Genomic DNA, 87,584 nt, shown 5'->3' on the forward strand with positions numbered 1-87,584 from the left:
TGGTTTAATCAAAAAGATTTCGGCCACTTTATTCATTAATTCAATACTCAACCAATTCTCATGAGCGTCTTGAACTTCATGCAAAATAGGCAATAACGCCGATTTTCTTTTGTTTTCAGGATAATGACTAATCAATTCATTGATGCGAGACATCAATGCTTCAGTCATATTTATTTCTTGTTTGTGATACGTACGTTCCATTTTTTATTATTTCAAATTTTGAATGCTAAATTTTTAATGTTTTTTAACTTTTATTCAAAATTTATAATTCATCTTTTATAATTTCATTAAGCGTCTAATTCTCCGGCAATAACATTTAAACTTGATAAAATAACAATTGCATCTGAAAGCAAGGCTCCTTTTATCATTTCTGGATAGGCTTGGTAATAGATAAAACAAGGTCTGCGAAAATGCAATCTGTACGGCGTCCGACTTCCATCAGTAACCAAGTAAAAACCAAGTTCTCCATTACCTCCTTCTACCGGGTGATACACCTCAGCAACCGGAACCGGAACTTCACCCATTACAATTTTGAAATGGTAAATCAAGGATTCCATATTGTTGTACACATCCTCTTTAGGCGGAAGGTAATAATCCGGGACATCCGCATGGAACTCGTTGCCTTCTGGCATTTTTTCCAATGCCTGACGAATAATACTCAAACTTTCCCAAACTTCAGCGTTACGAACACAGAAACGATCATATGTATCGCCTGATTTTCCCACCGGAACAATAAAATCAAAATCTTCGTAAGAAGAATAGGGTTGCGCAACACGAATGTCATAATCAACACCGGTAGCCCGTAAGTTAGGACCGGTAAATCCGTATGCCATAGCTTGCTCAGCCGATATAGCGCCAACATTTACAGTTCTGTCAATAAAAATTCTATTTCTTTCGAATAAGTTTTCAAATTCTTTCCAAGCGGCTGGAAAATCAGCTAAAAAAACATCTAATTTTCTAAAGGCTTCTGGTGACCAATCTCTTTCGAAACCACCAATTCTTCCCATATTGGTAGTCAAACGAGCCCCGCAAATTTCTTCGTATATTTCGTATACTTTTTCTCTAAATTGGAAAACATACAAAAAACCGGTATAGGCGCCGGTATCGACACCAAGGATTGAATTACAAATAATGTGATCCGTAATTCTCGCCAACTCCATTACTATAACTCTTAAATATTGTGCTCTTTTAGGAACTTCAATATCCAATAATTTTTCTAATGTCATCCACCAACCCATGTTATTGATAGGCGACGAACAATAATTCATTCTGTCCGTGAGGGGAGTGATTTGGTAAAAAGGTCTGTTTTCAGCGATTTTTTCAAAAGCTCTGTGGATGTAACCAATGGTTGGTTCCGCCTCCAGAATTCGCTCTCCATCCATCAACAGGATATTTTGAAAAATACCGTGAGTCGCAGGATGCGTAGGCCCTAAATTCAATATAGAAAGCTCGCTTCCATCTTCATTTAACTGCGCTGCAATTCTTTTAGCATAGCGATGCTCTGGGGATAATAATAGTTCTGACATTTATTTAATGTGAAAAATTATAATTGTTTTTTTTTAATAATTGTCGGTTGTTCTACCAAAGAAACGGTCATCTTTATCCGTTCTTCCGCTGTCTTCCATTGGGAATTCCTTTCGCATTGGAAAAGAAATCATTTCGTCCATATTCAAGATACGTTTCAATTGCGGATGACCAATAAAATTTATCCCATAAAAATCATACGTTTCTCTTTCCATCCAGTTTGAACTTAGGAAAATACTTGATATCGATTTTATTTCAGGGGTTTCACCATTGATAAACACTTTGATTTTAATTCTTTTGTTTTCGTACCAATTGTGTAAATGATATACTACCGCAAATTGATGTTCTACATCATTATCTGGGTAATGAATTCCACACAGATCAGTTAAAAAATGAAAACGCAATATGGGATCATTTTTTAAAAAAAGAATCACCGCGGTAATTTTGTCCGCAGTAACTTCAAATGAAAATATATCTCTCTCTTGATTGAATTCAAAAACAGCTGAATCAAATGTCTCAACTAATTTCTCTTGGATTTGTATCGTTTCTAGCGCCATTCTTTTATTTGATATTATACGAAGCTAATAATTCTTGGTATTCCGGGGAACTTCTTCTTCTTACGGATTCAGTTCGAACCAACTCTTGTAATTTCATAACTCCGTCAACAATTTGCTCCGGTCTTGGCGGACAACCCGGAACATAGACATCGACCGGTATCACTTTATCAATTCCCTGCAAAACAGAATAGGTGTCAAAAATCCCTCCAGAGGAAGCGCAAGCACCAACGGCTATTACCCAACGAGGCTCTGCCATTTGCTCATATACCTGACGCAAAATAGGGGCCATTTTTTTTGAAATCGTTCCCATTACCATTAACATATCGGCCTGGCGCGGAGAGAAACTCACTCGCTCTGAGCCAAATCGAGCCAAATCATAATGCGAAGCCATTGTTGCCATAAACTCTATACCGCAACAAGAGGTTGCAAAAGGTAATGGCCATAATGAATTAGCACGAGCCATACCCACAACATCATTCAGTTTTGTAGCGAAGAAACCTTCTCCTACAACTCCTTCGGGTGGCGCTACCATATTTATTTTAGAATCACTCATCTTTTATTATTTTGAATTACAAATTTTGAATTGTAAATTATAATGAAACCATTTAAAATTTAAAATTCAGCATTTAAAAATAAATTTTTATTCCCACTCTAACGCTTTCTTTTTGATGATATAGAAAAACCCTATCAAAAGCAAAGACATAAAAATCACCATCTTTACCATTCCTTCCATTCCTAATTCTTTGAAATTGACTGCCCAGGGATACAGAAAAATTACCTCCACATCAAACAAAACAAACAATATGGCTACTAGAAAATATTTAACAGAAAATGGAATTCTGGCATTTCCTACCGATTCAACACCGCATTCAAAGTTTTTATCTTTCGCTTCTGAAGATCTTTTAGGCCCTAATTTACCAGAAATTATTATGGTGCCTACAACAAATCCCACCGCTAAAACTAACTGCATTAAAATTGGGATATAACTTAATTGATCGGATTGCATGGTTGTGGTTTTTTTAAATAAATATAAATGACAAAGATACCCTTCAAATTATTAAATAGCAATGAAAACTTAAAAATACATGGCTACTATATCGATGTAAATTTACAATTTTTATTAATTATAAATAACAAAAAATATTTATCTTGTGATGTGTTTAACATCCCAAGGGTTTAACAAAGTCAAATATCAGTAGTCTTTTTGAATACTACGCTTTGGTGCAAAAAAAAACGTTCCGATAAATATCGGAACGTTTTAAACATTCGTAGGCAAAAAAATTAATTTTTATGCTTAGATCACTGCTACTTTCGCAGCAACTTTTCCTTTTCTTCCTTCTTCTTCTTCATAGCTAACTCTATCCCCTTCGCGTAATTCTTCCGCGTTGATTCCTGATGCATGAACAAAAATGTCTTTTCCTGTTTCTTCGTCTGTAATGAACCCGTAACCTTTAGATTCATTGAAAAATTTAACTGTACCTGTACGCATTGTAATAGTAATAATAATTTATAATGGAGCAAATGTAATATTTAATATAATACGAAATACGATGTTGTGTTTTTATTTTGCAAAAATATTGACATTCAACGTTTTCTAACGAATTTTATCGACAAACTACAATTACGCTAACTTTATATGCAGCTCTTTTAACTGTGATTCGTCAATTTTAGACGGAGCATCAATCATAACATCCCTGCCCGAATTATTTTTTGGAAAGGCAATAAAGTCTCTAATGGTTTCCTGTCCGCCAAGAATGGCTACTAAACGGTCCAATCCAAAAGCCAATCCTCCGTGTGGCGGTGCGCCAAACTGAAATGCATCCATCAGGAATCCAAATTGCACTTTTGCATCTTCCGCTGTGAAGCCTAAATATTTGAACATTAATTCCTGTGTTGCTTTATCATGGATACGTATTGAACCACCACCAATTTCATTTCCATTCAAAACCATATCATACGCATTGGCACGAACTTTCCCTGGATCGGTTTCCAGTAAGTGCATATCTTCCGGCTTAGGAGATGTAAAAGGATGATGCATGGCATGGTAACGGCCACTTTCCTCGTCAAACTCTAATAAAGGAAAATCAACCACCCACAACGGAGCAAATTCAGCTGGATTTCGCAATCCTAAACGAGTGGCGAGTTCCATACGCAACGCACTTAACTGCGTTCGCGTTTTATCAGTAGGACCAGAAAGCACAAAAATCATATCTCCGGGTTTTGCTCCGGTGATTTTTGCCCACTGTGCTAAATCGTCTTGATCGTAAAATTTGTCAACGGATGATTTATAGGTTCCATCTTCATTGCATTTTACATACACCATTCCGGATGCACCCACTTGAGGACGCTTCACCCAGTCAATTAATCCATCAATTTCTTTGCGGGTATAGCTCCCAACTCCCGGAACTGTAATTCCAACCACAAATTCCGCCGCATTAAAAACTGGGAATTCTTTGTGTTGTGCTACTTCATTTAATTCCCCAAACTCCATTCCGAAACGAATGTCCGGCTTGTCATTTCCGTAGGTCTTCATAGCATATTCATAGGTAATTCTTGGAAATTTTTCTACTTCAATACCTTTTATTTCTTTTAATAAATGTCTGGTCAGTCCTTCGAAAACATTCAAAATATCTTCTTGTTCCACAAAAGCCATTTCACAATCAATTTGTGTAAACTCCGGCTGTCTGTCTGCTCGCAAATCTTCATCTCGGAAACATTTTACGATTTGGAAATATTTATCCATTCCGCCCACCATCAATAATTGTTTGAACGTTTGCGGGGATTGTGGCAATGCGTAAAATTGCCCTTCATTCATTCTGGAAGGCACCACAAAATCTCTGGCTCCCTCTGGAGTAGACTTGATCAAATAAGGAGTTTCTACTTCACAGAAATCCAAAACCGAAAGATATTTACGCACTTCCATCGCTACTTTATGGCGAAACATCAAACTGTTTTTCACTGGATTTCTTCGGATATCAAGGTAACGGTATTTCATTCGGATATCTTCGCCACCATCCGTTTCGTCTTCAATAGTAAAAGGAGGCGTGAGAGAAGCATTCAAAATAGTAAGTTCCGTTACTAAAATTTCTATCGCTCCCGTTGGGATATTATTATTTTTGGCTTCGCGCTCAATAACAGTACCTTTTACTTGAATCACAAATTCACGACCAAGGGTTTTAGCTCTTTCAAAAACTGTTTTATCCGAACGACCTTCGTCAAAAATTAATTGCGTAATTCCATAACGGTCGCGCAAATCAACCCAGTTCATAAATCCCTTATCACGTGATTTTTGCACCCAACCGGCAAGTGTAACTTCGGTGTTAATGTGTGAGGCGTTCAACTCGCCACAGTTATGACTTCTATACATGTTCTAAATTTTTGATTATTTTGTCCTTTGGACATGGCTGCAAATTTAGGACTAATTATGAATAATGAATTGAGAAATAAGAAATTTTAGTAATGAGTAACGCAAGGCACTTCGTTAAAATGTTAAATTTTATTCTAATGTTACTAAATTGTTAAGTAAAAGTTTTTTTATTGTAAAATAATTTATATATTTGTTAAGCCAATATGAATTTTAAAAACCCAAAACCATGAAAAAATATATAATATTAACCGCACTGCTTTTTTCAGGAATAACATTCGCTCAAGAAAATAATCCAAAATTAGAAGCTCTAGGTGATTTAGTAAAAACAACTTACTACTTTGAAAATGGAAAAGTACAACAAGAAGGCTTCTTTAAAAATGGAAAATTGGAAGGAATCTGGACTGCGTACGACACAAATGGTAATAAACTATCTGTTGCTATTTATGAAAATGGAGAAAAAACTGGAAAATGGCTTTTTTGGAATGGCAATAATTTAAACGAAGTAGACTATTCTAACAGCAGAATTGCTTCCGTAAAAATTTGGAAACAAGATGCATTAGTAACCAACTAAAAAGACCTTAACAACTACAAAAGCTTTCGTTACTCCGAAGGCTTTTTTTTGTGCCTTATATTTTTGGGTTAATACACCTTTAGAGTTTTTGTCTCATCTAATAAAAAAATGGACACGAAAAATTAAACTAAAAATATAACGTTTCTTCGGGAAATAATCAGTCCTAAATTAAAAAAGTCCTTATAGCCATTAGGTCTAATTTTTAAACCTCACTCCGACTTCGCTCTGTGCTGGCTAGAAATATCGATTTTATAATTCCGGTAGGCCTGTCACTTTTTTTTAGAAAAAACCAAATCTATGTGACCCAATACCACAGAAGGACTGGCGAAGCAACCTAATAATTGGACTATCTGGCTCTTTTTTCTATGTTTTTATTAGATGTCTTTTTTATTTAAGATTAATTGAAGTTTTTATGGATTCATAACTAATGGATTTGAATCGTTTTTATGATCCTCAATACACTTTTTTAAACAACAAAAAAGCGATGAATTCAATAGAAATTGAACGCATCGCTTTTTTTGAATCTAAAACATTATCTACCAAAAAATAGTGTAAAACGCTGCAATAATCGAAAGAACAATCAACATGCCTACGGTAAAACCTGGTGACATTTTAAACATGGTACGATCAATTTCCAGACCATTAGTTTTAACGCCTCGCGCTGTTTCATACATACTGATGCTGTACATCCCGATGACACAAATTAAGAAAACAAATCCCATGCGATCAATAAAAGGAATTTCATAGACACCATTCCCATTTGGAACTGAAAAACCGGAAGAATGAAGGAACGATAAATCTACAAAAGCCGGCATGAATTTAAACAGAATAGAAAACATAAATCCACCAATTGTTGCAAACAAAGCCGCGTTAGAAGTTGTTTTTTTCCAAAAGAATCCTAAAATAAACATAGCGAAAACGCCCGGACTTACAAAACCTGTATATTCCTGAATGTATTGAAATCCTCCTTTTTTATCAATTCCAAGAAAAGGCGCTACTACAACTGCAATTAACATCGCCGCTACAATTGCTTTCTTCCCCACATTAACTAATGTCTTTTCATCGGCATGCACATTCAATTTGGTTTTGTAAATATCCAACGTAAAAATAGTAGCGATACTATTCGCTTTTCCGGCCAATGACGCTACAATCGCCGCAGTCAAAGCAGCAAATGAAAGTCCTTTTAGGCCCACAGGAAGCAAATTTAACAAAACCGGATACGCACGATCAGGATTTACTGTACCATCTTGCAACATTTCAGCGCCAAAATGCCCGTTCTGATACAATACAAAAGCAGCTATTCCGGGCAAAACAACAATTATAGGCATTAGCAATTTCAAGAAAGCAGCAAACAAAATTCCATTTCTCGCCGTTTTTAAATCCGCCCCCAACGCACGTTGTGTAATGTATTGGTTACATCCCCAATAATTTAAATTGATGATTAACATTCCTCCTATCAAAACTGACAATCCTGGTAAATCCATATAATTAGGATTCGTTTTTTCAAAAATCATGTGAAAATGGTCGTTTGCATGAGTCGTCATCAAATTGAACCCATTTATAACTCCCGTAGAACCAAATTCTTCGGCAACTAAATTCAATGCTAAATAAGTAGTAACCAATCCACCCAAGATCAAAAAGAAAACTTGAATCACATCCGTATACCCAATCACTTTCATTCCGCCCAGCGTAATCATCACCGCAAAAAACGCTAAGAAAATCATACACAAAGTAATATCCAGACCAGAAATGCTGCTTATCGCCAAAGCGCCCAAATACAATATAGAAGTAAGATTGACCAAGACATACAACAACAACCAAAAAACAGCCATAATCATAGCAACATTACTGTTATACCTTTGATTCAGGTATTGCGGCATGGTGAAAATTTTATTTTTCAAGTATACCGGAATAAAGAAAATAGCAACGATAATCAAGGTAAAAGCTGCCATCCATTCATACGTAGCAATCGCCAGTCCCATTTTAAAACCACTTCCACTCATTCCTATAAATTGCTCCGCACTAATATTACTGGCAATTAATGATGCGCCTATGGCCCACCAAGTAAGCGATCCTTCTGCTAAGAAATAATCTTTACTGCTCGTTTCTTCTTTCTTTTTCTTTCTGTAAATCCATATTCCATAACTGACAATCAGGATGAAATAGAAGAAAAAGACAATATAATCTTGGATTGCTAAAGTTTGCATTGGTTAAATGTATTTAGTTATTGGTTAATGGTTATCTATTTTTATAATGTACATTTGATTGCGCTCTTAAAACGGCTGCACTTTTCTCCGCCGTGATGTCCCTTTGCGATTCACCCATCATTTCATACCCTACCATAAATTTCTTTACGGTTGCAGACCGCAATAACGGTGGATAAAAATGCATGTGAAAATGCCATTCCGGATGCAATTCTCCGTCTGTTGGCGACTGATGAATTCCGGATGAATATGGAAAAGATGTTTCAAAAAGGTTATCGTATTTGGTTGTCAATTGTTTTAAAATAACCGCAAAATCCGTCACTTCAGTTTCCGTGAAATCAGTTATTTTACTCACATTTCGTTTGCTGACAATCATAGTTTCGTAGGGCCAAATCGCCCAAAAAGGGACAAATGCCACGAAATGATCATTCTCAACAACAATGCGCTCGTCCAGTTTCATTTCCTCTTGTAAGTAATCCTGAAAAAGTGTTCTGTTGTGTTTATCAAAATACGTTTTTAGATTTTTTTGTGTTTTTTCCACTTCGGTTGGCAAAGACGATTGCGCCCAAATTTGTCCGTGCGGATGCGGATTGCTGCACCCCATCGCACTTCCTTTATTTTCAAAAATCTGAACGTGGTTGATGTACTCCACATTACCCAAATCCATATATTCTTTTTGCCAGGTACGAATGATATTTTCAATCGCTTCGGCCGGCATTTCTGGCAATGTCAAGTGGTGTTTTGGCGAAAAGCAAACCACTCGAGAAATTCCTCTTTCTGGTTTTGCTCTAAAAAAAGTCTCGCTTATATTTTCCTCAAAAGCTATTTCTTCTTGTTTTAAAGCAGCAAAATCATTTTCAAAAACAAAAGAACTTTCATAATCCGGATTTACCATTCCATTCGCTCTAACATTCCCTGGACACAAATAACAAGTCGGGTCATATTCGGGCAATGCATCCGAAGGTACCACTTCATTTTGCCCTTGCCAAGGGCGTTTCGAACGATGTGGAGAAACCAGCACCCATTCGTTGATTAACGGATTATAACGTCTGTGCGGATCTTCGTTGATATCAAAATTTTTCATTTATTAAGCAGTGTAAAGTGATGTTCCATTTCCGATTTTAACATCATAAATTTTTAATTCTATTCCAAATTTATCTAAATAAAGAGTAGAAAGCTGCTGTTTAATTCGCTCTTCTTGTCCTTTTTTAATCAAATTAATGGTACAACCACCAAAACCGCCGCCCATTAATCGAGAGCCTATCACTGATTTGTCCTCTTTCACCGTGTGTACTAAAAAATCCAATTCGGCACAACTCACTTCATAATCCAATGATAATCCTTCGTGCGTACTGAACATTAGCTGTCCTAAAACTTCAATGTTTCCATCATCCAAAGCGTCACAAGCCAGTTTCACGCGATTCATTTCTTTCACTACAAAAAGGCTCCTTTTGAAAACATTCGCAGACATTTTATCTTTTAGACTCCAAACGTCCTCTTCTTTACAATCTCTAAAACTACTAATTTCCGGGAAATAAGCACTAATTATCGATATTCCTTCTTCACATTCTTTCCGTCTGGTATTGTAAGCCGAGCTAAACAAGGAATGTTTGACATTACTATCGAATAAAACTAAGGAGTAATCACTAAAATTAGCATTATGGTATTCATATTCTAATGTCCTGCAATCAATTTTTATGACTTTGTTTTCAAGACCCATTACACTGGAAAACTGGTCCATAATTCCGCAATTGATTCCCACCCAATGTTCTGCTTTTTGTCCCATAAGCGCAATATCAATGGGTTTAATTTTAAAATTGAACAGTTCATTTAAACCATACAAAAAGCCACATTCTAAAGCCGCCGAAGATGACAAACCGGAACCAACCGGAATATTACTGCTGAAAACACAATTGAAACCCTCCACGGAATAACCGTTCCTTTTCAATTGATTCAGAACACCACGCAGGTAATTTGTCCATACACTATCCGTCTGATTTTGCTCTTCGTTTGTATAAACTTCGAACTCGTCATTCAAATCTATAGCCACAATTTTAGCGGTATCCGAATTGTTTTTTTCGAAAGCAAAACAAATAATTTTATCGATGGCTGCCGGCAAAACAAAACCATCGTTGTAATCAATGTGCTCTCCTATAATATTGATTCTGCCCGGGGAAAGAACAATTTTTTCAGGCTCTGATCCAAAAGTCTCCTGAAAAAAATCAATTGTTTTGTGTACTAAAATGTCATTCATGATTTAAAAATTATCCATTTCCTTTTTTTAGGAACTCGCTGTTGTTATTTTTTTAAATATTCAGTAAAACTATATGAATTTTGGTTTATTTCGTAGCGTACAAGGTCAATTTACCGCTCTTTAGTCCTGCTCCATGTACTTCTGGTTGTATAGCATTGTACGCTTGTCAATTAACCATTTACAGTGAATGTAAGTTAAAATATTCTTTAAATGATTAATGACTTTACTTAAACGAATACCGAGTTTTTACTTGATTTAATTCAAATTAAAAACTTCAATGACTTATAAGTAATAACCATGGTATAATGTCGTATTTTAAAATCAGGATAAAATTATGTAACAATATGATTTAAAGCTGTTTTACTTAAAGTTAATTCTTTTGACTTTACGACTTTTAAACTTTCGACTTACTTATGTTGCAAAAAAATTAATAAAATGCTGTTTTTTTCCTAGGATTAAGCGGCATTTCTTTTCTTTAACTAATCCTTAAACGCATCTAAAGCCATTGATGGTTTTCCGTCAGACTGCCAAGCACTCAGGGAATAACCGCTCCAACTTTTTTCTCCTTGTGGTTCCCAATACATTACGCCAAGTCCTTTATTATTTAGTACCGCTTCGACTGCTTTGATTGTTGCTGCTAACATTTCGTACGTATTTTGCGCTTTGTCATATTCCCCACCAACTTCTACAACCATCACTTCTTTGTTGTATCTGTCCACCATATCGTTTAGATTATACGCTAAATCCACAATAGTTTCTGTGTAATCTTTCTTGATCCAAAAAGGATAATAGGACAGTCCAATCACGTCGTACTTTACATTATTTGCTGTAGCGTTATCAAAAAATAATCTGAATTTTTCATTATTATTTCCTTCGTCAAGATGAACGATTACTTTAATTTTAGGATCAATAGCTTTTGTAGCTTCATACCCTTTGTTGAGTAATTGTGCCAATTGATTCCAGTTTTTGGTACTTCCTTCCGGCCACATCATTCCACCTGGAATTTCATTGCCTACCTGAACCCATTCCGGAGTAACTCCTGCTGATTTCAAGGCATTCAAAACATCAAAAGTATGATCATACACATCCGTCATTAACTCCTGAAAAGTATGATTTGCCCAGGCTGCGGGTTTCGCTTGTTTTGCCGGATCGGCCCAAGTATCACTATAATGAAAATCAATCATAATGCGCATGCCCAATTTTTGAGCGCGTAAAGCCGCTACAACAGTTTCGGCTGCACTGCAATGTCCGCTTGCTTTATCATTAGAAGGGTTTACCCAAACCCGCAATCGAATGGTATTCATTCCTCTGTCTTTGAGTAATTGCAAACAATCTTTTTCAGTACCGTCGGTATCATAAAACTTATATCCTGTGGCTTCCATTTGTGGCAACCATCCTATATCAGCTCCTTTTGCAAAAGTAGCAACTATTGGAGTTGGCGTATGATCCACATTCGTTTGAGAATTACTGGACGTAAAAAACAAAAATAACAGTAACAACGACAATATAGTTTTACTATTTTTCATTTTAAAAAGATTGGAATTTATAACTTGTTTTATGATAATATATTTCACCTTTTTTTAGAATAGCATTCGGGAAATGTTCGTGATTTGGTGCATCAGGAAAATTTTGCGTCTCAAAACAAATACCGCTCAAAGCATGATAATTTGCATTTTCTTTTCCTTTTATTGTATCAAAACAGTTCCCACCAACATAGATATGAACCGCGGGCTGATTCGTATAAACGGTCATTTTCAAATTATTATTTTTATTAAAAAGAGAAGCAGCAAATTCATTTTCCTTTTCTAATACAAAAGTGGCATCAATTTTTGGAGGACACTTTTTAGGTTGATTAAAATCGAAAGGTTTATTATCTAAATCCAAAAATCTACCAGTTGGACTATTTTGATCAGTAGTCTCTACCATTTTTTGAGCGTTAACGATTAACTCTTGTTCTAAAATATCAGAATCGTGACCATCGAGATTAAAATAACTGTGATGGGTTAAATTCACAACTGTATCTTCGGTCGAAATGGCTTTATACTCTATAATTAATTCATTGTCTTCCGATACCATATAGGTGATTTCTACTGATAAGCCTCCTGGATAATTTTCTTCCCCATCAGGACTGAAATATGCGAAAGTAATAGCCGGGTTTTTGCCTTCTTTCACGTTTTCTACTCGCCAATTTTTTTGACTATATCCAATATTTCCACCATGTAACGAATTATTGTTATTGTTTTTATTTAAATGAAAAGCTTTACCGTTCAAACTAAAAAAGCCATTATTAATTCTGCCAGCATATCTTCCAATGGTTGCACCAAAGTATGGCGCACTTTCCAGATCAAATGATTTTATGTAAGCATCTAAAGTATCAAAACCCAATACCACATCTACCAATGCACCGTTTTTCAGTGGCATTTTCAACGAAGTAATAGTTGCACCATAATTGGTGATTTTAAGTTGCATTCCATTTTTGTTAGTTAATTCATAAAGAGAAACCTCTTCACCATCTGATGTAAAACCAAATAATTTCATTACAGAATTAGCTTTAAAATGTGATATGTGTTTTATTTTCATTATTTATTTATGAAATATTAAAACCAAAAGTAAAATAATTACCGTTACTTACATACCAGTACCTACCAGTTTTTGTATATTGCCAAGAAATTCCATTTTATATGACAATAATTTCCATTCAAAACAATCTTGGAGTTCCTAAATACAAACAAATAATCATTACCGTTGAGAAGGGAATTGAAGAAGGAAAATTAATAAAAGGAGACAAACTCCCCTCAATAAATAAAGTGTGCTTAGAGTTTTCATTGTCTCGAGATACGGTTCTTCTAGCCTACGACGAATTAAAAAAAAGAGGTATTATTTATGCTATTCTTGGGAAAGGATACTATATAAAAAGCACCGAAGTAAGAATAAAACAACGGATTTTTTTACTTTTTGACGAATTGAATATTTTCAAAGAAGACCTGTATAATTCGTTTCTGGAAAACATTGGTACAAATGTTCAGGTAGACATTTTCTTTCATCATTTTAATGCTCCTGTTTTCCAGAAACTAATTAATGACAGTAATGGCAATTACACCAAATACATCATCATGCCGACCAATTTAACCTTGGCAGCCACCGTGATAAAAACCCTACCAGTTAATGATGTATACATATTAGACCAGACCAATCCAGAACTAAAATCCTTTCCTGCCGTGTATCAAAATTTCGTAAAAGACATTTATGACGGCTTACTGAAAGGGAAATCCAGATTGAACAAATACAAAAAACTGATTATGATTTTCCCAGGATTTCGCGAACCGCTGGGCATGAGAATTGGTTTTGAGAATTTCTGCAGCGACTTTGCTTTCGATTATGAAATCATCACTGAATTTAAGAATCGGGAAATTAATAAAGGCGAAGTGTACATCATCCCGAGTGACAGGGATTTAGTCAGCGTTATAGAAAAAGCAAAAATGCAAAACCTACAATTGGGCAGTGATTACGGCATTATATCATACAACGAAACCCCGCTTAAAAAGGTAGTTGAAAACGGCATCACAACGATTTCAACCAATTTTGAAGTTATGGGAAAGTTACTGGCACAAATGATTTTGAAAGGCAAAAAAGAGCAAATTGAGAACAAAAGTGCTTTGAATGTCAGGAATTCGTTATGATGAGCTAAACCCTATAAAATCCCTACTCTGATACTTTTTACTAAAAACCGATGAAGTCCTAATCAAGCGATAAGGCGTTAACTTTATTCGCTACGTAGGTCCAGCTCATCGGTTGAACTGTTGATTTAAAGATACAAATTTATTGCTTTGACAAAACTAAAGTATTGCTTGTCCTTATTTATATAAAATGGTTGTCAGTAACTAATACCAATTCATTATTCAAGCCCCGAATTGCCGCGAATTTCTATTCTAATTTTAAAAAAATTGGTGAAAATTAATAAAATTATTGGCTAACTTTTTTAGAAATAGTTCTCTCTTGAAAATTTAGCCCACTTAGCGGATAGTCATCTTATATAATTTAAAATTTTGCCTTATTTTGAAATAAAAAACTTATAAATACAAATAGAGTAGTATTTTTCCCCGGGATTTACTGTAGTTGTAGGGAAATGATTTTTATTAGGGCTATCCGGGAAATGTTGGGTCTCCAAACAAAAAGCTGTTCTATACTCATAAGCTTTACTTTTTTTTCCGATTTCAGTACCATTTAAAAAGTTCCCTCCGTAAAACTGCAATCCAGGTTCATTTGTGTAAACTTCCATAGTTCTCCCGGACACAGGTTCTATAACCTTTGCGGCATAGTTTAAACCTTCCAAATTTTGATTAAGGACAAAGTTGTGGTCGTAACCAAGACCATATTTGAGTTGCTGATTTTCGGCATTGACTCTTTGCCCAATTGCAGTTATTTTTTGGAAGTCAAAAGCTGTATTCTCTAAACTGGCTATTTCTCCAGTAGGAATTAACCCTTCGTCAACTGGTGTGTAATAGGCCGCATTGATCTGTAAAAGATGGTTGTTGATCGTCCCGTTTCCAGCTCCTTTTAAATTAAAAAATGAATGATGAGTTAAGTTTACTACCGTTGGAGCATCAGTGGATGCCCAATACTCAATTTTCAATTCGTTATTGTTTGTAAGTTTGTAAACAACCTTTACAACAAGATTTCCAGGATAACCTTCTTCCATGTTTTTTGATTCATATCGTAGTTCTAAAGTTTGATGATCCACCTGTACAGCATCCCAAACAACAGATTCAAATCCTTTATTTCCTCCATGAAGATGGTTCAGGCCATTGTTTTTGGCCAAATCATATTCTTTACCATCTACTGAAAATTTTCCGTTCGCAATACGATTACCATATCTACCTATTAAAGCTCCAAAATATTTTTCTTTAGAATTTAAATAATCATCAATATTTGGATATCCCAAAACTATATCCTCATAATGACCTTTTCTATCTGGGGTCCATAATGAAACAACTTTACCCCCATAATTGGTAATTTCCGAAATCATTCCCGAATTATTCTTTAACGTATACAGTGAGATCTGTTTACCATCTATTTCTCTTTCAAAATCGCTTTTTTTAAGTAGTTTAGTATTCATGTGTTTTTTGTTTTGCCCAATAGTTATTACTGTAATGAACATAAAAGACATAATTAAAATCGCTTTTTTCATTGTTTTTTTTTAATTGTTTTTGACTCAATTCTGGATGTTTTACATGCTTTTCAACAAGGGATTTAATCAATAATTATTTTTTCGTAAATCGTATTTCCTTCATTAGAAATATGAATAAAATATAATCCTGATTTTAAAGACGAAACATCAACCTTACATTCCCCATCAGTTGTAGTCGTATTAGTTTCTCTTATAGTTTTCCCTGCAATATCAATAATTTTGATTTGTACAATGCTGTCTTGGTTATTTAGTCCAGTAATTGTAAATTTTTCTTTTGCTGGATTTGGATAAATTTTCACCGTGTTAGACCTATCCCTATTTAATGTGTTTAATGTTGCTCTTACAAATTCAAGTTTAAACTGTTGACTATCTGTTCCAGTCGAAGTGTTTTGCTGAACATTTCCCCCATTAACATTAATATCAGCAGCATCTATCTCGAGTGTTTTACCACTATTCTTATTAGTAATACTATAATTCCCTGAACCGATATCCGTTATAGACCATAATTGACAAGGAGCTCCATTAGGCGTCCAAATTGTGGCACTGGCTAGATTAGAAACGCTACAACCTCCAATTTCCATTGCTAAACCACTCAATGCAGATATAAAAGTATAATAACCATCCCCAGTAGCTTGAATCCACCATTTTTGCCCTAGTCCTCCGTTGTCCTCCCATTGTATAATGTTTGCAGGATTGCCATAAACAGCTCCTGCAATTTCAACTAATTTTGTAGTGTTCTTTTGTTTAATCTTATACAGCCCATTTGCCACCCCTTGAAAAGGCAATGTAGGTTCTCCACTAGGTGCAGTTACTGGTTCTCCTATAACGGAAGGCTTTCCAAATTGTGGAATTCCGTTTCCATCAAAAGTGATTTTTTGAGCTCTTGTAGTTCTAGTATTTCCGCAATCACCTCCAGAATTTGGCGTTGCATGATAGGCAAACCAATCTTCTGTACCGTCCGGAGATTTAAAGAAACAATTGTGTCCCGGACCATAGCTACGGGTTGCCGCATTTGTTGCAAAAACAGGGTCAGGCATCTTTGTCCAAGAAGACAGAAGTAAAGGATTAGCCGAATCATTCATATACATCATCCCCATTTTGTAGTCTGGTGTCCAACAACCATTGGCAGAATAGGCCATAAATATCTTTCCGTTTTTTAAAAGAATTTCAGGTCCTTCATTTACATCACCAAAATTTCCTCCAGACAATTCCCCTGGGCTTGATAACAATGACCTTGAGCCAGTCAGAGTCCACGGATTACTCATTAAAGACACATAAATTCTTTGCGGTTTATCTCTTCCAAGTGCATTTGTTGTTGCGTCTATTCCTGACCAGAAAAAATAGCGATTCCCTAAAAGTTCCAAAACTGTTCCGTCTATAGCATAATAATCCGCACCCGTAGAAGAAAGCTTTCCCCTGAAATTCCAATTATTTGACATTGGGTCGCTGGTACTGTTTTCGATCACAAATGATTTTTGAACATTTGACCCTGTTTCTTTAGCAGTGTAATAAATATACCACTTCCCATCCAGTTGATGTAATTCGGGAGCCCAATAGTCTCCTGTTTGAGCACCCACATTTCCCGGTCCAAATAATCTTGTTAATCTCACTTGTTTTAAGCCTTCAAGAGTTGTTGCCTTTTTAATAGAAATGTCTCCACCAGTAGTTCCAGTGTAGTAATAGTATCCGTTTACATAAGTAATATGAGGATCTGCTAAATCTGCAATAGGTTGCGTAAATGTCTGAGAAATTCCTGCTTGAAAACAACAAATAAAAAAAGCTAAAAGCACTTTGTTTAATTTCATGAATATTATTTTTTATTGTTCAATTTAATCGGACTGTAAATTAGCCCTTCTCGTTTTTTGATATTTTTACAAACTTCCGTTGTTTTAATCAAGCAGGTTGAATGTCATTATTTTTTTGCAGTCAATTTTTTTATCAAATTTACCTCATCTTGACGATATGGCGCACCATCCTTTGTAAACACATCGTGAAACCATTCAATAGGCTCTTCCCCATTTACCATAGGAGTGTCCCATTGATAAATAGTATTTGACTTTCCTGCTACTAAGCCCCAATTAATTGCTCCAATGTTTTCTTTTTTTAATAATGGCAGAATATTTGAAAACCTGCTATTTCTAGTTCGAGCCATATATTCTGTACAAATCATGGGTCTACCATGTGATTTTAATAAGTGAATTACTTGTTGATGCTCTGCAGCGTCCCCATAATGGTGGTATGTAATAATATCAGAATTTAAAGCTTGGAAAGCATTGAGTTCTTGAAAACTCCAAGTCCACAATCCAGCCGTTAAAGGTTGACTTGGGTTAATTTCTCTAGCCCATTCAAAAACTTTAGAAAGAAGATTCATTGAAGTATTCAATTTTTCACTATTACCGGGTTCATTATATAAATCCCACATCACGATACGGTCATCTTTGGAAAATGTTTTGATGATATCTTGAACATAAATTTTTAGTTCCGGAAAGTTTTTATCTTCTTTAGAGGCAGGATCTCCTGGATCTTGTACCCAACCAGAATTATGTATTCCTGGTTTAGGACTTGGCTGTACACCTATTTTTGGGTTTTTATCCCATACATCATCAAATATTACAAAAATAGTTTTTATACTGTGTTTATCTGCTATTTTTAAATATGTTTTGATCCGATTTTTAAAACCTTCCGGATTCTCCTTGTACACTAAACTATGCAGGTATACACGCATGGTGTTCATGCCAATACTTTGAGCATACCCTAATTCTTTGTCAATTGTTCCTTGATCAAACGTGTCTGCCTGCCACATCTCCAATTGATTTATAGCTGTACTTGGGATAAAATTAGCTCCTACCATCCAATTATTTTGAGCATGCCAATTTTCTGCTCTTTCAATAGACCATTTGTTCTGATTGTATTGTTTGTTTTCTTGAGCCAATCCTGCATTTAAAGTAAGTATAGCAAACAGGTTTACGATATATTTTTTCATTTTAGTATTATTGAGATTTAATTATTATTTTTTCGTTATTGAAAAACAACCGTTTTGATAAAAAAACGGTTATTTAATTAACTAACTCAAACCATTAATCCTATGAATATTAATACATTAAGGATTAAATATTTTTAAATTATTCCCCTGCAGGGATAATTAATTCTTTATTAAGTGGTTCCGAAATTCCAAAAACTGGAAAACCATTGTTATCCCACGTAAATTGCTGCATTCTCATTGATCTATTTTCTCCACATCCTTGTCCAGGTTGCGGGTTGGCATGATATAGAATCCAATCCTCTTTGCCGTTTAAAGATTTAAAGAAAGAATTGTGACCGGGCCCAAAGGTGTTTCCAGTTGTATTAGATTTAAAAAGAGGATTGTTTTCGCTTCTTGTCCATGAGTTTACATCTAAAGGATTTTTTGATACTTCCATCGATATCATTCCAATGCTATATCCATCTGTCCAACATCCTCCTGCCGAATAGAACAAGAATACCTTATTGTCTCTAATTAAAAATTGGGGTGCTTCTGCTACCAAAGGATTGGTATTATTAGTTTCCCAAGTTGCGGTTGGTTTCAATAAACATACTCTTTCTGTTGAAACTTTAAAGGGGGTTTCTAATTTGGCTATGTATAAATTTTGACTGACATTAGTATCACCAGACCATCCAGACCAGGCAAAGTAATACTCGTTGTTAATCTCGATATGGGTTCCATCGATTGCCCATTTATCATCGGGCAGTTTTAATTCCCCCTTATCTACCCATGTTCCCAGAAATGGATCTTGTGACGAATTTTCAAGAACCCACATTTTGTGATTTTTATTATCGCCATCACTCGCAGCATAATAGACATACCATTTTCCATTAATTTTATGTAATTCGGGTGCCCATATTTCTTTCGAATTAAAACCAGACGAGGGTGGGGTCCAAATTATTTTTTTTGTACCATTTTTAAGTTCAGACATTTTCTCTGTTCGCATCAATGTGATATTATTTCCGGTAGTAAATGTCACAATATATTCATTGCCATTTTTATACACCCAAGGATCAGCACCAGAGCTCAGAATTGGATTTTTAAACGTAGTAGCAGTAGACATTGCGTCAATTTTTGGACTTTCACTGCTAATTTGGCTACTGTTGCAAGAAATAAATAAACTTACCGTAAGACAGACAATAGAAATGGCTCCACATTTTCTCAATTTTATTTTTAGTGATTCCATACTTGTAGTTCTTAAATTAAATATTTAGGATAAAACCCGTTAGGTGCAAATGATTAAAAAAAACAGCACCAACGGGTTTTTAATCTGTATTTTACCAATTAGGATTCTGTGTCATATTTGGATTAATATCCAAGTCTCTTTGTGGTATAGGCAGTAATTCGTGTTTCCCTTTTACAAAATTATTAAATCCAGGATCCTTGCTACTTAATGTTGGTACTAAATCACCCCATCTTTTTAAATCGTTAAATCTATGACCTTCACCTGATAATTCTAAGAGGCGTTCATGCTTGATTTGAGTTAAAAATGCTTGCTGTGACTTCCCGGTTGCTAAGGGCGCTAAGCCTGCTCTTGACCGTACTCGATTAACATATTGGTAGGCATCGTTAGTTTTTCCAGTTGCATTCAAACATTCAGCATACATTAAAAGAACATCGGCATACCGAATAAATCTGTAGTTGTTAATTCCTCTGAAGCCTTCATAATTTCTAGCGTGATCGTGAAGGAACTTTCTAAAAGATACCCTTTTATTGTTGCCATATCTTTGTAAAAATGTTTGACCATAAACCATTGTGGCAGCAGGACCGGCTTCGTTAGTAAAGTTGTATAAAAATGTTGCCGGCAGTCTGGGATCTCTTTCGTTTGAAACCGTTTTTTCAATTTCAAATTCATCAACTACCCATCTTAATGCTTCAGCATCTGAAAACCCTACTCCAGGTGGTGCATAGAATTGACCAATAGATGTTCCATAATTATGGTTAGCGGTTTGTACGTCATTATCTGTTCCTTCTGTAGGATTTTCAATATAGCTCCATTCAATTACGGATTCTGTATTAAATTCTGAAGTGATTTTGAAATTTTCGGAATAATTCGACACTAAATTATAGGCACTAGCTCCATCGCCAACAACTAAATAATCAAGCGCTTTTTTAGCAGCTTCGTAATCGCCTAATTGCATGTAGGCTTTTGCTAATAAAGCATTGGCACCGCCTTTAGTAATTCTTCCTTGATCTTTTGGATCCGCATAGCTCTTTGGTAAACTGGCAACGGCTTCCGTTAAATCCTTAACTACTTGAGCCCAAACTTTAGCCTCAGTCGAAGTTGTTGGTAAATCTGTTGGTGCAGATGGTTTTAATTGCAAAACAACATTGCCCCACAAACTGGCTAAATGATAATAATGCATTCCTCTGAAAAAATAGGCTTCGCCCAATACTCTTGCTTTCAAGTTTGAATCCATAGTTATAGCCGGCACATTTGCAAGGACAGCATTTGCTCTATTGATTCCAACATAATTATCAAAATAAACATCAACCATTGGTCCAAAATTAGAGTCTGGTTGTATGAAATTATTCATCGCATTGGCCAAATCACTCCAGGGGCTATAACTTACACCCACATCGGATCGCAAATCATAAAGCATGGGTTGCCATCTTGAAAATCCTCCTCTGTGCAAGGTACTATAACAGGCATTAACACCTTTTACAGCATCTCTTTCATTCTGCCAAAAACTTTGGTTAGTTACTTCGTTTGGGTTAACTTTATCTAACTCGTCACTACAAGAAGAAAAAATTGTTAACAGTACAAATAATATTAATATATTTTTCATGATTTTTTACTTTAGTTTTTTGTTTTTAAAATTCTAGATTTACACCAAATGCAAGAATTCGATTTGAAGGCCAGTTTCCGTTGTCCACACCTCTTTCGAGAATACCATTACCTTGCACATCGGGATCAAGTCCAGAATATTTGGTAATTGTAAATAAATTTTGTCCTGTTGCATAAACACGCAATCCAGTCATTTTTAATTTTTTTAGAATACTGTCTTCAAATGAATATCCTAGTTGAATATTTCGCAATCTAAGGTATGAGCCATCTTCCAACCATCTATCTGAACTAAATCTAGCGTTGTCAACCAAACCTTGATCATTTGTTGCTACACCAATTCTCGGGTCACTTGTATTTGTATTTGTTGGGGTCCAGGGATTTACATCACTTCTAAAGTTTGTATTTTGATAGGAATCTAACTGTTGTCTCACACTATTAAATATTTCATTTCCAAAGATCCCCACAAACTGCGCACTTAAATCAAAATTCTTATAATTAGCTCCAAGTTGTAATCCTGTTTGTAAAGTTGGCCATGATGAAGATCCACTAAAGTCTCTGTCCGTATCAGATATTCTTCCATCCGCATTGCTGTCTACAAATTTGACATCTCCAGGTTTTGCAAAAGGCTGAATCAAATTGCCATTTAACGAGTGAGCATCTATTTCAGATTGGTTTTGAAAAATACCATCTGTTTTTAACAAATACCATTGGCCTAAAGGTTGTCCCACCTTGGACCTTGTCAATCCAGTTTGTATGTAATCTATGCCTTCTCCACGGTTTCCAACTTTTTCAACACGGTTTTTTATGGTTGTAAAATTTAAACCAACATTCCATTTAAATTCATTGACATTGTTCGCGTATGAAGCTTCAAGTTCAAATCCAGTATTTCTAATTGAGCCTGCATTTACTGGAGGAGTACCCCCTAAATTACCTAAATAAACGGCAATAGGCAAATTAGTAACTAGGGCATCTTCAGACAATGAATTATAATATGCCGCAGACAGTTTTACTGTATTTTTAAATAATGATGTTTCTAGACCATAATTTTGTGTTTTTCTATTTTCCCAACGTAAATCCGGGTTCACCAATGTAGCTTGATAGGAACCCACTTGAGGCATACCGCCAAGAATCGCTCTTGTATTGTTATTTATTGTTCCTTGCCAATCAAAAGAACCCAAGGTTACGATTCCCAACTCACCATACGAAGCATTTATTTTCAAATCATCAATCCAAGGAACATTAAAAAAATCTTCTTTACTAATTCTCCAAGCACCCGCTATTGATGGAAAATTACCTGTTCTATTGTCTTTACTAAAACGACTGTCTTTGTCAATTCTTCCTGTAAGGGTTACATAATATTTACTGGCATAATCATAATTTATTCGCCCTAGATAACCAAAAGTTCTATAATCATCTGTGATTGCACCTTCGCTAGTTGATGTTCCTGTTGTTGAATTTATTTGGGTAAATATTTGATCTCCCAATTCCGTAATGTTACTTCTCATAGCTAAAGAGAAATCTCTTTTTGTTTGTTGGTCAGAAATACCTACTACACCATTTAAATTATGTTTCCCTACTTTTTTGTTAAAATTAAGGGTATGTTCCATCAAAACACTGATAAATCTTGATCTATTGTCAGCGATAAAACTAGGGCGAACTGCAGCATTAAATTGGGTAACTCCATTTCGTCTTATTCCTTTAGAAAAGTCAAAACTTGCATCAACACCAACATTAAATTTATAGCTTAAACCCTCTATTATCTCCACATTTACAAAAGCATTACCAACTAATTTCGCAAAATTTATGTTTTCACGTAAAACATCAGTAACGGCAACTTGATTCTTTGAAAATGAAACGGCATCTACAGTTCCTATTCCCCAACCTCCAGGATTATTAGCATTTATGTACCCGTCACCTTTTACAGGAATAACAGGCAACATAGTCACCATATCGAAAAAAGGATTACCCGTATCAAAAGATCCTAAAGGTTGTTTTGTGGTTGAATTAGATATTAATAAATTTTCTCCGATAGTTACGATACCTTTTTTCATCTGGGTATTCACTCTAAAAGATGTTCTTTGAAAAGACCTTCCAATTAGCACTCCTTTGTTTTCAAACTGGCTTGCAGAAAGAAAATAGGAAGAAGTTTTAGTACCCCCAGAGGCGCCAATGTTTAAGTCTACAGTATTTCCGGTTCTCGTCACTTCATCCTGCCAATTTGTATTGATATTGGGATTAAAATTTGCTCCAATTGATAAAGGAGGCATTAATCCAGAATTTGTATAACTTGTTTTTTGTAATTCGGCATATTGGGCATTGTTCATTACATCCCAAGTTTTAGGAATTTGTTGTATCCCAGTGTTAAGCGTAACGGAAATTTTAAGTGGTCCTTCTTTGCCTGATTTAGTTTTAATAATAATAACTCCATTGGCAGCTCTTGAACCGTAAATCGCTGCTGCAGATGCATCTTTTAAAATTTGGATAGACTCAATATCATTATTATTTATGGTTTGATTTGCGTCAGTAATCATTCCATCAATAATGTATAATGGATTAGAATTAACAAAGCTAGCTGATCCTCTTATCTCTATTTGAGAATTTTGTCCCGGTTGTCCACCGTTTCTAACAGTTACACCTGCGGCTAATCCTTGCAGAGATTCAGCAAGGGAGTTTGAGATGTTTTTATTTGTTTTAGTTGGATCAATAACAGCAATAGCACCTGTTAAATCACTTTTTCGTATCGATTGGTATCCAATTATGACCACCTCGTCTAAATTACCGCTGTCTGAAATTAAAACAACATTAATTGTAGTACGTCCATTGACTTTAATTGATTGGCTCTGATAACCAATATAGCTAAAGTCTAACACAGCATTAGAAGAAACATTTTTCAATGTGAATTTCCCATCAAAATCGGCAGTAGATCCAAGCTGAGTTCCTGAAATTAAGACATTGGCACCCGGTAATGGAGTTCCATCACTACCTTTAATTTCACCGCTAATATTAATTTGGCCTTGAGAATAAGCGTTGTTTAGGAACGCAAATAAGCAAAATGTTAAGGTAATGACTAATTTAATTAATTTTGGTACATTTTTTTTCATTTTGTAATAGTTTATTTGGTTATTTCTAAACAAAACACGGTCAAAAAAAAAAATAAATCTATATTTAACGTGTCATTTTTTATACAAATCAATTATAATATTTATTTTATCAGTAATATTATTATTTATGGAATGAATTGTATAATTATAGGATAATATGAATTGAAAATTGGCATTCTATTTATTTACTTTTATTCACAAAATTAGTATTAAGATTAAAAAATGAAAAAATACATCGTTCACCTCTTCATAATTTATTTCTTGACCAATTCTTCATTTGGGCAAGAGTTTTATTTTAAAAAGTATAAAAGCGAAAATGGTTTATCACATAATACTGTGCTTAGCTCTCTTCAAGATAAAAAAGGGTTTATGTGGTTTGGCACCAAAGATGGGTTAAACAGATTTGATGGCTACACTTTTAAAACTTTTCGAAATGACACTAATAGTCCTAATAGCATAGGGAGTAATTTTATTGAATGTCTCCACGAATACAATGGTCAATTGTGGGTGGGAACTAATAATGGATTATTCAAATACAATGAAAAAGCAGAAGATTTCAGCCTTTTAAGAAAGTCTTTAAACAAACCCATTGTTGACATTGAGAATGATAATGATGGAAACCTATGGTACATTGCAGACTTAACATTATTCAAGTACACAATAGCAACTAAAAAGACGGTTAGTTATAAAAATAAATTATTGTTTAATGTAGAAGAAATAACCAGAGCACCTGATGGAAGAATTTGGGTGGCATTTAATAATAATCTATATGGTTACAATAAAGAAACAAATTCGTTTAAAAAAATTAGTATTAACATCTCCACAAAAAACAAACTTCCCATAAATATTAGCAAAATAATATGTGAAGGTGAAAATAATATTTTTATCGGAACACAAAATAGTGGTGTGCTAGTTTATCATATTCGTAACAATAGTATCAAACGATTGCGTCTGCATAATGGTGAACCTTTATACATAAGAGATTTTTTAAAAATTAATCCAAACGAGTTGTGGATTGCAACAGAATCTGGCTTAATTATCTATAATTTGAAGAGTTCTAGGTATAAAAATTTAACTAAAAGCTATAATAATCCCTACTCTATTTCCGATAATGCAGTTTATTCCTTGACAGCAGATTCTGAAGGAGGCGTTTGGATAGGTACTTATTTTGGGGGCATTAATTATTATCCAAAACAGTACATACAATTCAAAAAATATTATCCAAAACTTGGTGAAAATTCAATTAGCGGTAATGCAGTTCGTGAAATTCGTTCGGACCCAAATGGGAATTTATGGATTGGTACTGAGGATGCTGGACTTAATAAGTTTAATCCCAAGACGGGACTTTTTACTAATTACGATCTTTCCAAAAACAGCAACTTATTGACCCATAACAACATTCATGGGCTATTAATCAAAGAAAATAAACTGTGGATCGGCACGTTTGATCGTGGAATTGACATCATGGATACCGACACTGGAAAAGTTATCAAACATTACAGTGTAGGAGATGGTCATGGTCTCTCCAGTAATTTTGTTTACACACTTTATCAAAATATTTCAAAACAAATTTTTGTTATTACTTCAACGGGTATACAAACTTACGATGCAGGAAAAGATAAATTCATCAACATTAAAGGATTTGCAGAACGGGTTTTTTATACTTCGTTTATGGAAGATAAAAAAGGCATTCTTTGGGCTGGTACTTATTGGGATGGTTTAATTAGTTATAATCCAAGGACTAATAAGCGCATTGTTTTTAAACAAAATAAAGACAATTCAAAAAGCATCAGTAATAATGCAATAAATGGCATCTTCCAAGACTATAAAAATGATTTATGGATCGCAACTGAAAATGGGCTTAATGTATATAATTATAAGAGCAATGAATTTAAAAATTACACTACTAAAGATGGATTTCCCAGCAATGTATTTTACTCTATTATTAGTGGTGAAAAAAATATTCTTTGGATAAGTACTTCAAAAGGTTTGGTTGAATTCGATCAAGAATCAAAAAAAATTAAGGTGTACACGGAAGACAACGGCCTTTTAAATAATCAATTCAATTATAATTCAGCTTACAAAGACAAAAACGGTATGATTTATTTTGGCAGCACGAGCGGCATGGTCGCTTTTAATCCAAAAAGGTTTTTAAAAAACACTTTTCGTCCCTCTATTTTTTTGACAGGAATAGAAATATTAGGAAAAGAATCGTCGGGAAAAACTAGTATTTCCACTTATAATAATTCTATCACCAACAACGAAGAGATTACTTTATATCCAGATGAGAATTCTTTTAATCTTGATTTTACGTCATTAAGTTATACTGCACCTGAAATGGTGAAGTATTGGTATAAGCTTGAAGGCTCTACAAGTGATTGGATTTCGTTAGGAAAAAGGCATAAGGTTTATTTTTCTGGTTTATCTTCTGGGAACTATGTTTTTAAAGTGAAAGCACTTAACGTTAACGGTATTTGGAGTAAGTCATCACCAGTACAAATTACTATTTTACCACCTCTATGGAAAAGTAATTTGGCGTACGTCTTTTACATTTGTATTCTAATTGTTTTGTGTTTTCAAGGCTTTAGATTTTATCACAACAGAATAAAGTTAAGAAATTCGTATTTATTAACAGAACTAAATAACAAAAAGGAAAAAGAATTATACAATGCCAAGATTGAGTTTTTCACCAATATTTCTCACGAGATTCGTACACCACTAAGCTTGATAAAAGGTCCTTTAGAAAAGTTGCTTGATAAAGTGGATCCGGGTACTGAAATAAAGGAGAATTTGTCTATTATGGATAAAAATGTAAGTCGTTTGCTCAATTTAGTTAGTCAATTATTAGATTTTAGAAAAACTGAATTAGAAAACGTTAGCCTTACATTTGTCAAAACAAATATTTCAGATTTAGTACGAGAAACTTACACGCAGTTTAGTCAAATAATAAAAAGCAAGAACATTTATTTTGAACTTAAATTAGAAACAGATGATTTGATTGCTTTTGTCGATGCTGAAGTATTGACTAAAATATTGAGTAATCTGTTTAATAATGCGATAAAATATTCAAAATCTAACATTATTCTTTCCTTATCAAAAAAGGAAGGCTATTTCAAATTAACGATAAAAAATGATGGTAAATTAATTCCATCCCATCTTAGAAACAAGATATTTGAACCTTTTTTTAGAGCGCCAGGAACCGAAAATCAATCCGGAACTGGAATAGGTCTAGCCTTGGCTTATTCCCTTGTGAAGCTACACAAAGGCAAATTAAAATTAGACACTAATGATGCTGCAATGAATAGTTTTGTACTCAAACTTCCTATACATCAGGATAAAGAGTTCGATTTTGACAATGTAAAAAAATCTGATATTAAAGTAGAAGACGACTTCTCTACTCATAAATTAAAAATCGAAAACAATAAACCGACTATCCTTTTGATAGAAGACAATGAGGATTTACTAGATTTTGTTGCTAAAGATTTAATGGATACTTACACAATAATAAAATCAACAAATGCCATCCAAGCATTAGATATTGTTGATAACGAGAGCATCCAACTAATAATCAGCGATGTCATGATGCCAGAAATGGACGGTTTTACATTTTGTGAAAAAATGAAAACTAATATAAGTACAAGCCATATTCCCATTATTTTATTAACTGCAAAAATATCCCTTGGGGCTAGGATAGAGGGGTTAGAATCTGGTGCAGACGCATACATTGACAAGCCTTTTTCTATGGGATATCTCAAAGTACAAGTGTCTAATTTATTGGATAATCGAAGAAATATAATAGACCATTATTCAAGTTCTCCTCTGGCTCATATCAGAACGATGGCTCATACCAGTGTCGACGAAAATTTCATAAAAAGACTCGATGGAATTATCATTAGCAATATTTCAGATTCTAATTTAAGTGTTGACACCTTGGCATTGAATATGAATATGAGTCGATCCACATTGTACAGAAAAATTAATAGTGTCACTAATTTGACTCCTCTTGATTTAATAAATATTACCCGACTTAAAAAAGCTGCCGAATTATTGAAAACAGGTAGTTATAAAATCTATCAAATAGCCGAAATGGTTGGTTTTAATTCACAGGTAAGTTTCGGTAGAAGTTTTCAAAGACAATTTAATATGACCCCATCTGAATATATAAAGTTTGAGATAAAACAACAATAAATAACACACTAGGAATAACAGGTAATTCTCGTATTTGAGAAGCATTCTATAGCATTTACATAAGTTCTCAATGAATTAAATATCATGCTGTATCCCACGGAAAAAGAATTTATGTATCTAATTATGATTAGAAAATAATATTAGCTGGTTCAATATTTACTGGAAAACTACTTTTCAGAAATGATGGTTGTCGAACCACTAATGTGAATGAAGTAATCAACGTTTTGACTAGAAGTAGCAATGGTCGGGAAACTACAATAAAAAAAGTCCGTAAAGTGTTGATTTACAACGCTATTACGGACTTTTAATGTACCCGGAGCCGGAGTCGAACCGGCACGGTTTCCCACAGGTGTTTGAGACCAGCGCGTCTACCAATTCCGCCATCCGGGCTTAGCTAGACATGAAATAACAACAGTTATTTCAACGCAATAAAAGAGGTGGTTGTGTTTAAATCAACCATCAATTCCTTTAACACGATGCAAATGTAAAAAATAATATTAAATGTTCAACTAAAAATACTTAATTTTTTCCTTTCAGAGTTGAATAAATTTTATAAATTTGCACCTCGTTAAAAACACAACACACAACTAACTACACCCGAGGCAAATACAAACATACGGCTTTATACAAATGACAAAGCCAACAGTATGGAGCGCAGCGGAATAAAAACAACAAATTAAATGTCACACCTAGAACCAGAAGCTAAAATTTTTGCGTGTTCACAAAGTGTCTATCTGGCTGAAAAAATAGCAGAGCAATACGGAATCCCTTTAGGGAAAATCACCATGTCAAAATACAGCGACGGTGAATTTCAGCCTTCTTATGAAGAGTCTATCAGAGGATTACGGGTTTTTATCGTTTGTTCTACTTTTCCAACGGCAGATAATTTGATGGAAATGTTACTGATGATTGATGCTGCAAAACGGGCTTCGGCACGACACATAACAGCAGTAATTCCTTACTTTGGTTGGGCAAGACAAGATAGAAAAGATAAGCCAAGAGTTCCGATAGGAGCTAAATTAGTGGCTAATTTACTTGATGCTGCAGGCGCAACAAGAGTAATGACCATGGATTTGCACGCAGATCAAATTCAAGGATTCTTTGAAAAACCGGTAGATCACCTTTTTGCATCGACAATATTCTTGCCGTACGTAAAAAGTTTAGGTTTAGACAATCTGACTATCGCTTCTCCAGACATGGGAGGTTCAAAAAGAGCCTATGCGTATTCTAAATTCTTAGAATCGGATGTGGTGATTTGTTACAAACAAAGAAAAGAAGCCAATATTATTGACACCATGGAATTGATTGGTGAAGTTAAAGGTAAAAATGTAATCTTAGTAGATGACATGATTGATACCGGAGGCACTTTGGCGAAAGCCGCAGATTTAATGATCGAAAAAGGAGCACTGAGCGTACGAGCAATTTGTACACACGCGATTTTGTCCGGGGATGCTTACGAAAAAATAGAGAATTCTAAATTATTAGAATTAATCGTCACCGATTCTATTCCGTTAAAGAAAGAATCAAAAAAAATAAGAGTGTTGAGTTGTGCGCCTCTTTTTGCTGAAGTTATGCACATGGTGCACCACAACAATTCCATAAGTGGAAAATTTATAATGTAATACATTAGTCGTAAAGTCCAATGTCTTAAAGTTATAAAGTCTTGCTGATAGCCAAAAGCTAAAAGCCAAACAAGTAATATTATTTAATAACTATATTTTTTTACAATGAAATCGATTACAATTAAAGGATCAGAAAGAGAAAGCGTGGGTAAAGTTGCGACTAAAGCCCTACGTAATGCTGGATTGGTTCCTTGCGTATTATACGGAGGAAATCAGGCAGTTCATTTCTCAGCAGAAGTTATGGCTTTCAAAAACTTGGTTTACACCCCAAACGCTCACACAGTTGAGATCAATCTAGGTGAAGGAAAATCATTTAACGCTATTTTACAAGACATTCAGGTTCACCCGGTGTCTGACAAGATCTTACACATTGACTTCTTTCAATTATTTGATGACAAAGAAATCACTATGGAAGTTCCTGTAAAAATCATTGGTAACTCTAAAGGAGTTATGGCCGGTGGAGATTTACGTTTGAACACTCGTAAACTAAAAGTAAAAGCTTTACCAAAAAATCTTCCTGATTTTATTGAAGCTGACATTACTGCCTTAGACATGGGTAACAAATTGTACGTTACTAAAGTAGCTTCTCCGGACTACAAAATCATGCACCCGGACAACACTGTAATTTGTCAAGTGAAAATCTCTCGTGCCGCTATGAAAGCAGCTCAAGAGGCAGCAAAAGCAGCAAAAGCTCCCGTAAAAGGAAAGAAAAAATAATATTTTTTCAATCATTCAAGAAAGCATCAGTTCTACAACTGGTGCTTTTTTTTGCTTTTTATTTTTTCATTTAGAGCAACGAGAAACCTCATTATCCTATTTTAAATTATGAGGAGCACCACTACCCATTTTCACAATAACGCTCCTCCTGCTGTCCGTTGTATCCACGCCAAAAAGCGCGGGATGCCACTCCCATCAGGGCTATCCAGAACTATTTTGTTCCCAATACCGATTTTCTAAAAATCTAATAGTACACTATTCTAATTAAGTCTATTTTTGCAGTATGATAAAATGGATTTCAAATTTATTCTCGCATACAAAAACTGAGAATAATACAGATTGTAGGAAATCAGAGGCTCTCGAACACCAAAAAAATAATATAGAAAACGTGAGTAATAAATTTTTAATAATAGGACTCGGCAACATTGGCGCCGAGTATGTAAACACTCGCCACAACATTGGTTTTAAAATCGTGGATTTCCTCGCCCGGAAAGAAAGCGTTACTTTCGAAACCGTAAAACTGGGTACACTGGCCCAATACAAATTCAAAGGAAGAACTTTTTTGCTACTCAAACCCAACACATATATGAATTTGAGCGGAAAAGCCGTGCAATACTGGATGGGAAAAGAGAATATTCCACTTGAAAATATTCTGGTGATCACCGATGATTTGAATCTATCTTTTGGAGCCATTCGCATCCGACAAAAAGGAAGCGATGGCGGACACAACGGACTCAAAAACATCAATCTGGTATTGAATACGCAAAATTACGCCCGATTCCGTTTTGGGATCAGTGACGAATTCAAAAAAGGAAAACAAGTTGACTATGTCCTTGGCGACTGGGATGATACTGAAAAAACAGCGCTTACGGAACGACTGGAATTAGCCTCCGAAATCATAAAATCCTTTGGAACTTCCGGACTGGAAATTACCATGACCACATTTAACGGGAAATAAAAAAAGGAATATGCTTCCTTTGTACGCCTCTGTTTTTTTTAATTTGTATTAGATAAAAATAATAATTAATTTTAATGCATGTTTTTAATACACACTAAAAATCAACACATTGAATTACCCTTTTCTAAACACATCCATAATATGAAAAAAATTATTTTTTTTATTACACTGTGCTTTTTTTTTTCAATCAATCCTACGTTTGCACAAGTAAATAACACCCCTTCAAAAGCGCTTCTTTTTGGCAAAAATAAAATCATTCCGGAAGGTTCTGTAATTCGATGTGCCACGACAGAATATGAAGAATACCTAAAATCCAAAAATCCAAACAGAATATCTACTGCTGAATTTGAACAATGGATAGCACCAAAGATTGAACTCGAAAAAAATAAAAAAAAGAATGCTGCACAAGGATTCAAAACAAATGCAGTCATCACCATACCGGTTGTCGTTCATGTAATTCATAATGGCGACCTTTTAGGCAGTGATGAAAATATTTTTGATGAACAAGTAATTTCTCAAATTCAAGTACTCAACGAAGATTTCAGAAAAAAAGCTAACACTCCAGGATTCAACACCAATTCTGTAGGAGCTGATGTAGAAATAGAATTCGCACTGGCTAAACGAGATCCATCGGGCATTTCATCAAACGGGATAAACCATGTAAACTTAGGGCGAGAAAGCTGGTCTACTGTCGATATTGATGGCTCTCTAAAACCCCAAACACAATGGAATCCTGAAAAATACCTTAATATTTGGGTAGTCAAATTTACCAAAACCGATCTTTTGGGATACGCACAATTTCCTAGTGCTTCCGGACTGCCGGGAATAAATCAAGATGAAGGCTTCGCTAACACTGACGGTGTCGTGATTGGTTATACTTTTTTTGGTTCATCCAGTTATTTTACCGGAGGAAACTACACTACTCCTTATGACAAAGGGAGAACAACCTCCCATGAGGTAGGACACTGGCTTGGGCTGCGCCACATTTGGGGAGACGGAGGCTGTGATGTAGACGATTTTTGTCAAGATACGCCTAATGCAGGACAAGAAAACACGGGCTGCCCATCAAATATTGATTCCTGTCCCGCATCCCCAGGCTTAGATATGGTTGAAAATTATATGGACTATACGGATGACACTTGTATGAACATCTTTACAGCAGATCAAAAAGCACGAATGATTACTGTAATGAATAATTCCGTAAGACGGGCTTCTTTGAAAACTTCGGATGCACTTACCCCGGGTGTCATCTTTGCCAATGATGCTTCAACAATGGTTATAAACTTAAACATTCCTCCTTGCGGCACTAGCTTTATTCCTGTTATTAGAATCGTGAATAAAGGCAGCGCAACATTGACTCAAGCCTCAATCAGTTATGGAATTGATAATAACAACCTGCAAACCTATAATTGGACTGGAAGCCTGGCAAATAACGAATCCCAAAATATTACTTTAAATAGTTTGACTACTACTGGAGGCAATCATGATTTCAGCAGTACAATAACTAGTACCAATAGGAAAACGGATCAAAACAGCGCCAACAACAGCGATACTATAAATTTTGACATTACAAAAAATTACGCCAGCAATACAGTAGTTTTCTCCTTACAACAAGACTATTATGGTTCAGAAACCACCTGGAATCTTACAAATTCAGCCGGAACCGTGTTATACAAAGGAGGCCCTTATACAGATCTTCCAGAAACCGGGCCGCTTCCTGATCCAATCAAGGCAACCTTCGATCTCGCAGGCAATGATTGTTACACTTTTACTATATTTGATACTCAAGATGATGGTATCTGTTGTGATTTCGGAAATGGCTCTTACACTGTATCAACCCCTACGAATGAAATTATTGCTACCGGAGGAGCCTTTGGGGGAACCCAATCTAAAAGTTTTAGAATTGGATCATTATCTACCGTCGATATAGAAAAATTAAATTCGGTTTACCTCTACCCAAATCCCACCTCTAACATACTGAACGTAGTTAGTGAGAACAAACTCAATACTCCGGAGGTTTACACTATTATCAATACTTTAGGTCAGATCCTAAAATCAAAAAAAATAGAATCAGCGGAGGATCTTCAGATAAACGTCTCCCATTTATCGCAAGGTATTTATTTTTTAAAATTATCGAAAAATCAATCTGAAACGACTACTATTCCGTTTATTAAAAAATAAATTAAAGTCTATAATACATTAAAAAAGCATTGAACTTTTCAATCCTTTTTTAATTATATCAATTGTATACCTTAAATTTGCACCATTATAAAACACTTGCTTTGAAGATTTTTCATTCTATAAACGATTTCGTTTCCCCAAAAAAAACAATTCTAACGTTGGGTACCTTTGATGGTGTCCATATTGGGCACAAAAAAATCCTGAATAAACTGACCCAAAATACGGAAAACGAGAATTACGAAAGTCTGGTACTTACTTTTTTTCCGCATCCCCGAATGGTTTTACAGGAACATTCTGATCTAAAATTACTCAACACTATCACTGAGAAAATTGATTTGTTGGAAAAAATTGGTATCGAAAACCTTGTCATCCATCCTTTTGACGAAACTTTTTCAAGATTGACTGCCGAAGAATTTGTAAGTACTATTCTCGTAGATCGTTTTCACATCCACAAGATAATAATAGGCCACGACCATCGATTTGGACGAAACCGAACAGCTGATATTGACGATCTTATCGCCTTTGGAAAAGAGTATAATTTTGAAGTAGAACAAATATCCGTTCAGGAAATCAATGCCATTTCCGTGAGTTCCACTAAAATCAGAAAGGCCTTATTAGAAGGTGATATGGCGCTGGCTAATGAATATTTAGGCTATGATTATTCACTCACTGGGAAAATCATTCAAGGAAAACAGCTGGGAAGGACTATCGGTTTTCCAACGGCTAACTTAAAAGTTGAAGAAAACTACAAACTGATTCCACAAAATGGAGTGTACATTGTACAAAGTAGTATCAATCAAAAAACGGTTTTCGGGATGATGAACATTGGGTTCAATCCTACTGTTGATGGACAAAATCAGTCGATAGAAATTCATTACTTTGATTTCGATGCTGATTTATACAATCAAGATATTAGTGTCTCGATACTTCAAAGAATTCGTTCCGAACAAAAATTCGAATCAGTTGACGTACTAAAAGAACAACTTGAAAAAGACAAAAAAACAGCACTTGCCTATTGGAATAAATATTGATTTTTTCATAAAACATTACTATTTTTTCTGTAAATTTGAAAATAGGATGCTTTTTATAAGAAATGTATCATTTTTAAATTTTAAAACTAACTGTATGAAACTACCTAAAGAATTAGTAAACGGATTCATTATTTTCATAGGAATTGGTCTTTATTTCTTAATAATGGAACTTTTAGGCCTGGCAGATATTTATTTGTTGCGTTTATTTAACGTGTTGTTTGTCTTTTACGGCGCCCATAGAACACTAAAGGCTAATTTTTCCGAAAACAAAACAATATTAGTTTCTAATGCGGTTTCAGCATTATTAACGGCGCTTACAGGAATATTTTTGAGCATTATTGGCTTAATTATTTACAGTTATTCCAAAGGTGGTGATGCTTATGTGGGATCACTATCCAAAACCTTTTTATTTGGCGGGGATCCGTCGGTGATGACGTATTCCATTTCTTTGTTTTTTGAAGGGATAGTATCCGCTGTAGTTGTCACCTTTATGCTTATGTTGTATTGGGACCCCCGCTATGCATCAGACAAACACGGAGCTGAATCATAACCTATATTTTAAATTAATCCTTCCTCTAATACCGTCGCAAAGCACAATTAGTATTGGTCTTTGCGACGGTATTATTAAATTTTAAAATCCGCTATATCAATAAACCGCTGTATCTACAATACTACGCCCAGAATTTATGGAATATAAAAACACCGGTATACATCTGCTTAATTTGGCTATTAAAATTTTCAGAACCGGCTTTTCAATGGTATTACATTGGTTCTTTAGAACAATTTAACTACTTTTGAGCCATCAAAAAATAGTATCAATGAGCATTACAAAACACAATTGGACCAAAGACGAAATTATCGCAATATATAACAAACCTATGATGGACTTGCTGTATGAAGCAGCTTCTATTCATAGAGAACACCATGATCCTAACGTGGTTCAAGTTTCTACCCTTTTATCCATAAAAACTGGCGGATGCCCTGAAGACTGCGGTTATTGTCCGCAAGCAGCGCGTTACCATACTGAAATTGAAGGCAATGATTTAATGTCAGTAAGTCAGGTAAAAGCACAAGCTTTGCGTGCAAAATCAAGCGGATCATCCCGTGTATGCATGGGCGCCGCTTGGAGAAATGTAAAAGATGGTCCTGAATTTGACCAGGTACTGGAAATGGTCCGTACCATAAACAAACTGGATATGGAAGTGTGTTGTACCCTTGGAATGATCACTGAAAACCAAGCACATCGACTGGCAGAAGCTGGTTTATATGCTTACAACCATAATTTAGACACCTCTGAAGAATATTATAAAGAAGTAATTTCGACCCGCGGATTTGAAGACCGTTTGCAAACTATAGAAAATGTTCGTAAAACAAATGTCACTGTTTGTAGCGGCGGAATAATTGGAATGGGAGAAAGTATTGAAGACCGAGCTGGAATGCTTGTCGCACTTTCTACCTTAAACCCACAACCGGAGTCAGTGCCTATAAACGCCTTGGTTGCTGTGGAAGGAACGCCAATGGAAGAAGAAAAACCAGTTGAAATATGGGAAATGATCCGAATGGTAGCCACAACCCGAATCATCATGCCAGAAACCCAAGTCCGCCTTTCTGCGGGAAGAATGAACATGAGTCGTGAAGGTCAAGCCATGTGCTTTTTTGCTGGTGCCAATTCCATTTTTGCTGGAGATAAGTTATTGACCACTCCAAATCCTGACGTAAATGAAGACATGAAAATGTTTGAAATGTTAGGGTTAAATCCACAAAAACCCTTTACAAAAGTTTCTCAGCCTCAAACCGTTGAAGCTGTAGATTCTCAATTTGCTCCCTTGGGTGAAAAACCAAAATGGTCACGACCAGGACATACCATCGAGAAGAACCTTGAAGCATCTGGCAAAGGGAAATAATCTTCGTTTTTGAATAAAGACTCAAAACCATCTTGCAGGAGCAAGATGGTTTTTTTAGGCTTCTATTTTAGTACACTATTTTCTTGGTAACAACCCTTCCATGCTGCAAAACTATTTTTACCAACACAACTTGATGACCAACAAGTAAATTCAGAACTGAGAAATCATTGTTGTCGATTTCGTTTTTTTGATAAATTGTACTTCCTGCTAAATTGTATACAACAACCTGCTCTATAAATTCTTTGGTTGATTTTATTTGCAACTCTTTGTTTTTAGTCGATACAAAAACAGATTCATCTTCTTTTATAAATTCATCCGAAATTAGGGTTTTATTTGTATATCGCAAAACGAAACGATCATCAAATATTCCCACAGCAGTAGTGAAAGCATAGCTTTCGTTTGTTATATCAACAAGATTATTATTTAATTTATCCTCAATAAAAACATTTTTATTGACTAACACTCCATCTGTCTGATCTATTTTAATGATAAAAGTTCCTGCTACTTTACTGCTAAAACCTAATTTTATTTCATCCGTCTCTTCAAACGGTAATGCACGCCCCTGAATTACTAAATTCTTATCTTGACTCCTACTATAAAAGTCTAAATATTGATTTCCTTCAAAACTCTCACCGTCAAAAGAACGGTCAAAATCATTTGTCGCTCCCGTTGCATATCCTATTAAGATTTGTTTGAAAGCACCTTCATTATTACTCAAATTTAACCAAATTCGGTCTTTTTCTATAGCCTCAGATTTTGATTTATTAATGGCACTTGATTTAAAAAAACTAGCGTTTTGACCAATCACACGCATACTGTTATTAAAAATAGCTGTCCCACCACCATTGATACTCGTCATAAAAAAAGATTGTCCTGAAGCTATTTTCCCGTCTGGCTTAGTATTATTAACGCCTGAATTAGTTGCAGCACTCGTACCAACGCCTCCCAATAAGTTATACACCGCATAATCATCTGAAGTATATACGTTCTTATTAATAGCCGTATTGTGTGTCCAGAGATAAATAGTTCCATCCATAGTTTCTTTGTTTGCAATTATAAACAAATCTGCGTTAATCGCTGAAGGATACGGATTGCCAATCAAATTTGACGTACCTGTGGCCGCAATTGGCACTGACACCAACCCATTATTGGGAACTCCCGCAAAAATAGCTTCATAATTTGCTGCACTCGTTTCTGAAAAAGTTTTCGGACCACGAATAATATATCCTTTACCAACTGACATTACGTTTGTTGAAATCTCATTAGCCCATGAATTCCTTGAAGCATCAAAGGAATAAAACTTATCCCAATGCGTATCAGGAGAAACATCAATCAGTTTTTGATTTGAAACAGGCGACGACCAATAGGTATAATCTGTGAGGAGAATGGGCGTTGTTTTTCTTTTTAATTGAATCACTCCGGAATTACTGACCTGATCTTCATATTGATACAATGCCGCATTGTTTTCTAAAATTAATGTGCCTGAACCAGAATAATCGAAAACCAATCCTAACGTATTTCCTGCCGGAATTGTAACCGTGTTCCCTGCACTAATGAAACAAGAACAGGAGTTTACTGTTGTAAATGAGGGGTGATTTCCCTGAAAAAGCAGTGTCTTTTCAGCAGATGGTATTCCATTATTCCAGGAACTCCCATTCCAAACGGAGCTATTGGAACAGAGTTTAATTCGGGCTATTCGATGTTTAGTTACACCTGAAACCGAATTGAAGTTTCCTCCAATAAGCACTTTATTATTGGGAGTAAAACAAATACTAAACAACGTATTATTCAAATTTACCGAAAATGTCGTGTCAACATCTCCCGTTGCTAGCAACCGAACCATTCGCCTCACAGCTGTCCCGTTGTATGTACCGGAGAACGTTCCGCCAATTAATAAGCGATCATCGGGCTGGACTAAAACTGCCCTAATTTCTCCATTACTAAATCCCAATCCCGTTGCAAAAGTGATATCTAAACTCCCATCACTGTTCAATCGCAACACTCTTTTTGCGGAAACGCCTTTGTATGTTGTAAATGTCCCACCAACAATCAGTTTATTATCTGATTGTAGTGCTATTGCATACACATTTTTGTCAAAACCAGTTCCTATAGAAAATCCAGGATCTATGCTTCCATCCGCATTCAGGCGAACCATCCGATTATACGAAATCCCATTAAAAAAAGAAAACTGGCCGCCTAAAACAATTTTTCCATCGGGTAGCAATAAAATATTTTCTACGATAGCATCAGCTCCAGAACCGGTATTAAAACTGGAGTCTAAAGTTCCATCGGGTAATAATCGAGCGATTCTATTCTTCAAAACCCCATTGTAACTTGTGAAATTTCCACCGACAATTATTTTTCCATCAGGTTGTACCGCCAAAGCATACACCTGATTGTTAAATCCGGTTCCAATAGAGAAAACCGCATCAATGTCTCCATTTGCCAGAACCCTGGCAATCCTGTTCCTTACGACACCATTATAATATGTAAAAACACCTGCAATAACAACTTTGCCATCCGGTTGTACAATAGCGGTTTTTATAGAATTATTGGCTCCAGCACCAGAATTATTAAAAGAAACATCAATTGCTCCGTCTTCTGATAACCTTGCAATTCGGTTGCACATCGTTCCGTTGAATTTGGTGAAATTTCCAAAAACCATCGTTTTATTATCTGATAACGCATTTACTTTTAAAACAGAATTATCAAAACCAACTCCAGCAGTAAGATATCCAATGTCTAAAGCGCCAAAGGCATCAATTCGCGCCAAACGTCCTTGATTTTGGGAATCAAAAATAGAAAACGACCCACTAACGTACCAAGAACCATCAGATGCAGTAGCTAAATCAAGAACGGATGCCGAAAACGGGCCTGCCCCAATATCAAAGGCAGGATTAATAACTCCATTTGCTTCCAGTAAAACTAATCTATTAACAGCTGTTCCATTATAAGTCCCCGTAAAAGATCCCCCAACCAAAACACCTCCAGCCGGATTTAGTTTCACAACCGCTACAACACCCCCACTAAACCCTGAGCCAGTGCTAAAAGTAGCGTCAAGCGAGCCATCACTATTCAAACGAATTATTCTACTGGTTTTAACACCATTGAAATTTAAAAAAACACCCCCTACTAAAATTTTCCCATCCGCTTGTGTCGCGAGTGCTGACACATCATCATCAAAACCGGCTCCTTGAACAAAAGTAGCGTCAACAGTCCCATTGCTATTCAATCGAATTATTCTGCCGCAAGCAGTTCCATTAAAGGAAGTAAAAGATCCTCCCAAAATTATTTTACCATCAGCTTGAATTTTGATTTCTTCAACAAGGGAGCCAGCGCCACTACCTATTGCAAAGCCTGTGTCAATATTTCCATTAGGCAAAATTCGAGCTACCCTAGGTGCGGGAACTCCGTTGTAACCGGTAAAACTGCCACAAATTACAATACTACCATCTGATTGCAAATCGCATGAATATATTATATTATTGGTAGTCCCAGCAGAAGAGTTAAAAGTTACATCTCTAGTTCCATCAGCATTTAAACGGATTAGTTTTGCAACATTTACACCGTTAAAGGTTACAAAAGAACCGCCTAAAATAATCTTCCCATCCGGTTGTATTAAGGAACAATATACTTTGCCTTCGATGCCCGAACCTAAATTGAACGAAAGATCTTTGGAACCGTCCGGCAGTAACCTACACAAATATGGAGTTGAAGCCCCATTAAAATTTAAAAAATCACCTCCAACAATTAGTTTCCCATCCGTTTGCAAAGCAACAGTTCTTATGGTTCCATCAAAACCATCGCCTTGCAAACCGTCATCATACGTGTTGAATGCAACATCTGACTTTCCTTGTTGTGAAAAAGCTACATTAATAAAAAGGAAGAAGAAAAAAATAGTAAAGTGTCGTATTTTGATGTCTAAAATTGAATTTCCGGCGTTTGCTTGAGCTCTCCGAAAATTCATGACTGTACTAAAAGATTACGTGCCATATGGGTTGTTTTAAATTGTTGCTTTTTTTGTTGAAATTCATTTGATAAAGAAATATCAGCGATAACTTTATAAAAGTAAATACAATCTTTTGCAATCACAATACCCACATTTAGTGATATTTAAACTAAAAATAACACACTGAATTAGGCTCTTGTTTTTTTCATATGCTTGTCGGTATTCCTCTATTTTTTTTAAAAATGGACACAGACCCCACAGCTTAGCACCGATTTTCAATATAATGATGCAATCAATTTTTGGAAATTTATGTCAAAAAAAACATTCGGTATTCATTCGGACTAGTACAACCCGTTGGGTACAATTATTAAAAACGTCAGTTCGCATATTTTTTTGTGTAGCAAAACGAAACAAAACTTCTCGATACGCTTCGCATTTGAAGTGACGTGTATCGAGAACCGTTTTTAAAATTAATTGGTGGTTTTGTCCAAAAACAAGAGCAAATCAACATACAAATAGCTTCAAAAAACTATTTAAACAAAAAAAGCCCGTTTTGTTTACACAAAATGGGCTTGGAATGTATTGTTGTATGATGCTTTTAATACACCGTTTTTGTTGTAACTGTCTCTCCATTTTGCAACACTGTTTTTACAATTAGAACTTGCTCACTTGATCCTAAATTTGGGATTACTAATTCAGTGTTATCAACATTTGTTTTTTTATAAATTTGCTTGCCCAGCACATCATAAATAAAAACTTTATCAATAGTTTCTACTGATGAGTTGATTTTTATCTGCTTGTTTTTTACAGATACTAAAACCTGCATCGCGGCAGTATCAAAATCGCCAACTCCTAATGTCCTGTCCGTATAACGCAATACAAAACGATCATTAAAGGTTCCTTTTTCAGTGCTAAAAGTATAAACTGCTTTTTTTAGATCATAAATACTATTGTTACTTTTATCTTCAAGGTAAACATTCTGAGAACTAAAAATCCCATCGACCTCATCAATACCAATTGAAAAACTACCTTGAATTACAGAACTATATCCCAATGGCACAATATCGTTTTCATCAAAAGGTAAAGCCCTTCCTTGTATGGCTAACGTTTCATCGCTAATAACACTATAGAAATCAACAAACTCGTTTCCGTTATAACTTAGTCCGTCAAAAGAAGAATCATACTCATTAGTAGCACCATCCAGATACCCAACCAGTATTTGCTTGAAAGCACCTTCCGTATTGGTAAGGTTTAGCCAAACCCGATGTCTCTCTACTGTATTTGTCTTTTTTGCAGCATTTTTAACTTTAAAAAACTGCGAATTATCCAATATTGCTTCGTTCAAACCTACTCGCATAGAATTATCAAATACAATACTATTTTTTGTTGGAGCAAGTCTGCTACTGGTAAAAAAGGCTTGGCCTGCCGCTATATTACCACTTGGTTTATCACTAACGTTTTGTGATGTTGCACTCCCTGGATTAGTCGCAACCCCTCCCGTGAGATTATAGGTAGCATAATCATTTGATGAATACGCGAACACTCCCGTTCCGGGATTAAAGACAGCTGTTCCTATTGGAGTCATGTGAGTCCAAAAATAAAGCGTCCCATCTAGCACATCACTATTATTATTTATAAACGTATTTGCATTTAATGCTGATGGATACGGATTTCCCAAAAGATACGATCGGTCTGCAATAATTCCCGGAAGCTCTATTTTACCATTGTTTGGTTTTCCTACAAAAGGTGCCTCATAAAATAATGGAGGTGGTGTCGTACCATAATTTGGCCCTCTGATAATATAACCCGTTCCTATTGCCATAACATTCATTGAATCCTCATGATTCCAATTGTCAACAACTGCATCAAATGAATAAAAGTAATCCGAAGGTGTTTTAGGGGAGACATCATACAATTTTTGCCCTGCTACAGGTGAGGACCAATACGTATAATCCGTCTCCCGAGTTATGTTGTTGTTTCGAATATAGGTAATGATTCCTGTATTTACCGCATCATTATTGACTTGTACCAGACTCGAATTGTTTTCGAATGTCAGACTGGTACCCAGAGCTGTATTTACTTTTACGGCATTCGTTATTTTCAAAGCATGGTTTGTTTTGACCAATACCTTAACTCCAGCGTTTACAGTGCAATCGCAGCCTTCTAGGTTTCCAATGGAGGTATAATTACCTGAAAAAACGATGCTTTGTTCAATAGTTGGCGGACCATTTGTCCAAGTCCCATTGAATGAAGCTACCAATGGCAATGGCTTGATTACAACATTAGAGCTCACTGAGGACGTACACGTTCCATTTGAAACTGCAAATGTATAGGTTGTTCCTGCTACCAAACCTCCAACAGTTGTAATTTCTCCCGTTCCCGTTAACCCTGTCAAGCCTGCTGTATTTGGAGTTGCAATAATGGTTCGAGATCCAGTTGCTGGCAAACCGCTTAATGAAACACTTCCAGTTGCTAGTGCACAAGTAGGTTGCGTTATGGCTCCCACAACAGGTATCCCAAGTGCTGAAAATGTGGATGAAAACCGCACACGTGACTGCCCTAAATTTTCATAATATTCGAGCACAAAATTAGTAGTCCCGCTAAGGTAAACCGTAGAGGTTGTTTCTTGGTACGAATGATCGCTCCAGTTATTTATAACATACGTTAGACCTCCGTCTAAACTTAAACGATACCCATCATCACCACCTACTGTAAATGTATAGCATCCTGCCGGTAAGTTTCTATTCATTTTAAATCGTACCGCAAAATTATCAGTATAACTACCACATACATTAGGCCCTGAAAGCGCTCCGTCAACTAAATTTAAATCAAAATTCTCCGTTTGCGTAACATACCCCCTATAGGTAGTTGTAAAAGCATTACTAGGCGGACTTCCATTTGTGTTAGCATACACATAACCTAACCAGGAATTATTACCATAAGATATTTGATCTCCTGCAGGTGTACTTACCGTAAAACTACTAAGACTCGTCCCCGTCCCACCAGAAGTAGTTACAGTTATAAATCCAGTTGTGGCTGTAGCTGGTAATTGAGCCGTTATTTGTGTATTGCTATTTACTGTAAATGATGCCGGAATCCCATTAAAATTTACTGCCGTTGTTCCTGTAAAATTTCTTCCTGTAATAATTACTGAAACTCCAGATGCAGCGCAAGCATTGCTTGGTGTAAAACTAGTTATGATAGGGTTTGGTGTCCATGTATAGGTTAAACCATTAAGCGGCAGTTCTCCTGAACCACTACCTGTTCTACAACTAGCGGTATTATTAACCCCTACAGTAGATGTAGGCCAGTTATTAGTTACTAATCTATTATTTAAATCAGTATTATTTAATCCACGTAATCCAACTTGAGCAGTCAGACTACCTGCGTAAGTTGTAGCACAACCACCATAAATTACTTGAATTGTATTTGATGATTCATTCAATCTAATCTGAAAATTGAAGTCACCATTTCTAGCCGTTCTACCCTCATATCGACGCACGTTGGTCCATTGCAATACAAAAACTCTATTGGGTGCACTTCCTATTGAACTATAAACTATCGGAGAATTAGCACTAAACAGATCCATTCCCAAAGCACTAATTGCACCCTCAAAACCAGTATTTGAAGATATAGGAGTATAACTTGTAGCGGAAGAAAGTGTGGTGCCGAAGGTGATATACCCATTAGAGTTAACAGAACACGTAGTATAATTAATTCCATTAAAATTGAATGAGAATCCAATTTCGATGGTATTCGCGCTTACAAAATCGTCCCAAGGACTAATCAACACACCATTTAAAGCTGCATAGGTACCACTAGCTTGCGAAAAAGAGTAATTTACTACTTGACCATAACCTAAACCAAAACTAAAAAAGAATGCAATTAATAAAAGTAATTTTTTATTCATGTTATGATATTTATTTAAGCATCTTACAGCTAAATCTCTAATTCTTTTAAATACAAAAAATAAGTAAAATCAACTATTCTGGTAATATCGTTCCGTATTTTAAATAAAACCTAATTTAATCGACCAAGCGCAAAATATTCTGTTGAAATACATGTTTTAACTATTAAAAATCTTCTACCATTTCTCTTAAAAAATCATTCACACCATCTTAACTGGCTTTATAACAGTCGCTTTGTTTCAAACCCTAAGCCTTTTTCCTAGCTAAAACAACAAAAAATAAATTCCTGTTTCCCGTCCTGCGACACTTTAAATTTAATATCTTATTTTTGAAACCCACAATGAGAATGCTTGAACCTATTTAAACCATAAAGAACAAGCGCAAAAACAAAAAAATGAATCCCATATATACCCTAAAAACAGCCATTCCTAAAATTGAACACTACTGTGCTTATCAGGAACGCTGTCACGAAGAAGTAATACAAAAGCTGTGGAGCATGAAAATGGACTCTGATGAAATCGATACGATTGTAGTGCATCTGATCAGTAGTAATTTCCTGAATGAAAGTCGTTTTGCCTGCAGTTTCGCCAGAGGAAAACACCGCATCAAGTTTTGGGGCAAAATCAGAATTATCAATGAATTAAAATTCCGAAAAATCACACAATACAATATCAATCTGGCACTCAAAGAAATTACGCATGAGGAATATACCGCAACCTTTGACGGCATTTCCCAAAAACAATGGGAGGCCATTCGGGAAGCAAACCGGTTGAAAAAACGAAAAAAATTTTGTGATTATTTGCTCCGAAAAGGCTACGAAAGTAATTTAGTCTACGAAAAAGCAAAAGAACTGGAAAGTTGGAACACGGATGACACGGATAAAACCGATTAACGCTGATTTTTTTTGTTTGCAAAAGAAAAAGCTACTCCAAAACAATTCATTTTAGCCCAAGATTCAGTTCTAAGTCACATTGAAAAAAAACCAAAACCGACAATGGAATTATTTGATTTCATTCAAATGGTATTCCACACAAAAATAAAAATCCGCTTAAATCTGCGGTATCTGCGTGCCATTAAACCTTGACCTTTATAAACAGATCGTACCAATTAACACTGATTACCAAAATTTGTGAAATTAGAGTAATTCGTAGCTACTTTTTTAAAAAGAACACCTCTTATAAATGGCATCCTTATACACTCAAAAGAACACTTACCGCGTTTCCTCCAAAACCAACGGCATTAATCAATACTTTCTTAATCGGTTTTGTTTGTGCTTGCGCTTTTGCAAAAGGGACTCCGATAAAACGATTGTGTTGCAGCATCAAAATAGCGAATTCCATACTCAAAATCCCTGATGCACCAAAGGTGTGACCAATTTTCCATTTATTGGTAGTGAGCAAAGGCAGGCTTTCACCAAAAACTTTCTGTATCGCTTTATATTCGGTCAAATCCCCTTTTACAGTTCCCGGAGCATGCATGACAATCACATCCACTTTGGACAAATCAGTATTTTGAAGTGCCATCTTCATGGATTTCTGGAAACAGGTCGCTTCTGCCGAAATAGAAATACTATGTTCCAGAATTTCTGTAGCGTATCCAATTCCTTCGATGTAGGCCAAGGCGTTTTCTTTTTCCCCAATTTCGAGACAACACACCCCAGCACCTTCACCCAGAATCATGGTGTTTTGCTTTTTTTCTAAATCAAGAGCCCGATTGGGATATTCTTCTGCGCGACTCGAATAAATTTTCAAGGCGCGCATTTGGGCAATCGTAAAATCAGTTAAAGGCGCTTCAGTTCCACCTACTAAAAACTTATCTGCCATTCCCGATTTTAGCCACGCCACTCCGTTTAACACGGCATGCAACGCAGTAGAACACGTAATAGAATGTGAAATTTCAGGGCCAGAACTTTGCAAATCATGTGCCACCCAAGAGGAAATATTGCCCAAAGTGGTCGTTGGAGAAGCCAATGTTTGTGCTTTTCCTGTTTTTAAATACTCCTGATAATGCTTTTCGAATAAATCCGTGGCACCGCGAGATGAACCAATATTGATTCCAAAAACGTCATTTGAATTCCAGCCTGCATTTTGCATCGCTTGCCGCGAAGCCGCCATAGCGTACAAAACGGATTGGTCCAAGGATTTATATTTGTTATCTGACTGTTGCAACTTGCGAATTATTTCAGTAGAATCAGCATCAATTTTGGCTACAAATGTGTTTTTTTGGTCTAAAAAATGTTCGGAAAAACAATGATTTTTATCGAGATATTTTTTCCAAATTTCCTCAGGTGCATTTCCTAATGGAGAAAGGGAAGCTATGGCAGTTATGGAGATTGTTGTTGACAAGTTATTTTATTTTTCGCAAAGGTCGCAAAGTTATTTACATTCTGCGTTCAATCTGCGGAAAAATAGCACACCAATGACGCGGATCTGAACCGATAAAAACGGATTTTTTTTAATCAGTGAAAATCCGTTTAATCTGTGGCCAAAAAATAGCACACGGATCTGAACCGATAAAAACGGATTTTCTAATCTGCAGCCAAAAAACTAGACTATTTCTAACGCTTTTTCGACCACTTCATACACTTTTTGTAATTGCTCATCGGTAATAACATAAGGCGGTAAGATATAAACGATATTACCAACAGGACGCAGAATCACTCCGTTTTCGATAAAAAAATCATAGAGTTTGTTCCGTAAACTTCCGTAATAACTGGCAGCACTTTCGGTTTTTATTTCTAAAGCAAAAATAACGCCCAGCACTCGGGTTGCAGTAACTTTTGGATGATTTTTGATGCGCTCCTGAAAGTTCAGATGCCTTTGATTGACCCGAATTAAATTCGCCTGCATTTCATTCGTTTGCAGCAATTCCAAACTGGCCAAAGCCGCTGCACAACCGGTAGGATTTGCTGTAAATGTATGCCCATGAAACAACGCTTTATTAATATCATCATCATAAAAAGCATCAAATAAATCCTGCGTAAAAGTCGTAATCGCCATCGGAATTGTTCCTCCGGTCAACGCTTTAGACAAACACATCATATCTGGTTTTTCTAATAAATAATCCGTTGCAAACGTTTTTCCGGTTTTCCCAAAGCCGGTCATCACTTCATCTGCAATAGTCAGTACATTATTCTGCTGACAAATTCGCATTAATTTATCTAACGATTCTGGTTCGTACATCACCATTCCTGCAGCTCCCTGAACCAATGGCTCAAAAATAAAACCCGCACAATTATTGTTTTTTATTACATGACGTAAAGCGTTGTAACTTTGCTCTTCCTGCCCTTTAACAGGAACCGGAATCCGAATCACTTCAATCAAAGAATCCTTAAATGCTTCCACAAAAAACGATATTCCACTTGCGGCCATAGCACCAAAAGTGTCTCCGTGAAACGCATTTTCAAAAGCAATTATCACCGTTCTCTTTTCTCCTTTATTGAAAAAATATTGTAGGGCAACTTTAATCGCAATTTCAACAGCCGTAGAACCATTATCGGAAAAGAATATTTTTTGTTGGTTTTTAGGTAAAATTTCCATTAGCTTCTCTGCCACCAAAACAGCTGGTTCGTGAGTGAATCCGCCAAATAATACGTGCTCTAATGTGGTGAGTTGTTTGTAAATCGCATCGGCTATAAATGTATTGGAATGTCCGTACGGATTGACCCACCAAGAGGCAATCGCATCAATATATTCTTTATTGTTTTCGTCCCAAAGCAAAGCGCCTTTCCCTTTTTTGATGGCAATTGGCAACCCTGCCGTTTTGTGTTGGGTATACGGATGCCATAGATATTGGCGGTCTCTTTCTGTTAAAGTCATTTTAAATAATATATTCCACAAAGATACACAGAGAAAGCAAAAAGTTTCACAAAGATTTTATAAACTCAATAGCTGCTCCCGAAATAAAGCTGCATATTCCTGGATGACATTTTGATCAAAATATGGTTCTTGTGCTATACGTCCAATGCATTTTACAATCGTTTTACTCAGAATTATTTCTTCAGTAGCCTTATTTTCATCGCCCGAAAAAATAATTCCGGCGATTTTAATTTTTCGGTTTTGCAAAGCTTCAATGGTCAATAACGTATGATTGATACTTCCCAGATAATGTCGGGAAACCACAATCACTTTGTAATCGGGCTGAATCAAATCTACAACACAATCCTTAGCGTTTAACGGCACAAAAACACCGCCTGCACCTTCAATAACCAAGTGGTTTTCTGTTTGAGGTTCCCTAATTTTCTTTAAATCAATAACAACTCCATCTCGTTCTGCAGCAAAATGAGGACTTGCAGGCGTTTTTAAGGCATAACCGTTGGGATGAATTACCGTCATTTTATTGGACAAAAACGATTTAATCTTATGACTATCTGAGTTGTCTAAATCCCCCGCTTGAATGGGTTTCCAATAATCAGCTTCTAAAGCTTCTGTTACAATGGCTGACGCGATGGTTTTACCTACATCAGTACCAATTCCTGTGATGAATAGTTTCATAAATTTAGCCTGCGGACAATTCTGATTTTACAGATTATCTCTAATTTTATTTGTTATGTTTTTTATTGTTTGTATGTATAATACGTTTCAATTCTGGATTTTCCCCAAAGCACATTACCAATCCAAGATCAATCTCAGAAGTTTTTGAACATTTCATTCTTTGTATGTAATTCAAGCATTCCGTTTCGGAGTGTAAAACCCCTCATCGTTTTGTTCTCTAGAAAACCATGAGGCAAAATAATAGCGGTTCCTTTCCTGATATCGCAATAGGAGATGATGGTGTTTTTTAAAGAGAATTTGTTTCCCTTTTTTGGGTTTGTTTCGAACGACTGTAAAATTAGGACTTTAATTTTTTTTTAAACAGATGTGTCATATTATTTTTTAGAATTCTTGTATGGATTAGACTAAAAAATGTCAATAAAAATTAAAAAAAATATTTGAGCAGAATTAGTAAACAAAAAGTGTTTTTGTTTTGTCATTTCGACGAAGGAGAAATCACATTCTTGACTTTTATAATGAGACCCCTCCTTTGTCGGAATGACAATTGGACAAAATACTTTGTAAACTAAAATCGTTTATCACCATTGAGTAAACTGCCTAAACCGCCCAATAAACTGCCTTCGTCGCGACTGTTTCCGCCAGCTCTGGGAGCAGATGCGATGATTCTGTCGGCGAGTCGACTGAAAGGCAACGATTGCACGTAAACTGTTCCCGGACCGCGAAGCGTGGCGTAAAATAATCCTTCGCCACCAAAAATAGAATTCTTGATCCCGCCAATAAACTCAATATCGTAATCCACATCTTTGGTAAAACCTACGATGCAACCGGTATCGACTTTTAGGATTTCGCCTGTTGCTAATTCTTTTTTGGCTAATGTTCCGCCGGTATGCACAAACGCCAGACCGTCACCTTCTAATTTTTGCATGATAAAACCTTCGCCACCAAACAATCCGCGACCGAGTTTTTTAGAGAATTCGATTCCAACAGAAACACCTTTAGCGGCGCAGAGAAAGGCATCTTTCTGGCAAATGAATTTGCCGTCAAATTGCGTTAAGTCAATTGGGATTATTTTTCCGGGATACGGTGAGGCAAAGGAAACTTTGCTTTTGATAGTATTTTGATTGATGAACGCGGTCATAAAAAGACTTTCGCCGGTCAATACTCTTTTTCCGGCACTTAAAAGTTTGCCGAACAATCCGTTTTCTTGTCCGGAACCGTCTCCAAAAATAGTTTCCATTTGGATATTATTGTCCATCATCATAAAACTTCCGGCTTCGGCAATTACAATTTCCTGTGGGTCTAATTCTACTTCCACATATTGCATTTCCTCGCCGTAAATGTGGTAGTCTATTTCGTGTGCTTGCATGATTTCTGTACTTTAAGTTTTTGTTTAAAAGATTTTTACCATTAAGAAATTAAGTTTCATTTAGAATCAGAGCTTAATTTTTCTTAATTACTTAATGGTTTAAAATATTTTTTGTTTTTAAATAGGTCGGTAAGATGATTAAAAAGTTACAGCTTTACCATGGATTTTGGAATTGTAGATTTTCTCGTTGAAGTGCGCAAGGGATTACTTCACCGTACATTTATTTTTATAGGAGTTCAGTGAATTTCATTTGCAGCGAATAGCCCGACGCAGCCGGAGTTTACGGAGGCTGGGTAGCGCCCAAAAAAAATCGGTTCACATTGCTGTAAACCGATTTCCTTATACGTTTTTGAGGAATTAACTGTTCATTAATTCTTCAATTTCGTCTACTTCAATTGGGATGTTGCGCATCATGTTGAATGGTTCGCCGCTTTCCTGAACGATAATGTTATCCTCCAGACGGATTCCGAAACCTTCGGCAGGAATGTAGATTCCAGGCTCTACGGTAAAAACCATATTCGCTTGCATGGGTTCGGTGAGGATTCCATAATCGTGCGTGTCCAACCCCATGTGGTGTGATGTTCCGTGCATGAAATATTTTTTGTAAGCGGGCCATTCCGGTTTTTCGTTTTGCACATCGGCTGTGTCAATAAGACCCAAACCTAGCAATTCTGAAGTCATTAATTTCCCAACTTCGATATGGTATTGTTTCCAAAGTGTACCTGTTGTCAGCATTTTAGTCGCTTCATTTTTTACGCGTAAAACGGCATTATACACTTCTTTTTGTCTTTTGGTATACGTTCCTGAAACCGGAATGGTACGCGTCATGTCACTGGAATAATTGGCATATTCAGCCGCAACATCCAGCAAAATCAAATCACCAGCTTTGCATTGTTGATTGTTCTCTATGTAATGCAATACATTAGCATTATTTCCGGAAGCAATAATTGGCGTATAGGCAAAACCTCTGGAACGGTTGCGAATGAATTCGTGAATTAGCTCGGCTTCAATTTCGTATTCGGTTACATTTGGTTTCACGAAAGGCAATATTCTTCTAAAACCGAGTTCCGTAATAGTACATGCTTTTTGGATTAAATCCAATTCTTCGGTTTCTTTTACAGAACGAAGGCGTTGCAATATTGGGTTACTTTTTGCAACAGCATGTGCCGGATATTTGTCTTTCCACCATTTTACAAAACGGGCTTCACGAGTTTCGGTTTCTACAGTAGCGCGGTAATGCTCGTTGGTATTGATGTAAATCGTGTCAGCGTGCGTCATCATCTCAAATAAGACTTTTTCAAATTCCTGCAACCAATACACAGTTCTGATTCCTGTTACTTCAAAAGCACGCTCTTTAGTCAGTTTTTCGCCTTCCCAAATCGCAATGTGCTCACTGGTTTCTTTCAAGAATACCATTTCTCTTTGGTGCTCGTAAGGCGCATCCGGGAAAAGCAATAAAATACTTTCTTCCTGATCTACTCCGCTCAGATAAAAGATGTCGCGGTGTTGTGCAAATGGCAACGTACTATCTGCCGAAACGGGATAAATATCATTAGAATTAAAAATAGCAACGCTTTTTGGCTTCATCTGAGCCATGAACTTTGCTCTGTTTTTTATAAATAAATCACTGTCAATTTGATGGTATTTCATGTGTTGATTTTTATTGTTTTTTATGGATCATGTGTAGTTCACAGAGCGTTAGGATTCGTATTGATACCATTTCTGGCTACGCTCATTTTATAACAATTTGTTTATAATATTGAATAATCAAAAATACTAACTTTGAGAGAAACGGATGTTAATTACACGATAAAATTTTCAGATAACTATTTTTATGATTAATTTTCCAACTCAAATAAATTTACATGAAAAAAATAGTACTCTTTTCGGCTCTTATTGCACATAGTGTCTCCTGGGGACAAGTTTCTGCCGAAGCGATTCAGCAAGCCTTGGAAGCCAAAAAAATAATGGAGAAACAATCGCTTTTTCAAAATGTTGCTTTCGGAAATGTCGGTCCAACGGTGATGAGCGGAAGAGTGGTAGATGTGGATGTAAACCCCGAAAATCCAACCGAGTTTTATGTGGGCTATGCTTCAGGCGGACTTTGGTACACGAATAATAACGGAATGAGTTTTTTGCCTGTTATGGATGCGGCGCCTACGCAAAATGTGGGTGATATTGCGATAGACTGGAAACGAGGCACGATTTGGGTAGGAACTGGCGAAGTCAATTCGTCGCGATCGTCTTACGCCGGAATTGGAATTTTAAAATCCGAAGACAAAGGAAAGACTTGGCAAAATATGGGATTGCACGACAGCCATCACATCAGCAGAATTTTGATAAATCCATCAAATCCAGATGAAGTTGTTGTGGGTGCCGTGGGTCATTTGTACTCAAAAAATGAAGAAAGAGGAATTTACAAAACGACTAATGGTGGGAAAACGTGGAGTAAAACCCTTTATATCAATGATGAAACGGGAATTATAGATGTGGCTGTTTCACCAAAAAATTTCAAAGTTCAATATGCGGCTTCTTGGAGTAAAGATAGAAAAGCGTGGGATTTTATAGGAAGCGGTGCTACTTCGGGAATTTATAAAAGTGAAGATGCGGGATTCACATGGAAACTTTTCACGAATGCTGAAAGCGGATTTCCGGTTGGAGAAGGCGTTGGAAGGATTGGTTTAGCGGTATATGACGATGAAAATGTGTATGCCATTTTGGACAACCAATTCAAAAGACCGTTACAATCCAAAAAAAGTAATTCGTTACCGGTTGCGTTTTCTATGCCGGGGGACGAATTCTTAAAATTACCTAATAAAAGTCTGAATTCTATTTTAAAGAATTACGGTTTAACCGAAAAATACAGAGCCGAAAATATCAAACACTGGGTTCAAAACGGGTATTTACAACCTAACGAAGCAGCAAAAGTGGTTTTGGATGCGATTAATAGTTTAGCGGAAACAGAAGTAATTGGAGCCGAAGTATACAAATCAAGTAACGGCGGGAAAAACTGGACAAAGACCCATCAAGATTTTATCGATGATTTCTTTTATTCGTACGGGTATTATTTCAGTGTTATTTCAGTTGATCCTAACGATGTCAATAAAATTTATTTATCGGGTGTGCCCATTATAAAATCAAATGATGGCGGAAAAACATTCACCTCCATAAGCGAGGAAAATGTTCACTCGGATCATCATGTTGTTTGGGTGAACCCAAATAAATCAGGGCACTTAATCAATGGAAATGATGGAGGTTTGAATATTTCGTATGATGATGGAGCGCACTGGGTGAAAAGTAATTCGCATTCAGTGAGTCAGTTTTATTCAGTAAATGTAGATGAGCAAGAACCGTATAATATTTATGGCGGGATGCAGGATAATGGGGTTTGGGTTGGTCCAAGTGATTATAAATATTCCTCAGAATGGTACCAAACCGGAAAATATCCTTACGAAAATTTGATGGGTGGAGATGGAATGCAGACTCAAATTGACAAAAGGAATCCCAATATTGTTTTTACAGGGTTTCAATTTGGAAATTATTACAGAATTGATCGTGCGACTAACAAGCGGGAGTATATTTCGCCAAAGCCAAAAAAGGACGAAAAGCCCTTTCGATTCAATTGGCAAACGCCTATTTTATTGTCTTCACACAATCAGGATATTTTATACATGGGATCTAATTTCTTGCATCGTTCGATGAATCAAGGGGAAACTTGGACGGCTATTTCGCCGGATTTAACGCAAGGAGCAAAAGAAGGAAATGTTGCTTTTGGAACAATTGCTGTTATCAGTGAAAGTACCTTGCAGTTTGGGTTACTATACACAGGAAGTGATGATGGATTGATTCATGTTTCGAAAGACGGCGGTGCAACTTGGAACAAAATTTCGGGAAATTTACCCCAAAACCGCTGGGTTTCCAGAGTCGTGGCTTCGGCACATAAGAAAGAAAGAGTGTATGCGACTTTGAACGGGTATCGAAATGATGATTTTACCAGTTATGTTTATATGTCAGATGATTTTGGTCAAACGTGGAAAAATATCGCCAATAATTTACCTGCAAGTCCAGTGAATGTAATTGTGGAGGATAATGTAAACGAGAATGTTATATATCTGGGAACGGATAACGGTTTGTATGTTTCATTAAATAAAGGAACATCTTGGGATGATTTTTCTAATGGAATTCCAAACGTGGCCGTTCACGATTTAGTGATTCAAAAGAAAGCAAAAGATTTAGTGGTAGGAACTCACGGTCGTTCGGTGTATAAAGTCAATTTGGATCAAGTGCAACAACTGAATGATAAAGTTGTAGCGGAAAATCTTCATGTTTTCGAACTTAAAAAGATAAAAAAAACAAAAGAATGGGGAAACAGCTGGAGTTCTTGGGCTAAGGCTTCAGAGCCAAAAGCAGAGATTTGGTTTTATTCGAATGGAGATGCAGAAGTGCTTTTGCAAATTGAGAACAGCTTGAAAGAAGTGGTTTATTCTCAGAAAGTGAAGGCTGTAAAAGGATTGAACAAACATGTTTATTATCTTTCCATAACCAAAGCAATTGCTGATAATTGGAAAAATAAAGACAAAAAATTAAAATTGGAACCAGCCAAAAACGGCAACTATTACCTTCCAATTTCGGTGAATAAAATAAGCATTCAAAAAGGAAAAGAGAAAGTGGTTACTGATCTTGAAATTATCGAATCAAAATAAACAGTCCTTTTATTTTAAAAACAAAAAACACGATTTCAGATGAAATCGTGTTTTTTTTATAGTTGTTGTTCTGTTTAAAACTGTGCCGCTTCTGTAGAATCTTTCATTGCGGTTGTAGAAGATTTCCCAATTGTTACAGTATTTTGTACCGCATCAAAATAAGATGTTCCTACGAAACCTTGGTGTTTTACCGCTTTGAAACCGTGTTTTTGCAAAGCAAACTCTCTTTCCTGCAATTCAGAATATCCTGCCATTCCTCTTTCTTTGTAGGCTTTAGACAATTCGAACATACTAGTGTTTAATGCGTGGAATCCGGCTAAAGTGATGAACTGGAATTTGTATCCCATTGCAGCAAGATCTTCGCGGAATGTTTCCATTTCAGCAACGGATAATTTTGCAGCCCAGTTAAAAGAAGGCGAACAATTGTAAGCCAACATTTTTCCTGGGAATTTTGCGTGAATTCCTTCAGCAAATTGTCTAGCGTAATCCAGATCCGGATTGCTAGTTTCCATCCAAATTAAATCAGCGTAAGGCGCATAGCTCAATCCTCTGTCAATTCCTTGCTCCACACCACAATTTACATAGAAAAAGCCTTCTCCTGTTTTTTCTCCTGTGATGAATTTAGCGTCTCTTGGGTCAATATCGCTAGTCAATAAGTTGGCTGCATCCGCATCGGTGCGTGCCACAACAATTGTTGGCGTTCCCATTACGTCAGCTGCTAAACGAGCCGCAATCAATTTGTTGATGGCTTCTTGCGTAGGAACCAATACTTTTCCACCTAAGTGACCGCATTTTTTAGCAGAACTCAATTGATCTTCAAAGTGAACTCCGGCTGCTCCCGCTTCAATCATCGCTTTCATTAATTCAAAAGCATTTAGGTTTCCACCAAAACCGGCTTCGGCGTCAGCCACAATAGGAACTAAATATTCTTTTTTGTCTGCAGTCCCGTTAACCACTTGTATTTGATCTGCTCTCAATAAAGCGTTATTGATACGTTTTACAACCAATGGAACACTGTTAGCAGGATATAAAGATTGGTCAGGATACATTTCGCCGGCTACGTTTGCATCAGCAGCAACTTGCCATCCGCTCAAATAAATGGCGTCTAATCCTGCTTCTACTTCTTGAATGGCTTGGTTTCCGGTAAGCGCGCCAAGTCCGGCTACAAAATCCTGAGCATTTAGTTTATTCCATAAAGTATTCGCTCCAATTCTGGCTACGCTATGTTCTATTTGATACGAACCTTGCAATTTCACCACTTCTTCAGCAGTATATGGTCGCTCAATGCCATTCCATCTTGGGTTTGTAATCCAGTCGGTAACTAATTCTTGAATTCTTGTTTCTGTAGTTTTCATAGTGTTTATAAAGGTTTAATGGTGTTTAATAATTTTTTATTGAAATTGATTTTATTGAAATTTTAAATGTATTTGTATCCTGGAATAGTCAAAAACTCGATAAAATTGTCGTTCACGACCAGAATATCTAATAATTGTTCTGCCAATCTGTATTTTTGTTTTTCGTGATTCTCATCTCCAACGAGCTTTCTTATTTTTTCAAATTCTTCCATAGCCAGTCGGTGATAGTATTTTTCAGTCAGGACTTTTTGATTATCTAAAACCACTTTGTTTTGCAGCCATTGCCACAATTGTGATCTTGAAATCTCAGCAGTAGCGGCATCTTCCATTAAATTGTGCAAGGCCGCGGCGCCTTGTCCGTTGAGCCATGAAGCAATATATAAAACCGAAATACTGATGTTTTTTCGAACACCTTGCTCGGTAATGGTTCCTTTTGGCGTTTCCAGTAAATCACTTTCGGTAACGTATACGTCTTCTCTTTTTACCTGAATTTGGTTTTGGTTTGGCATGTATTTGTCGAATACCGTCATGGCAAGCGGAACCAAATCTGGATGCGCAACCCAAGTCCCGTCATGACCATTTTTTACTTCCCGTTCTTTGTCCGCAATTACTTTATCGAAAGCAATTTTATTGGCTTCTTCGTTGTTTTTTATCGGAATTTGTGCCGCCATTCCGCCTATTGCGTGAATATTTCGTTTGTGGCATCTTTGTATAACCAATTGGGAATACGCACTCATGAATGGGGCAGTCATAGTCACCTGATCTCTATTGGGCACAATGAAAATTGGATTTTTTCTTAATTTTTTTATGTATGAAAAAATGTAATCCCATCGACCGCAATTAAGGCCTACAATATGCTCTTTCAGTTCAAAAATGATTTCGTCCAATTGAAAACTGGCCGTAATGGTCTCTATCAAAACTGTAGCTTTGAATGTTCCGTTATTTACACCCAAATATTCCTGCGTGAATTCGAAAACCTCATTCCACCATCGCGCTTCCAGATAATGTTCCAGTTTTGGAATGTAAAAATAGGGCGCCGTTCCATCCTCAATAAGTTGTTTGTAATTATGGAAAGCATACAAACCAAAGTCAATTAGCGATCCCGAAGTTTGTTCTCCATCAATCAAAATATTTTTTTCCGCCAAATGTAATCCTCGTGGTCTGACAAGCAGAACAGCAGTTTTGTCGTTCAGACTGTATTTTTTATTTTTTATAGTGTCTTCAAGAGTGATGGTTTTATTCACCGCGTCTTTCAGGTTTTGCTGTCCTGACATTAGGTTGCTCCACGTAGGCGAAGTACTATCTTCAAAATCAGCCATGAAGGTTTTTGCTCCGGAATTCAAGGCATTGATCACCATTTTTCTGTCGACCGGCCCTGTTATTTCGACTCTTCGGTCTAATAAATCCTTGGGTGTTTGCGCCGCTTTCCAATTGCTTTCTCGGATGCTTTTTGTTTCAGCAGGAAAAGTGGGTAAGACCCCCTGATCAAATAAATCCTGTTGTTTTTTTCGTTCTTCTAAAAGGTCGAGTCTTTTTTTGTTGAAATTTTCATGAAGTAAAGACAAAAAAGTCATGGCTTCATCAGTTAAGATTTCCGGGTACTGATCGGTGGTTTCTTCTGAAAAATTTAACAAATTTTTCGAATATACTTCTTTAAAATTCATTTTTTAACACATTTAAATTGATACTATTAAACTTTTGCTGATAATTATTAATTATTCAACACTGCAATACTACAAAAAGTTTTTTACAAAACAAGCGAACGTACGCTAAAAATTAAAAATATTTTTTTTGGCGTAAATATTTTTTACATTATCTTTGAAATATGAATATAGAAAAGGATTATATCAAGTTAATTTTTGGACTTAAACTCAAGCAGGCTCGTACCAATAAAAAACTGTCTTTATTTGGTTTGGCAAAAATCACGGACCTTTCAAAATCGTACTTGAACGAAATTGAAAAAGGGAAAAAGTATCCTAAAACGGATAAAATTATTCTGTTAGCCGAAAAACTCGATATTTCCTATGACAATATGGTTTCCTTGAAACTGGATAATAATCTGGCCCCCATTGGAGAAATCCTAAAATCTGGCATTCTGAAAGAGATCCCGTTGGATATTTTCGGGATTCAGGAAAATGATCTTATCGACATTATTGCTAACGCTCCTGCAAAAGTCAATGCGTTTATCAGTACGATTATTGAGATTGCGCAACATTATAATTTAACCAGAGAGAGTTTCTTCTTGGCTTCATTACGTTCGTATCAGGAAGCGCACACCAATTATTTTGAAGATTTAGAGCTGAAGGTGTTGCAGTTTTCCAAAGCGTTTTACGTAAATATTGACACTAAAATTTCGATTGAAGAACTCACAGCAATATTAATGGAGGAATACGGATATACGATAAAAGAACTTGTTTTTTCGGAACAAGAACAATTGGGGGATTTGAGGTCGATTTTTGTACCAAAAAGCAAGACTTTGTTACTTTCATTAGATATTGACGAACCTCAAAAAGCATTTATTTTGGCCAAAGAAATTGCGTATAATTATCTCGCAATCACCGATAGGCTGTATACGTTCAGTTGGATTAAATTTGATAATTTCGACCAAGTTCTGAATAATTTTTATGCTTCATACTTTGCGGGAGCATTGCTTATTCCACGACAGAAACTGATAGACGAACTGAATTTATTTTTGTCCAAAACAGATCCGAAACCTCAGGAAATGATTGCTTTGATGAGCGGGTTTAATGTTTCTCCGGAATCATTCTACCAAAGATTGACCAATATTTTGCCAAAAGATTTTCAGTTAAAAAATCTTTTTTTCCTGCGATTGTCCCATCAAAAAGGAACGGACACCTATCAGATAAAGAAAGAATTACACATCACCAATCAGCAGGAGCCGCATGCGAATGAAATGAATGAGCATTACTGCCGAAGATGGGTTTCGATACGCACAATTGAGGAGTCTTTGAAGCAAAATAAAAACCACTTTTTTGATGCACAAATCTCCAGTTATGAAAACAGTAAAAATGAATATCTTGTTTTTTCATCCGCAACACCGGATCCGTTCAAGGTAGATTGTATCCGCAGTATTTCAGTAGGGATTTTAATTACTCCGGCCGTGAAGAAAAAATTTAAGTTTATGGAAAACGACTCCATTAAAAAACAAATTGTTGGGGTTACCTGTGAGACCTGTGCGGTAAAAAATTGTTTGGAACGTGCTTCGCCACCAATTCAGTTAGAGCAAAAAATGCGAAACGAGAATACGGAAGCGATTGTTCAAAAATATATGGCGAAATTCAATTGACTTTAAAACTCTTGTTATTTAATTGTAAATAAAGCGTTTACGGTTAGTTTGTATTTAAATAATTTTTATCTTCGTAAGAATTAACCTTAAATATATTAACTTGATAAAAAAAGTAATGCCTTTTAATTTTGTTCTTCTAACAATTTCTATACTGCTTTTTGGATCTTGTGCTGACGATTCTGAAATCTCCGCGGATTCTGCTAAATCTATTGATCGTAACGAGTACATTAAACATGAAAAAAATAGAAAATCCTTATTCTGTAAATAATTATCAGTAGAGCATTATCTAATAACAAACCTATAGATCGAGTGAGTGGCTATACGTTACCGCAATTAGAGCAAGCACCAGTGGGAGCAAGATCGTGATGGGAATGGCGCGATAATATCAAAAACAAATACGATAATCCAACTGAGATTTTTGCAGAAGAATTATTTAATAATTGGCAAGACTAAAAATATGAAGAATATACTATTTTTATTGCTCATACTGCTTTTTAGTAGCTGTACAGAACAATCAAGAATGTACTGCAACAAATCAATGTTTTAATCAAGCTAGAAACATTTTTAATCCAATGTTTAGAGATGAACGCACCGAAGTTTACACCATTACTCCGGAAGATTATCAAAACGCGCAAGACTGCGGTGGGAATTGTAATTAAGTACTATGGAAAATAAATGAGGCTTAGTATTTTGTATAGACTAAGTCTTTGTTGAAATAAAGGCTGTCTCCATTACGAAGACAGCCTTTATTTTATGTTACACAGTAGTAAGATCCTGCAATACTTAATGAAATATATAAAGTGTTAGCACAATAACCCATTTTATAACACGACTAGGCTCGATTTGACAATGGTATTAATGTCTATATTGTTGTGTTTTTTATAGAAGTTAAAATGAAATTTCAGGATTCATTTTAAGGAGTAGAATATACTTAGAAACAGATTTCGCCATTTCATTGGTGCAGTCCATATTTTTAGGCCCGTGTATTTTTAGAACATCAAAAGAGATGATGTTAGTTTAGTTTTTTTGCTTATAAAAGTAAATTTAGGAGTTTGACGACAATTTTTTTAAAGTTGTTAAAATTGTATTTAGTGACTTTTTAAGAATTTGAAAAATAAACCATGCCAAAATTATTGATATGATACGTTTAATGTGAATATTTTAAGGATTATTGTTTTCATTTGCAATCGTTAAATTTTAAAATATATTGTTTTTGTTCTGCTAAATGACAGATTTACAATATATTAAGTGCCGGGTTTAAGTAAATTATTAACTTCGGAGCTTTAGCACTTTAAAATGATTATAAATTATAACGAAAAGGTTGTAGTTCACTACTAATTGCTCTATTTTTGTGTGATTCTTAAATTAATTCATTCAAATTCCTATGGCAAAATCTGCATTATTAAAGTCATCGATAGCAAAAAAAGTCGCTATGGCGCTTTCTGGACTTTTCTTAATTTTATTTTTAGCACAACATTTTTTTATAAACAGCACCTCCGTTTTTAGTCCTGACGCTTTTAACTCTATTTCTCATTTTATGGGAAATAATCCGTTGGTTCAGTTTGTAATCCAACCCATTCTTATTTTAGGTGTTGTATTTCACTTTGTAATGGGTATCGTTTTGGAAATCAAAAATAACAGTGCCAGACCAATTTCTTACGTTAAGAACAACGGCGCGGCTAATTCCTCTTGGGCTTCAAGAAATATGATTGTTAGTGGTTTAGTAGTTCTTGCTTTTATACTACTACATTTTTACGATTTCTGGGTTCCTGAAATGGTGTATAAATATGTAGCGGTTAATCCGCTTGACGAAACCAGATATTTCGCTGAGTTGACGCATAAATTTGAAAGTGGTATTCGTACGGCAATTTATTGCGTTTCGTTTCTTTTGTTATCGTTACACTTGTGGCACGGTTTCAATTCTTCGTTCCAATCTGTAGGTTTTAATAATAAATATTCAAAATCGTTGCATACATTAGGATATGCTTTTGCAATTATTGTTCCTTTTGGTTTCATTTTCATTGCATTATTTCATCATTTCAATCATTAATATTAAATTATAATGGCATTAGATTCAAAAATTCCTACAGGTCCAATTGCGGACAAATGGACAAATTATAAAGATCATATTAATTTAGTAAACCCTGCTAACAAACGTAATTTAGATATAATTATAGTGGGTACAGGTCTTGCTGGAGGTTCTGCTGCTGCAACATTAGCAGAATTAGGATATAACGTAAAAGCATTTTGTTTTCAAGATTCACCCCGTCGTGCGCACTCCATTGCTGCACAAGGAGGAATCAACGCTGCAAAAAATTATAAAGGAGACGGTGATTCAGTTCACAGATTGTTTTACGACACTGTAAAAGGCGGAGATTATCGTGCTCGTGAGGCTAACGTACACCGTTTGGCAGAAGTTTCCGGTAATATTATTGATCAATGTGTGGCACAAGGTGTTCCTTTGGCTCGTGAATATGGAGGGTTATTAGATAACCGTTCTTTTGGCGGAACTTTGGTTTCTCGTACTTTTTACGCACAAGGACAAACAGGGCAACAATTGCTTTTGGGTGCTTACTCAGCAATGAATCGCCAGATAGGTCGTGGTAAAGTAAAAATGCACAACCGTCATGAAATGCTGGATTTAGTAATCGTAAACGGAAAAGCAAGAGGAATTATCGCTCGTAACCTAGTTACCGGTGAAATAGAAAGACACTCAGCTCATGCGGTGGTTATTGCTTCTGGTGGTTATGGAAATGTGTTTTTCCTTTCTACCAATGCTATGGGAAGTAACGCTACTGCTGCCTGGAAAATCCACAAAAAAGGGGCTTTCTTCGCTAATCCTTGTTACACACAAATTCACCCTACTTGTATTCCTGTTTCAGGAGACCACCAGTCAAAATTGACATTAATGTCAGAATCATTGCGAAATGATGGACGTATTTGGGTTCCTGCAAAATTAGAAGATGCGCAAGCGATTCGAGAAGGAAAGAAAAAAGCAACCGATTTATCAGAAGATGAAAGAGATTATTTCTTAGAAAGAAGGTATCCTGCCTTTGGTAACTTAGTGCCTCGTGATGTAGCTTCCCGTGCTGCCAAAGAAAGATGTGATGCAGGTTTTGGAGTAAACAAAACAGGTGAAGCAGTTTATTTGGATTTTGCGGCAGCTATTCAACGGTACGGAAATGAACAAGCGTATGTGAAAGGATTGGATACTAATGATACTAAATTAGTAACTAAATTAGGTACTGAACTTGTAAAAAGTAAATACGGGAACTTGTTCCAAATGTATTATAAAATTGTAGATGAAGATCCTTATACTGCTCCAATGATGATTTACCCTGCGGTACATTATACAATGGGAGGTACTTGGGTTGATTATAACTTGCAAACTACTATTCCGGGTTGTTTTTCCATTGGGGAATCGAACTTCTCAGATCATGGAGCTAACAGACTTGGAGCATCGGCTTTGATGCAAGGTTTAGCAGATGGGTATTTCGTATTGCCATATACTATTGGAGATTATTTAGCTCCAGACATTAAAATGGGTGCCATATCTACAGATTTACCTGAATTTGTTGCTGCTGAAAAAGCGGTAAAAGACCAAATCGAAAGATTCATGAACAATAAAGGAACACATTCTGTTGACTATTTTCATAAGAAATTAGGGAAAATTATGTGGGACAAAGTGGGAATGGCTCGTAATGAAAAAGGATTAAACGAAGCAATTGTAGAAATTGCTGCTTTGCGTGAAGAGTTTTACAAAGAAGTAAAAGTTCCCGGAGATGCGAATGGTTTGAATCAAGAATTGGAGAAAGCAACTCGTGTTGCCGATTTCCTTGAATTGGGGGAATTATTTGCTAAAGATGCATTACACCGTAATGAATCTTGCGGAGGACATTTCCGTGAAGAATACCAAACTGAAGAAGGAGAAGCGCAACGTGACGATGAGAATTTTGCTTACGTAGCAGCATGGGAATACACTGGGAAACCAAGTGAAGCAATTTTACACAAAGAGCCGTTGGTATTTGATAACGTGAAATTAGTTCAAAGAAGTTATAAATAATTTAGTCTAATGTCTAACGTCTTAAAGTCAAGTGACTCCATGTCAATCGACTTTCGACTTTCGACTCTATGACTTTCAAACTAAAAATATGAAACTTACATTAAAAATATGGCGTCAGAAAAATGCCGCTGCAGAAGGTAAAATAGTTGAGTATCCTATAGATCATATTGAGCCAGACATGTCATTTCTTGAAATGCTTGACATTTTGAATGACGAATTGATCATGAAAGGGGATGAACCAGTTGCATTTGATCACGATTGTCGCGAAGGAATTTGCGGAATGTGTTCTTTGTATATCAATGGGGAAGCGCACGGACCAGACCGTGGCGTTACCACTTGTCAATTGCACATGAGAATGTTCAAGGATGGTGACACCATTTTTATTGAGCCGTTTAGAGCTAAAGCTTTTCCTGTAATAAGGGATTTAGTGGTCGATAGAAGTTCTTTTGACAGGATTCAACATGCGGGAGGATTTATATCCGTAAACACCTCAGGAAATACTATTGATGCTAATACGATCCCTATTAATAAGGAAGATGCGGATAATGCTTTTGATGCGGCTACTTGTATTGGTTGTGGAGCTTGTGTGGCGAGTTGTAAAAACTCATCGGCGATGCTTTTTGTCGCTGCAAAAGTATCTCAATATGCGTTGTTGCCACAAGGAAGAATTGAAGCTACTGACCGTGTATTGAATATGGTGAGCCAAATGGATGCAGAAGGATTTGGGAACTGTACCAATACTGGAGCTTGTGAAGTAGAATGTCCAAAAGGAATTTCTCTTGAAAATATTGCCAGAATGAATAGAGAATATTTATCAGCAAGTTTAAAAGGGTAAACATTTAGTCCTAAAGGTCAAACTCAAAGGACAAGGATTGCATAATAATTTAAAACGCATTCAATGTCAAAGTTGAATGCGTTTTTTTATATAAAATAATCTATTATACACTAATCTTTCCATCCCCAAGGTGCGGCAGGCGTACCTACTGTTTTTGTCAAATCAAATTTCACGGTAAACAGTCGGTCAGAACCGATGCGCCTTAGGTTGTACGTGAAAGAAGTTTCGTCAAGAGTAATCCACCAAACATTTGCAGCAGCATTTGGAATCAAATCACAGGTTTCCTCATCTGCCGGAAAAAACTGAAGCGTTGCTGACCCCGCATTAGTGGTTGTCCCTCCATATTGTGTCACCTTATCCTCCGAGCCATCTTCGTGGCGGTGGTCGTGTTTCAACTGGATGCGATCGTTATCATAAGCAAGTACCCATGTTCTTGATTTGTCGTCTCCTACAAAAAACGGAATCCGAATCGTTTTTTCATCGCAGTTGCGGACATGCATCACCAGTTTTTTATCCCGAAAAGTATCATTGGTTGCACCCTCTGTGACTGTTCCTTCAAAGGATTTCCCACATTGTTTTTGTAGGTTTTCCCAAAATTGTTTCGCTCCCGATTTTTCCTGTCCAAAAATAAAAACAGAAAACAGAAAAGAGTATACAAGAAATATCTTTTTCATAAAGTCATTTTTTAGCTAATATAATGAACTTATGGTGTTGTGATATTTCTTATTTTTATAAAAAATAAAGTAAAATGAAAATTATCCTAATTCAAGCTCCTTTAGTTTGGGAAAACCCAAAAGCCAACCGAAACTATTTCGAAGAAAAAATCAGTGCACTTACTGAAAAGGTAGATTTGATTGTGCTTCCTGAAATGTTCACAACGGGCTTTACGATGAATCCAAAGGATGTTGCAGAAACAATGCAAGGCGAAACCATTGTATGGTTACAATCATTGGCAAAAGCTACAAATAGTGCTATAACAGGAAGTTTAGTTATTAAGGAAAACGGAAATTTTTACAACAGAATGGTGTTTGTATTTCCTTCTGGAACAATTCAGTGCTATGATAAAAAACACTTGTTTACTTTAGCTGGCGAAGATAAAGTATATACTAGTGGCACCCAAAAAACGATTGTAAATTATTTAGATTGGAAAATTTGCCTTCAAATATGTTACGATTTGAGATTTCCTGTATTTTCCAGAAATTCAGAGGATTATGACTTGGTGATTTATGTTGCAAGCTGGCCAAAAATTAGAACAAATGCTTGGGATGCTTTATTGAAAGCACGAGCGATAGAAAACATGTGCTATGCTATTGGTGTCAATAGAATCGGTATTGACGCAAATGGTTATGAATACATAGGTCACTCACAAGCAGTCGATTTTCTGGGGAATTACATTCAAGAACCAATAGAAACAGAAGGTTTGTTTTTAGTAGAATTAGACCCAGAAAAAATGCTGGAAACCCGACAAAAATTGGGTTTTTTGAATGACAGAGATTCTTTTGAAATAGAAAACAGGTAACGTTTATTTCTTCTTGTTGGTTTTCTTTTTAGGTTCCGGAATGTAGGGAAGACTTAAATCAAATGCCTGGTTGACGTCCCAATTTGCCCGAACAGGAATTTCTTTGGAAAAGTAAATCACTTCCTCGGCTTGACGTTTTTCTAAATAATTACCGGAATCCCATTCCTTGTTTTTATTGGCATCATAAATAATTCGGAGCGTGTACAGCTCGGGGTCAATTAAATTAAAATTTATTGTGGTGTTTTCCTCGGTATATTCAGTAGCTAAAACGTCCCCTTTTGCATTCGTGAGTTCAACAATGACGGGAAATTGTTTTGCTTTTTGCAACTGCACGGTCAGATTCCCATAATCAGCAGTGCTTTGAGTGTTTAATTTATACGTTAAAGTATCGTTTGTTTGTTCGAAAAAATCAGTTAACGCTCCAGGTAAAATTTCAAATGTATAATTTTCGGAAGGTTCTTTAATGAAATCAAAAAAAAGCTTTTGATTGAATTCGTCGTATTTAGTGGTAAACGGCACTGCATCTTTTGCGTTATTGGTTAGGTTTATTTTCGAATTTTCGAAACGGGTTAAAGGAGTATTACTTTCTAATGTAAATTGCTCTCTAAATTTTAAGGTTCCGTTTTGCAGGGCTATGACGTTTAAAGTATCTTTTTTCTGATCTTTTATTTTAAAATTGAATTTCGATTCATATTGACCTTTGGCTACAGCCAAATTTAGTGAATCAGCTTTAATGGGCTTGTACCAGATTTGAAGGGAATCTTTTTTTGGAAATTTAGTAATGACAGTAGGCAGAAGATCGTTGTTGTTTTTTAAAATTATTTTGGGCCTGTCATCAGCAGAATTTATTAGTCCCTCATACCCTACTAACAAACGGTTTCCTGAGGCTTGACTAGGCTTAAATGTTTTGAAAGGAAGTGTTTCCTTAAATAATTCTAACTCATAAATAGTGTCATTTGGAATCGTAATAAAGTCTTTGCTAAATCCAATTTTATCTGTTTTTGGGTTGTATTTATTGTTGCTGTTGTAGTCTTTCATGGCTACAAGAAGATATTTCCCTGCTTTTAAATTCTCTAAACGAAACGTCTTCAAGCTGTCCAATGTATTGGTTACATATCTTGGGGTTTCGGTATAAACAACGGAGTCCTTGAAACTGTCATTGACTTCGTAAAGCATAACTGATACGAATGATTCCACTTCTTTTTCATATGCACTTTTCAGAGTGCCACCAAGGCTTAAAGAGTCAATATAATCGCCGGTAGAAAACACATATTTGAATTGATTTAACGGATTCCCTTCATTATTATCAGCAATACTTTGTCCAAAATTAAAGCTGTACGTGGTGTTGGGTTGTAGTGTATCTTTAATTTTTATGGTGATCGTTTTGCTTGCCGTTGTGGGTAAAACCAATGGATCGTTCTTCATTGGTGGCGAAATAATCAATTGTTTGTTCAGGTTTTTTATTTTAATATTTTCGTCAAATACCAACTTAATCTCATCTCCTTTGAAGTTTGTGTTGAAGTTTTCCGGGAAACTCATTTTCAAAACAGGCGCAATAGTATCTTTTAATCCCCCGGTGATAGAGCCTCTTTTGGCACAACCAGCTACAATAAAAAGCAATAATAAGAAGGCGTATTTTAAATTGTTTTTCAACATATCAAATCATAATTAGAATTTACAAAATAACAATTATAATTCATGTGATTGCTATTTTTTATAAAATTATTATGCGTAATAAATTCAACTTGCCTTTTGTGGGGACCTTGTTTTTTCTTTTTAATGTTTAATTTTACACTGAAAAATAATTGTAGTTATAATTCGCAGTGGTAGTAGAGTTTTTCAACTAAAGTAGCGTTGCGCTCAAAACATAAATAATGAGGAAAATAGAACACATTGGGATTGCAGTTAAGAATTTAGAAGTTTCTAATAAAGTTTTTGAAAAGCTTTTTGGAGCTCCGGCCTACAAATTCGAGGCGGTAGAAAGTGAAGGAGTAACAACTTCTTTTTTTATGAATGGACCGAACAAAATTGAGCTTTTAGCGGCTACCAATCCAGAAAGTCCTATTGCTAAGTTTCTTGAAAAAAAGGGAGAAGGCATACACCACATTGCCTTTGACGTAGAAGATATAGTTTTAGAAATTGCGCGTTTAAAAAAAGAAGGTTTTATTGTATTAAATGAAATTCCTAAAAAAGGGGCTGATAACAAGTTAGTTGTCTTTTTGCATCCAAAAAGTACGAATGGCGTTTTGATTGAGTTGTGTCAGGAAATAAAATAAGTATTTTTAGGATAATTCATTTAGTATTCTACTATTCAGCAAGTTTCTGCTTGAAAGCAATGAATCATTGAAATATTATTGAAATCTAAGTCAAAATATTTGGAGTACATGAAAAATAGTAGTAATATTGCACACTCTTAACCGGTCCTATAGCTCAGCTGGTTAGAGCACCTGACTCATAATCAGGTGGTCCCTGGTTCGAGCCCAGGTGGGACCACAGTTTAAGTTTAAAAGCCTTGCAGTACTGTAAGGCTTTTTTTTAAATCTAAATTTTTATAAAAACCGCATTTTTTTCGGGTTAGTGTTATTTATGTTGAAAGGATGTATTTATTTTAAAGCTTAAATACTCTGATTTTTTTAAAGAATAATTCAATTTTAAATATGAAAATTGTCCAAATGGTGTTTTTTACTCTGGTTTTATTTATGTTTTGTATTTTTAATGTATTAGCTAAAGATCCGCCGCAACCCGCCGCAGCTGGGGAAAGGACATCAACAACGCCACCACCTCCGCCAGGATTGCCTGTAGATGAAAATATTAACACCATGATGGCACTTGCTTTGCTATTTGGGATTTACATCATTTATAGCTTTAAGTTAAAACAAAAAACTCTAATGTAGATTCGCGTTTTTTTGTTTATAATACTATCGAGTTATTATTTGTTGGCATACAATCTGGAAACGTATTTACCAATGACATCAAATTCAAGATTTATTTTTGTGCCAACTTCAAAAGTTTTAAAATTAGTATGTTCGTATGTATAAGGAATAATGGCGACACTAAACTGATTTTTCTTTGAGTTCACAACCGTTAAGCTGACGCCGTTTACCGTAATGGATCCTTTCTCAATGGTAATGTTGTTCCAATTTTCCTCATATTCAAAAGTGTAAAGCCAGCTGCCGTTGGTCTGCTCGGCAGTGATGCAGGTGCCCGTTTGGTCTACATGTCCCTGAACAATATGTCCGTCCAGCCTATCTCCCAGCTTCATTGCTCTTTCCAGATTGATACTGTCTCCAACTTTCCAATCCGATAAATTTGTTTTTTTTATAGTTTCGTCTATTGCGGTTACGGTATAAAAAGTGTCGTTGATAGCAACAACCGTAAGACAGACCCCGTTATGTGCCACGCTTTGATCTATCTTAAGTTCAGTGGTAATTGATGCATTTATGGTAATATGAACGTTATTTTTTTCTTTTTTTATTTCTTGGATGATACCAAGGGTTTCTATGATTCCTGTAAACATTTCTTGTTTTTTTTACTAAATTTGCACTTCAAAATTAGCAATAAATAACGGTATGTCATTATGAAAAAAGCAGAAAATATAATTGTCGGAATTTCTATTGGAGATTTAAACGGTATTGGAAGCGAAGTTGTTTTAAAAACATTTGAGGATTCTCGCATGTTAGAGTTGTGCACTCCAGTTATCTTTGCTAATGTCAAGTTGTTGTCTTTTGTTAAAAAAAGTTTTCAATCAACATCTTTGCTCCACGGGATCGACAAATTAGATCAAATCGTATTAGGCAAAATCAATGTATTAAACCTCTGGAAAGAAGGTGTGGATTTAAATCTTGGCAAGGATGATTCTAAGGCAGGGGAATATGCTATAAAATCATTTATTGCAGCGACGAAAGCACTCAAAGAAGGTGTTATAGACGTTCTGGTAACAGCACCAATAAATAAATTCAATATACAATCAGACGATTTTAAGTTTCCGGGTCATACGGATTACCTAGACCAAGAACTAGAAGGCAATGCCTTGATGTTGATGGTTCAGGATAATTTGAGAATAGGATTGCTGACAGATCATATTCCGCTTAGTGAAGTCGCCTCACAGCTAACGGAAGAATTGATTGTGCGAAAAATCGAAACGGTCAGACAGACTTTGATCAAAGATTTTGGCATTAATAAACCCAAAATAGCAGTTTTAGGTTTAAACCCGCATTGTGGAGATGGCGGAGTCATAGGGACAGAGGATGACTTGATTATAAAACCTACATTAAAAAAAATGTTCGACAAAGGGATCTTAGTATTTGGTCCATTTGCTGCAGATGGTTTCTTTGGCAGTAATCAATACGAGAAATACGATGCCGTTATAGCAACCTACCACGATCAAGGATTGATTCCTTTCAAAACATTATCTTTTGGAAAAGGAGTAAATTATACTGCAGGCTTGCATAAAATAAGAACCTCACCAGATCACGGCACCGCTTATGATATAGCAGGCAAGGGAATAGCTGATTTTAACTCCTTCAAAGAGGCTGTATATCTGGCAATAGACATTTATCATTCCAGAAATCAATATGCAGAAATTAGCAAAAAACCATTGAAAACAAAAGAAAAGCAGTTGTGAACAAAAAAAAGTGAATAACATTATTAGATTTGCAATAATTTTATATCTTTGCACTCCCGAAGTTTAGGGGAAAATTGTTGTTGAAATGAAGAACACAAAAGAATATTTAATTCCTTTTATAGGATTAAAGCTAGGGAAACATCATTTTGAGTATCAAATCAGTAATGCGTTCTTTGAAATCTTTGATTATGATGAATATCAAGATTCAAAGATCAAAGTAAATGTAGTTTTAGAGAAAAAAAGCACACTGTTAGAGTTGCGTTTTAATCACAAAGGGGCTGTAAATGTGCCATGTGATCTTACCAGCGAAGATTTTGATCTGCCAATTGAGGGCGAAATGAAATTAATCGTTCGTTTTGATGAGGTTTACAATAATGACAACGACGAATTATTGATTTTGCCCCACGGAGAGTTTGAAATAAATATTGCACAATATATCTATGAAATGATTGTGCTGTCAGTCCCTTTAAGACGCGTTCATCCGGGCATACAAGATGGAAGTTTAAAGACTGAAGCCTTGACAAAACTCAATGAATTGACGATAAAGGAAGAAAAAGAAGAAAATAAAGAAGAAGAAAATATTGACCCGCGTTGGGACAAGTTAAAGCAACTATTAACGGATAAATAATATAGTAAAATGGCACATCCTAAGAGAAAAATCTCCAAAACAAGAAGAGATAAAAGAAGAACACATTACAAAGCTACTGTAGCACAGATTGCTACTTGTCCAATTACTGGAGAAGCACATTTATACCACAGAGCGTATTGGCATGAAGGTAAAATGTACTACAGAGGGCAAGTTGTTATAGATAAATCTGTAGCTGTTGCATAATACATTTTTTGTAAATGATATTCGAACTCTCACATCGTGAGAGTTTTTTTGTTGTTTGTAATTTTCGTTAAATAAGAAGTTCTAATTCAAAGAGAATGGAATTTTTTTTGTAATTTTCAAGTCTTTTAAAAATTTTCAAATGGTACCATTTGACTAGAAATAAACGCATACAATGAATACAATCACAGCCGCAATAACCGCTGTTGGAGCCTATGTTCCAGACTTTGTACTAACGAACAAAGCTCTTGAAGCCATGGTCGACACCAATGACGAATGGATCACCTCTCGTACAGGAATAAAAGAAAGAAGAATCCTTAAAGACAAGGACAAGGGAACTTCTTTTTTGGCCATAAAAGCCGCGCAGGATTTATTGGCCAAAGCGAACATTGACCCTTTAGAGATCGATCTACTAATTATGGCAACCGCAACGCCCGACATGCCAGTAGCGTCAACAGGCGTATATGTAGCAACCCAAATTGGAGCCACAAATGCTTTTGCTTATGATTTGCAGGCTGCTTGTTCCAGTTTTTTGTTTGGGATGTCAACAGCTGCTGCTTATATTCAATCCGGAAGGTATAAAAAAGTACTCTTAATTGGTGCTGATAAAATGTCTTCTATCGTGGATTATAAAGACCGATCTACTTGTATTATTTTTGGAGATGGTGCTGGTGCAGTACTCTTTGAACCTAACTATGAAGGATTAGGATTGCAGGATGAATACTTGCGCAGTGATGGAATTGGCAGAGATTTTCTTAAAATTGATGCCGGCGGATCACTTAACCCTGCCTCTTTTGAAACGGTAAGAGACAACAAACACAACATTATTCAAGACGGGAAAACAGTGTTTAAATACGCCGTAACCAATATGGCAGATTCAAGCGAATTAATTTTGAAAAGAAATAATCTGACAAATGAAGATGTCGATTGGCTGGTTCCTCATCAAGCCAATAAACGTATAATTGATGCGACAGCCAACAGAATGAATTTAGAAGAATCTAAAGTATTAATGAATATCGAAAAGTACGGAAATACAACTTCTGCCACTTTACCATTAGTGCTTAGTGATTTTGAACATCAGTTCAAAAAAGGAGATACGATAATTTTGGCTGCTTTTGGAGGTGGATTCACTTGGGGATCTATTTATCTAAAATGGGCATACGACAAAAAATAAATTTAAACTAAAAACAAATAATTATGGATTTAAAAGAAATTCAAAATCTAATCAAGTTTGTCGCAAATTCAGGAGTTGCAGAAGTTAAACTAGAGATGGATGACGTGAAAATCACCATCAGAACAACCTTAGAAGGAAATGTCACTGAGACTACTTATGTACAGCAAATGCCCGCTCAAGGAGTGCTTCAGCAACCATTAGCTCCACAACAAGTGGCTCCCGTTGCAGTTGTTCCGGCAGTACCTGCGATAGAAAACGCTCATTTCATCACTATAAAATCTCCAATTATTGGAACTTTTTATAGAAAACCATCGCCAGATAAACCAATGTTTGTTGAAGTAGGTAAAACAATTTCTAAAGGTGACGTACTTTGTGTAATTGAAGCAATGAAATTATTTAATGAAATTGAATCTGAAGTTTCTGGTAAAATCGTAAAAATATTGGTTGACGATATGTCGCCAGTTGAATTTGACCAACCTTTATTCTTAGTAGATCCATCATAAGAAATTATAAATTATAAATTTTGAATGATGCTTTTTCATTATTTGAAATAATTTAAAATTTAAAATTCAACATTTAAAATTGCAAAACAAGATGTTTAAAAAAATATTAATTGCAAATAGAGGAGAAATTGCGTTACGCGTAATTAGAACTTGCAAGGAAATGGGGATCAAAACAGTAGCGGTGTATTCTACTGCAGATGCCGAAAGTTTACATGTAAGGTTTGCTGACGAAGCCGTTTGCATAGGACCACCTCCAAGCAACTTGTCCTATTTGAAAATGTCAAATATAATTGCCGCCGCAGAAATTACAAATGCAGATGCAATACATCCAGGATATGGATTCCTTTCTGAAAACTCTAAGTTTTCTAAAATTTGTCAAGAACATGGAATCAAATTCATTGGAGCTTCTCCAGAAATGATTGATAGAATGGGAGATAAAGCTTCTGCAAAATCGACTATGATAGAAGCGGGTGTTCCTTGTGTTCCGGGTTCAGTTGGGATTTTAGAATCCTATGAACAAGCGCTACAGCTTTCAAGAGATTTTGGCTTTCCCGTAATGCTTAAAGCTACTGCCGGTGGTGGTGGAAAAGGGATGAGAGCAGTTTGGAAAGAAGAAGATTTGTTGAAAGCCTGGGAAGATGCCCGTCAGGAATCAGCCGCAGCTTTTGGAAATGACGGAATGTATTTGGAGAAATTAATCGAAGAACCTCGTCATATTGAAATTCAAGTTGTAGGAGATGCTTACGGAAAAGCCTGTCATCTTTCAGAAAGAGATTGTTCTGTTCAAAGACGTCACCAAAAATTGACCGAGGAAACTCCATCACCGTTTATGACCGATGAATTGCGTCAGAAAATGGGGGAAGCAGCTGTAAAAGCAGCCGAATATATTAAGTATGAAGGTGCTGGAACGGTTGAGTTTTTGGTGGATAAAAACCGTAACTTTTATTTCATGGAGATGAATACCCGTATTCAAGTGGAGCATCCTATTACAGAACAGGTTATTGATTACGACTTAATTCGGGAACAAATTATGGTTGCTGCCGGAATATCTATTTCAGGTAAAAATTATTTACCACAGTTGCACGCCATCGAATGTAGAATTAATGCAGAAGATCCTTATAATGATTTCCGTCCTTCTCCAGGAAAAATTACAACACTTCACATGCCCGGTGGACATGGTGTTCGTTTAGACACTCACGTTTATTCAGGATATACAATTCCGCCAAATTACGATTCTATGATTGCAAAGTTAATTACTACTGCACAAACTCGTGAAGAAGCAATTAGTAAAATGAGAAGAGCCTTAGACGAATTTGTGATTGAAGGAATAAAAACTACCATTCCTTTTCACAGACAGTTGATGGATGATCCTCGCTATATTGCAGGTGATTACACAACCGCTTTTATGGATACGTTCAAAATGAACGACCCAGAATAGCAGATTTACATATCTATAATAAAAAACCTTGCAGCGATGCAAGGTTTTTTTGTTTAGAACCACTACAAAAAAACAAAGCGGGTAATTTATACCCACAACACGCTACGTTTTACCCACATTTCTCCTTATTAAAAAAAAACATATTTCATTAAACACCTCTATTACAGATATTTAATGACACAGCGCCTTCCTTTATAACTCTGGTACAATTATTTCAATTACTTGAACAATAATAAGTAACAATAATAATCTATAAATAAAACAGTATGAAAAAGTTAATGGTATCAGCAGCAATTGTAATAGCGAGTTTTTCAACATATACAACTACAGCTCAAACAACAACTACACCAGCAAAAACAGCCTCAATTCAAGAAGAATATATTGAAGTGAAAAATGAAGAAGTGCCGGAAGCTGTAACAAAAGCGTTAAAAACGGCTTACCCAGATGCAATTCTAGACAAAGCATATACAAATGCAAATAAAGAATATAAACTGGATGTGACTGTTGGGGACAAAAAAGGAAATCTTTTTGCAGATGCTACTGGGAAATGGATTCAAAAATAAAGCATTAAAACAATAACAATTTAAAAAAAAACACTATGAAAAAGTTAATTTTATCAGCAGCAATTATTTTAGGAAGTATGACAGCATTTGCCACTACAGTTCCAACTTCAAATGAACTAGTACAAACGCTATCCATTCAAGAGGAATATGTAGAGGTACAAGTAGAAAATGTTCCGGATGCTATTAAAACCGCTTTACTAGCAGCACATCCAGACGCTGTTCTGGACAAAGCACACGTAAATGCTAACAAAGAGTATAAATTAGAAGTGACTGCAGCAGCGAAAAAAGTTATTCTTTTTGCAGATGAAACTGGGAAATGGATTCAAAAATAAAGCATCAAAACAATAACAATTTAAAAAAAACACTATGAAAAAGTTAATTTTATCAGCAGCAATTATTTTAGGAAGCATGTCCGCATTTGCAACAATACTTCCCGTTCAAAACCCACAAAATCAATCGGTTTTACTACAAGAAGAATATACTGAAGTACAAGCAGAAGCCGTTCCTCAAGCAATAAAAACAGCTATGGAAAAAGCATATCCCGGAGCAATTCTGGAAAAAGCATACATCAATAAAAATAAAGAATACAAACTAGAAATTACAGTTGGAGACCAGAATGCTACTGTTTATGCGGATGCTGAAGGAAACTGGATAAATAAATAATTTAGGTGAGTTTTTGTTTAAAAAGAGAGATTGTTTTAACAGTCTCTCTTTTTTTGCAAAAAATTAGCTAAATACAAATTTAATACCTTTATTTTAGCCATAAAGTTAAAATACAATGGCTAAAATTTTATTGATTGAAGATGATGTTGCTTTTTGTAAATTATTAGAAAAATTTCTGGTAAAAAACGATTATGAAGTAACGGCTACATTTTCAGCTGAAGAAGCAAAATCTCAAATCAAAAACAATGAATTTGACCTCATCATTACGGATTTACGACTTCCAAATTATGATGGAATTAAACTTATGTCAGAAATCAAGAGTACCCATCCTAATGTTCCCGTCCTCTTAATGACGGGATATTCTGATGTGAATACTGCTGTAAAAGCCATGAAAAATGGGGCGGCAGATTATATTTCTAAACCATTCAATCCCGAAGAAGTTTTATTGGTTATTCAAAATTCTCTTCAAATGGAAACGCACACTAATTCTGATAAAGTAATTTCTGAACCTAAAACTGACAATAAAAAAAATAAAAAACCGACTAGTGAATTTGTGAAGGGGATCTCAAAAGCATCTCAAAAACTGGCAGAATATATCCAACTCGTCAGCCCAACAAATATGTCAGTTTTAATCATCGGCGAAAGCGGAACGGGAAAGGAAGTTATTGCCAAAGGCATTCACCAGAACAGTTCCAGAACAAACAATAATTTCATTGCCGTAGACTGTGGATCGATCCCAAAAGAATTAGCTGCAAGTGAGTTTTTTGGCCATGTAAAAGGATCTTTTACGGGAGCCATAAATGATAAAATTGGATTTTTCGAGGCAGCAAACAGAGGTACATTATTTCTTGACGAAATAGGGAATCTTTCCTATGAGAATCAAATCCAACTATTGAGAGCACTCCAAGAAAGAAAAATTAAGCCTGTAGGAAGCAATAAAGAAATTGATGTAGACATCAGAATCATCACCGCCACAAACGAAGACTTACGGGAAGCAGTCAAAAATGGGACATTCAGAGAGGATTTGTACCATAGAATAAATGAGTTCTCTATACATTCCCCCTCTTTGGTAGATCGTGACGAAGATTTGATGCTCTTTTCTGATTTTTTTCTTGAAAAATCAAATCAGGAATTAAACAAAAAAATCATTGGGCTTTCTGCTGAAGTAGTTACAATTTTTCAAAACTACAGATGGCCGGGAAATCTGCGTGAGCTTCAAAATTGCATCAAAAGGGCCACGCTCTTGTCACAAGGAGATTTCATTGAAAAATCAGCACTACCCACAGAATTTTTTCAAAATGAAAACCTAGACACCTCTGATCTGTCTTTGTCTCAAAACGAAAAAGAAGTCATTCAGGAAGCTTTAGCTAAAACCAATAACAACAAAACAGAAGCTGCTAAATTATTGAAAATCAACAGAAAAACACTGTATAATAAATTAAAATTATACAATATCAATTAGTTTAATTCCTTTTCTAACAGGACAAAAAGATCTGTTATTTTGAGCTTCAAATTAATTGAAGCCATGGTTATTTCTTCAAGTGTTAAGTTTTTTTGCTCTAATACATCTAGAATAACACTAATTTCTGAGGCGCAAATTTGCTTGAACATGGGCCCCATTTTATGAGCTGTATTCTTAATCTCCATAAAATCAATGTTTGAAACTGACCGATCTAAATTTTCTAAATTCTCTGCTGTACTTTTCATAAATGAGAGTAACACTTCTTTTAAAGCAACTATATCATTAGATAAAAAAGCGTTCAAGACTTTTAATGAATAAGGCCTTTCCCCCTTAGTTTGCTTGCTTTTTAGAATTCCTTCAAAGGGAACTGCGTCATTGTTCAAAATAGACTGTAGTGTTTTAAGCAGTATATTAGGAGAATAGGGCTTGCTGATTACAGTGGTAAATCCTGCGGTTGTGTAGTTGTCCAGATTTAAATCATTTCTTCCGGTGACCGCTATTACAGGTTGTTTTTCATACTCGTATTTGGGATTATCTATGAGTTCTTTCAAAAATAAAAACCCGTCCATAACTGGCATTTGAATATCGGTGATAATCAAATCAAAGGTAATATTTGATAGCGCATCAAGAGCTTCTTTTGCACTAGCAAAAGGGAATACAATATATTGGTTTTGTTTTAAAACTTCAGTTGTTAATTTCAACAAGCTTTCATCGTCATCTATCAGTATGGCTCTATAATGCTTTTTTGACGGATTCGCAGTAGTCTGTTTTTCGGAAACCGTGACATCAAAAAGTAAGGGAATTTGGATTGTAAACAAACTTCCCTTTCCTAATTCACTTTTCAAATGCAAAGCACCGCCTAGAATCGCTGTCATTTTTTTAGAAATGGTAAGTCCTAATCCTGTCCCGCCATATTTTTTCTCTATATTCTTATCGGCTTGAATGAATTCCTCAAAAATGAGTTCTTGGTTTTTTTCTGCTATTCCAATCCCGGAATCTTCTATTTGTATCGCTATCAATTGTGTTTCCAAGTAGATTTCAACACTAATTTTTATGAATCCTTTTTCAGTAAACTTGAACGCATTTCCAATAAGGTTTGATACTATTTGTCTTAAACGAAAAGGATCCCCAATGATTTTTTTTTCGAGATTAGGGTCAATTTCAACAATCAGTTGAATTGGTTTTTGTGCATAAACGGATTGAATGCTATTTGCCACTTCATAAATCATCTCGTACAGCGAAAACGGGATTTTTTCTATCGTGATTTTCCCAGCTTCAATTTGAGTAAAATCCAATAGATCCTGAACCAATTGTGAAATATAATCGGAGGAACCTTTGATGTTCTTGGTGTAATAGCATTGTTTACTGCTTAAATCGGAATTTCCCAATAATTCCGTATAGCCAATAATCGTGCTTAAAGGGGTTTTCAGGTCGTGGCTTACAGTTGCAATGAGTTGCTCCCGACTAATAAGTAATTTTTTGGATTTTAGATTTGCCTCCTCCAATTGTTTCTTATAGGATTGGGTTTTTGAGTAATCATTTAGAATTATAATCAAAAAAAACAAAGTAAGCAATAATCCAATTATAGCCGCAGAGGTTACAATTTGATTCGTTTTTGCTAAGGAATTCTCTCTATCCGAATAGTTTTTTGTGGTGTTTATTATAATTTCCCGTTCTATAGTGTTAAGGACTTTTCTTAGCTGGTCAGAGATTGAAAGTTCATTTTGCAATAATTTATTTTCCTCAAAATTCAATAATTTTTTCTTTTGGGATGTTTCTCTTTTTACCTCATTTAATAAATTTTTAGAAACCGTCAAAATAGAATCGGTTGCTTTTTTACTTAACGTATTGGTACTATCATCCGGAATGTTTTGATTTAAGTAGGCAACATATTTCTGAAGGACATTTCGTTGATAAATTCCCATTCTGGCGGGATCTTTTACAAAATCTTCTAATTCCAGTTTCCGCAAGGAAGACTCCATTTTAGTCAAATCACCAATCGCGTCGTCCACCGCATCTTCATTTTCAGTTTTATTTTTAATAAGTTTAAGTTGCTGAATATTTATCGTTTTCTTAGATAGCAATTGCTTGACACTGTCTAGTAAAGTGATTTGGTGTGGTGTGGAGACAAACAATTTCAAGGAATCAATTTCTGCTTTTAACAGCATATTTTTCTTCATATAGTTGTTAAAATTTTTTTCTGATTCTGATTGAATGGCTATTCGAGCTAAATTTTCCGTTTCATACGTATCAGAGAGCAAGTTGCTAACCCGTAAAATAGTATTGCTTTCCTCGGTAATTCTTTCTTCGGTTTTTGAAAAATTCTTGTTCTCGGAGTATAAAAACCAGCCCACACTGGCAAAAAGCACCGCCAAAACCAGATAACTCAGGAAAACTTTTATCGGAATATAACTTTTTTTGTTATTCATTTTTCAAAGATAAAAATTACAAAATTATTTAAAGTTAAGGTATTCAAAATATTTTGACACAAACAAAAAACCCCACGAAAAAGTGAGGCTTCCTATTTTTAAAATGATTTCTACAAGGTTTCTTTGAGCCATTTGAAAAATTCACCTTGCCAAACCTGCGCATTTTGAGGTTTTAGTACCCAGTGATTTTCTTCCGGGAAATACAAAAATCTACTTTTTATTCCTCGTAATTGTGCTGCTTGGAACGCTTCCTGTCCTTGTCCTATTGGTACACGAAAATCTTTTCCGCCTTGAATAATTAAAATAGGTTTGTTCCATTTCTCTACCAGAGTCATTGGGTTGAATGTCGTGTAGGTTTTTTGCGCTACAGCATTGTCTTTTTCCCAGTACGCACCGCCAAAATCCCAATTGCTGAAGAAAACTTCTTCGGTAGTTCCAAACATGCTTTGGGTGTTAAAAACACCATCATGGGCAATGAAGGTTTTGAATCGGTTGTTGTGCATTCCGGCCAGATAGAAAACAGAATACCCGCCGTAACTGGCACCAACGCATCCTAAACGAGTGGCGTCAACATATTTTTCCTTAGCAACAGCATCAATCGCTGACAGGTAGTCATCAATTACTTGTCCGCCCCAATCTTTGCTGATTTGCTCATTCCATTCCACGCCATGACCTTGCATTCCACGACGGTTAGGAGCCACAACAATATAGCCGTTGGCAGCCATCAGTTGTAAATTCCATCGGAAGGAATAAAATTGTGTCAATGGAGATTGAGGTCCGCCTTGACAATACAAAAGCGTTGGGTATTTTTTTGAAGCATCAAAATTAGGAGGAAGAACCACCCAAACTAACATTTTTTTGCCATCTGTTGTCGTAACATATCTTCTTTCGGTTTTGCTTAGCGCCAAAGAATTATAAATTGTAGTATTGACATTAGACAGTTGTTTCCAAGTCTTTTTCTTCAGATTATAAGAAAAAAGTTCTGCCGCATGATTCATGTCGGTTCTCGTTACAATGATATTATCACCGGAAAACCCAACTAAATCATTGACATCAAATTCTCCATTGGTGACTTGGCGAACGGTAATTGCTCCCGAAGCTTCTGGATTGGTCAGACCAGGAAAATTAACTTCAAACAACTGCTTTGTTCCGTCTACAGGGGCAACAAAAAATATTTTTTCCCCGTCACTACTCCAGATGAAATTGTCTACTGTTCCATCCCAATTGGCCGTTAAGTTCATTTTCATTCCTTTGAAACTAACTATCAGGTCGTTTTTATCTGCCTCATACCCATCTCGTTTCATTTGCAACCAAGTCAAATTTCCGGTTGGAGAAAATTGTGGAGCGGTATCATATCCAAGGTTTTCTTCCGTTCTATTGCTGGTTTTCCCAGTTTTCAGGTTGTATTCATAGATATTGGTGTTGGTAGAAAGAGCATAGTCAGTTCCTGCTTTTTTCTTGCTTACGTACAGAATACTTTTGCTGTCTGGCGACCAAATGTAATCTTCATCACCACCAAAAGGTTTTTGTGGGCTGTCGAAATTTTCGCCTTTCAGAATGTCAATTCCCATGGCGCCTTCTTTGTTTTCTTTATAAAAAACATGGTTGTATTTGCCTTCATTCCAGGTATCCCAATGACGATAATTCAATCCGTCATAGATTTGAACATCTGATTTTACTAATTCTGGATAAAAATCTTTTCCATGAACGTTCTCCATTTTTACTTCTTCATTGTAAACGATATATTTCCCGTCAGGAGAACTGTTTTTATCTTTTAACAGGGCTGCGGTATCTTTTACTTCGGTTGGATTTCCGCCATTTACGGGTAAAGTGTAGAATTTTGTATCCGATTTATTTTCTTGAACAGAAGGAGTTGTTACTTTATACACTACATTTTTTCCATCTTTGGAAATGCCTAAAGGGGTTACTCTTCCTAGTTTCCAGAGCAGTTCTGGAGTCATTACATTTTGTGCCATAGCATTTAAACTCATCATTAATAAAGGTATAAATAGGAATTTGTTCATTTTAATAATTTATTTTTTCGAATGCTAAAATTAGCCAATTTAATTTGATGTTTTTTTGTTTTTAATACTTGTTTTTTAGCCCCGATAAAAGTGGAAATCCCTTTGTTTTTTTCTTTAAAAAATAAAAGATTACTTCACACTACTTTTATTTTAATTGGAGTTCAGTGAATTTATTTAGAACGGATAGCGGTATTAGCTCCAAAAAATTATTATTTTTATAAAAATATTTAAACATGGATTTGAGCTATTGGGAGTTGAAAAACTGGTTTACTGATGTAAATTATACCATCGTAGGAAGCGGTATTGTGGGCTTACATGCTGCATTACGCTTGCGCGAAAGATTCCCTGAAAGCAAAATTCTAGTGTTGGAAAAAGGAATGTTGCCGCAGGGCGCGAGTACTAAAAATGCCGGTTTTGCTTGTTTTGGAAGTCTCTCAGAAATCATCGATGATTTAAAATCCCACTCGGAAGAGGAAGTCATTCATCTCGTTCAAAAACGGTGGCAAGGCTTGCAGTTGTTGCGAAAAAGATTGGGTGATGACACGATAGATTTTAAACCGTACGGCGGATATGAGTTGTTTTTAAAAGCAGATGAAAGTAGCTATAATGAATGTGCTGGAAAATTACCATTTATCAATGAAATCTTAAGACCACTTTTCAAAGCCGATGTTTTCGCCATGGAAGTAAACTGTTTTGGGTTTAGCGGGATAGAGGAATATTTAGTTTTCAATCCGTTTGAAGCACAAATAGATACCGGAAATATGATGCAGGCGTTGTTGAAAGAAGCGGTTTCTAAAAATATTTTAATCCTGAATCAACAAACCGTTACCTCCTATTTCGACAACGGGAATAAAGTGGAAGTGGCACTTGCTGATTTTAGTTTTAGTACCCAGAAAATACTGTTTGCAACAAATGGTTTTGCTAATACATTGACAAATGGTGCGGTTAAACCGGCCAGAGCACAAGTTTTAATTACGGAGCCTATCAAAAACTTAAATATAAAAGGAACTTTTCACTTGGATAGAGGGTATTATTATTTTAGGAATATTGGCGATAGAATACTACTGGGCGGAGGAAGAAATCTGGATTTTGAAACGGAAAATACAACTGAATTTGGACAAACAGAAATTGTCCAAAATAAATTGGAACAATTATTAAAAGAAGTAATTTTGCCGAATCAGGATTTCCAAATTGCGCACCGTTGGAGCGGCATTATGGGTGTTGGTAACAGCAAAAGTCCTATCGTTTCACAACTGTCAGATAATGTCTATTGCGGTGTACGATTGGGTGGAATGGGAGTGGCAATAGGGAGTTTAATTGGAACAGAATTAGCAGATTTAGTATAATGGCAACGAAAATAGCACCCAGGAAATCAAAACAACCCATTAAAAAAGAAACAACCTCTTTTATGAGCAAACTAATTCGTTTTTTATTCAAAATATTGTTGTGGTTCATCGGACTCTCTTTATTTTTTGTGGTATTTTTTAAATTTGTACCCGTTCCGTTTACCCCATTAATGGTGATTCGTGCAATTGAAAATAAAACTGCAGGAAAAGAAGTTTTCTTCAGCCACGACTGGGAACCTATTGAAAACATCTCGATGAATCTTCAAAAAGCCGTGATTGCCAGTGAAGATGGAACGTTCCTGAAACATAATGGTTTTGATTTTGTAGCCATGCAAAAAGCGTATAAAAGCAATGAACGAGGCCGAAGAATAAAAGGAGGAAGCACAATATCACAACAAACGGCCAAAAACGTATTTCTTTGGCAAGGCCGCAGTTATTTGAGAAAAGGACTTGAAGCATATTTCACTCTTCTGATTGAAATCATTTGGGGAAAGGAACGCATTATGGAAGTCTACTTGAACAGTATCGAAATGGGAAATGGTGTCTATGGAGCTCAAGCAGCCACTGAACATTGGTATCGAAAAGATGCTTCCAGTTTAACACTAATCCAGGCTGCAGGAATAGCCGCGATATTACCCAATCCAAGAAAATATTCGGCGACTAGTTCTTCCACGTATATCAACAGGCGAAAAGCTAAAATTGTACGCGTGATGCGACAAGTAGGAAAAATTGAATATCCAAAATAGTTTTTAGCAGTCTTAAAAAGTAATCAGATAATTTCTAAAAATAAAAAACCGTAAACTCTTAATTAAAAGATTTTACGGTTTTGTTTTGTGGAGAATATCGGATTCTCTATGAGAATCTATAATGTGGTGTTTTACAGTAAAATACAATTATTTTAAAAATAAAAGTGCTAAAAAAGTGCTAATTTACCCAAACAAAACGTATTTTTGTAATATAAATTATAAGGTATGGGTAAGTACACAACACCAAAATTATACACAGGAAAAGTAATAACATCTGTTCCAAAAGGTAGTTCAAAATTGAAAGAACTTGCTAAAAATATTTGGTATGTGAATTACACTTATGAAGGTAAACAAATTAGAGTAAAAGGCGACTTAAACAGAATAAAAGATGCTTCTGAAAAAGAATTGCAAGCTCAAGTGCTTTTAGAGAGCATCAAACAGGATTTAGCAAATGGATACAACCCTAATAATGAAACTCAATGGGTGGCCGACAGAATAAAAGAAACATGTTCGCTTTCTAAAGCTATTATTTTATTCAAAGATTATCATGTACGGCATCAGAGTCGCACCAAAACTGTTGGAACATACATGAGCAAGCTTAACGCATTAAGTGCATTTTATCCAGATATAATGGTTTCAGAAATTACAACTAAAAACCTTCAGAGTTTTATTAAGTCTAAGATTAATGATGCAACTTATGGTCAAGGAAGTGTAAAAAGTGCTAAACGTATTTTTAGTACATTCTTTAATGTTTGTATTCAGTTAGAATTAATCAAAACAAATCCATTTGCGGGTTTTGATTCAAAAATTAAGAGCTACAAAGAAACTAAAGAGCAACATGTTCCATTTAGTGACGAAGATTTAGGCACTATACTTAATTATTTGGATGTTAATGATAAATACTGTGCCTTTTTCTGTCGTATGATATACTATACCTGTTTGAGACCAAATGAAATAAGAGGATTGAAAGTGCAAAATGTCGAATTGAGCAAAAATTCCATCACAATTCCAGCATCAGTAAAAAAAGTAACGACAAATAACGAAAAGGAAATAATCGAAATTAACGAAAGTTTTAAACCGTTTTTAGAACAATTAAATCTAAACCAGTATCCAAGTGATTACTTCCTTACGGGTAGTACAACGAATATAGTAGGTGAAAAGAGAGTGGGTGAAAACACACCGTACAACAAACTTATCTCAACTCTGAAAAAATTGGAACTTAACGATAAGGGTTATGACTTGTATTCTTTTAAACACACCTCAAATATTAGAAAATATTTAAACGGATGGACTCTATCTGAAATTATGAAGGCTAACCGACATACTTCAATTTCTACGACTGAAATTTATCTAAAAAAACTAGGGCAGTTTGTTGATATTAAAACAAAAGCAATTCCAGTGATTTAAAAACAAAAGTAATTACCTAATTGGTCGTAATTGGTTTTAAATGATATTTATATATAAAGATATAAATATGACAAAATTTACAATTACTCTTAGTAACGGGATGAAACTGACCATCGAGGGTTTCCATATGACTCCTACGTATTCTGGGCTTATTTTAGGTGAACCAGATGAAGAAATAAATAAGGAAATCTTAAAAAGAACTTCATATCCAAGGGAATGGGGAGAAAGAAAAGCTGTTTACAAACAGATTAATATTCTAAAGTCAGAAACTGAACTAAAACCTTTTACGTATTCAGTTTGGTTAACAGGTGAATCGATTAATGATAAAAATAATCAATTTGATGGGAGTTCAATTATATTGATTTGGTTTGGAGACGACCCTACGACCAAATCAATTCAAGAAATAATACTTTTTGAATTAGAAAAATTTGACTGGAATAAACATGCTGAAAATTTCTTGATTTAATATTATAAAAGGACGCATTTACTTCTGTAAAAAGTTTGGTCATAGAAAAGGAAGTTAACCCAAATATAGGAGTTATTACCTCTTCCAGTGAAACTGTAGCATTTTTTTCACCCAGCGATTCTCCGTTGATTTCAAATCGAATTGCATAGCTCTGTTAATACTAAGAATTAGGATTTTAATCCAAAATTTAAGAATTATTTTCTAATGCGGAATTTGGGTTTAATAGTTTTTTTAATTTTTCCTTTTCAGACCATTTTATTGGTTCTTCATCGTTTGTATTTTGTTTAAGAATATTTATTTGATTATATAGGGATTTTGGCACATATCCATCTGCATTATCATTCATTAATACAATTTTATTATCAATATATGAACTGTATTTAGAAGATGAGGCAATTTCAAAGTTTAAATTTGTTCTTGCAATACTATTAGCGTAATTTGTAATATTCGAACCAGTAACATAACTAATCAAAGACAATCGACTTCTTCTTTCAATAATTGCACTAAATCTAACCGTTCTATAATTTTCTTTATCTAAATAAGCTCCAAATTTTCTATCATCTTTACTTACTATTGATTCAAGAAACGCATTAGCATTTTTACGGAATGTTTCCTTTTCTTCTTTTTCTTGTAAATCATCAAACTCCACCGTAGCGGATGACACGCACATTGAGATAAATTGTGCCATATCATATATTAAGTTAGGAATTAACATTTCACTTGTCGTGGTTTTATAATAATGCTTGTAACCTTTTTTGTCAATTGTTGTTTTTATTTGGTAATGATTTTCAAAATGATAAAGTATTTTTAATAAACATTGATTATCATAATCAACTTTGGATTCATATACTTCTGAATTTAATAAACCACCATCGGTTACAATAAACTTATTCTCTCTTTTAGTTAGAAATAAAGAAACAAATTTATTTGAAGTTGTTGAATATGGTGTAATGATTTCTATTGTTTCATCACCTCTATATTTAAAAGTCCACAATTGGTCAAAACAAAACTTAATATTCTCGTAAATTTTTTGATATTTATTCATAATTAACACCTTTTAATAGATTAAAAGTATCAGTATCTAAATCTAATTCAGAAATTGGAGTTTGTTTTATCTCAATATATTCTGAATTATAATACGTTTTAGATTCATCACAGTGGACATGCTAACTTAGCCATCACATTAAGTTAAGAAATAATCTTAATTTTAGCCTATGAAACAAGTCCGCAAAATT

At 35.6% G+C, this 87,584-nt stretch carries 66 protein-coding genes and 2 tRNA genes (1 of these 68 only partly in view); 34 read left to right on the top strand and 34 right to left on the bottom strand.

Features of this window, described 5'->3' with window-relative positions:
- The 7 genes from EKM03_RS10420 to aspS all read right to left on the bottom strand — a co-directional run.
- Nucleotides 1-201: the beginning of an NAD(P)H-dependent oxidoreductase subunit E gene (locus EKM03_RS10420; RefSeq protein ID WP_126740376.1), read on the bottom strand. Its footprint begins 330 nt before the window's first position; the window shows 201 of its 531 coding nt (coding positions 1-201); the start codon lies at nt 199-201; the stop codon falls past the left edge of the window.
- An 86-nt stretch (nt 202-287) separates the two neighbouring features.
- Entirely contained in the window at nt 288-1,526 is a 1,239-nt protein-coding gene (locus EKM03_RS10425; protein WP_126453972.1) for an NADH-quinone oxidoreductase subunit D, read from the bottom strand.
- 33 nt (nt 1,527-1,559) lie between these two features.
- The gene (locus tag EKM03_RS10430; RefSeq protein ID WP_126458220.1) at nt 1,560-2,081 is read right to left on the bottom strand and encodes an NADH-quinone oxidoreductase subunit C; all 522 of its coding nucleotides are present in this window, start codon (nt 2,079-2,081) and stop codon (nt 1,560-1,562) included.
- 4 nt (nt 2,082-2,085) lie between these two features.
- The gene (locus tag EKM03_RS10435; RefSeq protein WP_113664545.1) at nt 2,086-2,634 is read right to left on the bottom strand and encodes an NADH-quinone oxidoreductase subunit B; all 549 of its coding nucleotides are present in this window, start codon (nt 2,632-2,634) and stop codon (nt 2,086-2,088) included.
- A gap of 87 nt (nt 2,635-2,721) precedes the next feature.
- Complete coding sequence (locus tag EKM03_RS10440; protein WP_126458217.1) at nt 2,722-3,087, bottom strand: NADH-quinone oxidoreductase subunit A; 366 nt, start codon at nt 3,085-3,087, stop codon at nt 2,722-2,724.
- Between the two features lie 288 nt (nt 3,088-3,375).
- Nucleotides 3,376-3,570 carry a cold-shock protein gene (locus tag EKM03_RS10445; RefSeq protein WP_007137066.1) on the bottom strand — a complete coding sequence of 65 codons (195 nt, stop codon included), beginning with the start codon at nt 3,568-3,570 and terminating at the stop codon, nt 3,376-3,378.
- 132 nt (nt 3,571-3,702) lie between these two features.
- Nucleotides 3,703-5,448 carry an aspartate--tRNA ligase gene (gene aspS, locus EKM03_RS10450; RefSeq protein WP_126740378.1) on the bottom strand — a complete coding sequence of 582 codons (1,746 nt, stop codon included), beginning with the start codon at nt 5,446-5,448 and terminating at the stop codon, nt 3,703-3,705.
- A 226-nt stretch (nt 5,449-5,674) separates the two neighbouring features.
- Here aspS and EKM03_RS10455 point away from each other — a divergent pair, with 226 nt between their 5' ends.
- Complete coding sequence (locus EKM03_RS10455; protein ID WP_126740379.1) at nt 5,675-6,019, top strand: toxin-antitoxin system YwqK family antitoxin; 345 nt, start codon at nt 5,675-5,677, stop codon at nt 6,017-6,019.
- Nucleotides 6,020-6,555: 536 nt separating this feature from the next.
- Here the strand turns inward: EKM03_RS10455 and EKM03_RS10460 are convergent.
- From EKM03_RS10460 to EKM03_RS10480, 5 genes are all read right to left on the bottom strand, one after another.
- Nucleotides 6,556-8,226 carry a sodium/sugar symporter gene (locus EKM03_RS10460; protein ID WP_126458206.1) on the bottom strand — a complete coding sequence of 557 codons (1,671 nt, stop codon included), beginning with the start codon at nt 8,224-8,226 and terminating at the stop codon, nt 6,556-6,558.
- Between the two features lie 31 nt (nt 8,227-8,257).
- The gene (locus EKM03_RS10465) at nt 8,258-9,307 is read right to left on the bottom strand and encodes a UDP-glucose--hexose-1-phosphate uridylyltransferase (RefSeq protein WP_126740381.1); all 1,050 of its coding nucleotides are present in this window, start codon (nt 9,305-9,307) and stop codon (nt 8,258-8,260) included.
- 3 nt (nt 9,308-9,310) lie between these two features.
- Nucleotides 9,311-10,477, bottom strand: coding sequence for a galactokinase (gene galK / locus EKM03_RS10470; RefSeq protein ID WP_126740383.1), 1,167 nt, complete (start codon nt 10,475-10,477; stop codon nt 9,311-9,313).
- A 479-nt stretch (nt 10,478-10,956) separates the two neighbouring features.
- Nucleotides 10,957-12,003, bottom strand: a complete 1,047-nt coding sequence (locus tag EKM03_RS10475; protein WP_126740385.1) for a glycosyl hydrolase 53 family protein — start codon at nt 12,001-12,003, stop codon at nt 10,957-10,959.
- Between the two features lies 1 nt (nt 12,004).
- Nucleotides 12,005-13,057 (bottom strand): aldose epimerase family protein, encoded by a 1,053-nt coding sequence (locus tag EKM03_RS10480; protein WP_199741562.1) that lies wholly within the window; start codon nt 13,055-13,057, stop codon nt 12,005-12,007.
- A 101-nt stretch (nt 13,058-13,158) separates the two neighbouring features.
- Here EKM03_RS10480 and EKM03_RS10485 point away from each other — a divergent pair, with 101 nt between their 5' ends.
- Nucleotides 13,159-14,157, top strand: coding sequence for a GntR family transcriptional regulator (locus EKM03_RS10485; RefSeq protein WP_126740387.1), 999 nt, complete (start codon nt 13,159-13,161; stop codon nt 14,155-14,157).
- A gap of 371 nt (nt 14,158-14,528) precedes the next feature.
- Here EKM03_RS10485 and EKM03_RS10490 read toward each other — a convergent pair whose 3' ends face one another.
- The 6 genes from EKM03_RS10490 to EKM03_RS10515 form a co-directional block, all read right to left on the bottom strand.
- Complete coding sequence (locus EKM03_RS10490; protein ID WP_126564493.1) at nt 14,529-15,665, bottom strand: aldose epimerase family protein; 1,137 nt, start codon at nt 15,663-15,665, stop codon at nt 14,529-14,531.
- A gap of 62 nt (nt 15,666-15,727) precedes the next feature.
- Nucleotides 15,728-17,470, bottom strand: coding sequence for a family 43 glycosylhydrolase (locus EKM03_RS10495; RefSeq protein WP_126740389.1), 1,743 nt, complete (start codon nt 17,468-17,470; stop codon nt 15,728-15,730).
- A gap of 107 nt (nt 17,471-17,577) precedes the next feature.
- Nucleotides 17,578-18,648, bottom strand: coding sequence for a glycoside hydrolase family 2 TIM barrel-domain containing protein (locus EKM03_RS10500; RefSeq protein ID WP_126740391.1), 1,071 nt, complete (start codon nt 18,646-18,648; stop codon nt 17,578-17,580).
- A 139-nt stretch (nt 18,649-18,787) separates the two neighbouring features.
- Nucleotides 18,788-19,873: a family 43 glycosylhydrolase gene (locus tag EKM03_RS10505; protein ID WP_231507428.1), complete on the bottom strand. Its 1,086-nt coding sequence runs from the start codon at nt 19,871-19,873 to the stop codon at nt 18,788-18,790.
- Nucleotides 19,874-19,964: 91 nt separating this feature from the next.
- A complete protein-coding gene (locus EKM03_RS10510; RefSeq protein ID WP_126740393.1) occupies nt 19,965-21,476 on the bottom strand; it encodes a RagB/SusD family nutrient uptake outer membrane protein in 1,512 nt (503 codons plus the stop codon).
- A 25-nt stretch (nt 21,477-21,501) separates the two neighbouring features.
- On the bottom strand, nt 21,502-24,576 hold the full coding sequence (locus EKM03_RS10515) for a TonB-dependent receptor (RefSeq protein WP_126576956.1): 3,075 nt from the start codon (nt 24,574-24,576) through the stop codon (nt 21,502-21,504).
- 222 nt (nt 24,577-24,798) lie between these two features.
- On the opposite strand from EKM03_RS10515, the gene EKM03_RS10520 reads away from it, so the two are divergent.
- Nucleotides 24,799-28,764, top strand: a complete 3,966-nt coding sequence (locus tag EKM03_RS10520; RefSeq protein ID WP_126740395.1) for a hybrid sensor histidine kinase/response regulator transcription factor — start codon at nt 24,799-24,801, stop codon at nt 28,762-28,764.
- Between the two features lie 310 nt (nt 28,765-29,074).
- On the opposite strand, the gene EKM03_RS10525 is transcribed toward EKM03_RS10520, so the two are convergent.
- Nucleotides 29,075-29,154, bottom strand: a tRNA-Leu gene (locus EKM03_RS10525).
- Between the two features lie 290 nt (nt 29,155-29,444).
- On the opposite strand from EKM03_RS10525, the gene EKM03_RS10530 reads away from it, so the two are divergent.
- The 7 genes from EKM03_RS10530 to bioB all read left to right on the top strand — a co-directional run bounded on the left by EKM03_RS10530 (nt 29,445) and on the right by bioB (nt 37,177).
- On the top strand, nt 29,445-30,386 hold the full coding sequence (locus tag EKM03_RS10530; protein ID WP_126458151.1) for a ribose-phosphate pyrophosphokinase: 942 nt from the start codon (nt 29,445-29,447) through the stop codon (nt 30,384-30,386).
- A gap of 105 nt (nt 30,387-30,491) precedes the next feature.
- On the top strand, nt 30,492-31,103 hold the full coding sequence (locus EKM03_RS10535; protein WP_126452005.1) for a 50S ribosomal protein L25/general stress protein Ctc: 612 nt from the start codon (nt 30,492-30,494) through the stop codon (nt 31,101-31,103).
- 283 nt (nt 31,104-31,386) lie between these two features.
- Nucleotides 31,387-32,061, top strand: coding sequence for an aminoacyl-tRNA hydrolase (pth, locus tag EKM03_RS10540; protein WP_126553053.1), 675 nt, complete (start codon nt 31,387-31,389; stop codon nt 32,059-32,061).
- 141 nt (nt 32,062-32,202) lie between these two features.
- Nucleotides 32,203-34,242, top strand: a complete 2,040-nt coding sequence (locus EKM03_RS10545) for a M43 family zinc metalloprotease (RefSeq protein WP_158616370.1) — start codon at nt 32,203-32,205, stop codon at nt 34,240-34,242.
- A gap of 101 nt (nt 34,243-34,343) precedes the next feature.
- Entirely contained in the window at nt 34,344-35,273 is a 930-nt protein-coding gene (locus EKM03_RS10550) for a bifunctional riboflavin kinase/FAD synthetase (protein WP_126561277.1), read from the top strand.
- A gap of 94 nt (nt 35,274-35,367) precedes the next feature.
- Complete coding sequence (locus EKM03_RS10555) at nt 35,368-35,823, top strand: hypothetical protein (protein ID WP_126458139.1); 456 nt, start codon at nt 35,368-35,370, stop codon at nt 35,821-35,823.
- Between the two features lie 268 nt (nt 35,824-36,091).
- Complete coding sequence (gene bioB / locus EKM03_RS10560; RefSeq protein WP_126458136.1) at nt 36,092-37,177, top strand: biotin synthase BioB; 1,086 nt, start codon at nt 36,092-36,094, stop codon at nt 37,175-37,177.
- Nucleotides 37,178-37,244: 67 nt separating this feature from the next.
- On the opposite strand, the gene EKM03_RS10565 is transcribed toward bioB, so the two are convergent.
- Nucleotides 37,245-41,144, bottom strand: a complete 3,900-nt coding sequence (locus EKM03_RS10565) for a T9SS sorting signal type C domain-containing protein (RefSeq protein ID WP_126740397.1) — start codon at nt 41,142-41,144, stop codon at nt 37,245-37,247.
- A gap of 580 nt (nt 41,145-41,724) precedes the next feature.
- Nucleotides 41,725-45,036: a T9SS sorting signal type C domain-containing protein gene (locus tag EKM03_RS10570; RefSeq protein ID WP_126740399.1), complete on the bottom strand. Its 3,312-nt coding sequence runs from the start codon at nt 45,034-45,036 to the stop codon at nt 41,725-41,727.
- Nucleotides 45,037-45,428: 392 nt separating this feature from the next.
- On the opposite strand from EKM03_RS10570, the gene EKM03_RS10575 reads away from it, so the two are divergent.
- A complete protein-coding gene (locus EKM03_RS10575; RefSeq protein WP_126458127.1) occupies nt 45,429-45,926 on the top strand; it encodes a regulatory protein RecX in 498 nt (165 codons plus the stop codon).
- 298 nt (nt 45,927-46,224) lie between these two features.
- Here EKM03_RS10575 and EKM03_RS10580 read toward each other — a convergent pair whose 3' ends face one another.
- The 5 genes from EKM03_RS10580 to EKM03_RS10600 form a co-directional block, all read right to left on the bottom strand.
- On the bottom strand, nt 46,225-47,379 hold the full coding sequence (locus tag EKM03_RS10580; protein ID WP_126561280.1) for a beta-ketoacyl synthase N-terminal-like domain-containing protein: 1,155 nt from the start codon (nt 47,377-47,379) through the stop codon (nt 46,225-46,227).
- Nucleotides 47,380-47,580: 201 nt separating this feature from the next.
- Nucleotides 47,581-48,852 carry an adenosylmethionine--8-amino-7-oxononanoate transaminase gene (gene bioA / locus EKM03_RS10585; RefSeq protein ID WP_126561281.1) on the bottom strand — a complete coding sequence of 424 codons (1,272 nt, stop codon included), beginning with the start codon at nt 48,850-48,852 and terminating at the stop codon, nt 47,581-47,583.
- A gap of 57 nt (nt 48,853-48,909) precedes the next feature.
- The gene (gene bioD / locus EKM03_RS10590; protein ID WP_126561282.1) at nt 48,910-49,527 is read right to left on the bottom strand and encodes a dethiobiotin synthase; all 618 of its coding nucleotides are present in this window, start codon (nt 49,525-49,527) and stop codon (nt 48,910-48,912) included.
- A 565-nt stretch (nt 49,528-50,092) separates the two neighbouring features.
- Nucleotides 50,093-50,893 carry a TIGR00266 family protein gene (locus EKM03_RS10595; RefSeq protein WP_126561283.1) on the bottom strand — a complete coding sequence of 267 codons (801 nt, stop codon included), beginning with the start codon at nt 50,891-50,893 and terminating at the stop codon, nt 50,093-50,095.
- A gap of 357 nt (nt 50,894-51,250) precedes the next feature.
- Entirely contained in the window at nt 51,251-52,543 is a 1,293-nt protein-coding gene (locus EKM03_RS10600) for an aminopeptidase P family protein (protein ID WP_126553033.1), read from the bottom strand.
- A 215-nt stretch (nt 52,544-52,758) separates the two neighbouring features.
- Here EKM03_RS10600 and EKM03_RS10605 point away from each other — a divergent pair, with 215 nt between their 5' ends.
- Nucleotides 52,759-55,596 carry a sialidase family protein gene (locus EKM03_RS10605; protein ID WP_126561284.1) on the top strand — a complete coding sequence of 946 codons (2,838 nt, stop codon included), beginning with the start codon at nt 52,759-52,761 and terminating at the stop codon, nt 55,594-55,596.
- A gap of 74 nt (nt 55,597-55,670) precedes the next feature.
- On the opposite strand, the gene aceA is transcribed toward EKM03_RS10605, so the two are convergent.
- Together aceA and aceB are read right to left on the bottom strand one after the other, a co-directional pair.
- Entirely contained in the window at nt 55,671-56,951 is a 1,281-nt protein-coding gene (gene aceA, locus EKM03_RS10610; protein ID WP_126458105.1) for an isocitrate lyase, read from the bottom strand.
- Nucleotides 56,952-57,013: 62 nt separating this feature from the next.
- Nucleotides 57,014-58,615, bottom strand: coding sequence for a malate synthase A (aceB, locus tag EKM03_RS10615; protein WP_126553027.1), 1,602 nt, complete (start codon nt 58,613-58,615; stop codon nt 57,014-57,016).
- 161 nt (nt 58,616-58,776) lie between these two features.
- Here aceB and EKM03_RS10620 point away from each other — a divergent pair, with 161 nt between their 5' ends.
- The 4 genes from EKM03_RS10620 (at nt 58,777) to EKM03_RS10635 (ending at nt 65,156) form a co-directional block, all read left to right on the top strand.
- Nucleotides 58,777-60,258: a helix-turn-helix domain-containing protein gene (locus tag EKM03_RS10620; RefSeq protein WP_126458099.1), complete on the top strand. Its 1,482-nt coding sequence runs from the start codon at nt 58,777-58,779 to the stop codon at nt 60,256-60,258.
- A 1,384-nt stretch (nt 60,259-61,642) separates the two neighbouring features.
- Nucleotides 61,643-62,308 carry a succinate dehydrogenase cytochrome b subunit gene (locus EKM03_RS10625; protein ID WP_126561286.1) on the top strand — a complete coding sequence of 222 codons (666 nt, stop codon included), beginning with the start codon at nt 61,643-61,645 and terminating at the stop codon, nt 62,306-62,308.
- Between the two features lie 12 nt (nt 62,309-62,320).
- Complete coding sequence (locus EKM03_RS10630) at nt 62,321-64,321, top strand: fumarate reductase/succinate dehydrogenase flavoprotein subunit (protein WP_126458093.1); 2,001 nt, start codon at nt 62,321-62,323, stop codon at nt 64,319-64,321.
- Between the two features lie 88 nt (nt 64,322-64,409).
- Nucleotides 64,410-65,156, top strand: a complete 747-nt coding sequence (locus tag EKM03_RS10635) for a succinate dehydrogenase/fumarate reductase iron-sulfur subunit (RefSeq protein WP_126458090.1) — start codon at nt 64,410-64,412, stop codon at nt 65,154-65,156.
- A 110-nt stretch (nt 65,157-65,266) separates the two neighbouring features.
- On the opposite strand, the gene EKM03_RS10640 is transcribed toward EKM03_RS10635, so the two are convergent.
- Nucleotides 65,267-65,830 carry a hypothetical protein gene (locus EKM03_RS10640; protein WP_126561287.1) on the bottom strand — a complete coding sequence of 188 codons (564 nt, stop codon included), beginning with the start codon at nt 65,828-65,830 and terminating at the stop codon, nt 65,267-65,269.
- A 74-nt stretch (nt 65,831-65,904) separates the two neighbouring features.
- Between EKM03_RS10640 and EKM03_RS10645 the strand changes: the two genes are divergently transcribed.
- The gene (locus EKM03_RS10645; RefSeq protein ID WP_126458084.1) at nt 65,905-66,675 is read left to right on the top strand and encodes an amidohydrolase; all 771 of its coding nucleotides are present in this window, start codon (nt 65,905-65,907) and stop codon (nt 66,673-66,675) included.
- 3 nt (nt 66,676-66,678) lie between these two features.
- Here the strand turns inward: EKM03_RS10645 and EKM03_RS10650 are convergent, their stop codons facing one another.
- Nucleotides 66,679-68,331 (bottom strand): Ig-like domain-containing protein, encoded by a 1,653-nt coding sequence (locus EKM03_RS10650; protein ID WP_126561288.1) that lies wholly within the window; start codon nt 68,329-68,331, stop codon nt 66,679-66,681.
- Nucleotides 68,332-68,549: 218 nt separating this feature from the next.
- Here EKM03_RS10650 and mce point away from each other — a divergent pair, with 218 nt between their 5' ends.
- The 3 genes from mce (at nt 68,550) to EKM03_RS10665 (ending at nt 69,569) form a co-directional block, all read left to right on the top strand.
- Nucleotides 68,550-68,951 (top strand): methylmalonyl-CoA epimerase, encoded by a 402-nt coding sequence (gene mce / locus EKM03_RS10655; protein ID WP_126458077.1) that lies wholly within the window; start codon nt 68,550-68,552, stop codon nt 68,949-68,951.
- A 143-nt stretch (nt 68,952-69,094) separates the two neighbouring features.
- Nucleotides 69,095-69,168: transfer RNA gene (locus EKM03_RS10660), tRNA-Ile, on the top strand.
- 164 nt (nt 69,169-69,332) lie between these two features.
- Nucleotides 69,333-69,569 carry a hypothetical protein gene (locus EKM03_RS10665; protein WP_126561289.1) on the top strand — a complete coding sequence of 79 codons (237 nt, stop codon included), beginning with the start codon at nt 69,333-69,335 and terminating at the stop codon, nt 69,567-69,569.
- Nucleotides 69,570-69,604: 35 nt separating this feature from the next.
- Here EKM03_RS10665 and EKM03_RS10670 read toward each other — a convergent pair whose 3' ends face one another.
- Nucleotides 69,605-70,192 (bottom strand): riboflavin synthase, encoded by a 588-nt coding sequence (locus tag EKM03_RS10670; RefSeq protein ID WP_126561290.1) that lies wholly within the window; start codon nt 70,190-70,192, stop codon nt 69,605-69,607.
- Between the two features lie 57 nt (nt 70,193-70,249).
- Here EKM03_RS10670 and pdxA point away from each other — a divergent pair, with 57 nt between their 5' ends.
- The 10 genes from pdxA (at nt 70,250) to EKM03_RS10720 (ending at nt 77,931) form a co-directional block, all read left to right on the top strand.
- The gene (gene pdxA / locus EKM03_RS10675; RefSeq protein WP_126458071.1) at nt 70,250-71,299 is read left to right on the top strand and encodes a 4-hydroxythreonine-4-phosphate dehydrogenase PdxA; all 1,050 of its coding nucleotides are present in this window, start codon (nt 70,250-70,252) and stop codon (nt 71,297-71,299) included.
- An 85-nt stretch (nt 71,300-71,384) separates the two neighbouring features.
- A complete protein-coding gene (locus EKM03_RS10680; protein WP_126458068.1) occupies nt 71,385-71,927 on the top strand; it encodes a DUF177 domain-containing protein in 543 nt (180 codons plus the stop codon).
- 9 nt (nt 71,928-71,936) lie between these two features.
- A complete protein-coding gene (rpmF, locus tag EKM03_RS10685) occupies nt 71,937-72,131 on the top strand; it encodes a 50S ribosomal protein L32 (protein WP_007137315.1) in 195 nt (64 codons plus the stop codon).
- Between the two features lie 172 nt (nt 72,132-72,303).
- Entirely contained in the window at nt 72,304-73,302 is a 999-nt protein-coding gene (locus EKM03_RS10690) for a beta-ketoacyl-ACP synthase III (protein ID WP_126451979.1), read from the top strand.
- A 23-nt stretch (nt 73,303-73,325) separates the two neighbouring features.
- Nucleotides 73,326-73,805, top strand: coding sequence for an acetyl-CoA carboxylase biotin carboxyl carrier protein (gene accB / locus EKM03_RS10695; RefSeq protein ID WP_126564375.1), 480 nt, complete (start codon nt 73,326-73,328; stop codon nt 73,803-73,805).
- A 91-nt stretch (nt 73,806-73,896) separates the two neighbouring features.
- Complete coding sequence (gene accC / locus EKM03_RS10700) at nt 73,897-75,243, top strand: acetyl-CoA carboxylase biotin carboxylase subunit (RefSeq protein WP_126458062.1); 1,347 nt, start codon at nt 73,897-73,899, stop codon at nt 75,241-75,243.
- A 266-nt stretch (nt 75,244-75,509) separates the two neighbouring features.
- Entirely contained in the window at nt 75,510-75,806 is a 297-nt protein-coding gene (locus EKM03_RS10705) for a hypothetical protein (protein ID WP_126458059.1), read from the top strand.
- Between the two features lie 35 nt (nt 75,807-75,841).
- A complete protein-coding gene (locus EKM03_RS10710) occupies nt 75,842-76,138 on the top strand; it encodes a hypothetical protein (RefSeq protein WP_126458056.1) in 297 nt (98 codons plus the stop codon).
- Nucleotides 76,139-76,172: 34 nt separating this feature from the next.
- Nucleotides 76,173-76,469 (top strand): hypothetical protein, encoded by a 297-nt coding sequence (locus EKM03_RS10715; RefSeq protein WP_126740401.1) that lies wholly within the window; start codon nt 76,173-76,175, stop codon nt 76,467-76,469.
- Nucleotides 76,470-76,584: 115 nt separating this feature from the next.
- On the top strand, nt 76,585-77,931 hold the full coding sequence (locus EKM03_RS10720) for a sigma-54 dependent transcriptional regulator (RefSeq protein ID WP_126553021.1): 1,347 nt from the start codon (nt 76,585-76,587) through the stop codon (nt 77,929-77,931).
- Here the strand turns inward: EKM03_RS10720 and EKM03_RS10725 are convergent.
- Together EKM03_RS10725 and EKM03_RS10730 are read right to left on the bottom strand one after the other, a co-directional pair.
- Nucleotides 77,928-80,360: an ATP-binding protein gene (locus EKM03_RS10725; protein ID WP_126740403.1), complete on the bottom strand. Its 2,433-nt coding sequence runs from the start codon at nt 80,358-80,360 to the stop codon at nt 77,928-77,930. The two genes, EKM03_RS10720 and EKM03_RS10725, sit on opposite strands and share 4 nt — an antisense overlap.
- A gap of 110 nt (nt 80,361-80,470) precedes the next feature.
- Nucleotides 80,471-82,384, bottom strand: coding sequence for a S9 family peptidase (locus EKM03_RS10730; protein ID WP_126740405.1), 1,914 nt, complete (start codon nt 82,382-82,384; stop codon nt 80,471-80,473).
- A 233-nt stretch (nt 82,385-82,617) separates the two neighbouring features.
- Here EKM03_RS10730 and EKM03_RS10735 point away from each other — a divergent pair, with 233 nt between their 5' ends.
- The 4 genes from EKM03_RS10735 to EKM03_RS10750 all read left to right on the top strand — a co-directional run bounded on the left by EKM03_RS10735 (nt 82,618) and on the right by EKM03_RS10750 (nt 86,349).
- Nucleotides 82,618-83,730 carry an FAD-binding oxidoreductase gene (locus tag EKM03_RS10735; protein ID WP_126553015.1) on the top strand — a complete coding sequence of 371 codons (1,113 nt, stop codon included), beginning with the start codon at nt 82,618-82,620 and terminating at the stop codon, nt 83,728-83,730.
- Nucleotides 83,730-84,476 carry a monofunctional biosynthetic peptidoglycan transglycosylase gene (mtgA, locus tag EKM03_RS10740; protein ID WP_126740407.1) on the top strand — a complete coding sequence of 249 codons (747 nt, stop codon included), beginning with the start codon at nt 83,730-83,732 and terminating at the stop codon, nt 84,474-84,476. The genes EKM03_RS10735 and mtgA overlap by 1 nt, the downstream gene beginning before the upstream one ends.
- 225 nt (nt 84,477-84,701) lie before the next feature.
- On the top strand, nt 84,702-85,883 hold the full coding sequence (locus EKM03_RS10745) for a site-specific integrase (RefSeq protein WP_126740409.1): 1,182 nt from the start codon (nt 84,702-84,704) through the stop codon (nt 85,881-85,883).
- A gap of 67 nt (nt 85,884-85,950) precedes the next feature.
- Nucleotides 85,951-86,349 (top strand): hypothetical protein, encoded by a 399-nt coding sequence (locus tag EKM03_RS10750; RefSeq protein ID WP_126740410.1) that lies wholly within the window; start codon nt 85,951-85,953, stop codon nt 86,347-86,349.
- Nucleotides 86,350-86,536: 187 nt separating this feature from the next.
- Here EKM03_RS10750 and EKM03_RS10755 read toward each other — a convergent pair whose 3' ends face one another.
- Nucleotides 86,537-87,394 carry a hypothetical protein gene (locus tag EKM03_RS10755; RefSeq protein WP_126740411.1) on the bottom strand — a complete coding sequence of 286 codons (858 nt, stop codon included), beginning with the start codon at nt 87,392-87,394 and terminating at the stop codon, nt 86,537-86,539.
- Between the last annotated feature and the right edge of the window lie 190 nt (nt 87,395-87,584).

It is taken from the genome of Flavobacterium sp. GSP6 (assembly GCF_003984855.1).
Classification (GTDB): Bacteria; Bacteroidota; Bacteroidia; order Flavobacteriales; family Flavobacteriaceae; genus Flavobacterium.

Bases quoted from the DNA above. Each gene is read 5' to 3' on its own strand.
- EKM03_RS10425 (WP_126453972.1), bottom strand. From the start codon at position 1,526: ATGTCAGAACTATTATTATCCCCAGAGCATCGCTATGCTAAAAGAATT.
- EKM03_RS10430 (WP_126458220.1), bottom strand. From the start codon at position 2,081: ATGGCGCTAGAAACGATACAAATCCAAGAGAAATTAGTTGAGACATTT.
- EKM03_RS10435 (WP_113664545.1), bottom strand. From the start codon at position 2,634: ATGAGTGATTCTAAAATAAATATGGTAGCGCCACCCGAAGGAGTTGTA.
- EKM03_RS10440 (WP_126458217.1), bottom strand. From the start codon at position 3,087: ATGCAATCCGATCAATTAAGTTATATCCCAATTTTAATGCAGTTAGTT.
- EKM03_RS10445 (WP_007137066.1), bottom strand. From the start codon at position 3,570: ATGCGTACAGGTACAGTTAAATTTTTCAATGAATCTAAAGGTTACGGG.
- aspS (WP_126740378.1), bottom strand. From the start codon at position 5,448: ATGTATAGAAGTCATAACTGTGGCGAGTTGAACGCCTCACACATTAAC.
- EKM03_RS10455 (WP_126740379.1), top strand. From the start codon at position 5,675: ATGAAAAAATATATAATATTAACCGCACTGCTTTTTTCAGGAATAACA.
- EKM03_RS10460 (WP_126458206.1), bottom strand. From the start codon at position 8,226: ATGCAAACTTTAGCAATCCAAGATTATATTGTCTTTTTCTTCTATTTC.
- EKM03_RS10465 (WP_126740381.1), bottom strand. From the start codon at position 9,307: ATGAAAAATTTTGATATCAACGAAGATCCGCACAGACGTTATAATCCG.
- galK (WP_126740383.1), bottom strand. From the start codon at position 10,477: ATGAATGACATTTTAGTACACAAAACAATTGATTTTTTTCAGGAGACT.
- EKM03_RS10475 (WP_126740385.1), bottom strand. From the start codon at position 12,003: ATGAAAAATAGTAAAACTATATTGTCGTTGTTACTGTTATTTTTGTTT.
- EKM03_RS10480 (WP_199741562.1), bottom strand. From the start codon at position 13,057: ATGAAAATAAAACACATATCACATTTTAAAGCTAATTCTGTAATGAAA.
- EKM03_RS10485 (WP_126740387.1), top strand. From the start codon at position 13,159: ATGACAATAATTTCCATTCAAAACAATCTTGGAGTTCCTAAATACAAA.
- EKM03_RS10490 (WP_126564493.1), bottom strand. From the start codon at position 15,665: ATGAAAAAAGCGATTTTAATTATGTCTTTTATGTTCATTACAGTAATA.
- EKM03_RS10495 (WP_126740389.1), bottom strand. From the start codon at position 17,470: ATGAAATTAAACAAAGTGCTTTTAGCTTTTTTTATTTGTTGTTTTCAA.
- EKM03_RS10500 (WP_126740391.1), bottom strand. From the start codon at position 18,648: ATGAAAAAATATATCGTAAACCTGTTTGCTATACTTACTTTAAATGCA.
- EKM03_RS10505 (WP_231507428.1), bottom strand. From the start codon at position 19,873: ATGGAATCACTAAAAATAAAATTGAGAAAATGTGGAGCCATTTCTATT.
- EKM03_RS10510 (WP_126740393.1), bottom strand. From the start codon at position 21,476: ATGAAAAATATATTAATATTATTTGTACTGTTAACAATTTTTTCTTCT.
- EKM03_RS10515 (WP_126576956.1), bottom strand. From the start codon at position 24,576: ATGAAAAAAAATGTACCAAAATTAATTAAATTAGTCATTACCTTAACA.
- EKM03_RS10520 (WP_126740395.1), top strand. From the start codon at position 24,799: ATGAAAAAATACATCGTTCACCTCTTCATAATTTATTTCTTGACCAAT.
- EKM03_RS10530 (WP_126458151.1), top strand. From the start codon at position 29,445: ATGTCACACCTAGAACCAGAAGCTAAAATTTTTGCGTGTTCACAAAGT.
- EKM03_RS10535 (WP_126452005.1), top strand. From the start codon at position 30,492: ATGAAATCGATTACAATTAAAGGATCAGAAAGAGAAAGCGTGGGTAAA.
- pth (WP_126553053.1), top strand. From the start codon at position 31,387: ATGATAAAATGGATTTCAAATTTATTCTCGCATACAAAAACTGAGAAT.
- EKM03_RS10545 (WP_158616370.1), top strand. From the start codon at position 32,203: ATGAAAAAAATTATTTTTTTTATTACACTGTGCTTTTTTTTTTCAATC.
- EKM03_RS10555 (WP_126458139.1), top strand. From the start codon at position 35,368: ATGAAACTACCTAAAGAATTAGTAAACGGATTCATTATTTTCATAGGA.
- bioB (WP_126458136.1), top strand. From the start codon at position 36,092: ATGAGCATTACAAAACACAATTGGACCAAAGACGAAATTATCGCAATA.
- EKM03_RS10565 (WP_126740397.1), bottom strand. From the start codon at position 41,144: ATGAATTTTCGGAGAGCTCAAGCAAACGCCGGAAATTCAATTTTAGAC.
- EKM03_RS10570 (WP_126740399.1), bottom strand. From the start codon at position 45,036: ATGAATAAAAAATTACTTTTATTAATTGCATTCTTTTTTAGTTTTGGT.
- EKM03_RS10575 (WP_126458127.1), top strand. From the start codon at position 45,429: ATGAATCCCATATATACCCTAAAAACAGCCATTCCTAAAATTGAACAC.
- bioA (WP_126561281.1), bottom strand. From the start codon at position 48,852: ATGACTTTAACAGAAAGAGACCGCCAATATCTATGGCATCCGTATACC.
- bioD (WP_126561282.1), bottom strand. From the start codon at position 49,527: ATGAAACTATTCATCACAGGAATTGGTACTGATGTAGGTAAAACCATC.
- EKM03_RS10595 (WP_126561283.1), bottom strand. From the start codon at position 50,893: ATGCAAGCACACGAAATAGACTACCACATTTACGGCGAGGAAATGCAA.
- EKM03_RS10600 (WP_126553033.1), bottom strand. From the start codon at position 52,543: ATGAAATACCATCAAATTGACAGTGATTTATTTATAAAAAACAGAGCA.
- EKM03_RS10605 (WP_126561284.1), top strand. From the start codon at position 52,759: ATGAAAAAAATAGTACTCTTTTCGGCTCTTATTGCACATAGTGTCTCC.
- aceA (WP_126458105.1), bottom strand. From the start codon at position 56,951: ATGAAAACTACAGAAACAAGAATTCAAGAATTAGTTACCGACTGGATT.
- aceB (WP_126553027.1), bottom strand. From the start codon at position 58,615: ATGAATTTTAAAGAAGTATATTCGAAAAATTTGTTAAATTTTTCAGAA.
- EKM03_RS10620 (WP_126458099.1), top strand. From the start codon at position 58,777: ATGAATATAGAAAAGGATTATATCAAGTTAATTTTTGGACTTAAACTC.
- EKM03_RS10625 (WP_126561286.1), top strand. From the start codon at position 61,643: ATGGCAAAATCTGCATTATTAAAGTCATCGATAGCAAAAAAAGTCGCT.
- EKM03_RS10630 (WP_126458093.1), top strand. From the start codon at position 62,321: ATGGCATTAGATTCAAAAATTCCTACAGGTCCAATTGCGGACAAATGG.
- EKM03_RS10635 (WP_126458090.1), top strand. From the start codon at position 64,410: ATGAAACTTACATTAAAAATATGGCGTCAGAAAAATGCCGCTGCAGAA.
- EKM03_RS10640 (WP_126561287.1), bottom strand. From the start codon at position 65,830: ATGAAAAAGATATTTCTTGTATACTCTTTTCTGTTTTCTGTTTTTATT.
- EKM03_RS10645 (WP_126458084.1), top strand. From the start codon at position 65,905: ATGAAAATTATCCTAATTCAAGCTCCTTTAGTTTGGGAAAACCCAAAA.
- EKM03_RS10650 (WP_126561288.1), bottom strand. From the start codon at position 68,331: ATGTTGAAAAACAATTTAAAATACGCCTTCTTATTATTGCTTTTTATT.
- mce (WP_126458077.1), top strand. From the start codon at position 68,550: ATGAGGAAAATAGAACACATTGGGATTGCAGTTAAGAATTTAGAAGTT.
- EKM03_RS10665 (WP_126561289.1), top strand. From the start codon at position 69,333: ATGAAAATTGTCCAAATGGTGTTTTTTACTCTGGTTTTATTTATGTTT.
- EKM03_RS10670 (WP_126561290.1), bottom strand. From the start codon at position 70,192: ATGTTTACAGGAATCATAGAAACCCTTGGTATCATCCAAGAAATAAAA.
- EKM03_RS10680 (WP_126458068.1), top strand. From the start codon at position 71,385: ATGAAGAACACAAAAGAATATTTAATTCCTTTTATAGGATTAAAGCTA.
- rpmF (WP_007137315.1), top strand. From the start codon at position 71,937: ATGGCACATCCTAAGAGAAAAATCTCCAAAACAAGAAGAGATAAAAGA.
- EKM03_RS10690 (WP_126451979.1), top strand. From the start codon at position 72,304: ATGAATACAATCACAGCCGCAATAACCGCTGTTGGAGCCTATGTTCCA.
- accB (WP_126564375.1), top strand. From the start codon at position 73,326: ATGGATTTAAAAGAAATTCAAAATCTAATCAAGTTTGTCGCAAATTCA.
- accC (WP_126458062.1), top strand. From the start codon at position 73,897: ATGTTTAAAAAAATATTAATTGCAAATAGAGGAGAAATTGCGTTACGC.
- EKM03_RS10705 (WP_126458059.1), top strand. From the start codon at position 75,510: ATGAAAAAGTTAATGGTATCAGCAGCAATTGTAATAGCGAGTTTTTCA.
- EKM03_RS10710 (WP_126458056.1), top strand. From the start codon at position 75,842: ATGAAAAAGTTAATTTTATCAGCAGCAATTATTTTAGGAAGTATGACA.
- EKM03_RS10715 (WP_126740401.1), top strand. From the start codon at position 76,173: ATGAAAAAGTTAATTTTATCAGCAGCAATTATTTTAGGAAGCATGTCC.
- EKM03_RS10720 (WP_126553021.1), top strand. From the start codon at position 76,585: ATGGCTAAAATTTTATTGATTGAAGATGATGTTGCTTTTTGTAAATTA.
- EKM03_RS10725 (WP_126740403.1), bottom strand. From the start codon at position 80,360: ATGAATAACAAAAAAAGTTATATTCCGATAAAAGTTTTCCTGAGTTAT.
- EKM03_RS10730 (WP_126740405.1), bottom strand. From the start codon at position 82,384: ATGAACAAATTCCTATTTATACCTTTATTAATGATGAGTTTAAATGCT.
- EKM03_RS10735 (WP_126553015.1), top strand. From the start codon at position 82,618: ATGGATTTGAGCTATTGGGAGTTGAAAAACTGGTTTACTGATGTAAAT.
- mtgA (WP_126740407.1), top strand. From the start codon at position 83,730: ATGGCAACGAAAATAGCACCCAGGAAATCAAAACAACCCATTAAAAAA.
- EKM03_RS10745 (WP_126740409.1), top strand. From the start codon at position 84,702: ATGGGTAAGTACACAACACCAAAATTATACACAGGAAAAGTAATAACA.
- EKM03_RS10750 (WP_126740410.1), top strand. From the start codon at position 85,951: ATGACAAAATTTACAATTACTCTTAGTAACGGGATGAAACTGACCATC.
- EKM03_RS10755 (WP_126740411.1), bottom strand. From the start codon at position 87,394: ATGAATAAATATCAAAAAATTTACGAGAATATTAAGTTTTGTTTTGAC.